The sequence below is a fragment of the Nodosilinea sp. E11 genome, assembly GCF_032813545.1.
Lineage (GTDB): Bacteria > Cyanobacteriota > Cyanobacteriia > Phormidesmidales > Phormidesmidaceae > Nodosilinea.
In genome coordinates this window covers 3,452,903-3,568,245 of the sequence record NZ_CP136520.1, presented here as the reverse complement: position 1 = coordinate 3,568,245, position 115,343 = coordinate 3,452,903, and the positions used below count along the sequence as shown (strand labels likewise).

Below are 115,343 nucleotides of genomic sequence, written 5' to 3'. Positions count from 1 at the left end.
TGTCGGTGAGAAACTGTACCGGGGGGCTGAGGCGCATTTTGTTCAGGTAGCGCGGAATCGCCCCCACGTTGGGCGAGATCGACATTTCGTTGTCGTTGAGCACCACCAACAGGTTGGTGTTAGGCAAATGCCCAGCGTGGTTGATGGCCTCTAGCGCCATGCCGCCGGTCAGCGCGCCGTCGCCGATAATCGCCGCCACCTTGTAGTTGTCGCCCGACAAATCGCGGGCCAGAGCCATACCCAGGGCCGCCGAAATGCTCGTCGAGGCATGGCCTGCGCCGAAGTGGTCAAACTTGCTCTCGCTGCGCTTCAGGTAGCCCGCCACGCCATCTTTTTGGCGCAGGGTATGGAAGTCGTGGTAGCGCCCGGTGATCAGCTTGTGGGGATAGGCCTGGTGGCCCACATCCCAGGTGACTTTGTCGCGATCGAGGTCGAGGGTTTGGTAGAGAGCTAGGGTCAACTCCACGACCCCTAACCCAGGCCCCAGGTGTCCCCCGCTCGCCGCCACGGTTTCTAGGTGCTTTTCGCGAATCTGGCGAGCCACGTCTTCGAGCTGGCGAATGGATAGACCGTGGAGTTGATTGGGGTGAGTTATGTCACTCAGGTGCATACTGCCTTAACCTCTGCGTCACGAAAATGAGTTTTTCCTGCTACTCTTCACTGTAGAAGATTCAACGACCAGAAACATTGAGGAGGGCGGGCATTGGCTTAAAGGCAATGCGGCCTGAGCTAACGTGAGAGAGCTATTCCTCTGTAACCATTGATCAACAGACTGTAACCACTGATTACACCCGTTAACCAAGCGATATAACCTTTAACGTTCTGTTATGGTTCATTTTCTAGCTTCTGCTACCTGTCGCCAGTGTTTTGCAATACCGTTTGCCCTAATTGCGGGGCTGGCGGCTCCCCTGGTGCTGCTCGCTGCCCCTCGGGCGATCGCCAACGATTTTGAAGGGTGCACCAGTTTGCTGATCGATGCCGGTATCGACGGAGCGGTGGCCGCCAGCGCCTGCGGCAGAGCCCTGCACCCACTAGATGTCTCTCGCTGCGCTGTGGATATTACCCAGGTCGCCGATGTCAGTGCCGAGCAAGCGTTGGTCGCCTGCCAGAGCGATCGCCGCCCTACGGACCTGGCCACCTGCGTCAGTGATATTCATCAAAGCTTAGAAATCGCCAACTCAACAACGGTGCTCAACAACTGCCGCCGCAGCCTTTTGCCCGTTCGCTACGCCGACTGTGTGGTAGGGGTCGCCACCGCAGCAGCGCTATCCACCGCTGACTCCATGAACCGCTGCATTGCCGCTGGCTACCAGCCCCAGGATGTGGCCCCGACTTTTATCTTTACTCGCTAACTTGCTGCTCTAGGGCCGTAATATAGTCAGGAACGACCTCTTGGCCCACCTGGCAAGCAGTGCGATCGACCGATAGCAGATCGCTGCCATAGACCACCTGGCCCAGGGGAATGCTCTGGCCGCGATCGGGCTGCCAATCGTGGCTAACAAATTTTTCTGTGCAGTCCACCACACCGCCCACAAACAGGTGACCCAGGGTGTGGTAGACATCCTGAAGCACCAGCGGCACCGAGGGCCGGTGCAGTTGCCCCCGCGAGTTAGGGCTGCGGGCCTTGTATTTGGCCCGAGGAAACAGGCCGTAGAGGTTTTTTAGCGAGGCTGAAATCAGCGGTGCGCCTTTGAGTTGCGTGCGCTTAAACGCACTGACCGACAGGCAGCAGTCGACCTCTTGCAGCAGCCTGGGTGCCCACATCGATTTAAACCGCACCGCCCGAGGGGCACGATTGGGGTATTCCCACAGCTCTAGGTCGTCGGCATTGAGCAGCTGTACACCATCGGTCAACAGCTGATGAACACCCAGCTTGGCCATAATGACGTCAAAGGCAACCTTAGAACACACCCCTTCCACAATCAAAATTTCGGCCTTGGGGTTGTGCTGCCGTAGGCCGCCTATGACAGCCCCTAGCACCGCCATACTCACGGTCACGGGTGGCCCAACGGGGTAGCCAAGATTGGGTTTAACCAGAATGCGGCGGGCCTCTAAGGCCGCAGGGGGTGGCGTATAGTCAAAGCGATCGCTGGGAACTGTCACTGCCGAGGCTAAAGCGGGCATAGCGTTGGTTGATTGAATAGTTGACGAATTTTTAGTCCCCATCTGCTGGCTATGAGCCTCAGCTGATAAATTGCACCATGATGATGCCAATGGCCCAAACAAAGAGAATCCAGGGAATTAAGCTTGCCATCGTGTATACCTCCTACACTATTCTCTCGACATTAGAAAATCCTCTCGCTTTACTCTAGTGGGGCGATCGCAGGGTTCCGAGGGCAGAAAACCGAACCGCTGCTGGGGCAGCATTATTTGTCCTAGGGCCTTGGCGGCAATGCCCTGATCGATAGTGCGACAAAAAAGTCGGGGCTGGGGTTTACTCTGCTGGGTTAGGTCGCGTATAGTAGTAGACTGTGTCTGTGATAAAAAGGTCTTACGACTTAGAGAAACCAAATGGCCAAGAAAAGCATGATTGCGCGGGAGCGCAAGCGGGAAAAGATGGTTGAGCAGTACGCCAAGAAGCGCGAAGCGCTCTTGGAAGAGTTCAACAGTGCTGAAAATCAGCAAGAAAGAGTGACGATTCACCGCAAGATTCAGCAGCTGCCCCGCAACAGCGCACCGACCCGTCTGCACAATCGCTGCTGGATGACTGGTCGCCCCCGTGGCTACTACCGCGACTTTGGCCTTTGCCGCAACAAGCTGCGCGAAATGGCTCACCAAGGTCTGCTACCTGGTGTTGTCAAGTCAAGCTGGTAGAGCAGATTTTTGAGCGTTGAACCAACTTAGGTTACGAAGTCTTAAAGAGACTTGAGCATCGCTCAAGTCTCTTTTGCTATGGCGGTGGTGGTTGGCGATCAGTGCGAGATCACGTCATCCTCTATCCCCAGATCTCGGCCAGCTTGAGCACAAAACCGGGCAATATATCGTTTTCCGAGAGTTGATCGGGCTGGCTGAGATACTCAATGGGTCGCCCCAGGCGATAAGTTTCTACCCGTTTTTCCTGGGGGTCAATCAGCCATCCCAGTCGCACCCCACAATCGCGATACTCGGCCATCTTGTGCTGTAGGGTGGCCAGCTTGTCGGTGGCTGAGCGCAGCTCAATCACAAAATCGGGAGCTAAGGGTAAAAACCTGGCGGGGTCTGGGGCCAAGTTTTCAATGCGTGTTTTTTCTACCCAAGCTACATCTGGCGATCGGTCGGCTCCATTGGGAAGCGAGAACCCAGTAGACGAATCAAATACAATGCCCAACTGAGCTTGACGATTCCAAATATTCAAGTTTGTGGTCAGGTCTGCATTGCGCCTACCAGACTCCCAGCCTGTGGGTGGCATGAGGATCAAATCTCCTGTGCTGCTGCGCTCTAGACGAATGTCGTGGTTTACTTTGCACAGCTCATAGAACTGTTCACGGGTGAGCCGCACCACCGGGTCGAGGGTCAGGGTCAAGGTCGTCATAAGGCGGAGGCGTTCTACATAAGGTCTGAGCCGCCATTGGGCAACTTGCCCACGTGGTTGGCTTCGAGGGTGGTCGAGCGACCGCAGCAGCGATCGATGCCCAAGCTGTCAAATAGCAGGTCGCCGACGGCGTTAGCGACGGTAAACTCGCCGTAGAAGCTCTCCGAAAAGTCAAAGGCTTGCAGCTCGGTCAAAATTGCCATCACCAGCGAGCCCACATCGTTTTCGCCCTCCATGCGCTGGCGCACAAACACCTGGGAAACTCGCTCGGCAATGGTGCGGTTCGCAGGTTCGGGCAGATACTCAGCATTGAGCCAGGTGAGCAGCGCCGCCTTAAGCCACTGCCCCTCCTGCAGAGCATCCTCGGGGGGCGGTAACATAATTGGGCTAAGGGGGTCAGTCATCGGATCGAGGATTGAGGAAACCAGGGAAACCTTCTGTACACTCAATACTACCGCCTTAGCTTCTGGGCTCAAGCAGAAGGCGGCTGAGCGTAAAGAATCATCACCCATCCCCCCTGCCCGCTGCTGGATGCCCCACTGGTTGACGCATGACCGTGACCCCGACTAACTATGACCTAGATGCCATTATTCGCGGGTATTCCGAGGGATACTTTTTGATGGCCGATGGCGAGAACGAGGACCTGGGTTGGTATTCGAGCCGCCAGCGCACCCTAATTCCGCTGGACGATCGCTTTCGCTACCCCAAGTCGCTGCGGCGATCGCTCAACCAAAACCGCTTTCACGTTGCCATTAACCAGGCCTTTGAGGAGGTCGTCAGCGGCTGTGCCGATCGCGATACCACCTGGATCTCGAACGAACTCAGGCAGGTCTACACCGAACTCTATCGGGCGGGCTGGGCGTACAGCTTTGAGACCTGGCAGGGCGATGAGCTGGCCGGGGGCATTTTGGGCCTCGTAATCGGCGGCGCATTTATTGGCGAGTCGATGTTCTTTCGCATTTCTGAAGGCTCTAAAGTGGCGATGGTGAAGCTGGTCGAGCACCTGCGCCAGCGCCACTTTGCCCTGTTCGATGCCCAGATGATGAACCCCCACCTGGAACGGTTTGGGGCCTACGTGATCGGCGATCGCGAGTATAAGCGCCTGCTAAAAGTCGCATTGAAACAAAACTGCCGATTCCTCTAGTGCGGTCAGACTGTAGGTCACCTGGGACGGCTCCGATACCCATCCTCCCCTTAAATGCCGCTGACGTAATAATCGCGGGTGCCTTTAGCGTTGAGGGCATCGCCCAGACGCTCTAGGGCATGCACGTAGGCGGCGGTGCGGGGGCGAATGTCGAGATCTTGGGCGATCTTCCAGATGCTTTCGGCCTCGGTTACCATCATCGATTTGAGGCGACTGTTGACATCTTCCACTGACCAGTAGAGGCCGCTGCGGTTTTGCACCCACTCAAAGTAGCTCACCGTTACCCCGCCCGCGTTCACCAGAATGTCGGGGAAGACGTAAATGCCCTTGGCCGACAAAATATCGTCAGCTTCAGAGGTGATAGGGCCGTTGGCCACCTCAAAAATATACCGGGCCTGAATGGTGTCGGCATTCTCGATGGTAATCTGGTTCTCCAGCGCCGCCGGGATCAAGATATCGACGTCTAGGGTGAGCAGTTCTTCATTGGTGACTATGGCGTGATCGTTGACGACGCTGCACACACTGCCCTCGCAGTACACGGCCTTGAGGCTGCGGGTTGAGGTCTTAAACTGCTGAATGCTGGGGATGTCTAACCCTGACGGTGAATAGACGCCGCCCTGGGAGTCGCTGACGGCTACAACTTTGTACCCGGCGTCAAACAGCAGTCGGGCGATCACGCTACCCGCGTTACCGAAGCCCTGCACCGCTACGGTGGTGGTTTGGGGGGTGCCGTCAAACTTGGCCATCATCGCTTGCAGCACAAAGAAAGCGCCAGTGCCGGTAGCGGTGTCGCGGCCCTGGCTGCCGCCCATGCTCAAGGGTTTGCCGGTGATTACCGCTGGGCTGAGCTTACGGCGAATAATGCTGTACTGGTCCATCATCCAGCCCATGATCATAGGGTTGGTGTAGACATCGGGGGCAGGCACGTCGACATCGGGGCCAATGAAGTTGGCGATCGCATCGATGTAGCCCCGGCTCAGCCGCTCTAGCTCAAACTTCGACAGCTCCTTGGGGTTGACCGTCACGCCACCCTTAGCGCCGCCCAGGGGCAGATTCAGCGCCGCGCACTTAAACGTCATCCAAAAGGCTAGAGACTGCACCTCATCGAGGGTGACACCGGGGTGAAAGCGAATGCCCCCTTTCGTGGGGCCACGGGTGTCGTCGTAGCGCACCCGATAGCCCTGAAACACCTTCAGGGTGCCGTTGTCCATCCGCACCGGAATCGAGACCGTGAGGCTGGCTTTGGGGTAGCGCAACCGTTCAGAGGCATCTTCAGAAATAGAGACGTACTTGAGGGCCCGCTCTAAACGACGGTTGGCGTCAGACAAAATTGAAGTGGCCATAGGCTAACACCAGGGCAAAGAGTGAAGAGAGTGAAGATCAAGCCAGCAATGTTTGCTGCTGATCTTAAGGTTCCGCCAAGGGGAATCGGCCCAGTCAAAAAGCAATATTTTGTATTGAAATATACGGTTTTACTCTCTCTGCCTGCCTCACGGTGGCGACAAACAAGTCCCCTCCTGCAGGAGCGTTGTCAACTGCTGAGGCGTCATGGGCCGAGAAAATAGGTAGCCCTGGCCATAGCGATAGTTGAGGTCCAGCATGAGATCGCGCTGAGCACGGTGCTCAATGCCCTCGGCCACTAAGTCAAAGTTGATGCCCTCGGAAAGGTTTGCGATCGCCCGGCAGATCGCCACTTTGCCTAAATTCTGAGCGTTGGTGGGAATAAAATAGCGATCGACTTTGACTTCATCAAAGCGAAACTGCAACAGCTGGGCCAGTCCCGACTGCCCCATGCCAAAGTCATCAACCTTCAACCGCAGCGACATATCGCGCATACCTTGCAAACTTTGCAGATAGCGTTCCAGGTTGCTGTAGATACCGCGCTCGGTAATTTCGATGCCGAAGTGGTGGCTGGCAATGCCTGCCCCTGAGACCCGCTGCAAGATACGATCTAAAAAGTCGTCGTCTTCTAGTTCCAGCGGACTGATGTTAATGGAGAGGGTGAACTGAGGGGCAATCTCCTGCCACTGGGCTAGCTGATCTAGGGCGTGGCACAGCACCCAATCGCTGATACGGTGCACCAGCCCAGTCGCCTCAGCCACCGGAATAAATTCTGCGGGCGACACCCGACCCAGCCGAGCTGAATCCCACCGAAGCAGGGCTTCGGCCCCGACAATCGCGCCGGTTGCCATGTGGCAGATGGGCTGGTAAGCCAGCCAAAACTCCGATTCGCTACTGCGCTGCTCTAGGTAAGCTTCGAGGGTAATTTGGCGTAGCCGCCGTCGAGCCAAGAGGCTATTCCAAACCTGAATACGGTGCTGGGGTGAGTTGGAGCGGCGGTTACGTTTGGCCTCGCGCAGGGCAGTTTCAGCGGCTTGTAGCAGGCGATTAATCGGGCTTTCGGCTTGAAAGGCGGTGACGGTGCCGCTGGCGACACCAATGGAGGTACCCACGCCAGCCCCATCAATGTCAATGGCTAAAATGTCGGTAAGTACCCTGGTGGCGATCGCTTCTGGGGTGGGGCAGGGGGTGGTTATCTCAGGGGCCACCGCTGGCAGCAGCAGCAAAAACTCGTCGCCGCCGTTGCGCACCGCAATGCCGCTATGGGTCTGGGCGTGGTCTTGGAGCACCGTAGCTACAGCCTTGAGCAACTCATCCCCCAGCAGATGACCCCGCTGATCGTTAATTAGCTTGAAGCGATCGAGGTCGATGAAGAGACAGACCTCCCAGGTCTCTAGCTCCATCTCAAGCACGCGGCGGTTATAGAGCCCGGTCAGCGGATCGTGGATCACACCGCTGACTTCGGTAAAGGTCATGTAGAGGAGTTCAGACGACAGGGGCGTCACTAGGGTTGTGTACCAGCCCGAGATCTCGCCTTTGTACTGGTACTCTAGCCGCTGGGGCTCGCCCGAGGCGAGGGCCTGAAAGTAAAGGTCAATCAGCGGTACCTGGTAAGGATAAACCCGCTGCCGGTGAATGGGCATCTTTTCGCAGATGCGATCGCCCGGTTTGAGCAAGTTTTGAGTGATGACTTTAGCGGCGGGGTTGAGTTTGAGCAAAATCAGATCATCGCCGCTGCGTTCGCAGAGCAGCTTGCCCGTGAGGGCCTGATCCCAAGTAGCTTCTAGCAGATGAAAGGTCTCACCCAGATAGCGCAGCCGGGTTTGACTGGTGAGTAACACCACCACTGCTGCCCAGGAAACCCCCGCTGTTACCCAGTGCCAAGGGGTGCTGTGCAAATGCAAAGCACTGAGAGTATGACCAACGCCACAGCTAAAGACAAACAGGGTCATCAGCAGTAGGTTAAGCCAAATTTCGCGCTTAGCAGTGAGGAGGAGTGGTAGTAGGGTCAGAGGAATAATCAGGTAAGCCGCCGCGATCGCCCCGTTAGCAGCCGTCTCCATGATTTGATGTCCTGTAATAATGGCCTCAACCTCATTCCCAGACTACGATCTGAGCGGGCAGTCAAGCTTGACTGGCTCAATTATTCACTCCGCCGCCCTGACCTCGGCACCGTAAAAATACTGACCCATCAGTCAGCCACTCGATCGAATGCGAAGCCGTGTTGCGAAGCACAACAAACTTTATCAGGGAGTAAAGCTTCAGCCGTAGAGGTGGCCGTTACGGGGCGACTCCCCGACAATGGGGGCATGCACCCTGGCTACGGTGGCGACCGGCTTTAGCAGGTTAGGCCTAGCCCCACTGAATTTATAAGGATTGGTACGATGACAAATCCCCAAGACGTGCTTGAGCACTTGCAGCATCTTGAAGAGGTCGATACAGTCCAGAGCGCTGAGTATCGCGAGGAAGCCCAAGAAGTGTTAGCCGATGACACCGTTAGCCTGAAGTGGCGTCGAGCGATCGCCGATCGGCTCAACCAAGCCAACCACGACCTAGCCCTCCACACGGTCTCCCCCGAGGAAAGTTACTAAGCTACGCTCCCTATGGGTCCCTTGGCATCACCGACGCTCTGAGGCCGTGGCACAATGTCGCCCTGGGAGCCGCTTTAGAGGCGGTAGATCATCAAATCCCTGTAGGCCCACCCTGCGGAAAGCAAGCGACATCCCCCTGCCTTTTTTCTCAACAGACAAACAGGGGCAGAACGGCGCAAAGCCCCTCTCCCACACTTGGGAGAGGGGCTTTGCGTATAGATTCCCGTTTTCACGGAAATGATGGGCATTGCCTTAGCGTTACGAACAATAGAGGCTAGGCAGCAAGATCTCCGGCGATCGCCAGCGAGTTGTGCAAAGGAAGCACAGGGCTTTCTGCCTCGAAATGAGAACTTCCGAAATTAGCACTTCCAAAATCAGAAATTTTGTTGCTCATTCCCTGGGCTACTGCATCCCCAGGCACCAAGTAACCTGCATCAAACAGCCTACTCTGAAACACCTCCGCCAACAGGTCATGAACCCGCGTGGTCGGGTGCAAATCGTCCCACCAGAAGAAGCCCGGATCGTCAAACGAGAACGGGTTAATCAGCGAGTCAGTGCCGTTAATAAAGCCAAACTCTGCGGGGTGGCCAAGAATATCGGTGGTCAGTCCAAAAATATCCACCGAAATGATGTCGATCTCCGTCAGAGGATCGTTCTCTAGGGCAGCTAGGGTGCTGGCCAGACCAGCGTTAAAAAAACTGCTCAGAGCTGTCGCCTGGGCAGCGGTGCCATTGCCTAGAGCACGGGGCGTTAGGCCCAGATCGGGTAGGTTGGGCACCAAAAAGCTCTTAGCCCCTTGACTGGCCAACTCAGTAATTGCGGTGGCGATATTTTGTACAGACTGGGTTAAAAAGGCCGGAATAGCAGCTGGATCGCTCGGCAAGTTAAATAGGTCATTGGCTCCAGCCCACACTACGTAGAGACTGTCGGCATTAGCCGGTGAGCCATTCAAGCTGTTGAGATAGACATCGATTTCGTCTAATAGGCCCGGTAGGGGAACGCCTAACAACGGAGTGAGCCCATTAGTGCGGCCGGTGGTAGCTCCGGCGATGGCAAAATTTTGCACCTGGGTAGTAGCGATTCCTAGGTCATCGACCAGATACTTGGCCCAGATGGGGCCGTTAGACAACTGCCCCTCAAAGTAAAAGGGGCTCGGCGGAAAGTTAAACCCCGTCAGCGCAAACAAATTGCCGGGGTCTGAGAGGCTATCGCCAAAAATTGTCAGCCCGTTAAAGGTAGGCACCAGCGCCTCGGGTTGAAAGTTGTCTACCGTCAGGGTGCTGGCATTGACGTTGAAGAGCGTCACGCTGGGCATGTCATTGCCCAGGTAGCGCAGCTGCGTATTGGGGCCTTGCTGGGCGATCGCGATCTGGCTAAAGCTCAACCCGCCCTGCAATAGAAACCGATCTGCCGTGGGACTAAAATCTGCCACGCTATCGACCCGGCCATCGTTGTTCAGCACAAACGTATCGCGCCCTAGGCCACCAATCAACCGGTTATTGCCCAGTCCACCGTCGAGCCAGTCATTGCCTCGGCCCCCCATCAACCAATCATCGCCGTCATTGCCAAACAGCCGATCGTCTCCCCACAGCCCCACTAACAGGTCATTGTCTGGCCCACCGTTGAGCACATCATCGCCAAAACCGCCGATCTGCAACGATGTGCCTAGACGGCTAATCGCAAACGGGAGTTGAGGTGAAATTGGTAAAAACTTGTTCGCAAATAGCTTTGCACGGTCATCAAAATCTAGAAATCGATCAAATTCATCAAGGGAGGAAATGAGCCGGGTTACAAGGGGCGAAGGACGGAATGCCATAAATCTCCTGTCAAAAGAAAATACCAAAGGGAAGGATTGATTAACATATTCTTTGTTGATAGCGAATTCTTGGGTGGGTGAAACCCAGATTCTGCGGCATGTTGTGGCGAAAGCTTAACACGCCCTACGGCATTCTTAATGGGTGCTGCTTACTTAAAAACGGCTTAGCTTTAAAGGTGCTCTAAATTGGTTTTATATAGCTTAAGCTTGCTTTGGCTACTTGCCTGAATTCGTAAAAAGGCTTAATTTTTGCTTGGGCTAAGCACCACATTGATACCCATCAAAATTAATCCCATACTGGCAACCATAGTCGCTGTTAGTTGCTCTCGAAAAAACAGCCAAGCTAGTCCGGCTACAAAGATAGGTACCAAGCTGTACACTACGCTCGCCGTTCGGGTTGGGCCTACCTGCTGAATGCTGAGATTAAACAGCAGGTAGGCCACCCCTGAGGCTGCTACCCCCATATACACAATCGAAATCAGCGCTGGCAGCGACAGGGTAGCAACCTGTTGCCACCAGCGCTCGGCGGCGGCCAGCACCAGCAACTGCCCGACTCCAGCGACGGCGGCGTAGAAGGTAATGGTCAACCCCGAGTAGCGCTGGCTCAGCTGCTTGATGATCAGGGAATACACTACCCAGCACAGCACCGCGCACAGCATCAGTCCGTCGCCCCGGTTGAGCTGAAGCGCCAGCAGGGTAGTGAGATTGCCTTGAGTTAGTAGGGTCAGCACTCCCAGCAGGGCCAGAAAAATACCTCCGTACTGACGACGAGTCAGTCGTTCGCCAATGAATAGAGCGGCCATCACCCCGGTCACGACTGGGTTAAAGGCGTTGATAATGGCGGTATTGGCCGTGGCCGTGTAGCGCAGGCTGCTAAAGAAGAAATAGTGATACCCCACCACCCCAAAGGTGCCTAAGAGCAGCATGGCCCCCCAATCGGCACGGGCAACGGCGATCGCCTTGGCGGGCTGAGCACGGCAAAGCATAAACAGCCCCAAAACCCCCATGGCGATTATGTAGCGGAAAAGCGAGGTGGTCAGCGGCCCCAGCTCAACAGTGGTGTACTTGCCAGCAATAAAACTACCGGCAAACAGCAGGCTGGTGAGCACGGGCAAAAACCCTCTGAGCTTAGACAAGGATGCCATGGTGCAGGCCTGAAAAGTTAGGTTAGGGAAGCAGCAGACTGGGCTAGAGCCGACAGCGGACAGCCACAGCGGACGGCAATGGCCCCTAGTCATCCTAGTTTGAATCTTCCTGAGGGACTTGGCCTACGGAACCTGCCTGATGAACCTGTCCTGGGGGCCTTGACGGGGGCCAAGACAATGGCCTAGTTCGGGAACCCGTACAGGGCCGTTTGTTGCGATCGCAACCCTTTCCACCGTAAATTAGCACTCGGAGCTTGCGAGTGCTAAGCTTCGAAAACCTGTGTAATGCGTCTGACTGGGGCCGAGTGTAATTCCCCCAGGCGCTGTCTTAATAGCAAATCCGGAGAAGCATTGTATGGCAGCTATCACTTTGGCGGCATCTAGCGTTAAGCCCCTAGCCGATCGAGTTTTGATTAAAGTAAGTGCGTCCGAAGAGACCACCGCTGGCGGCATTCTGCTACCTGACACCGCCAAGGAAAAGCCTCAAGTGGGCGAGATCACCGCTGTTGGCCCCGGTAAAACCGACGACAAAGGTTCCCGCCAAGCTCTAGAAGTCAGCGTTGGCGACAAGGTGCTCTACTCCAAGTACGCCGGCACCGACATCAAGCTGGGCGGCGACGAGTTCGTACTGTTGTCTGAGAAAGACATCCTCGCCGTGCTCGGCTAGACCAATTTCGAATTTTAGATTTTAGATTCGTAGGGTAGGCACTGCCCACCACCAGGATTCGTAGGGTGGGCACTGCCCACCATGACCTAGGCTAAGTGCAAAGCATTATCGGCTAAGGTTCGTTGGGTTCCGCTACCGCTTCACCCAACCTACAAACTCAGAAATTCTGACCTCTAAAATTCTCTTCCCTTCACATTTCCGCATTCCCTTCATATCTCTTTTCGGAGAAATTCAATTCTATGGCTAAGCGCATTGTTTACAACGAAAACGCCCGTCGCGCCCTCGAACGAGGTATGGACATTCTGACCGAGGCCGTGGCTGTGACCCTCGGCCCCAAAGGCCGCAACGTGGTGCTCGAAAAGAAATTTGGCGCACCTCAGATCGTCAATGACGGCGTCACCATCGCCAAAGAAATCGAACTCGAAGACAACATCGAGAACACCGGTGTTGCCCTGATTCGTCAGGCCGCCTCTAAAACCAACGACGCCGCTGGCGACGGTACCACCACCGCCACCGTGCTAGCCCACGCCATGGTCAAAGAGGGTCTGCGCAACGTTGCCGCTGGTGCTAACGCCATCTCCCTCAAGCGCGGCATCGACAAAGCCACCGCCTTCCTGGTCGAGAAAATTGCTGAGCACGCCCGTCCTGTCGGCGACTCCAAGTCGATCGCTCAGGTCGGTTCTATCTCCGCCGGTAACGACGAAGAAGTCGGTGCCATGATTGCCGAAGCCATGGAGAAAGTGGGCCGCGAAGGCGTCATCTCTTTGGAAGAAGGCAAATCGATGACCACCGAACTGGAGGTCACCGAAGGCATGCGCTTTGACAAAGGCTATGTCTCCCCTTACTTTGTCACCGACACCGAGCGCATGGAAGCGGTGCTCGACGAGCCTTACATCTTGATCACCGACAAGAAAATTGCCCTGGTGCAAGACCTGGTGCCCGTGCTGGAGCAAGTCGCCCGCTCCGGTCGTCCCCTGATCATCATCGCTGAAGACATCGAGAAAGAGGCCCTGGCTACCCTGGTGGTCAACCGTCTGCGCGGTGTGCTGAACGTGGCCGCTGTGAAAGCGCCTGGGTTTGGCGATCGCCGTAAGGCCATGCTCGAAGACATCGCCGTGCTGACCGGCGGTCAGGTGATCTCTGAAGACACTGGCCTCAAGCTCGACAACACCAAGCTCGACATGCTGGGTCAGGCTCGCCGCCTCACCATCACCAAAGACACCACCACCATCGTCGCCGAAGGCAACGAGCAGGATGTCAAGGCCCGCTGTGAGCAGATCCGTCGCCAGATCGACGAAACCGAGTCGACCTACGACAAAGAGAAGCTACAAGAGCGCCTGGCTAAGCTCTCTGGCGGTGTGGCCGTGATCAAGGTTGGTGCCGCCACCGAAACCGAGATGAAAGACCGCAAGCTGCGCCTCGAAGACGCCATCAACGCCACCAAAGCGGCTGTGGAAGAAGGCATCGTCCCCGGCGGCGGTACCACCCTGGCTCACCTAGTGCCGGCCCTGACCGAGTGGCTCGAAGCTAATCTAACTGCTGAAGAGCACACCGGCGCTGCGATCGTGGCCCGTGCCCTGGCCGCTCCTCTGATGCGGATTGCCCAGAACGCTGGCCAAAACGGTGCGGTAATCGCCGAGCGCGTCAAAGAGAAGGACTTCAACGTCGGCTACAACGCCGCCAACGGTGAGTTCGTTGACATGTTTGACGCCGGTATCGTAGACCCCGCCAAGGTGACCCGCTCTGCCCTGCAGAACGCAGCTTCCATCGCTGGCATGGTGCTGACCACCGAGTGCATCGTGGTCGATATGCCCGAACCCAAGGAAGGCGCTCCCGCTGGCGCTGGCATGGGCGGCGACTTCGACTACTAAATAATGCCTAGGCCTCCCTTGGAGGCCACGGGTCATTAGCTGTAGGGTGGGCACTGCCCACCATCAGCGATTAGCAAAAAGCCGTCCTGAACTCAGGGCGGCTTTTTAGTGGGTATGGACACCGGCAGGATCGTTAGACTGGGGGGAGTATGCGGGATGGTTAACAATGAAATTGAACTTGGGCTGGGTGATGGTTGGGGTGGTAGTGGCGATCGCAGCCACGGGCGCACTTCTCCTGGGTGCCTACAGTGCCGCCTCTGCCCCTTTGCCCGAGGGCTTTCCACCCCCCAGCCCCGACGGAGAAATTGAGATCAAGCAGTACCCCGAGTATCGAGCTGCTACCGTGCAGACCCCCGGCAATCTCGACTCGGCCCCTTCCCGAGGCTTTAGTCCGCTGTTTCGCCACATCAGCAGCAACGACATTTCGATGACTGCGCCAGTCGAAACGCGCTACCCAGCCGCAACTTTGGAGGACAGCGCCGTGCCCAATGGCGAGGCCACCGTCTCATTTCTCTACCGCAGCCTCGATATCGTTCCCCAGGAGGTTGCCCAGGAGATTCAAATCGAAGACATTCCACCGATGACAGTGGTGAGCATTGGCACCCGAGGCGGCTACAACCTGGAGTCTTACCAGTCGAGCATTCAGCGGCTTCAGGCTTGGCTAGCCGCCCACCCCGAGTACCAGGTGGTTGGCCCACCCCGGCGTTTCTTCTACGATGGGCCATTTTTGCCCGATGCCCTCAAGCGCAGCGACGTCCAGATTCCGGTGCGGCGCTAATTTAGACTTTGGTGTGCGACATGAATCTGGGGGAGGGCGAACGGCGGTTCGCCCCTACAGAGGCTCTATCGGAAATTGCAGGTGGTGCCAGCCCACAAGTTCTGAACGATGGCATCGGGGGCATCGGAGGTTAAAATTCCGAACAGGTCACCAGCCGAAAACTCTGTGCCGAGGGAACTCTCGAACACCTCCACCGTGTAGGCAGCTTCTAATGCACTGCGAGTAGAGCCGATCCCCACCCCGGCTATAGTAGTCAAGGCTTCATCGGTATCGGGGCGGGCCGACCAGCCAATAAACTCACCCTCAGCGGCGTGTAGCACTAGACCGCCAGGCCACTGGGTGATCATCTGAGGGCCCGCCCCGCACTCTTCATTCAGCCCTGTCTCTAGGGGGGTGCCTAAAATGTTGGTGACAATACCTTCGACCGTAGCCATGTCAGTGCCAAACTCCAGGGCATTGGTAGAGCCGGTCTGATCGCCCACCAGTTGTAGCCCTTCGCCGGAGAGAGCTATAAGCGATTCGGTATCCTCAACTTGGTCACCGGGAGTGGGGGCAGTGGGAACGGGGTCAATGGGGGCAACAGCATCGGGCGTTCGAGTGCAGGCTGCGGTAGTTAGCAGTAGAGTTAGCCCCAGGGGCAGCAATGCAGAAAGGCGAAAAGATTGTTTAAGCATAATTTACTAAAAAGTTGGCTGAGATACAAAAGCAGTTGATCTAGCCTACGGCAAATCTTAGAAATTGAGCCGGATTGCATGGCTGCAAGCGTAGGCAGGCAGAATCTACATAACATCCCAACTGGGTAGGTCGGCCTCGGTGGTGATGCAGTGCCATAGATAAACGGCAAGCCCCAGATCGCCTGTCCACAAGCTGTAACGCCCCAGGCCATAGCGTTCCTTTTCTCGCTGGTATTGAGCGATCGCATGCATGGCAAACTGGCGCGATCGCTCCAGCCACAGTTGATCTCCGGTGCGGCGAAAGAGTTTCAAAAAGGCATAGCCATTGCCTGCGGTACCGTGGCACAGGTTGGTACCTTTCTTCAGTGGCCCGGCCTGCCAGGTCATTTCCCCTGCTTGCAGAAGTAGGGTCTCTAACGGCTCCGATCGCCCCACCGGATAGGTTTGGGCCAGGCTGGTCACCATCCCCGGTGCGCCGTGGCACCACTGCACCAGCATGCGGTTGAGCAGCCAGTTGCGGGTCACCGTAGGGTACCAGTTCGCTGTGTTGCCCTTAATGTGGGCAGTGTTGAGCAGCATCTGGGCGGTGCGTTGGTAGAGAGTTTGGCGCTGTTCATCCGAGAGCCAGTCTGCTCCGCGCAGCAGGGCGTAGAGGTTACCAGCGTAACCGTGGGCGGGGCCGGTCATCTGGCTAATAGATCCATAGAGATCCTGAGTCCACAGGTAGCAGTCCCAGGTAGGGTTGTAGTGCCACTGCTGCCAGAGGTAGTCGACATTGCGGCGGTAAAGGTCAACCCAGCGGTTTGCCCCAGTCCACTGCGCCATCCAGAGGGCGGCCAGCATGGTGCCGGGGGCCGCCCAGAGGGCTTCGTTAGTAGGGTTGGCGATGTTCGCTGCCACCTGGTCAAAGATAGTTTGGGCGGTCGCATCCTCTGGGCACAATCGCCAGCGCACCAGTGCAATCCCCACTTCTCCTAGAAAAAAGGAGGGTACCACGCTGCCCGTGTCTGGAGCCTGACGGTAGGTCTCATGGATGCGGGGCATCAGTGCAGCCAAGTCGAGGTCTAGGGTAATAGCCTGGGCCTGGTGCAGGTAGTGCAATGCCCAAACCACCCCTGCCGCCCCGCTGTACAACGACCTATAGGCGGGCACAGGCGGCGGAAAGTCGCGATCGAGGGGATGGATAGGCCAGTAGGTCTGCTCATCCCACTGCTGCTCAGTGTCGTGGGCGATCGCTTCGATCGTCGCCCGCACCTGGTCTTCGTTCCATGCCGATGCCGCCAGAGTTTCGTGGCGTTTGAGCTGGTACATAGCGAGTTTGCGCTCAGAAGATTTCCAGGAAAAACTAGCCCTGCTGCAATCTAGCGACTGTCGCCGATGTAGGGTAAGCACTGCCTACCATGGGGGAGGAGGTTTCCCAGAAATCACCTCAGGGCCTGGATTTCCGGTGCTACCGAGCCTGCAATACTCCTCTAAAGCTAGATCCCACAATGCGCGGCTGGCCGTCCTGCATTTGCACCGTAAAGCTGCGCTGCTCTCGCTGGGTCGAGCCGTCGGGGTAGACGTAGGTGTTCTCGCCCACAAACTCCACGGTGTCGGCGGTTTGCCCCGTCACCCGCAGATTCTCGACCGAGACGCGATCAAACTGGGCAAAAAAGCCGGGGTCAAACTGCTGGGCCAACGAGCCGCCAAACTGCGATCGCGCCGCATCCCACGACTGGTTAGACACGTAGCTATAGAGCGCGCTCACCGTCGCTTGAGCGGCTGCCGGGGTTAGCTCGCTCTGGGGCTCTGGGGGTGGTGCAGGAGCGTCTTCAGCCTCAACAACTGGTTCTGGGGCGGCTGTGACCTCTGGCTCTGGGGCAGCCGGTGCCTCAGGTTCAACCTCGGGCGATGGCGCTCTGGCCGCAGGTGGCGAAGTCGTCGCGGCTTCCGGTTGAGGGTCAGGTTCAGGTTCAGTGTTTGGAGGCACTTCATCTGCAGGCGTTGTCACGACAGTAGGCGTTTCGGCATCGGGGGCAACGGCCCAGCGCCACATTTGCCAGCCGAGCAGGGCGGCGATCGCCACCATTGCCCCTGCCGCCAGCGGCAGCCAGTTCCCGGAGGATGGCGATGAGTCTTGCCGGGGTGCTCGCTGGGGTGCTCGCCGGGGTGCTGGCTGCTGGGCTGGGGTTTGGGGGACGGTAAGCTGGGTGCGATCGCGGCGGCGACCCACCGCGATCGTTGGGTTGGCCTGGGTCGCCGGGGGAGACTGGCCGGGGGGTGCGATTGCTCCTGGTACGTACCGGCTCAAATTTGGCGGCAACCGTCTCAAAGCGGCCAACGCTTCGGCGGCGGTGGTGTAGCGGGTGCGAAAGTCGTAGCACACCATCGTGTCTAACACCTCTAGCAGCGCCGGGGTGGCCCTGGGCGTAAAGCCCTGCCAGTCGAGTTCGCCGCTGTGGGGGTCGGGGTGCAACTCAGTGGGCGGGTAACCGGTCAGAGCCTGAATACCCAAAATGCCAACGGCATAGATATCGCTGCTGAACTGGGGCCGCCCGGCCACCTGCTCACTGGGCATATAGCCTTGGGTGCCAATCGAGATGGTGTGACTGAGGCCAGAGCGCAGGGCGGTGGCCTGGGTACTGACCTGCTTGACCGCGCCAAAATCGATCAGCACAATGCGGTTGTCGGTGGCGCGGCGAATTAGGTTTGAGGGCTTGATGTCGCGGTGGATGACGCCGTGGCCGTGGACAAAGGCTAAAATTCCCAGCAGATCGCCCAGAAACGCCACCACCTGAGCCTCGTTCCAGGGAGCACCCAACTCATCGGCCAGAGAATGACCCTGGATATATTCCTGGGCCAGGTAAAACTCCTGGTCTTCTTCAAAGTGGGCCAGCAATCCCGGAATCTGCGGGTGTGCCCCCAGCTTGTAGAGGGTCTGGGCCTCGGTGTCAAACAGCCGCCGCGCCGTCTGTAGCTCTTCAGCCGTGGTGACCTGGGGCTTGAGTTGCTTGACAACACATAGCGGGTGCCCCGGCAGGTGTAGATCTTGGGCGCTAAAGGTTTGCCCAAAGCCTCCAGCCCCTAGGGGCTGAATCAGCCGGTAGCGGCCCCCAATCGGTCTAGACTCAGGTTGAAAATTGGCAGAAATGGGCATAGCCATGGGCATCAGGTTGGGCAAAAGCTGTTGTAGTTTAGCCAATTCTAGGGTGACTCATTTTTCTTTAAATAGGTTCCTTGAATAGTTTTTGGCAGAGTAGCCCCAGCAGGAGGCATCTTTTACGGGGTGTTTGCCTCTGGGGTCGCCCCTGCTACCAGGGCGGCAGGGGTGATGGTGAACAGGCGCAACGGGAGCGGATCGCGACAGGAGCATTGAACTGCGATCGCCCCCCAATATCCCGCCTCTGGCTGCCACTGGTAAACTTGCCCAGGGTGTTCTAGCCGCTGACGGGCCGTCAACGGGTGAACCGTCAAAGGCAGGGGAGTTGGCACTGGGGAAACCTGGTCCCCCAGGCTGAGTTCCAGGGTGTGCATAGCATCGTCGACAATGCCCAGCCCCAGAGCTTTTAGGCAGGCCTCTTTGCCGGTCCAGTAGCGCAAAAAACGGTGGTCGGCTAGCGGTGGCGCGAGCGCCAAAACGGTCTTGGCCTCGGTTGGGGTGAGGTAGCGGCGACACAGCGCCGGCAGATGAGATACGGACCGTAGCGCTTCTACGTCAACCCCGACTGCGGTAACGCAGTCTGCCAAGCTCACGGCGATGAGCAATCGGTGCCCGCTGTGGGACAGATTGAACTGGGGCACCGTGCCCCCCGGCTTGATCGGGGTGAGAGCTGGCTTGCCCCGAGGGCCGTAGACAAACCTCAGACCGCCTGGGGATGCTTCTGTGTAGCGGCTGAGTAGATGGCGTAAGCAGCCTCGACTGAGCAAAAACCGCCGCTGGGCCTGGGGCAGTCGCATCTGCTCCAGATGGGCTTGCTCTGAGGAGGATAGACAGTCCCTTAAAGGCTCTAAATCTAGGGGGGCAACGGTATCGATCGGCAATAGCCAGAGGTCAATACCTGGCGGTGTGTTAGGAGGGGGCTGTCCTGGGCAAAACTCAGACATAGCAAGACGAATAGGGCCAGACAACAGAGAGCGGTGGAGATCGGTAACGGGGCAGTCTAGCGCTATTGTGCAGTCAGCTGGGCACCCTTGGCACAGCCCCCTGCATTCTGCTGCTATGCCGTCGAAGCGATCGCCCTATTCTGCCCCTGGATCGGTTGCCCCCACCGGGGACAGTGCTGTGCGGGTGTGTATTTTGGGCGGCGGGTTTGGCGGGCTGTACTGCGCTCTGGCGCTGCACCAGCACCTGGGAAAAATCTCCCGACCCGTGCATATTACCCTGGTGGAGCCGCGCGATCGCTTTAACTTTACCCCCCTGCTCTACGAGCTGCTCACCCAGGAGCTGGCCCCCTGGGAAATTGCGCCTGCCTATACAGATTTACTGAAGCATACCGCCGTTGATCTGCGCCAAGACTGGGCTGAGCAGATCGATTTAGCCCAGCGCCGCGTCACCCTGCGCCAGGGCTCACCGCTGACCTACGACTATCTGGTGGTGGCGTTGGGTAGTCAGCTGCGGCCACCGTTGGTGGCCGGTAGTCAGGCCCATAGCCTCCCCTTTAACAGCCTGGGCGATGCCGAACGCCTAGAGCGGCGGCTGGGCGATCTTGCCCACCAGCCTACTGTGCAGGTGGTGGTGGCCGGGGCCGGCCCCAGCGGCGTTGAGCTAGCCTGCAAACTCAGCGATCGCCTTGGCTCCCGAGGCCACGTCACTGTAGTAGACCGGCGGGGAGAAATTTTGCGATCGTATCCTGAGCGGGTGCAGCGCGCCGCAGGCCGCGCCTTGGGTAAGCGAGGTATAGCGGTGTATCTCAATGCAGCCATCGACGGGGTAGACGCCACCGGGCTGACCTTTGGCCACGGTGGGCAGCCCCACCATGCCCCGGCCGATATCGTGCTGTGGACGGTGGGCACTGTGCCCCGCCCCTGGCTGGGCGGCGATGCTCTTAAGCCCACCCCCTTTGGTCAATATCCGGTGCGGCCTACCCTGCAACTGCTGGACCACAACAATGTATTTGTGCTGGGCGATATGGCCGCCATGCCCGCTCCAGGTCGTGAACGGGCTCCCTTAACCGCGCAGGCGGCTTACCAAGCCGCCCCGGTTGTTGCCCACAATCTGGCGGCGCTGATCGCTGGGCGATCGCTCAAACCCTTTGTATATCATCACCTGGGCGACATGCTCACCCTGGGACAGGGGGAAGCAGTGGTGTGTGGCTTTGGTCTGTGTATCACCGGGCGGCTGGGGGCATTTTCCCGACGGTGGGCCTACTGGCTGCGGCTGCCGACTATGGCCCACCGCTGGCGGGTGCTCAAGCATCGCTTAGGCTTGCGGTAATCGGGGGTGGCTTTGCACCCAGTTTGGAACCCTGAGAGGTTTCCTCTAAAATTGAACCTATGGATATTGAACTGCTTGGGACGAATCTGGCTGGTTTAGTGCGGGCCTTTAGTGGAATTTTGATCAGCACCTGCCAACTGCTGGCCATTTTCGTCATTTCGGTGGGCATTGTTCGCGCCCTGGTGATTTTTCTGCGGTCTTCCTTGTTTAAGCCGCAAACTCCGGTTGCCTTTCAACGCAGCCGCCTAGCCATGGGCTATTCCTTCTCCCTGGGGCTGAGTTTTTTGGTCGGTGCCAGCATTCTCAAGACCATGCTGTCGAGCCAGTGGGAAGATATTGCCCGGCTGGTGATTATTATCGCTGTGCGCACGACGCTGAATCTGTTGCTGGAACGGGCGATTCGCAACAGCCAGAGCATTAGCGATGACATGGCCGATGCCGATCAACCGGGGCAAACCGCCCTGCCAGGGACGGCGATCGCCAACCCCTAGCCATCTGGCCCTCTGCTCAAAGGGGCTCTAGCTATATCAACCTGAGTTCGCCATCAGAACAGTGCTGGGTCAACGAGGCTCCTCCTCCCCTCTTGGGAGGGGGAGGGGTGGGTCAGTCTATGCCATTTTGGCAACGAACCCCATCAAGAGACTTGTAGTTTGCTGTAGGTTTGACCCACCCCTCCCTCCGGGCACCCCGCCCAAGGAGGGGACGGCGTTGGCCTGGACTAAGGTTATGTCAGCAAATACCCCAGCAATCTGACCAGATTGCTGGGGTATTCGACTCTCTTGATAGGAGTGACAGGGGTAGATCAGGTGGTGACCGGCTCTTTGGCCTCAAACTTGAGCTTGGCCCGCTTAAACGGCTCTGGAATCTCTACCGGGTAATTGCCCGTAAAGCAGGCCGAGCAGAAACTGCCGGGGTCTTGATAGGTGGCGGCCAGCATGCCTTCCCAGCTCAGGTAGGCCAACGAGTCGACCTGAATTTGCTTGGTGATATCGGCTAACGACTTTGTGGCGGCAATCAGTTGGTCTTGATTGTCGGTGTCGATGCCGTAGAAACAGGGGTGGGTCACAGGCGGCGACGAAATGCGCATGTGTACCTCGATCGCCCCAGCATCCCGTAAGGCCTGCACGATTTTGCGGCTAGTGGTGCCGCGCACAATGGAGTCATCGACGATCAGCACCCGTCGGCCTTCAAGCACATCTCTGAGGGGGTTAAGCTTCATGCGAATGCCCACCTCCCGCATAGACTGAGTGGGTTGAATAAAGGTGCGTCCGACGTAGCGGTTTTTAATCAAGCCCTCGGCGTAGGGAATTTGGGACTGTTGCGAAAACCCAATCGCAGCGGGCACCCCAGAGTCGGGCACCGCCATAATTAAATCGACATCGGCGGGGGACTCCTTCGCTAGCTGATGGCCCAGGCGGCGGCGATAGCTGTAGAGGCTTTCGCCATTAACAATGCTGTCGGGGCGAGAGAAATAAATCATCTCAAACACGCAGAGTTTGCGTTGGGTAGCTTCGGCCCAATGACGGGAAACTATCCCTTCGGGGGTAATCCACACCAGTTCCCCAGGTTCGATATCGCGAACGTAGGTAGCCCCAATGATGTCGAGGGCACAGGTTTCTGAGGCCAATACGTACTGAGCTGGCTCGCCTACCGGTGGAATCTCGTTGCCCAGCACCCCCAGCACCAGGGGCCGAATGCCCTGCTGATCGCGGGCTCCAAGGATGCCGTTGGGGGTGCCAATCACTAGGCTAAAGGCCCCATAGCAGCGATTAAAGGCCGTTTCTGCGGCTTGAATCCAGTCGGCCCCATCATTAACCGCCTCGGCCAAGGCAAAGGCGATCATCTCGGAATCGGTGGTGGTGATCAAGTCGTGATCGCGATCGATCAGCTCTTCCCGCAGGTCGGCGGCGTTGACCAGGTTGCCGTTGTGGGCTAGCGCCAGGTCACCTAGCCGGGTGGGTACGACGGCGGGCTGGGCATTGCACACGTGGCTAGAGCCAGTGGTGGAATAGCGGGTGTGCCCGACGGCAATATGCCCCGACAGGCCTTGCAAAATATGGTCGTCAAACACCTGGGAAACCAAGCCCATGTGCTTGTAGCAGTGGCTACCAGAGGCATCAAAGGTGGCGATTCCCGCCGACTCTTGGCCCCGGTGCTGGAGGGCAAACAGGCCAAAGTAGGCCAGCCGCGCCACCTCTTCGTCAGGGGCATAGAGGCCAAAGATGCCGCAGGCTTCTTCGGGTTTGTCGGGGCGATCGCCCTGATCGGCAAGATCGCGATCGCAAGACTCGTCTAAGAAAGCGTCGGAAGGGAACGTCATGGGTGGTGCAGGATGGCTGTAGGAATGCAATGGCAACGGAGCAATACGTTTAAAGGCAATCTTTCAAAGCGCATTTGGCAACCGCATTCTGCCCCCAATGCGAGCCTAGCTTCATCATAGGATGGGCGTTTTCAAAACAGCATTAGAGACTACCGAACTCCCTTAACCAACTTAATGGTTCCTTAACATAAGTCGATCATAGCACCTGTAGTCTTTCCCCCCGGTAGGGATAGGAGCGATGAATCGAGCAAATGCATACTCGCAAATTAGGGGTACAGATGCACCGGCTGTGCAGACGGTATTCAGTCAACCCAGCCTAGGTAAGCTGGGCGACGCTTGTGTACCTATCCTACCTAGCCAGAGACCTGGGTCGGATAGGCTCTGGAGCAATCCCTTGACCTATCCTACCCAAGCGGTTGGTGGTGTCACACGGTAGCGGGAATCTTCACCCCTGAGAGGATGCCTTCGGTTTGAGCCATGTAGAGCATGAGATCGACTACGCGCATGGAGTAGCCCCACTCGTTGTCGTACCAGGTCACCACCTTAAAGAACCGGTCGTTGAGTCCCATGCCCGCCCCGGCATCAAAGGTGCTGGAGTGAGGGTCGGTGATGAAATCGCTAGAGACCACATCGTCTTCGGTGTAGCCCAAAATGCCGCTCATGGGGCCGTTTGCGGCGGCTTTGACAGCAGCACAGATGGCCTCGTAGCTGGTGGATTGCTCGGTTCTAAAGGTGAGGTCAACCACCGACACGTTGGGCGTGGGTACGCGAAACGCCATGCCGGTGAGTTTACCCTTCAGTTCGGGCAGCACCAGGGTCACTGCCTTGGCCGCCCCAGTGGAGGCAGGGATGATATTTTGTCCGGCGCCACGACCGCCGCGAAAATCTTTTTTAGAGGGGCCATCAACGGTGGGCTGGGTGGCGGTGGCGGCGTGGACGGTGGTCATCAGCCCTTCGGCTAAGCCAAAGTTTTCGTGGATGACCTTGGCGACGGGGGCCAGACAGTTGGTAGTGCAGCTGGCATTCGACACAATGATGTCGTTGGCGGGGTTGTAGGTGTCATGGTTCACGCCCACTACCAGGGTATGCACGCGATCGGGGTCTTTGGTGGGGGCCGAGAGAATCACCCGCTTGGCTCCGGCATCAATGTGCTGATGGGCCGTGTCAAACGTAGTGAATAGCCCCGTAGACTCGACCACGTAGTCGGCCCCGAGATCGCCCCAGGGCAAATCAGTAGGGTTGCGCTCGGCCATACAGGGAATTTTTTTGCCATCGACGACAATGCCGTCAGCCACGGCTTCGACGGTACCGTCAAAGCGCCCGTGGGTGGAATCGTACTTGAGCAAATAGGCGAGGTTGTCGGGCGGTACGAGATCGTTGATGCCGACAAATTCAATGTTGGGGTTCTTGATGCCGCCGCGCAGTACCAGGCGACCAATGCGGCCAAAGCCGTTGATGCCAACTTTTAGGGTGGTCATGGTCAGATTGTCCTTTTGCGTAGGTTTGTCAGAGAATGGGCTGCATGTGGGCCAGTTATGACATCATCCAAAGCAGCCTGAATCAGGCGTTTGGAGCATTACTGGATAAACAGGTCATGGCTACTTGACAAAGGTTCGCCACTCCCCATGGGGGAAATGCTAGGGGGTGTTGTTCTGAGGAGGTGGGGATCTACGCTTTTATTTCAGAGTTTGGTCTCCCAGTGGGAGACTAAAATGCTGAGTTAAGCAAGTGATTGATTAAGCATCTACCGCTATACCTAGAAACTGTTAGGTCTGTAGTGTTACCCAGAGTGGCTTGCTTGGCACCTAGTTCTCGTCGGCAATGGAGAAAGCGCTGTGTTTACTGGCCTTGATCTAGTTGTAATAGTGATTGTGTTGGCCGCGTTTTTTTACGCTACTGGCTCTAGCAAACAGACAGAATTTAAGCTAGAACCGCTGACGCTGTTGGTGGTAGCGATTGTCGTCGGTATGGTTGCGTATTCTTTATTAAGTCGATAGTGGGATCGCGTCAACAGGTTTTCTGTTCCCAGTCGATTGGGGGATCTAGACCGATCTAAACGGGATTTTGCCAAAAGGCCGTTGGGGTGCATCCCACTTTTGCCGATGCCTACGTCATTCCCCCACCAGTGGGAGTCCATTCGGGAGCAAGCTGTTCGCTGTAGATTCCCGCCCCACGCCTTCGCGGGGGCAAGTTCTGCACGAAAATGACGGACTAGCTAGCTGTCAAAAGGATGAATTTACAAACTCGGAATGCACTCAGCCGGTGAGACCAAAACCAGTGAAAAGAGGGTCTATGAAAGGAGGGTCTATAGAAAAATGGAGAGGGGACGCAAAAAGCTGGCTAACCGGTTGTAGGCAGCTTGAATATTGTCGCCTTCTAACACGACTTCTTCGGTGGGATAATTTTGCAACACCTCTAGCAGCGTGATTTGCTTGTCGTCGCTAGCAGATAGCACTAGGGCCGCCCGCAGCGCCTGGCGGTCGGCTGCACCTCTGCCTGTGTGAATCGATTGGGCCAGGTAGTCGAGCACCCATTCACCAGGACGGCTGTTGAGGGAGCGATCGAGCACGACAGGGTCGGCGGGCAGTGGCCGGGTAAGCAGCGATCGCAGTTGGTTCGCATCTTGCCCCGCCTGATTGAGTAGCCCGCCGAGCACACCAGAGGTTGCACCTGTATCGGCCAAAGCCACAAGCAGGGGTACCGGTACAGAGCGACTAAAGCCGCGATAGTTGAGGCGCACCCGTTCAGCCGCCTGAGCAGGGGCGAACAAAGCCCCCAGAGACAGACTGGCCAAGGCGATTGCCATTAAAACTTGACGCGTTTGATGGCGCATTGCGACCTCCTAACAATGTAGAGCTAGCATCCTGACCTGTAGTAGGATTGCGACCCTAGTATGTGATTCAGTATAGCGAGGTCAATTCGATCGCCCAGGCAAGCTTGTGACGAACTAGAGACTGGTCGCTCTAGGTAGCTCATTCGGTGCTAGCACCCAATTTTTGACAGCAATCATCAACCGATAGGGGCATTATTTGCCCTAGCAGAGCCTGACCTCAGTGCTAGACATGCCGTGCTTTACCACTTTAGAGCATCGCTTTAAGAGCATCACTAGCGTTGTCAGCAATCGCCCCTAAAGATCTTCTAAATACTGAATTTTACGTTTTTTTTGGCCAGCGGGAGAAAGCTTTGCTAGCGCTACTGCTCTAGCTCCATAGGGGTTATTAGAATAGTCAAAGGAAAACCATAAATTATGCCCCTGATCTGTAAACAAATCAATAGTTTTGCGGCCTCGACCAATGAAGTGTTCTATTAGTCGACGCCGGATATTATTTGATTTACCAATGTAGGCAGGCAAATCTGCTGATGCTTCATCATAAATTACATAGATGCCATCGGTCTCTGGCACTGAATTTATGTTCATGCTGGTAAAAGGCATAACCTCACCGGCTCTCATCATTTTCTCCTTTTACACCCAGGCTAACGAATTCATTGGAGCCAGGAACCCCTTAAGGCATTGGATCTGATCGACACGATTCTGACAAATTGGCCAGCCAAAATCACCACAGCAAGGTGCTAAAGATAACTCAAATCATCTACTCAAGTCCTGGCATTATGACGAGATTCAGATCCATGTGCCGCTTGCTCTTAATCTGTGCTGAGACTAATTAGGCTGCCCTAATTAAACGCCTAGCACTAATTAAGATTATCTATTTAGCAACACAACTCCTATCCCTAAAATTTAGCTGCCTAGGTGAAAGAAAATATCTCACTATAGTTTGCCAATACCCTGAGTTATACTTTCTCTACTGGCTCAGTATGTTTACGGTTGTCTAGGTAAGCTTCTGAAGAGTAAATCAGTAATTGCACCGTAGTATAGACAAACTTTTAATTCAAGGTAGTGACGATTTACTAGAAATTCCTAGATTCTGATGGCCAATCGGCGCGACAGGTTAAAAGCCTCTCGAAAGGGGTTAGAACGGGTTGAAGACGCGATTCGCCAACAGGGTTGGGGACGGCAATCGGCGGCCTGGTACGATCGCGCTCACGTTTCTCTAGCCACCCTGCGGCGGTTCTGGCAGCGGATTCCAATTAGTGCCGATGCGTTCAAGGCGATCTGTGAGGCGGCGGGGGTCGATTGGCCCCAGGTGGCCGACCGACCCCCTGCGATCGCAGAGACAATGCCCGCCGCTAAAGCTTACAGCGAGGTCTGGGTTGGGCGGGCGGCGCTGATCGAGGAGCTAGTGCAGGGTTGTCAGCAGGGTTGTCGGCTGCTGCTGGTCACCGGCATGACTGGCATTGGCAAAACAGCTCTGGTCAATCAGCTCTGTCAACGCCTAGAAACGGCTCTGCCAACTCGGCACCGCGTTACTTTCGACGATCGCGATCAGACCAGCTTCAGCCAAATTGCTCCCTACCTGACCGGTGGCGCTGGCGATTTAGCCTCGCTTTCGCCGGAGGAAAGCATCAGTGCAGTGGTCAACCAGTTGACCAGTCAGCCCCGCCTGCTGATCTTAGATGGGTTAGAAGCCACCCTTGAAGGCAACGACGAAACCGGCTGGAGCGAATTTAAAGATCCCCAGTGGCAGCGGTTTTTCCATCGCCTCTTGGCCGCTGAGCACTGTCAGACTGTGGTGCTGGTGGCCACTCAAGAATTTCCGGTGCAGCTGCGATCGCTCGGCAGCCGTTACCCCGCTGTTTGGCGCTGTGTCCCCCTCAAGGGGTTAGAGCCCACCGAGCAAATGCTGCTGCTCCAGCAATTGGGGCTAGCCACCGACATCAACAGCACCACTCAAAATCAACTACAGCGGATTGGAGCCGCCTACGAAGGGCACCCCCTGACCTTGCAAATTATCGCTGGAGAAATTCTCAACCCGCCGTTTGACGGCAACCTGACTGCCTACTGGGGCACCTACGGCCACGAGATTGAGCAGCTAGAGCGGGCTACCCAGGCCATGCCCCTAGAGGGCGAAGCCGATCGGCTGCGGCTAGATTCCTATTCGCGGCGTTTGCGGCAAATTGTGCGCCAGCGCTTAGAAACCAGCTTTAACCGCCTGCAGGCCCAGGTACCGCTGGCCTACCGGCTGCTCTGTCTGGGGGCAGTCTATCGTCGCCCAGTAGTGGAGGCTTTTTGGCTGAACCTGCTGACTCCGCTGCAACCCAACCTTGACCAGCAGCAGCTAATGCTAGACGCCCTCATCGATCGCTACTTAGTGGAAGAGCTAGTGACCCACGACCAGCTCCATCTGCGCCAGCACAATTTGATTCGCAGCATTGCTCTCAGCCATCTACGTCACCTCCGCACCCACGATGACAACGCCTCGACCCGCGCTTGAGGATGGCGGGCTAGCGGCAACGCCCCTAGAGAGCCTGATTGCTAGCCCTCTGGGGGGCGATCTAGGGGCCTCCTGCCCCCATCGCCTCGCCGATTTATTAGCGCTAGATCTCTCATCGCCCTGGGTCTATGGCCACTACATGGCCATCGTGCAGTGGTTGAGCCACTACGAACCGCATAGCCAGGCCCCTTTAGACCAGGTGCGGGGTTGGCTAGAGGCGTTTTATCACGCCTGCGAGGCCGAGCTGTGGCCGATCGCCTGGGCGATCGCCACAGCTCCTGTCGGCGATGGTACCGCCCTCTACCGGCAGTTAGGCCTATGGGGGCACCGCCGCGAGCAGGTCGAGCTGTGCGAGGCCTTATTAGACCAAGTCGACCCCGGTTTACCGACCCACGGTTTGCAGAATGAGCTACGCCAACTGGCCGGCCACGGGTGGCAACAGTTGGGGGCCTACGACAAAGCCAGACACCACTACGACAAGCTGCTAGCAGACAGCCGAGCCCAACCGAATCTGCGGTTGGAGGTAGAAGCCCGCTGCGGCCTGGCCGATCTGGAGATGGAATATATGCGCTATCGCGCGGTCATTAATGAGCTAGAAGCTGTGTTACCCCAGGCCCAGGCCTTAGCCGCCTGGGAAACGACCGCCAAAGTCTTGCAACAGCTCGCCTTGGCCTATGGCTACACCGGGCGTACTCGCCGCAGTCTTGAGGTCTTGCAGGAGGCGTTGACCCTGGCCCAAACCCATCGGCTTTCAGCCCAAGAAACGGCTACGCTCCACCATTTTGCCAAGGTGTACGAATGGCGCGGCGAGCCAGAGCAAGCGTTGCCTTACCTCAACCGCTGCTTGGCCTTGGGCCAAGCCCAAAACAACCTCATCCTGCAAGCCGATATCCTGGTCGGGTTGTGTCGCTGTTCCTTTCTCAGCCGTGATCTAGAGGCGGCGATCGCCCACGGCCAGCAAAGTCTGGCCCTCTACCGCGAAATCTACTGCTGTAACCGAGAAGCCCTAGTCTTAAACGATCTAGGCGTGATCTATGCCTACGGTCTGAGCCATTGTGCTGAGGCGATCGCCTACTTCAACCAGGCCGAAAGCGTAGCCCGTCGCATCGGCGAAGGGAACGGCATGATCGCCATTATCATGGCTCACCAGGCCTACTGCTACGCCGCTCTGGGCCAATACCACCAGGCTCAGCAGGCCAGCCAACGGGCCTTAGCTACCGTAGAGGCCGAAGCAGCCGAAGCGTATATCAAGGCGATCGTCTACGCCTGTGTGGCCAAAGTGCATTGGGAGCAACGCGATTATGGTCCAGCTCTGACCTTGGTTTACCGAGCGCTACGCCTATCGCCCCCGTGGCAGACGAGCAACGGTCGTTTGCTGTTTCGCAAAGTCTGGGACACGCTCACTCGCCCCTTTGCCCACTGGCGATCGCGCGGAGTGGCGCGGCTAAAAAAGCCGCCATAAGCAGGCAGGTCACCGTTGGGGCTGCCGCCCAAAAGCCTTAAGCCTGGCGGCAAATCAGCCAACTGCCGATAGCCAGGGTGTAGCCCGCCCCGATTACGGCAATGGTGCCAAACGGTAGCCCGAGGTCATAGAGGGTGCCCCCCACCACCAGCCCCAGGCTAACGGCAAAATTTGAGATTGATACCAGCAAGGCATAGGTGAAGCCCGCAGCAATGGGGGGACAAGCGGGCGCAACTCGCCCAAATAATCCCAGAAATCCTACAATTCCTAGCAGGCCGCGCACCAGGTAGACCCCGTAGGCCGAAGTGACATCCTGCATAAACGCCAGACTGAGAATCGCCCCCGCCTGGCCCCCAACCGCGAGGCTCAGCAGCGGCTGGGCGGTCGGAGACCATCGCCAGGCCCACAGCCCAAAGCCCAAAGCGCCCAGCACCGTGCCGATGCCCTCTAATGCCCTGAGTTGGCCAATCACCCCGTTGTCAAAACCCAGTTCCTGGGTCTGATAGAGATAATCTACCGGCAGCGGACCGAGTTGGAGCACTGCCACCAGACCCATTACCCGGAGTAGCTCAGGCTGTCTGAGGGCTTGGCTAAACTGCGGCCAACGCACCCGCAGGCCTGGGTTAGGGGCCGGTTGCTCGGGGAGCTGCCAGACCACCAGCAGCAAAGCGACCCCGGGCAACAGAGTACTGAGCCAAAACACCTGGCTGAGGGCAACCCGATCAGCCAGCCAGCCCCCAGCTAGAAACATCGCCACTGCCGTCCCACCCCACCCCACCCACTGAGCCGCCTGATACACATTCGTTCGCTGTCGCTGTTGCCCTTCGATAACCATCCACCGGTCAGCTAGGACATCAGAAACGGCCACCGCCGCAGAAATGATGCCAATGCCGACCAGTAGTTCTGCCGCCGTAGGCTGCCCTAGCTGCCCCAGCCAGCCAAACCCCACAACCACCAGGCTGTACGCCAACATCAGGTAGCCCTTGACCCGATATTTCCCCAGGGCGACATTGTCTGTCAGCAGCGCCCACAGGGGCTTGATCAACCAGGGGAACAACACCATGGCCTGAAAACTAGCCAGTTGACTGGCCGACAGATCTAGCGTGTGGGTCAGGTAGGCGGCGACCGGCAGGTAGGCTAACCCCGGATTGCTGCTGGCCGCTTGCACGGCATATAGCAGCACCATGAACCCCAGGCGGGAGCGTTCCTGGTGGCGGTGCGAGGGGATAGGGGCCATGGGCGATCGCAGCTCTCCTGAAAGAGGTCCCTCTAAAGGTAAGGCCACAAGTTGAGGCCGCCGCCCCAATGGGCGATCATTCCGGCTGGGCCTGGGTACTCAGCGAATAGCAGAAGCGATCGGCCCGCGAAATGGTGGCCCCGTGGAGCACCGGCTGCTGATGGCGGGAGTAGGCTGTGTAGCGGTAGACCATGAGCGCGTGCCCTAGGGGGACCTCCAGATAGCCGCTGAGGTCATAGTCAGCGTGGGTACACTCAACTACACCATCGAGCCGGTCGATGGGAATGCCATGTTGGGCCAGGGTAGGGAAGGTCATTTGCTGCTCTAGCAGTGACGCAAATCGCTGCCCCAGATCGGCCACCAGATAAGAAACATCTACCGCTCCGGCGGCTCCATCCATGCGAAACAGCTTTTTTTGCCGATAGACCTGAGACTGGGTTGGGATTTCTAGAATAGCCGCCACCTCGGTCGGAGCCAGAATCGGCTCAAACTCCAAATTTTCAAAGGAGAAGACTACTCCCTGACGGGTCATATCTTGCTCTAGAAACACCAGCGGACTAGAGAGCGAGTAGGTGACCTTTTTCTGCGGCGTGACAAAGACGCCTTTGCCTCGGTAGGCGATCGCTAGCCCCTGGCTGACCAAATTGGCTACCGCCTGGCGAGCGGTAATGCGGCTAACGCCAAAGGTTTCCATCAGCTGGTGCTCACTGGGCAGGCGATCGCCCGCCGCATACTCCCCCACCTGAATTTGGTGGCGCAGCTTTTCCGAAATACTGATGTGCAGGGGAGTAGACATGATTAGCGCAAGCGGTAGTTAGCCTCAAACAGGCTCAGGGTCAGGATTGCCAGACATGGCTTTGTCAGCCATAGGCAACTGTGCTAAACTCACTTGTCATAACAAGTTAAGTAATGGTTGTTTTGGCTGGCAGCTCAGCCAGCGGGTCGTTAGGGCAACGTCAGCCACGGGCAAGCCGCAAATGGGTGCCCAGGTTCTCGCCCTTGCTTTTTTCAGTATTACCCCTTGTCAACTCTCCGTTAGCCATCCGTTCACCATGCTTACGAATACTACACCCGTTGCTGAACCGAGTTCATTGCCCTCCCAGCCGCGTCAAATTTTATCGGCTGAAGCCCTAACAACCCTCAACCAACGCTCTAACTGGGCAGGCGGGGTTCGCTTTGCTGGTCATTTAGCCGTTATCGTCCTCGGTGGCTGGCTATGGGGCACGGCTCCCCTGGGGCTAGCGCTACCTGCCCTCATACTTTGCGGAGCGGGTCTAGCGTTAATGTTTTGCCCCATGCACGAGTGCTGCCATCGCACCGCCTTTGCCAACCCCCGCCTGAACGATGGTGCGGCCTGGCTGGCCGGGCTGCTGTCGTTCTATAACAGCGGCTTTTATCGGCGCTACCACAAGTGGCACCACCGCTACACTCAAATTCCGGGCAAAGACCCTGAGCTCGACGACCCCAAGCCCACGAGCCTCGGCAACTATCTCTGGCAGCTCAGCGGCATTCCCTGGTGGATGGGCAAAGTGCGCTGCCACAGCCGGGTGGCGCTGGGACAACTGGAAGGGATGTATTATCTGCCCGCAAGTGCCCAGGGTGAAGTCGTGCGATCGGTGCGGTTGCAGCTTGCCACCTATGCCGCCATCGTGGGGGTCTCGACGCTGCTGGGCAATCCTTGGTTTTTGATCACCTACTGGGTGCTGCCCCTGGCGGTAGGCCAACCCCTGCTACGGTTTGTGCTGTTGGCCGAGCACACCGGCTGCCCCAACGATGCCAACCCGCTGATCAATACCCGCACCACCCTCACCCTCTGGCCCTTGCGCTGGATCATGTGGAACATGCCTTTTCACGCCGAGCACCACCTGTACCCGTCGATTCCGTTTGCGATGTTGCCCGCTGCCCATGGCCAGCTCAAGCCCTACTTTGAACGGATTGATGCGGGCTACGTGGGGGTTAATCGCGGGATTGTAGCGGCTCTATTTAAATAATTTCTCAACTTCAAGCCCAAGCCTGTAGAGCCCAAGGAGCCGCTATGGCCTCTCCCAGTCGGTTGACGCTCAAAGACTTTCCGCTACAGTGCGGGGTGGTGCTGCCCGAGGCCGAGGTGGTGTATCAGATCGATGGCGAGTTGAACTGCGATCGCAGCAATGCCATTCTCTACCCCACCTCCTACGGGGCGCAGCACACCGATGTCAATTGGCTGGTGCGCCCCGGCGGCATTCTCGACCCCAGCCACTGGTGCGTGGTGATGGTGAATATGTTTGGCAACGGCCTCTCGACCTCGCCCAGCACCTGCCCGGCGGTGGCCCAGCCCGGCGTTTACTTTACCCACTACGACAACGTGCGCGCCCAAAGGGAGCTCGTAGACTCCTTAGGCATTGACCACCTGGCCCTGGTCTACGGCTGGTCGATGGGAGCCCAGCAGGGCTATCACTGGGGGGCGATCTACCCTGAGCGGGTGCAGCGCCTTGCGACCCTCTGCGGCACCGCCAAAACCACCGACCACAACAAACTCTTTCTCTATAGTTTGCGGTCGGCGCTAACCAGCGACCCAGCCTGGAACGGCGAACGGTTTGAGGCTACCCCCGATCGCGGCTTTCACACCTTTGCCCAGATCTACGCCAGCTGGGCGGCCTCGCAGGCCTACTACCGGGCTAAGCCCTACCTGGCCTGGGGCTACGACTCGCTCGAAGATTACATTTTGCGCGGTTGGGAGGCGGGTTACCGCCAGCGCGACCCCCACAACCTGCTGGCGATGATCGACACCTGGCTGCGCTGCGACGTGGGCGACAATCCTATTTACCAGGGCGATTATGCCAAGGCCATGGCGGCAATTACGGCCCAAACCCTAGTTATGCCCGCCACCACTGACCTCTATTTCACCCCCGAAGACTGCGAGGCCGAGGCGGCGCTGATCGCCAACGCCGAATATCGCCCGATTCCCTCAATCTGGGGCCATCGGGCGGGCAACCCTTATCAAAACCCCGAGGATGAGGAATTTATTCGCAGAGCGATCGCAGACCTGCTGAGCTAGGCAACCTCGCAAATTGTGGCAGCGATCGGCCAAACAGGCCCAATACCAGAACCCCAGCCGCTCAACCCGAACGATACCCCCGCGATCGCCGTGCGGCCCCCGCTCTCCGCTCGAGCTGCGTTATCATCCTAATTATCTAAGCCGGGGTTATTTAGAGGGCTGCAATGCTGGAAGGGTCAATACTCAAGCTGTTGGTCGACGGTCGCACGGAACCAGACACCACACCGCTAAATTATGGCGTTTACTACAAAAATACTCTGGTTGCTCTCTGCCACGCCTTAGAAGACTGTATTTTAACCTCTAACTCCGCCCCTCTCGTGATTACGGCTTTTCAGCGGGGCAAATGGTATTTACAAGAAGCCGATCGCTACAGTGCGATCGCCGACCAAGCCCAGCAGGTTGTGATTATGGCCGCCTCTGAGGCCGGCTTTCACGACCACCCCACCAGCCAGCGCGAGAATGTCGCCCTAGTTGACCTGGCCAGCGACGACCCCGTGGCCGAAGAGTGGCACCTGATCATTCTCTCCCCCGACTACACCGCTATGGTGCTGTGCCAAGAGCTATCGGTGGCCGACTACGGCAAAGCCGGCGTTCCCGAGCACGACCTAGAGCGCAAGTTCTACGGATTTTGGACCTTTGACTCAGCTCTGGTAGCAGAAACTATCGAACTGGCGATCGCCCATGTCGGTCGCTACAACCCCGATCTTCAGGCCCAGCTAACTGCCCACCTGACCAGCCTCAAGCAGCAAAATCCAGCTCTCCGCAACGATGCATCAACGGCGGTTAGCCACACCGTTACCCAGGTCGTGCACTACCTGCAAAACAGCCGCAATGACCTTCAAGGCAACCTGGCCTACAGCCTGGTTGACGACCTCGACCAAAACTTGTTTTCTAACGAGCTTCAGGCCTTCTTGCGTATGGCCCAGCTGGTCGATTTTAGCGACCCAGTCAACCCCCTGGCCGCCAGCGAAGTGGTGTCTTTGCTAGAAATGATGGGCCAGCTCCTCGATCTGCCCGCCTGGCAACTCCAGCGGCTGCGGCTGGCGGGGATGCTGCACCGCATTGCCCCGGCCCCCGATTCAGCCTTGCTCGATGGGGACGGGCCCAGCTGCCCGCTGATTCCTGAGGTTCAGGCCCTGCGGCTCATGCCCCGCATGCGGGCCGTGGCCGCCATCATTGCCCACCAGGGCGAATGCTGGGACGGCAGCGGCTACCCCGCTGGACTTACCGGCGATGCCGTACCACTAGAATCGCGCATGCTGGCGCTGGTAGCCGAATTTCAGCGGCGGGTGGCCGCTGCCCGCCACGACCAAGCTCCTAACGCTGACAATCTGTCTATCTTCGGCACGGTATTGAGCACCTGCCAGGCCGAAGCCGGTCAACGGTGGGATCCTAAACTAGTCGAAATCCTAGAGCTAATGGTGCTGGGTCTCCAGCAGGGCATGAGCTTGCCCACAATACCGACTAAAATTACGTTGGGGTCGGGGCTATTGAACCCCGACATCGCCGATCAAACTTCCGTCTTCCCCGCTTCCTCTGAACTGCTCCCTCGATAGTGACCTCCGTGGTGACCTCTGTGCCCAGCGATTCTATAGATATTGCCGCCCTGCGAGCGGGAAAACTCCGTCATCTCGCCGGAGCTGACCTCGAAGATGAAGACCTCTCTGGCGCTGATTTGGCCGGCGTCCACCTCGCTGGAGCCAGCCTGATGGGGGCCGATCTCAACCGCGCCTCGCTGGCTAAGGCTCACCTAGAGGGGGCTAACCTGATGGGAGCCAGCCTGGTGGGCAGCGACCTGCGGGCCAACCTGTGGGGGGCTAACCTCATGCAGTGCGATCTCACCGGGGCCGACCTGCGCGGGGCCAACCTGCGCGGGGCCAACCTCATGGGGTCACGGCTGAGCGGCGTCAGTCTGGCGGGAGCGTTTTTGAGCGGCTGCAATCTGATGGGGGTCAACCTGCAAGGGGTAGACCTGCGCGGGGCCGATCTGCGCGGCGCTAACCTCAGCGATACCAACCTCAAGGGGGCCGACCTGTCGCAGACCGATTTGCAGGGGGCCAGGCTCGACAATGCCAATCTCGAAGAAGCCGATCTGCGGCAGGCCAACCTGTCGGGAGCCTCGCTGGGAGGTGCCAACCTGCTCTGCGCCGACCTGAGCAGCACTCAACTCGACGGCGTTAGCCTCACAGGCGCTTGCCTGATTGGCACTTGCCTAGACAACTAATACCAATTGTCCATATCGCCAAGACGACACCCCCAACGATGAAAACTGTAGGGTGCATCCGCGCAGCGATGCACCGTCTCAGGGTTATTTTTAGAGCAAATCCGAATCACATACCCCCAATTCCAAACAGGCGGATTGCGTAGGGGCAAACGGTGTTTGCCCAGCCCAACCGGAGCTAGCCCAGTCGAATTCGGTATAACACGGCGGCAAACCGATCAACACAGGGCTGGGGCTTTCGACTTGGCTTTTCCGGGGGAAAGGCCGCGCCTAAAGGGCGATCGCAGCATAGTGGCCTTGGTCCAGCATTCGATCGTCAATTGCATAATTGCGCAATTGTGCTAAATTGATTGCTATGCAGCTAACGTTTTTTCTAAAAGCATTTCTGGCCCTAGCCCAGGAAACTCGGCTGGCGGCGTACCGCCTCCTTGTTAAAGCGGGGCCTTTGGGTTTGGCGGCGGGGGAAATTGCTGAAGCCCTGGGCGTTAACCCCTCTACCCTATCTCGCCATCTGGCGCAGTTAGAGCGGGCCAAGCTGCTGCGGTCTTGGCGGGTGCAGCGGCAGGTGCGCTACGCCATTGACTGGCAGGGCACCAATCAACTGCTGCGATTTTTGCTGGAAGACTGCTGCCAGGCAGACCCGGCTATTTGGCCCGCCGAGCCGCCACCCGCCGATGATCCATTAGCAACTGAGCCATAACCCATGAGCTTTGATCACCCCCCTAAAATTCTCTTTCTCTACGGTTCGCTGCGCGATCGCGCCTACAGTCGCCTGCTCGCCGAAGAAGCCGCTAGAATTATTGCCGCCATGGGGGCCGAGGTGCGGTTCTTTCATCCCCATGATTTGCCTCTCCACGGCAGCGTGCCCGAGAGCCATCCCAAGGTGCAAGAACTGCGAGATTTGGTCAGCTGGTCTGAGGGGCAGGTGTGGTCTAGCCCCGAGATGCACGGCAACATCAGCGGCTTAATGAAACACCAGATCGACTGGGTGCCCCTGAGTCTGGGGGCGGTGCGGCCTACCCAGGGCAAAACCCTGGCGGTGATGCAGGTAAGCGGCGGTTCGCAGTCGTTTAATGCGGTCAATACTCTGCGGGTGCTGGGCCGGTGGATGCGCATGTTTACAATTCCGAACCAGTCGTCGGTGCCCAAGGCCTATCAAGAATTTAACGACGATGGCACGATGAAAGACTCGCCCTACCGCGATCGCGTCGTTGATGTGATGGAAGAGCTGTACAAATTTACCCTGCTGCTGCGCGACCAGGTCGACTATCTCACTGATCGCCATAGCGAGCGCAAAGCCGCCACTGAAAAGCAGGCGAATGCGATCGTCAGCCAAGCCATCGGCCCTGCCTCGGGCGAATCCCCAGCCGCTTGACATCTTCTCAGCCGGTCGCCTGGGAATAAGACTTCACATTGTTTAATTTCTCAACAGCCCGTTGGCATCCGAGGAGTTACGGGTCTCCCAGGGCCATACACTAAGAAGAATTAGTTAGCGCGAATCATCGCGCTACGGGTGTTTTGGGGTTTAGGCGTGAGGTCAATGAAGTTTCGCTCGTTTATTCGTCCCCTTGCCATTGCCGCTGGGCTGGTGCTGGTGCTGGGTTTGGGCCTGCTGGGGCGCTTGACCCTCAATAACCCCCTATATCTGATTGAGCGTGGTGGGCAAGCGCAACCCTTGGCGCTTCAGTTTGTACCTAAGCAGTCGGCGGTGGTGGCGGCGGTGCTGGTGCGCCCCGATCGCCTCGCCAACCTGTGGGACTATCTAGCCGCCCCCCGGCTCCGCCAAGACACCCGCCACGACCAAGAACTGATTGAGCAATTGCTGCTAGCTAACACGGGCCTCAGCTACAGCCGCGACATTCAGCCCTGGCTGGGCGAAGAGGTGACCGCAGCCCTAGTGACTGCCGACCTCGACTATGACCCGACCAATGGCACCACCCCCGGCTATCTAGTGGCCCTGGCTTGCAACGATAGCGCAGCGGCCCAGGCGGCCCTAGAGCTGTACTGGCAAAACCGAGCGATCGCAGGTGATGCCCTCACCTTTGAAGACTTTTCGGGTAACCGCCTGATCTACGCTCGACGGGGAACCCAGCGATTTTCGACAGCCGATACGACCCAGCTAGCCACAGCCCTAGTGGCCAACCGCTACGTTCTAGCGGCCAACCATCCCGACGTGCTGCGTCAGGCCCTCACCGCTGCTCAGTCGAGCGATCTCAACCTCCAGAGCGATCGCCGCTACAAAACCGCCCTACGAGCCCTACCCAACCAGCGGGTGGGGTTGCTGGCCCTCAACCTACCGGCGGTTAGCCAGTGGCTTCACCCTGAGGCGAAGGCCACAGGGCTAGACCTGGACCAACTCGGGGCCGCCGATGACCAGGTGGGCTGGGGGCTAATGTCGTGGCAGCTTACCCGTGAGGGGTTGGTGGGTCACACTGCTTTGCTGGCGGCCCAGGGGCATCGGCTCCACCCCCAGCGGGCCAATGCCGACGACTGGACGGCGATCGCCCCCTACTTGCCCGACTCGCTGACCGTCACCGCCCTGGGTACTGACCTGATGGCTCTGGGGCAGACCTTAAAGCCGCTGCTGGCTCTGACCTCGACCATGGGCGATGGAGCTTCGCTCCTGACTCCCCTGATCGACAGGGCTTTGGGGCCAGGGGCCACCGACCTCTTACAAGTGGGCGTCGATCGCGCCTATGGCCTAGGGCTGGCACCACCCAGTGCGGCATCGGCTGACTGGGTGGTGGTAGCTCCCCAGAGCGACCATCTGAGCACCACCCTCGATGCGCTCACCGCCTTAGCTCAGAAAAATGGCTTAGGGGTGGGTGCCCTCGACCTACAAGGCACCCCGACGATCGCCTGGACCCGGCTTTCGCTACCCCAAGGCCGGAGTTCGCAGCCCTTGCAGGTGGTAGCTGAGGTGGCAGGGCTCCATGCCCAGGTGGATGATTACGAAGTACTAGCCGCCTCTCCCGCCACCCTAGCCGCCGTGATTGGCCCACAGAACGCACCGCGCCAGTGGCCGAGCTGGTGGCCCCAGGTGGCCCAGGTACCCGGTCCCAGCACGGGCTATATTCATATCGACTGGCCCCAAATGCAGACCCGCTTGGCCACCCAACTGCCCCAGTGGCGGCTGTGGAGCACAGCGGCTCAACCCGTTCTCAAGCATCTCAGAGAGATTACCCTGATCAGCCGCGATCGCAGCGATGCGATGCAGACTGGCAGCATTCTGGTTCAGCTCAGCAACCAATAGCGGCTATGGCAAACCTGGCAGAAACTTCAGACAATTTTGCGATCGCTCCCATTCTTATCGCCCACCTAGCAGGCAATCCTCCGACCTCTGACCAGATGCAGCAGCTGCTGGCGTGGGAGCTAGCCGATCCGCTGCGGGCTGCGGCTTGGGGCATCACTCCCGACAACGGCGAAGCCCAACTGCAAACGCGGCTGCACTGGCTGCAAACCCTCGTGTCCCACCACGCTGCCCTGCCCTTGCCCCCGGCTCCCATGGAGCGCTACCTGGGGCTATATTGGCGGCTGTGGCTGCCCCTAGCCCTGACCCTCAAGCAGGCCCGCGACGATCTCAATGCGCCGCTCATTCAGGGCATCTTGGGAGGACAGGGCACCGGCAAAACTACCCTGACCTTAGTTCTGCGGCACATCCTGGGAGTAATGGGCTACAACGCTGTTGGCCTCTCCATTGACGACCTTTACAAGACCTACCGCGATCGCCAGCTCTTGGTGCAAGCCGATCCTCGGTTGCGGTGGCGAGGCCCCCCCGGCACCCATGATATTGACCTGGGGCTAGCTACCCTGGATCAGGTGCGCTCAGCCGTAGGCCGTGAGGCCGTTGCCCTGCCACGTTTCGATAAGTCGCTGCACGGCGGCGAGGGCGATCGCATTGCCCCCGAGTGGGTCGAGGGAATCGACATTTTGCTATTCGAAGGCTGGTTTTTGGGGGCACGCCCCATTGACCCCGCTCGGTTTGACCAAGCTCCAGAACCCATTGCCACCGAGGCCGATCGCCAGTTTGCCCGCGATATGAACGCTCAACTCGCCACTTACCTGCCTCTGTGGGACTGCCTTGATCGCCTGATGGTGCTTTGCCCCGCTGACTACCGCCTGAGCAAGCAGTGGCGCAAAGATGCCGAGCACCAGATGAAAGCCCAGGGCAAAACCGGCATGAGCGATGCCACCATTGACGAATTTGTGGAGTATTTTTGGCGTGCCCTGCATCCTGAGCTGTTTATCACACTCCTCAAGGGCGATCGAGAACACGTTAACCTAGTGATAGAAATCGATCACGAGCGCACCCCCAAGGCTATTTATTCTCCGGCTTTAGCCTTTGTCTAGCCGTAGTATTAAAAGGCACTACCAACTTCGGGACAGAAGTGAAAGCTCTCCTAGGTCAGATTGTCAATCTATATGGCATGAGGCCCCAGGTTCTCAAAAGCTGTTAATTCAACTTAAGGATAGTGATGTTTATTATGAGTTCTAACGTTCAAGTTATTGAGCCCACCGGCATTTTAGATAGTACCAAAGCCGAAGCGTTTCGACAGTCGGTGGAAGCATTGCTACAAGAGGGAGCCGAAATTATTTTGGTTGACCTAAAAAATATTACTTTTATCGATAGTTCGGGCCTGGGCACCTTGGTCGTGCTGCTGAAAAAGATTCGGGGGCTAAACCGCAGTCTATGCATTTGCTCGATCAATGATCAGGTGCGCATGCTGTTTGAGCTCACTAGCATGGATCGGGTGTTTGACGTCTACGACGACCGGCAGGCTTTTGAAGACGCCAAGTTAAAAGCGCCACACTAGCGAGCAATCGCCGACTAAGACTTGGGCCGGGAATTGAATTTGGAAGGTTATACCAAATCCTAACTGAATACCCCCGATTCGTAGGGGCGTAGCATGCTACGCCCCTACGGGGTTCCTGATTATAAATCGGGGTTTCCCAACTCGGATTTCGTATTAGTCTCTAAACCCAATCACCGGCTGCCGGTCAGCTTCACGCTAGTCCAGATTGATCATCATCAACGACATGTCATCACTGGCCACTTCGCCCGCCTGGCGACCAATCACTGCATCGAGAATGTGATCGACGCTCTTTTCACGGTTAGCCAGGGCCAACAGATCGACAAAGGCATCAAGGCCAATGTACTGCTCGTTGTTTTGCAGCACCTCGTAGAGACCATCGCTAAATAAGTAGAGGCTGCTGTTGGGAGGTAGATGGCAGCGCTGCCACTGATATTTGGCGTCGGGCAGCATGCCTACGGGCATCCCTGGGGTGCGCAGGCGGGTGGTGGTTACCTGTTGGTCAGCATCGATCGACACTAGCACCGCTGGGGGATGCCCGGCGCTGGCGTAGAGTAGCTGACGATTGGCGCAGTTGAGCACGCCATACCAAATGGTGAAGTATTTTTGGTTTTGGTCACTCATCTGAAAGGTTTCGTTCAGTGCCCGCAGCACCTTCTCGGGGCGGTAAAAGCTGACGTCGGGCAGCGACTGCGATCGCAGCACATTGAGCACCGAGGTCGACAACAGCGCCGACCCCAACCCGTGGCCGGACACATCTAGCAGATACATGACCATGTAATCAGGGTCAAGCCAGTAGTAGTCGTAGCAGTCGCCGCCTAGCTGCTGGGAGGGTAAAAACCGTGCTTGAATCGGCACTTTGCCGGTTTGGTCGTTGGGCAATAGCGATCGCACATAGCCCTCGGCCTCGGCCATTTCGGCCTCCATGCGCTGCTTTTGCTGACGTAGATCTTGAGTGAGCTGGTAGATACGCAGTCCCGAGCGCACGCGAGCGTTGAGTTCGTTAATATCTACCGGCTTTGAGAGCAAGTCGTCGGCTCCGAGCTCTAGGCCCTTGACCCGATCGGCGGTGCTGTAGCGGGCGGTCAACAGTAGCAGCGACGTAATTGACAACACCGGGTGGTGTTTGAGCGTCTGACAAATGGTTAACCCGTCAACATCGCCCGGAATATTCCAGTCACAGATGATCACCCCTGGCAGCAATTTTTCGGCTAGGGTCAGCCCCTCTGCTCCACTGCGCGCAGTAGTCACGCTATAGCCCTGCTGTTTTAGGGCGCTGACTAGAAATTGTTCTGTAGCTACATCGTGCTCAATGATGAGGATGTCGACCATGCTGTGCTCTCGACCGAAGGAGGAACCGTCGTTAAATTTGGGGTAGATGGCCTGGTGGGGGCAAAGGGCCGGGAGGTAGAAGGGGCAGTTGCTAAGAGCAGGGTTCCCTAGGACGCAGCTAAACCCATAGAACTAATCTCTCAGGTTTAGCCTAACCCTAAACCACTTCGTCAAGAAGGCTTCATGAAGATCCTATGCGATCGCCTCAGCTGCTACCCCCAGAGCCGATGAGCCCTAAGCAGGTTATGGTTACGCTCCCTAAAATCGCCAGTCTAGCCCTCGCTGTCGGCAAACCGCCCAGACAACTTTTTATGAAAGGTAGGGTGAGCTACCGCGATCGCCGTGGCAGTCTGTTAAGCATAGGCAAGCCCGTACAGTCCCGTACAGTTAGGTCGACTTGGTTATGGACACGACTACTTGCCCGCTGCCCACCAGCTGCGTTGTTCCGGTTTACAAGTCACCCAAAGACTACCAAGCCTTTCGCATTAGCCCCGGCGATACCAACCGCCTGGCCATAGTCTTTGACCCCACCATCGCCAACATGTCGCTGACCTACTGCGTCGAAATCTTCGATGTCGGTGGCAAAACGCCCCCCAACCGCCACCAGGTCGCCGTAGAAATGTTTTTTGTGCTCAAGGGTGAGGGGCTGGCCAGCTGCGATGGTAAAACCGTAGCCATTAGCGCCGGAGACAGCATTTTGGTGCCGCCCAACGGCGTGCATGTCGTCGAGAATACTGGCCCTACCCGGCTCTATACCCTCTGTATCATGGTGCCTAACGAAGACTTTGCCGAACTGATTCGCAGCGGCACCCCGGTCGAACTAGACGATGAGGATTTAGCCGTACTGGGGCGACACGATGGCCCCGGTATGGTCTCATTGGGCTGAGGAGATGTGGATGGGTGGATGGGTAGGCGGGTAGGTAGGTGAATTTTACACCTGTGGATCGCGTCTGGTCTGCGGGCTAAAGTCACCGTAGCGATTATCTTCTTTGTCAAGCTCATCCTGCTATGCGATTAGCCTCGGCGGGATGGCAGCGGAAATCAAGCCAGGAGCCCTGCCTGCATCAGACAGAGTCTTGCTGTTCCTTATGTGGCGGCGGGCAGGGAGCAAGCCGGAGCCTGCCAGAGGGTGTCATGTTCTACCATGGCATTGAGAATAATCACCAGTTTGTGCATGCAGGCCACCAGGGCAACCTTTTTGAGTTTTCCCCGCTGCAGCAGGCGCTGGTAGTAATCGCGAATGACCGGATTATGGCGAGTGGCGACTAACGCGGCCATGTAGAGGCCTGTGCGCACGGTGGCTCGACCGCCGCTAATCATCCGCTTACCCCGCATCTGGCCGCTATCGCGGTTGAACGGGGCGAGGCCACACAAGCTGGCTAGGCGCTTCGCTGAGATCTGTCCTAACTCGGGGAGTGAGGCCAAGAGGAGCCCCGTCGTCACAGCCCCAATACCCGGCACACTGGTGAGGATCTCGCGGGTGCGCTGCCACTGATCGCTCTGGGCGATGAGCTGCTCAATCTGGGTATCGAGGTCTTGGATCTGTTGCTTGAGCCAGTCAATATGCTGCTCAATGCTCTGACCCGTCCTGGCTCGTGCTGAGCGTTGCCGGGCTTTTTCGGCACTCATCATCTCGACGAGTTGCTGCCGTCGCGTGACGAGGTCTTGAAGGTGTTGACTGGCCTCACTCGCCATCGCCCGTACCTCTGGACGGATGGCATCGGCAAAGTGAGCCAACACCTCGGCATCAATTTTGTCTGTTTTAGCCATGCGCCCCGTGGCCCGGGCAAAATCACGCACTTGACGTGGATTCACCACAACGGCGGGCCAGCCCTCCGCCATCAACGTTCGCGCCGCCAGGGCTTGATAGCCCCCGGTCGCTTCCAGCACAATCAGACTCGTCTCGCGACGAAACGCCGTTAACGCCTGTAGCAACTCTCTTAAACCAGAGTCACTGTTGGCCACCTGAACGCTTAATCCAAGTGGACGGACGTACACATCTAAGGTGCGCTTGGATACGTCAATGCCAACCCATTGATGCGCTTGTGATAGTTCAGTCATGGTTGTATCCACCCGTGTAGGAGGTTAATCTGACATCACTCGTCCTTGCTCGATACGGAGTCTAAGCTCCTGGCGATTTTGCGAGTTAACTTCAGAGGTGTGCAGCGACCCATGCTACGTTCGGTTTTGGACAACCTAGGGTGGGACGGTCTGCCACACACCTCTAAAGATACAAGGGTGGGCACTGCCCACCATTAGCGAGAAAGGTTTTCAAAAGCTACCTAAATTCACCCCTCTCAACGTTCACCCTTCAACCTCAACCCTGCCGCTAGGCAACGCCTATAGTCCTTCCCCCAGCCCCTTTCCTCCGATCGTGCTTTAAAAACCTTGTTCACGTCTCCTTCCCCTGGCCCCTACGCCGTCGCTCCCAAGCAGACCCTCAGCCTGGCGGTCCCCAGTGCCCCTGGGGCCGAGGCTGTCATTCACCTCGATGCCGATGTGTATTCCCCCCTGGGGGCAGGGCCATTTCCGGTGCTGCTGATGCGGCAGCCCTACGGACGGGCGATCGCATCCACTGTGGTCTATGCCCACCCCACCTGGTACGCCAGCTACGGCTACATCGTTGTCATCCAAGACGTGCGCGGGCGGGGCACCTCGGGGGGCGAGTTTGAGCTATTTCGCCACGAGGCCGCCGATGGCTACGCCACGGTGCAGTGGGCCGCCAGTTTGCCCCAAAGTAGCGGGGCGGTGGGCATGTATGGTTTCTCATACCAGGGCATGACCCAGCTCTACGCGGCGGCCCAGCACCCCCCGGCCCTGCGGGCGATCGCCCCCGCGATGGTAGGCTACGACCTCTACGCCGACTGGGCCTACGAAAATGGTGCCCTGCCGCTACAAATTGGGCTGGGCTGGGCGCTTCAGCTGGCCGCCGAAACCGCTCGCCTCCGACAGGACGGCACGGCCTACCAGGCGCTGCGCCAAGCCGCCCAGTCTCTTCCCTTGGGGGATGCTGTGCCAGCTTGCCCCCAGGTGCTCAAGACCTACGCCCCGGAGTCTTTCTTTCACCAGTGGCTCGACCACCCCCAGCCCGACGCCTACTGGCAGGCGCTCCAACCCGATCTGGCGGCGGTAGACTTGCCCATGCTGCATGTGGGCGGCTGGTACGACCCCTATCTGCGGGGCGATCTGCGGCTGTATCAGCAGATGGTGAGCCAAAGCAGTGCCCCCCAAGCTCTGTGGATTGGCCCCTGGGGACATCTGCCCTGGGGGCGACGAATCGGCACTGTAGACTTTGGCCCTGACGCCGACAGCCCTATCGATCGCCTGCAAATTCGCTGGTTTGACCGGTTTCTGAAAGATCGGCCCCCAGAAACAACCCCAGAAATAACTCTAGAGCCGCCGATTCAGCTGTTTATCATGGGGGAAAACCGGTGGCAGGGGCGCGATCGCTGGCCCACCGGCCCTGGGCAACCCTTCTACCTCAGCAGCACCGGCCTGGCAGGCCTGCGTCAGGCCGACGGTATTCTCAGTTCTACGCTGCCCCAAGCCCAGGCGAACCCTGCCCCTCAAGACACAATCGTGCACGACCCTTGGCGACCCGTCCCCTCCCTGGGCGGCCACTGCGGCCTGCCCCCCGGCCCCTTCGATCGAGCCAGCCTCGACAGCCGGACTGACGTGCTCACCTACACTACGGCGGCCTGGCCCGCAGGATTAACCCTGGTCGGCACTCCCGCTGCCACCCTATACTGCCGAGCCGATGCCCCCAGCTTTGATCTCAGCGTCGTGCTATCGGAGGTCTACAGCGACGGTCGCGTGGTCAACCTTACCCAGGGGCATTGCCGGGTCGATGCCTACAATCCAGCCGATGGTCAAGCCCAAGCCATCACCCTCCCTCTGCACCCCACCGCCTGCACCCTTGCCCCCGGCCATCGACTGCGCCTGAGTGTGGCGGCGGCCTGCTTTCCAGCCTACGCCGTCAACAGCGGCACCGGCGATCAACCAGCAGACTGCCCTCAGATTGAGCACCGGGTGATCACCCTCACCATTGCCCAGGGGGCAGAGTATCCATCCTGCATCCATCTGCCTTTAGGGGGGCTTTAAGGGGCGATCGCCAACGTAAAGATTAAAAAAAATCGGCCCCCTGGGGAAGCCGACTTAGGTGATACTAAATATCTACGTTGTTCTCTCAATCTGGAAGAAACCACCACAAACCCAGCGCTTTTGGCAGCACTAGAGATTGGTATTTTTCCGCTGGAGGGCTCTCATCTCCTCCGTTTCTCATTGTAACAACAAGTACAGATTTTCATTAACACAATCTCTACTAATTGTGTGTTGATTCGATAACCTAAGCTGATGAGCAAATGTACTCAGCATTTCTACGGTTGATGGTTTCAGGTACACGGCCTGCCTTAACCCGTGAACCCGTATGCCCCGCTGACTTTTGATTTCTAGCGTGTCAGTCTACCAAGCTCCGTCGCAGTGCTCCGCCCATAGCTAACTGAATCCTGAATGAATACCCCCGATTCGTAGGGGCGTAGCCTGCTACGCCCCTACGGGGTTCCTGATTATGAACCGGGGTTTACCAAATCGGATTTGGGATGAGTCGCCTGCTGCGGTTCAATGCGCCGGGGCTGCCCCCAAATCACGGTTTCGTGTTTGTAGATCACCATGCCAGGGCGTGCCCCTTTGGGCTTGTAGACATGGCGAGGCTGAGTATAGACCACGGGCACCTGATCGGCCTGGCGAGCCCGGCTAAAGTAAGCCGCCAGATCAGCGACGTAGGCTAAGTCGCGATCGCTTGCCACCTGCCCCGCCTCTAGCCGCAACAGCACGTGGCTACCCGGAATTTCTTGGGTATGAAACCAGAGGTCGTAGTCGGTCGCCACGGTAGAAATGAGTAGATCGTTCTGGCGGTTGTTGCGGCCCACTAGCACCGGCAGCCCGTCGGGGGTGTGCTCTTGGCGAAAGCCCGACAGGTTGCTAGGGCTGGTTTTGCGATCGCTGGGGCGATAGTCGGGTGAAGCCATGTACCCCTGCTGAATTAACTCGTGACGAATATCGACCAGTGCCTCTAGATCTGCCGGTTCCTCGTAGGTGGGGGTTTGGGTCAGGGCGGCTTCTACCTGCTCTAGATAGGTGAGTTCTGCTTGCACCTCCGCGAGTAAGGGGGCGACAGCATCCTTGGCGCGCTTCAGCTTTTGGTGCTGTTTATAGTAGCGCTGGGCCTGCTGAATCGCGGTTTTGTCAGGGTCGATGGCGATCGCTACCGGATCTCCTGTCGCAAAATCTTCCACGGTCATTTGCGTCAGCCCCGGCTGCCACTGGTAGCTGTAGGCCATCAGCAGATCGGCTCGCTGACGGTACTGGTCTGCCTGGGCTGACTGATCGAGGCGCTGCTCAAAGGTGCGGGCCTTTTGGCGCAGTTTGTCGAGCACTCCCTTAAGCTTTTGCTGAATCTGGTTTCTAAGCCGCTCAAACTGTTGCAGGTTGAGTTCGTGGCTGTAGTACCCATGCAGCAGGGTGTGCACATCGGCCGCTGGGGCCACCCCCTGCCAGTCGAGGACGGTATAGCCCCCTTCGACCCAGCCCGGAAAAAATTCGCCCTTGTCGAGACAGACAAGCCAGCGCTGCCACGCCTCAAACAGTCGATCCCAGTCGACCTGAGTCAGGGTTTGGGCCGGTTGGTCAGGGGAGAGATGGACGGCAGCGAGGAGCGATCGCACCAGGGAAGAACTCAGGCCCCCGTAGCTCTGCATCAGCATTTTTTTCAGCGTTGTGGGCACCAGGGTCACCCGCTCTTGCCAGTCAGCCTGGGATTCTTGCAAACTCGGCAGCGTATTCATAATCGCCGGAGGCAGCCGGTAGGGGTCGCCCGTTTGAATAGGCCGCACCCGCGACTGTTGGTCGCTCACCTGGTGAGCGGCGGTCACAATCTGGTTTTGAGCATTGGCCAAAATGACGTTGCTGTACTTGCCCATAATTTCAACGTACAGATGCCACTGGGGTGGGTCGCCGGGGCGGGGGCCAAACTGCAAATCAATGGCGCGCTCCCAAGGGGCTACCGGGGCGATCGCCACTAGGGCCATCTGGTTAATCTGGTGCTTGAGCTGCTGGCTAAAGGTAAAGGTGTCTTGCCCTTTGGGCGGAGCCTCTCCCAGGTGTAGTCGAGCCGCCTGAGGGTGCCAAGAAATTGTCAGCCAACCGCGCTGATCCAAGGTTCTAAGGCCAAGGGCTAGGGTGGTGGTATCGATCTGCACAACCGTTTCGCAGCGGGCAGGCACCCAGTCAGCCTCTAGGCTGTGGCACAGAGCCATCAGAGTAGTAAAGTCAACCGGCTGCACAACCTAACCCTCCAGGCAAACACAATAGACAACGGCATCACCAACGCCCTAGCTCCCTCGGCTGAGGGCAGTACTCGGGAAAAGAGCTAAAAACTATCGATAGAGGGGTCTTTTAGCCGCAAGGTATAGCCAAAAGAACGAAAACTCCAAAAAGACTGAACTTTTGCCGGATATTAACCCTCAGCGCCAAGGGGATTCGTTAGTATGGCAATAAGCCTGCTCTGGGCCTAAATGTAGAGCATTGTGCCAAAAAAGCCTTTGGTTTTCTGGCCAGTCGGGGAGAACCCTGGCATCAGTGCCGGAGCCTCCCATTATCGCCCTCCTTTCATATTATGGATATCAAGCTCATCAATATCGGCTTTGGCAATATCGTATCGGCCAATCGGGTCATTGCCATCGTGAGCCCCGAGTCTGCCCCAATTAAACGCATCATCACCGATGCCCGTGAGCGCGGACAGCTTGTTGACGCCACCTACGGTCGCCGCACCCGTGCCGTCATTATTACTGACTCTGGCCACACTATTCTCTCAGCCATTCAGCCCGAGACCGTAGCCCACCGCTTTGTCAGCGGCAAAGATGGGGATGGCAAGGCGTAGATGGGTAGGCGGGTGGATGCGTAGGGAGGTGGGTCGGTATAAAACTGTAGAAAATTGGATCACGCCTGTGTCTACGCACCTACACACCCACCTTCACGCCGCTTGATAGACTACTAGGAGGTTGTTTCCCCTCGCTACCTATGCCCGCCGATCGCCCCGAGTCTATTGAGAAAATTGTGGCCCGCTTTCAGAAGGCCGCCGATCCTAAGCGCCGCTACGAGCAACTGCTGTGGTTTGCCAAAAAGCTCGATCCGCTGCCGGAGGAGTGCAAAACTCCTGAGAATAAGGTGCCGGGCTGCGTGTCCCAGGTGTTTGTGATAGCCGACCTGGTAGACGGAAAAGTGGTCTATCAGGCCGACTCTGACGCCCAAATTACCAAAGGGCTAGTGGCTCTGCTGATTAAAGCTCTCAGCGGCCTCACTCCTGGCGAAATCGTTGATCTCAGCCCTGATTTTATTAAAGACACCCAGCTAGATGTCAGCCTAACGCCATCGCGCGCCAACGGGTTTTACAACATCTTCAAAACTATGCAGCAAAAGGCTCAGGCCCTGCTAGATGGAGCTGCACCAGCAGCGTTACTCAATTAGAGGCTACTAAATGGGTGGGGGCGATGGGCGATCGCGCCTGCCGATCTCGCTCCCCCTGATTGCGCTCTAGGGTAGGTCCAAGACCAGGCGTGTGCTGGCACCACCGCTAAACTTTGGTAGACTTTTGAATGCGATTCAGTCCTGGTTGGCTGGGCGAACATTCCTTTTGCTACTGGTTAGGCCTATTCCATGAGTGAGTACAGCATTTTCACCTCTGAGTCAGTCTCTGAGGGCCATCCTGACAAAATGGCTGACCAGATCTCCGATGCCGTCTTAGACGCCATTCTCAAAGAAGATCTGCATGCCCGAGTGGCGGTCGAGACGCTGGTTAAAACCGGTATGGCCGTGATTGCCGGAGAAGTGCGAACCAACACCTACGTTGACCTCGAAGACATCGTGCGCAATGTCATTTTAGGCATTGGCTACGACAGCTCTAACGTGGGCTTTGATGGGGCCTCTTGTGCGGTACTCAATGCCATTGGTAAGCAGTCGTCAGACATTGCCATGGGGGTGGATGTGGCCACCGATAAAGACCTGGGCGCAGGCGACCAGGGGCTGATGTTTGGCTATGCCACCAACGAAACCGACACCCTCATGCCCGCCCCCATTTACTACGCCCACCGGCTGGTAGAGCGCCAGGCTCACTTGCGCAAGCACGGCGTGCTGCCCTGGCTGCGCCCCGATGCCAAGAGTCAGGTGACACTGCGCTACGAAAACCTAAAGCCTGTAGCAGTTGAGGCGGTCGTACTTTCCACCCAGCACGACCCCGATATCTCCCAGGCCGATATTCGCGAAGCGGTGATGGAAGAAATTGTCAAGCCAGTGCTGCCCAGCGAGTGGCTCCACGCCGATACCCAGTACCACATCAACCCGACGGGGCAGTTTATTATCGGCGGCCCCGTGGGTGACTGTGGCCTCACCGGGCGCAAGATCATTGTCGATACTTACGGCGGCATGGCCCGTCACGGCGGCGGCGCGTTCTCTGGCAAAGACCCTACCAAGGTCGATCGCTCGGCGGCCTACGCTGGGCGCTACGTGGCCAAAAACATTGTGGCAGCGGGCCTGGCCGATCGCTGCGAAATTCAGGTTTCCTATGCGATCGGGGTGGCTCAGCCGACCTCGATTTCGATCAACACCTTTGGCACAGGCAAAGTAGACGACAACACCATTGCCGACCTGGTGCGTCAACACTTTGACCTCCGGCCCCAGGGGCTGATCGACATGCTCGATCTGCGTCGCCCGATCTATCAGCAGACGGCGGCCTACGGTCACTTTGGTCGCGAACTACCCGACTTTACCTGGGAGAAAACCGATAAGGCCACCGCGCTCAAAGCAGCGCTCTAGGCCTGGCGGTGAAATGCTTAAGGCGCTGACTTCAATGGGCGATCGCCTTGGAGCCAGCGCCTTATACTGAATCCTGAACGAATACCCCCGATTTGTAGTAGGAGCGCAGCATGCTACGCTCCTACGGGGTTCCTGGATTATGAACCGGGGTTTACCAAATCGGATTTGGTATTAAGGCGACTTCTGGGAAACTTTTTCCCCAAGGGTGGGCAGTGCCCACCCTACGGTGGCTACAATCGCCGGATAAAGCGGGGATCTTCTTTTCGAGAAATCTCCTAAGCATTGGTACGGTTGGCTAAAAACCCGGTTTCTTCATCGCTGCGTCAACGGTTGAACTAGCTTTCTGGCCGAGAAACCGGGTTTCTGTGCCAGTGTTCTAGCAGTTCTAAAGGCAGCGATGAGAAGCTAGCGGTTGAACCCTAATGATTGATGATCGTGGTCTGATGGGGCAGGGCCGCCTTATCGTTGGCGGGGGGTTCGTGGCGAGTGCTTTGGTCGATCTCTTGACTTTCTTCGACGCGGCGGCGGTTGAGCAGTTCTTTGAGCGGGTCGCGCTTTTCCTCTGTCATATGAATCTGAATGTTGGGACCCGATCGCGCTAGGCGGATAACTATGCCATCTTCTACCGGTACCTCGGTAATACGACGCCCTTCTAGGTAGGTGCCGTTGGTGCCAATGCTCTTCACCACCCAGCCCGGATCGGTGCGGTAGATTTCGACGTGATGGCGAGACACTACTGCACTGTAGAGAACCACGTTGTTATCGGTCGAGCGACCAATGCGAACCACAGCTTCCTGTTCAAAGGACCAGCTTTGTACCGGAGTTTTGTGGAGAGGATGGAGCAGCGAAAGGGTAATCACATTACTCAATCAAAAACGATCCCTGTAGTTTCTAATCATAGAAGAGTCTGGCAGCCCACAGCCTAGCTTCAGTCCCAGCAGCGGCGGCTCCCCAACCAGGGAATCCACTGCCTAGATAATAGTCTAGGTCGAGAAAGATCTATGAGAGGAGTACAACCCCTAACCTAATTTTTTATTTAGGGTAACCAGGGGTAGTCAGGCCACCCAAGGTTAGCTCAGATGGCCCAGGTCAAGGTCGCCAACAGCCTGCTGATCGAGCAGCCAGCGCAGGGTGCCCTGGGGGCGTATCAGGCGAGATGGGTAAGACTGATCATCGCCATCGGGAGCAAATACCTGGGCTAGGGCAGTTTGTTTGTCGGCTCCAGCCACTAAGAACATCACCCCTCGGCTGTGGTTGATCAAAGGTGCGGTAAAGGTAATACGGGGATCGCTGCCTTTGTAGCCGACGGTAATCAGGCGATCGCTCACGGCCAGCGCATCGGTGTGGGGAAATAGCGAAGCCGTGTGGCCATCGTCGCCCATACCCAGCAAAATCAGGTCAAACTCGGGTACCTGATCGGATGATGTGCCCTGGAGTCTGCCAAATATGGCTCTGACCATAGCTTCGTACTGGCTGGCCGAGGCGGCAGGATCACCCTCTAAGGTCGGAGTCAGCAAAATGTGATCGGGAGGAATCGGCACCTGGTCGAGCCAGGCGGCCTTGGCCATACCCGCGTTGCTGTCGGGGTGATCGACGGGCACGTAGCGTTCGTCACCCCAAAAGATATAGATTTTATCCCAGGGGAGGTCTTGCTTGGCCAGGCCCATGTATAGCGGCTTGGGGGTACTGCCCCCGGCAAGGGCGAGGGTGCAGTAGCCATGGTCTGCTACGGCGGCATGGATGGCCTCTACGGTGAGAGTTAAGGCCCGCTGCACGAGAGCAGGCTTGTCGGCCAAAATTTCAATCAGGGGCGCAGTCATAGGTAGATTCCACCGATCGGCGGTCCCAGAGAGGTGTGCTTATCAACTTTTCATAACGCACCCTACCTCAGTTCAGGCCCTAACCTCAGTGACTTAAGCTTTACTTTCTAAGCCATCGCCAACGCTTAGGCCCAGACTGTTCATTCTCTGGTTGACAAGCCGCCCAAAACCTTGAAAGCTTACGATTAGCTCTATCCTCTTCTCCCAACGGATCGCTTGGCCCATGCAACTCACTCCCCAGGAAAAAGACAAGCTGCTCATTTTCACGGCTGCCCTGGTAGCTGAGCGCCGTAAAGACCGGGGGCTAAAGCTCAACCATCCTGAAGCGGTAGCCTATATTTCGGCAGCAATTTTAGAGGGGGCACGGGATGGCCGCACTGTGGCTGACCTGATGAGCTACGGCACGACCCTGCTGGCCAGAGCCGATGTGATGGATGGGGTAGCGGAGATGATCCACGAGGTGCAGGTGGAGGCAACTTTTCCCGATGGCACTAAGCTGGTTACTGTTCATGAACCCATTCGGTAGGGGAATGCATTGCTGTGTCGGCCTCTAGCTCTCAGGATATTTCTTTCGATGCGACCAGTCTAGATGCCGTGCTGGGGGCACTGGTGACCCAGCTGGATGCCTATGTGTTTCCGGAAGTGGCCGAAAAAATTCAGGCTGACATTGAGCAGCGGCGGGAAACCGGCGGCTATGGCGAGATTACGGGCGGGCAGCAGTTGGCCGATACGCTGACGGCCCAGCTACAGCAGATGAGCGGCGATCGCAACCTGCGTCTGCACTTTAGCCCCGTCCCTCTACCCCACATTGAGCCTGATGCGATTCCTAGCGCTGAGGAACTAGAGCGCCAGAGCCAGGCTAGCCGCCGCCGCAATTTTGACATTAACCGGGTGGAGCGCCTGCCGGGAAACGTAGGCTACATCCAGCTGTTTAGCTTTGAGCCGCCGGAGTTTGCCGGCGACGCCCTGGCGGCAGCTATGACCCTGGTAGCCCACACCGACGCCCTGATCTTTGACCTGCGCTACAACCAGGGCGGCTCTCCGGCCACGGTGGCGCTGCTGTGCAGCTACCTGTTGCCCGCCCATCCGCCGACTCACCTCAACGACTTGTACTGGAGCGAGACTGACGAAACCCACCAGTGGTGGACGGTGCCCTACGTACCGGGGCAGCGCTACCTCGACAAGCCGGTGTTTGCCCTCACCAGCCCCGAGACCTTTTCGGCGGCGGAGGAGTTTGCCTACAACCTGCAAGTGCTGAAGCGCGGGGCCGTAGTCGGCGAAACCACGCGGGGCGGGGCCAACCCTGGACGGGGCTTTCGTCTGCACGATCACTTTTGGGTGTTTATGCCCACGGGCCAGGCAATCAACCCCGTCACCGGCAAAAACTGGGATGGGACGGGGGTGATTCCTACCGTTAAAGTACCGGCGGAAACCGCCCTCGATACGGCCCACTTGATGGCCATTAACCACCTGCTGGAAACTGGGGCCGAGGGCGTAGCCCGCCGCGAACTGGAGGAAACCTTGCCCAGGGTGGAGCGATCGCTCCAGCGGGCGCGTCAAGATTTAATTGCCAACCTAGGAGGCCCCAAATGATTCCTGGAGAACTGCTGCCCGCCGAGGGCGAAATTGAGCTGAATGCGGGTAAAGAGACGGTGACCCTGGCGGTGGCTAACACAGGCGATCGCCCGATCCAAGTGGGTTCCCACTTTCACTTTTTTGAGGTGAATGCGGCCCTGAGCTTTGAGCGCGATCGGGCGCGGGGCATGCGGCTCGATATCCCCGCTGGGACGGCGGTGCGGTTTGAGCCGGGCGATGAGCGCGATGTGACACTGGTGCCCTTGGCTGGGGAGCGGCGGGTCTACGGCTTCAATGCCCAGGTCGAAGGGGCGCTGTAGTTTTCCAGGCCTACCCTCCGCCTGCTGGTCATCGGCCTTGACTGTATGGCCCCGGGTTTGGTGTTTGACCAGGGGCGGCCAGACTTGCCCAACCTCTCTCGACTGATGGCAGGCGGCAGCTACGGCAGGCTAGAGAGCAGCATTCCCGCCATCACCGTGCCCGCCTGGAGCTGCATGATGACCTTTGACGATTTGGCCTGGCGATCGGTAGGCAGCGTGGGCACAGGCGGCCTCTACACTATCGAAAACGACACCGGCCCCGATGACGCCAACCACGCACCGTTGGGACTCATGATTTTCTATGACCCCAAAGCACCCCAGGGCGGTCAGGTGCTGGAGGGCGCACAGCTCTACGACCTGCTGCCAACCCTGCTGCACCGCTACGGTATTGACCCGCCAGCGGGGTTACGGGGTAAGGTGCTGGCAATTTAGGGCAAGAATGACGGACAGTTGTGCGGCAGCGGATCATCTCCAACCTTTGCCAATATTCTCTGTGCCATCAGACCCAACGCAGGGCCTGACCTGGCTAAAAACTTTAGAATTTTCGCTATAAACTCTTGATAAAAATGCTTGCGAACTTCATTTGAAAAACATTCATCCGTGCGGCGTAAAATCTCCAATTTTTAACGCCGCACAGACATGCCAGGAAGATGCCGATAGCACAACCAATACCAAAAACACAACATCCAATATGTTGATTTTTAGGCGCAAAATTAGTGAACATAATCTCTGCTAGAACTGTTAAAATTTTCAGCAAAGGATTATCAGAAATTATAGGTGATGGATGTGCCTAAAATTGCTCGGATATTATGTCATTAGACATCGCAATCGACGTAAACAAACCTGGCAAAAAACTTGCAAAAATTTATGAATTATACAGATCGTGAGTTTTGGAATACCCAGGCGGAGTATGCAAAAAAAATGCGTCCATTGCTCCCTCCTGAGGCTTTTTTGCCCAATTACAATAGCGTGTGGCTGCTGTTAATTAATGGGGCAATTCTGATCTTGGGTTGGGCCATTGCCCATGACCTTGATCGATGGAACTGGCAGTGGCTATGGCTCTATTTGCCATTTTCTTTGGTTATGGGAAACAGCATTATTGTTTTGTTATTTAGTACCCACGATCTACTGCACAGCAAAGCAATTAAGCATCCATTCGTCAGACAAGCTATTAGCCTGATTGGACTGACTATGCTGTGGACCCCGCCGACGTTTTGGAAGGCTGTGCACAATCGAGAGCACCATAGCAAAACGAACTCCTCACAAGATCCCGATCGAAATTACTTATATGAGCACCCTAACAACTGGGGAAAGTGGATTCAGAACCTCTTTGTTCCTTCTGCAGAAGTGAATTTGCTTTGGTTAGCTGTGGGTATGGGTCACGCATGGGGAATTCATATGTTCCGTAATCTAAGCTCTGTACTGTTATTCAATAACGGCTTGACCAACTATCCTCCAGCCGCTTTCAGGGTGAGTTCAAAAGAAAGGAAGGCGATCGCCCTGGAGTTCCTAGTTATTCTGGGTATCCATTTAGGCATCGTATCGTATCTGGGTTTTCATCCTGTCAAGCTCGTTCTCAGCTACTTCCTACCCCTTTGGATTGGGTACGCTGGCATCATGTTCTATGTCTACACCAACCACATGTTGTGTCGTATGACTGAGGTAAATGATCCGCTCATGAATAGCATTTCCATTAGAGTTCCTAAGCTATTTGATCTATTGCACCTAAACTTTTCGTATCACACAGAGCACCATATCTTTCCAGGTGTCAACTCAAACTACTATCCGCAGGTTCAAGCTCTGCTACAGGCTCACTACGGCGATCGCTTTAATTTGCTAGATGCCTCTGAGGCCTGGCGCTTGATGCTGAAAACTCCCCGCCATTACAAAACTGAGACCACTTTTACAGACTTGAAAGGGAAAACGGTAGTTGCCTGTCCTCTTTCCGGCAGCCATGATATTGAGCCAACCTCCTGTACGACCACTATCTGCTAAGCAGCCAAGTTCAGTGAGACGCTGACCACAGTCACTATGCAACATGATTTTGGGTTTTGCCAAGGCTTAGCATTAAAGGTCTTATACCGAATCCGAATTCCATACCCCCGGTTCCAAATGGGTCAACCCGTAGGGGCAAACGGTTGTTTGCCCTCAACCAATCGGGGGTAGCCAGGCCGAATTTCATATTAGCAAAACCCATGGCAGGGATAGGATATAGCGTGAAATCAGATTAATCCCTCGCCACTTTGCCTGTGAGGCGACGGTAGATTTTTTCGGCTTCGACCCAAACAAACAGCAGGGTGCTAAAGCCAAAGCAGATCAGCAATTCTAACGGGCTGAGCAACTGGGTGCCAAAGAAATTGCGCAGGGGGGTGACATAGATCAGCATCAGCTGGAGCACCAGGGTGAGCATGACTGAGGCCAGCACAAAGGGGTTCGACCAGGGCGACATCTCAACTGTGAGGCGGGTGCTGGAGCGAACTGCGATCGCATGGCCCATCTGAGCCAAACAGAGGGTAGTAAACACCATGGTTTTCCAGCGCTCGGGGTCGCCCCCCTGCTGAGACCAGTTGTAGGCCCACACCATCATGGTTATAGAAATCACGGCAAACACCACGCCGATTCGCACCATATAGGCCCCTAGCCCCCGGGCAAAAATGCCCTCCTGGGGGTCGTGGGGGGGCTGCTCCATCACATCGGGTTCGGCGGGTTCGACCGCCAGGGCCAGGGCCGGAAAGCCGTCGGTGACCAGGTTCATCCACAAAATTTGCAGGGGCGTAAGGGGCACATCGAGAATTGGCAAAATTAGCGGTGAGAGGGCGATCGTCAGCAATTCGCCAATGTTGGAGCCCAGAATGTACTTCACAAACCGGCGAATGTTGGTGTAGACCACCCGGCCCTCTTCGGTGGCGGCGACGATGGTGGCAAAGTTGTCGTCGAGCAGCACCATGTCGCTGGCCTCTTTGCTGACGTCTGTGCCGGTAATACCCATGGCGATGCCAATTTCGGCCTGTTTGAGGGCAGGGGCATCGTTGACGCCGTCGCCGGTCATGGCGACAATCTGGTGATCTTTTTGCAGGGCTTTGACAATGCGCAGCTTGTGCTCGGGCGACACCCGGGCGTAGATATTTACCTGCTTAACGACCGCCTCTAGCTCGGTCTGATCCATAGCTTCAAGGTCAGCCCCGCTGAGAGAACGGGCCTGGGCGTCGGCAATGCCCAGGTCTTGGGCGATCGCCATGGCCGTCAGCTGGTGGTCGCCGGTGATCATCATCGGGCGAATGCCAGCGGCTCGGCAGCGCTGCACCGCCACCCGCACCTCGGGCCGCAGGGCGTCGATCATGCCCACCAGGCCCAGCCACACTAGACCTTTCTCAGCCTGGTCGGGGTCGCCCTCGGGGGGCACTGTGTCGAGAGGCCGGTAGGCAAATCCCAGCACCCGCAGACCCTGGGCCGCCATCTCGGTATTGTTGGCCAGAATGTGCGATCGCATTTCCTGGTTCAGCGGTAATGGATCGCTGCCCTTGAGGCCGCTAGTGCAGCAGTCGAGCAGCATTTCCGGTGACCCCTTGGCCAGCATTAAATAAGTAGCCTGGGCGACCTCCCCCGGCAGGGTCAAATCAACCCCCAAGGCCTCGACACCGCTCAGCACCACGCTCATGCGCTTGCGTTCTGACGAAAAAGGGAACTCTACCACCCGCTGCAATTCGTGACCCAAACGGTGGCGATCGAGGCCACTTTTAGCGGCCATCACCACCAGCGCCCCCTCGGTGGGGTCGCCCATAATCGCCCAGTCGCCCGCCTCTTTTTGCAGTACAGAGTCATTACACAGCAGGCCATCCACCAGCAACAGCCCGACATCGGGCACCTGGCGAGGGTCTATAGGCTGCCCGCCGCCGACAAACTCGCCTTCAGGCGCGTAGCCTTCCCCAGTCACGGTTAGCGCCTGGGAGAGGGTACGCACCTGCTGCACCACCATTTTGTTTTGGGTTAGGGTGCCGGTCTTGTCGGAGCAAATCGTCGTTACCGACCCTAGGGTTTCGACCGCAGGCAGGCGACGAATCAGGGCGTGGCGGCGCACCATCCGCTGGGTACCAATGGCCAGGGTGACGGTGATCACCGCTGGCAACCCCTCGGGCACCACGGCCACCGCCATACTCAGGGCCACTTCTAGCAGGCGCTCAAAGGCTTGCCAGCCACCAAAGATAACCCCGCCGCCCACCACCAGGGCCACCAACGTCAGCGATCCGGTGACCAGCACATTGCCCAGTTGGGTCATGCGCTGTTGTAGCGGGGTGGGCTCGGTTTCGACCCCTTGCAGCATGGTGGCAATGCGGCCTAGCTCGGTGCCCATACCGGTCTGGGTGACCAGCACCTGGCCCCGGCCCTGCACCACCTCAGTGCCCGCGTATACCAGGTTTTTGCGATCGGCCAGGGCGGTGTCAGCAGCGAGGGTACGGGTGGCCTGCTTGTTGACTCCCTGGGCTTCTCCGGTCAGGGCCGATTCGCGCAGTTGCAGGTTGCTCGCCTCCAGCAGGCGACCGTCGGCGGCTACCTGGTCTCCCGCTTCGAGCAGCATAATGTCGCCCGGCACCAGGTCTGGAGAAGGTACTTCTTGCAGGCGACCATCGCGCCGCACTCGCACGCTGGGGGAGGCCATTTGCTTGAGGGCGGCTAGGGCCTTTTCGGCTCGGCTCTCTTGCAGGTAGCCGAGCACGCCGTTGAGAATGACGATCGCAAAGATAGCGATCGCATCTTTTGGAAATTCTTCTGCCCGCAGCGACAGCACCGCCGACACTACCGCTACCGCCATCAGCATCACCAGCATAATGTTGGTGAACTGGTCGAGCAAAATCCGCCAGGTGGGGCGGCCTCCAGTTTCCTCTAGTTCATTGGGGCCGTACTGACGGCGGCGATCGATCACGGCCTGGGCGCTCAGGCCAGTGCTGCCATGGCTCTCTAGCTTTTCTAGGGCTTCGTCAATGCCAATTGTGTGCCAGGCAGGTGCTGGGGCGGGAGAAAGGTCAGTCATGCAACGCTACCGGCTACCGTTGGGTCTATTGTTTTAATGGTATAGCGTTGGTTAAGGCTGTGGAACAGTTGAAGGAAAGGGATTTTGGCCTATGGCTTGGCCCATCACACAGGGGGGGTACCAAAGGCCCATGAAATACCTTAACGCTGGGTTTAAACGGCTCCCGTGGCGAGTACTGGCCCTGGTACTACCGCTGTTGCTCAGCGGCTGTCTGCGCTACGACCTCACCCTGCGCTTTGACCACCACACCCACGGCCAGATCGAGCAGACCATTGAGCTCAGCGATCGCGGGGCCGCACTGGCTCAGCCCACCCTAGAGCCCTGGCTGGAGGAGCTAAAGGTGCGATCGCAAACCTTCGGTGGCCAACTCAGCCAAAATTCCCAAATTATTACCCTGATCGTGCCCTTTGGCACCGCCCCCGACTTGGCCAATCGCTTTCAGCAGTTGTTCTCGGCTGACCCGAGTGGCAATCCAGACCGCGTTCCAGACACCGCTTCGCTTGTAGACAGCCCCACCTATCTACAACTGCCCGGCTGGGGGCCAGTGCCCTTTGCCCTCGACCTCGAGCAAACCAACTGGGTCTTTGCCAGCCGCACCCACCTCACCTACAGCCTCGACCTCCAAGACCTACCCGCCAACGGCGACGCTGCCGCCAGTGCTGCCTGGGCCGATCTGCACTTTCGTCTTCAGACGCCCTGGGGCTTAGCCCAGCTTGCGCCCGCCGCTACCCCACCCACCCAGCAAGACGCCACTGGAGCCACCTGGCAGCTTGAACCCGGCCAGATCACAGTTATTGATGCCAGTTTCTGGCTCCCGAACGCGATCGCCCTCGGCACCCTCGGCATTGTGGCCCTGGTGCTCGCTGGCTACGGCCTCCGCTACCGAGTCGCGAGAAGGGTTTAGGGTTGAAGCGGGGGGTTGGTTTCGGGTGTTCGGCCTAAAACCTGAAACCCGATTAACCCACCCCTGCCCCTCCCAGGAGGGGATGCCGAAACCTGAAACCCGATTAACCCACCCCTGCCCCTCCCAGGAGGGGATGCCGAAACCTGAAACCCGAAACCTAAAACCTTGAACCTGCCTTTCCCAAAAACCTTTCGCCAAAATTAAAGTCTGCCTGGTTAAATAGACCTAGCGATTTGACCTAATGAGGGGAGGCTCAGCGCCATGAGGCAGATAAATTTCGTCGTTATCTTTGTAATTGCCCTAGCCCTAGTGCTATTTGGCATTGAGAATACTGAACCAGTGATTATTCACATTGCGCCAGGAGTGGATGTGGAAGCCCCCCTGTGCGTAGAGCTGATTATGGCGATGGGCATTGGGGCTGTGTTTGCCTGGGTGTTTAGCGTCTGGGCTCAAGTCCAGGGCTATATGTCCTTTGGTAAGCAAATGCAGCAGCGAGAAATCCGCATTCAGCAGCTCGAACAAGACGTGCAGCGCTATCAGGTTGAGCTAGAAGAACAAAGCCTGATGCTGCCCGCCGCTAAGGTTGATGAGGGGGAAGCCCTGGCTCAGTAAGGGGGTTCTGTAGGTTGGGCGAATGGAATTGGGATAGTTCGTTAAGATAGGGCCAATTCTCGCAAGTCCCTATGTCATCGTCCCTGGCTCAAACTGCGATCGCATTTCTCATCGACCTGGCCGATCAGGGCGAAATTGACCCGTGGGATGTCAAGGTGATCGACGTGATCGATCGCTTTTTGTCGCTGCTTAAAACCCAATCTGAAGCGCTGGCCAGCCAGGGCCGCACCCCCTACGAAGCCAACCTATCGGAGTCGGGCCAGGGGTTTCTCTACGCCTCAATGCTGGTGTTGCTCAAGGCCGACACCATGGTGCGGGCCGAAGCCGAAGCCCAGGCCGAGGCTGAAGCCAGTGACGAAGCACCCTGGGAAGAGGAGGTTGCGGAGCTAGTACCCCTGCCCCGCAACCTTGAGCGCCACCTCCACCGTCGAGCCGTGGCCCCCATTCCCCAACGGAGGCAGGTCACCCTGCAAGAGTTGATTCAGCAGCTCGAAACCATGGCCACGGTGATGGCCGACCACACACCCCGCCTGCGGGCCAGGCGAGCCAGACCTCAGCCCCAGCGCCAGGCCGTACGGGCGATCGCCCAGCTAGCCCACCAAGAAAACCTTTCCGAAATTGCCGCCGCCCTCGAAGCTTTTCTCGACCAATATTGCGACGAGCTGGGCGAAACGGCCCTGTGGCTAGATTTTGAGCAGTTAATTCGCCAGTGGCCCCAGTTCAAACCTGCCGATCTAGAAGACGCCCACGAGTTTGAGACTCCCCACGCCGAAGCCGTGCACGAAAAGGTGGGGGTCTTTTGGGGACTGTTGTTTCTCTCGGCTCAGTCTAAGGTCGAAATGGCCCAAGACCAGTTCTACGGCGACCTCCGGGTGAGAAACCTCAACCGCGCCCCCCTGACCGCCGAAGACACCGACCTGCCAGCCTTCATGCTGCCCGACTGAGGGCCTAGTGAGGCCCAACCTGCTGCGTTTGGCGTTTTTGTCGCAGATACTTATCTTGTTTGCATAAATTACGCTAGAGCTAAGGCGTGCTCAACAGGGCTGCCGTTTTCTCGTTCACCGGGCTACCTTAAAGGAAGTGTGAGAACTCCTTGAAGGACGCTGTATTATCGGTGGCTTAGTCGAGGGCACTGCTAGCATGGCCAAGTGCAATTGCCTCCCGAGGGAGATATAAACCCGCCGTGTTCTAGGGCATGCTGGCCTCAATACATAGAACTGATCTGCTGTAACCCTATTCTCGTCAATTAAAGGACTTAATTTCTATGAAAGCCATGATTCTGGCTGCCGGCAAAGGCACCCGTGTTCGGCCTATTACCTACACCATCCCCAAGCCGATGATTCCGATCATGCAGAAGCCGGTGATGGAATTTTTGCTTGAACTGCTTCGCCAACACGGCTTTGACCAGATTATGGTGAATGTCAGCCACTTAGCCAACGAAATCGAGGGCTACTTTCGCGATGGGCAGCGCTTTGGGGTAGAGCTGGCTTACTCCTTTGAGGGCCGCATCGAAGAAAATGGTGAACTGGTGGGCGACGCCATTGGCTCCGCTGGCGGCATGCGCAAAATTCAAGACTTTTCGCCCTTCTTTGACGACACCTTTGTGGTGCTCTGCGGCGACGCCCTCATCGATCTCGACCTTACGGAGGCCGTGCGTCGTCACCGCGAGAAAGGATCCATTGCCACCATCATCACCAAAACGGTGCCCCTCAAGCAGGTGCCCAGCTACGGGGTGGTAGTCACCGACTCCGAGGGTAAAGTCAAATCTTTCCAAGAAAAGCCTTCGGTGGAAGAGGCCCTCAGCACCGAGATCAACACCGGTATCTATATCTTCGAGCCCGAGGTGTTTAACTACATTCCTTCAGGGGTTTCCTTCGACATTGGGGGCGATCTGTTGCCCAAGCTAGTGGCCGATGGCGCACCCTTCTATGGCATTCCCATGGAGTTTGAATGGGTCGACATTGGTAAAGTGCCCGACTACTGGCGCGCCATTCAAGACGTGCTCACGGGCGTTGTCAACCTGGTCGATATCCCCGGCCAAGAGATTCGCCCGGGCGTCTATGCGGGCCTGAATGTGAAGGCCAACTGGGATAACATCAACATCGAAGGGCCAGTGTATATCGGCGGCATGACCCACATCGAAGACGGAGCCACCATCATTGGCCCCAGCGCCATCGGCAACAACTGCTCGATCTGCAGCGGGGCAATCGTCGATAAGAGCGTGATCTTTGAATATTCGCGCATTGGCCCCGGCGTGCGCCTGGTGGACAAACTGGTGTTTGGTCGCTACTGCGTCGACAAAACTGGTGCTTCCATTGATATGAAAGCCGCCGCTCTCGACTGGCTAATCACCGATACCCGGCAGGAGTTTCCGATTATGCCGCCCGTGGAACACCGTGCGATCGCCGAATTGCTAGAGCAGCACATCTAATACCAAATCCGAATTGCACAACCCCGATTCCCAAAAGGCCAAACCGTAGGAGCGCATAGCATGCGTCCGGCTGAACCGGGGGCAACCAAACAGGATTCAGTATAGGGCTCGGTTGCGCTACCCTGTCGCCCACCGCAAAGTCCCCTGGAGTTGTATAACTCCAGGGGACTTTGGCAATCTCTACCCTAAGAGAGTAGCGGCCAACTCTACAAAACCGTTTTTTCTGATACAACTACTTCGAGAGCTTTTACCAATTCTTAGGGAATAGTGTAAAAGCTAAGCACAGCCGTAGGCGCATCCGAGTTGACCCGAGGAATAATGCGGTCCGTTACCTAGGACTGTGGTGATGCTGCTGAGGTCTTGTGCTATCAACGTATCAGAGAGCAATAACCATAATGAGCGATCGCAACCGTTCGTTTCGCCTATCGCGGCGACAGATGATGCGGGGGCTGCTGGCCTCCTCGGCCTTTGGGCTAACGGCCAAATTGAGTACTGGTTGCGCCCAGTCGCCTGGCCCTAGCGGCACGGCTGCCGATGGGTCTACCACCGAAGAGCTTGTTGTCGGGTTTATCTACGTCGGCCCCAAAGATGACTTTGGCTATAACCAGGCCCACGCCGAAGGAGCCGCCGCCATGACGGCCAACGTGCCCGGCATTCGCCTAGTCGAAGAAGCCAGCGTGCCTGAAACCACGGCGGTGGCCGAAACCATGCGTAGCATGATCGAAATCGATGGGGCCAAGGTGATTTTTCCCACCTCCTTTGGTTACTTTGACCCCCACATTTTGGCCCTGGCCAGAGAATTTCCCGACGTCCAGTTTTTCCACGCCGGGGGCTTATACCAGGAAGGAGTACACCCCAAGAACGTCGGCAGCTACTTCGGCTACATTGACGAAGCCCAGTACGTCGCCGGGGTCGTCGCTGGCCACATGAGCCCAGCAGGTAAACTGGGCTTTGTCGCCGCCAAGCCCATCCCTCAGCTATTGCGCAACGTCAACAGCTTTACCCTGGGGGCTAGGTCAGTGAACCCAGCTGCCACCACCCAGGTGATCTTTACCGGCGACTGGTCGGTGCCGGTCAAAGAGGCCGAGGCTACTAACAGCATGGCCGACCAGGGCATTGAAGTGATTACCTGCCACGTTGATAGCCCCAAGGTAGTCATGGAAACCGCCGAGCGGCGCGGGGTGATGACCTCTGGCTACCACGCTGACCAAAGCCCCCTCGCCCCCCAGGGCTACCTCACCGGAGCCGAGTGGGATTGGTCAAGCATTTACACGGCCCTGGGCCAAGACGTGATGGCGGGCAAAACCCTGATGAATGGAGACATTCCCCATATTTTGCGGGGTGGACTGGCCGACAATTTCTGTAAGCTGTCGCCCTACGGTGCGGCGGTCAGCGATGCCGCTAAAGCCGACGCCGATGCCGCTCTAGCCGCCATTAAATCGGGAGAACTGGTCATCTACGACGGGCCATTGATGACCAACACTGGCACAGAAATTCTCCCTGCCAACGAACAGCTCAAAACTGACAACGTTGAGCTAGAAAAAATGGACTATTTTGTCGAGGGTGTGATTGGGTCGATTAGCTAGGACAGCACCATGGCATTGACAACAACCCAGCGGCGATGGGGCAATCGATCGCTGCTGCGATCGCTAGAGTCGGTGGCGTTGCCGGTGGGGGCTGTGCTGGCGGCCCTGGTCATTTTTGGCCTCTTTTGTGCCCTGGCCGGAGCCAACCCCCTGGGAGTATATAGCTCGATTTACCGAGCCGCCTTTGGCAGCTGGAGCGCCTGGCAAAATACGCTGATTCGCGCCTCGCCGCTGATGCTTACGGCCCTCTGTACAGCGCTCCCGGCCCGGCTAGGGCTGGTGATTATCGGCAATGAGGGAGCGTTGGTCATGGGTGGGCTGGCCGCTGTGCTGGCCGGGTTAGCCCTGGGGACGAGTTTGCCCGGTAGCTTGGTGCTCTTAGCGATGGCCCTGGCCAGTATTGGGGCCGGGGGGCTGTGGATTATGGCGGCAGGAGCCCTGCGCCACTACCGAGGGGTGAACGAAACCATCAGCAGCCTGCTGCTGAACTATGTAGCGATCGCCCTGATCAACCACCTGGTGCAAGGCCCCCTGCGCGACCCCGCCTTTGTCAGCAAACCCTCCAGCTTTGAAATTGCCCCTGCCGCCTGGCTGGGCACCCTGCCCGCCACCCGCATTCACTGGGGGTTAATCTATGGCCTGGTGGCTTCGGCAGTGGCCTACATTCTGATTCAGCGCACCACCTTTGGCTTTGCCGCCCGAACCGCTGGCGGCAATGTACGCGCCGCCCGCATTGCTGGTCTGCCCGTGGGTAAGCTCACCCTGGCGGTGTGCTTTTTAGCCGGTTCCTGCGCCGGGCTGGCGGGCATGGTAGAAATTGCGGCGGTGCAAAGGCGGCTGAACGAATCGATTGTGTCGAGCTACGGCTACGCAGGCATTTTGGTGGCCTTTGTCGCCCGCCACAACCCCCTGGCCACGGTATTGGTGTCAGTGCTGCTGGGCGGTATTTTGGCCAGCGGTGGCATTTTACAGCGGGCTCACAACTTGCCCGACGCCACGGTGCTTGTCTTTCAGGGCATTGTGTTTCTCTGTGTGCTCTACAGCGAATCGCTCTATGGCCGCTTCGCCATCTTCCAAGAGCGGGAGGCGCAGGCTGAGGGGGCGGTGACTTCGGTGTAGGTAAGTAGGGAGTGGATGAGTGGATGAGTCGGGGAGTTCTAGACCAATCAACTAGGGGCTTTCATGGTCTCCCCAGATTGATTCAGATCCCGTTGCAGATAGATTGAGGAGAGACAATGGCAACCGAAGCACTAGGCTGGTGGGGCGTACCCCTGGGTATTTTGGCGGGCACACTGCGGGGTAGCGTGCCGTTTTTGCTGGTCAGCCTGGGCGAGTGCCTGACCGAGAAAAGCGGCAAAATCAACCTTGGCCTAGAAGGCACCCTGCTGATGGGGGCCATGAGCGCCTACGCCGTCTCCTACATAAGTTCGGGCTTGGTAGGGCCTGTGCTGGCCCCCTGGTTGGGGGTGCTGGCGGCGGGGGTGGCAGGCATGGGCCTGGGGGCCATCCACGGCTGGCTGTCGCAGCAGCCCCGCGTCAACGATGTGGCAGTGGGCATCGCCATGATTATCTTTGGCAGTGGTCTGGCTAACTTTTTCGGCAAACCGTTTATTCAGCCCCAGGCACCGCAGTTGCCTACCCTAGCAGCAGGCGGTTGGAGCAACCTCCCCCAGGTGCAGTCGGCGCTGCAAATTAGCCCCCTGTTTTTGCTTGGAGTGGCGATCGTACCGCTGATGAGCTGGTTCTTCAAATCGACCCGTTGGGGGCTCTACGTACGGGCTGTAGGCGATAGCCCCGATGCAGCTCTGGCTATGGGAATTTCGATTTTTTGGGTGCGCATGGCCAGCATTGTAGGAGGCAGTTTTTTGGCAGGCCTTGGCGGAGCCAGCCTGTCGCTGTTTTACCCCGGTGTCTGGACCGAACGCATCTCCAGCGGCCAAGGTTTGATGGCGGTAGCCCTGGTGATTTTTGCCCGCTGGCAGCCCTGGCAGTGCCTATGGGCCTCGCTGCTGTTTGGCGGTGCTCAAGCCCTGGGGCCAGCCTTTCAGTCGGTGGGCATTGATTCGTACTACTACCTGTTTAATGCGGCTCCCTACCTTCTCACGCTGGTGATTATGATTCTGACCTGTTCGCCCAAACGCACGCTGGCAGGCGCGCCGGGATCCTTAGGCAAAGACAGTTGATCCCAAGAGCATTGTTATGCCGTTGGGGTAGCGGTTCTCCGACGGCCCCTGACGATACAGTGAGATAATTACTCAGTGCCGATTCTGGGACAATTGTCTTGAGATGCTTCGGCATGGAGCCACCTTTGACCTCAATTTGGACGAGCCCCCTATGACCATTGCTGAGCAGCTCATTCGCATGGCAGAAGACGAGCTGACGGAGTACAGTACCGATGCCCGCAAAATTGAGAAGCTGCGCCGCAAGTTTAGCTTTGCGGTGCCCTACCCCAAGCAGAAGGCGGTGAGAGAGGAAGTGGCAGCCAGTCTACCCAACAACTTTTTGGCCCAGCTGGTTGAAGAAAATCGTCAAACCGTGGCCTTGCCGTTTTGGGGCATTGGCGGGCTGGGTTTGCTGCTAGGCATTTCGGGGCGACAGCCGCTCGATCTGATCGCCACGGGCATTGGTTTTTATGTGGCCTTTCAGGTGCAGAAGTGGGGCTGGGAGCTACAGGCTAAGCGGCTGGTGCTGCAAACCTTAGATGAAATAGAGACCAGCGTACAGAATCCTGAGCCGGAAACTGCACCCTAGTCATGGCGGTAAACCTAGGGCAACCCTGACGGAAGGGTGCCAGGTGCCCGGAACAGCAGCCGTATTGGCAGCATGGGGCCAAGCAACTCGGGTACTTGCCCTCGGCGCAGATACTTTACCTAATCAATTGTCGTCAATAGCCTGCTCAAAATGTCTGTCTCGATCGCCCACCAAACCGTTCTGATCACTGGCGCTAGCAGTGGCATTGGAGCTGCCTGCGCCCGACAGTTTGCGGCGGCTGGCGCGAGGCTAATTTTAGCCGCCCGTCGCCAGGCCCCCCTACAGGCGTTGGCCGAAGATCTACAGCGACAGCACTCTACCGAGGTGTTGACGGTGGTGCTGGATGTGCGCCAGCCGGAGGCCGTGAAGGCGGCGATCGCTGGACTGCCGAAAAACTGGCAAGCGATCGACATTTTGATCAACAATGCTGGCCTGAGCCGGGGCCTCGACAAGCAGTACGAAGCTCCCCTCGACGATTGGGAGGCCATGATTGACACCAACATTAAGGGCCTGCTCTACGTGACGCGGGCGGTGGTACCGGGAATGGTGGCTCAGGGCCGGGGCCATGTAGTCAATGTGGGGTCGATCGCAGGACGGCAGACCTACCCCGGCGGCAGTGTGTACTGTGCCACCAAGGCGGCGGTCAGATCGCTTTCTGAGGGCCTCAAGCTCGATCTGCTGGGTACCCCGGTGCGCGTCACCAACATCGACCCAGGGCTAGTCGAAACTGAGTTCAGCCTGGTGCGCTTTGGCGGCGATGGCGATCGCGCTAAGGGCGTCTACCAGGGGATGACTCCCCTCACGGGCGACGACGTGGCCGATGTTATTCTGTTCGCCGTCACTCGCCCACCCCACGTCAACCTCAGCGACGTGCTGCTGCTGCCGACGGATCAATCGTCAGTGTTCCACGTTCATCGACGGCCAGAGTAAGCAGACTCAAGGCAGGCGTGAGCGGTTGGCCTCTGCACCTGCGCTATACAACCTGCGCTATACAATAGGCGATGGCCTGTAACGTTTATTCTTACGACCGACTATGCCTCTCTCCGCTGGCGACCCCGCCCCCGACTTTAATCTCCCCGATGCCACCGGCAAAACCTACAGCCTGGCCGACCTCAAGGGCCAGCGGGTAGTGCTGTACTTTTACCCCCGCGACAACACCCCCGGCTGCACCAAAGAGGCCTGTGGCTTTCGCGATCGCTACGCCGAGTACCAAGACAAAGACACTGTAGTCCTGGGAGTCAGCACCGACGACGCCAAATCTCACACCAAATTTATCGACAAGTTCAACCTGCCTTTTCCGCTGCTGGTCGATGAGGGCGGCGCAGTGGCCAGCCGCTACGGGGTTTATGGCCTGAAAAAGTTTATGGGCAAAGAATATATGGGTATTACCCGCAGCACCTTTATTATTGGCCCCGACGGCAACCTGGAGAAAGTCTACCTCAAGGTTAAAGCCGAAACCCACGCCGATACCGTGCTAGCCGATCTGGGAACCCTTTAGCCCATGGCCTACTTTACCCATGTTTTGCGCACCCTGGTGGGGCTGATTTTACGTCGCCCCATTCTGGGTACCTGCGTCATTCCGCTGATGGCTGATGACACCATTGTGCTAGTCCTGCGCCGCGACAACGGCTTATGGAGTTTGCCCGGCGGCATTGTCGACTGGGGCGAAGATGTGATGACCGCCGCCGCTCGGGAACTCAAGGAAGAAGCTGGGCTAGACACCGTCGGCTTAGACCGCCTGGTGGGGGTCTATTCACAACCGAAGCGCGACCCGAGATTTCATTCGGTGTGTGTGACGGTGGCCGTGCGGGTAACGGGGAAGCCTTACCCTGCTGACCCCCGCGAAATTTTAGAGGCGCGGTCGTTTACCCCTGACGATCTCCCTTGGGATCGGCTTTCCCACGACCATCGTCAGCACTTGCAAGATTTCTTTAGGGGAGAAACGGTTTTAGCCTAAGCTTTTGGATAAGTCTGCTAGATTCGGCCACTCGGGTATAGCCGTAGTTAGCCTGTTGAGGCAGTTCCTCAACGAACAGGCAAACGTTTGAATGGGGCTGGGCTGACTTGATGTTCTATACCAAATCCAAGTCATATAACCCCAATTCCCAACAGGCGGATTACGTAGGAGAAACGGTGTTTGCCCAACCCAACCGGGGCTAGCCAAGTCGGATTCAGGATTAGTCAAACAGTCTCACCAAAGAGACTGTGGCTAGATCACGACCCAATGCCCCAGCTGCCATCTATCTATTGCTGCTATGCCGTTACCTGCTAAAACGCCCCTACGCACTGGTCGAATGAAACTCCCTTTGGGAAGCCTGTTTTGGCACGAGGGGGGCAAGCCTAAGGCAGAAACAATAGTCTTTCTCCACGGTTCGTGGCACGACAGCACCCAGTGGTTACCACTGTTGCAGCGCCTAGGGTCCCAACACCACTGCCTGGCTCCCGACCTGCTGGGCTTTGGCGAATCTTCGGTCGCTAGCACCTACTCTGTTGCGTTGCAGGTAGAAGCCCTGCGCAGTTTACTGAGCGCTTTACGCATCAGCCACTGTCGGCTGGTGGGCCATTCGCTTGGGGCTTGGGTGGCGGGCCAGTATGCCCTCACCTACCCCGAGCAGGTGCAGGGCTTGGCCGTCATGGCCCCCGAGGGCGTGACCGAGGCTGGGCTGGGGGGGCGGTGGCGACGCGATCGCTGGTTGGCGGCTCCCTGGTCGCCCCTGCCCTGGGTACTGCCCTGGCTGGGTAAAAGCGCTTGGGCCAAAGAACTGCGCGATCGCCGTCAATGCCTGCACCAGCACCCGGCAGCCTGTAGAACCCTTTTTCAACGGCGGAGTGCGGCCATTGAGGGTGAGTTGCTTCAGCAGCGGCTGGGGCAGCTCGCAGTACCAACCCTGATCATCGACCCGACCCCCGCCGACTCCACGACCCAGCGCCTAGCTCAAATCTGGCGGCAACAGCTCAGCAATCCCTACGCTGTGCCGATTGCCGCCGCCAACACCCCCCTCGGAGTAGAAGCCGCCGATCTGGCCACCGCCCTGGGCCAGTGGATAATTCCTCAAGCCCCTCAAACGACTGACCACCCTGGGCCGTCAAACCAGACTAGCCCTCCCCTGGGCCAGCTTATTTAAGCCGTTGCGGGGGTAGTCTCTAGCACAGCCATCAGCAGCTCAGACAGTTCTTCAGCTCGGGTGAGCACCATCAGGTGACCGCCCTCGGGCACGACGACATCGGCGCTGCGGTGGCCAGATGGAAACACGCGATCGCGCTCCCCATGAATTTGCACCAGATTTTTAGGTACTACCTGGTTGCGCCAGCCAACGACTCGGTTAATGGCCCACTTGAGAAAGCCAGGGTCGGTATCCATCAAGATCTGTTTGAATAGCGAACGATCGTCGGGATCTTTTAGCCCAAACAGCCAGGCTAACACCCCATAGACCGCCCACAGCAGTTGTTTTAAAGGCAAAACACATTGCAGAGGCAGCCAGCGCAACAGTTTAAAGTAAGCCGGAATTTGCTCGCCAGTCGTCGCGCCAGAAATAACAATGACCTGAGCTGGGTTAGACAGCTTAGCCATCTCGACCGCCATCAGCCCGCCAAAGGAAAGCCCCACAAAAATCGGCGACTCTCCCGTGACTTGCTCCAATAGCTGCTGGGCATATTGCTCGATAGATTCGCCCCGCTGAGGATGCTCCCAGCGAATGTGCACAGGCCGATACCCCTCTAGCCGCAGGCGCTGAAAGACTCGCCAGTCGGCCCCTAAGCCGCTGATAAAATAAATTTCGCGATCGGAAGGAATGTCATCGGTGGCCTTGGCAATAAGGTCTACCTGGCTTTTGGCTATTGCTCCATCTGCTAGGGGCAATTCTGTCCCATCTGCCATAGTGACTCCTGCGGTGTTAGCGGCTCTCCTTACTTTAATTATGAAGAAGTTTTAAGTTAATGCAAATTGGAGGCAGTCTAGTCGCGCATGCCCTGCAAAAAAACATTGGGTTAATGGGGCCAAGCAGAGCGATGGTGAGCCAAGCTGTCTCCAACGCTAGCTATAGTTGTGTGCCCTGCCAGTCGTTGAAACCAGCAAGGCACGGCTGTTACCTTCGTCTGTCGTCCCGTTGCCCGTTCACAGGGCCGATCATCCCTTCAAAGCCTCGATTTCGCTGCGAATGGCAGCCAGTTCTTGGGTAAGGGCTTCTAGATCATTTTGTACAGAGGTGTCGACTACAGGGCTGGCGACGGTAATAATCGTCGGTCCGTCAGTCTCAGAAGGAGCGCTGGTGAAGGGGTTGGGCACCTGGCTGAGCAGCGCATCGACAAACTGTCGCGCCTCGCGCTCGGTGAGTTCGCCTTTGACTTCAAGCTCTTCGGTCAGGCGGTTGACATCGCCCCCCAACGCAGAAAACTTTTGGCTAGAATTCTCAGGATCCTGTATGGCTTCAATCAGAGAAGCGGTGGCCCCGAGGGTAACGCGGATCCCTTTTTGCAAGGTCTGGGAGAGGTCATCAGGGTGCATAGCTTTACTGCCTTAGAAACTCCAAACGCTAGGCGGTGGGCCAAGACTAACCAAGGGCTCGTCGATCTAGTCAGATCGGCCCGATTAGATCGGCCAGACAAGTCCAATTCACCGCCCCAGCAGCATTTTGCGCTCACATTCTAGCCTGTTCACCCTCGGCAATGGAGCATCTCAGGCTACTATCCGCCTTGGGATAGAGAAAAGGCTGAGGCGAGATCAGGGTTGTGGAGTAGTCGCCGCTAGGCCAAATAAGTGTTGACGTCTTCAAAGATCTGCGACAGCTCAGCCTCGGTGGTAACGCGAATGCGATCGTCTCGTAGGGTCACTAGAGCCTTGGCCGCAAAGGGGCTAGGCCAGATATTGGGATTGCAAAAGACTTCCAAAAAAACCTCCCCGGTGTGGCGATATTCCATTGAGGGTTGGGGGGGGCGACGGGCCGGGTCGCCCGCTTGGGCTGCGGTCGCCTTGAGCGCGGTCATGAGATCGCCGAGGGCGGCCTTGAGTCCCTGGGCTGCCTCAGGGGAAAAGGTAAATTGCAGCGATCCTTGGGGCAGGTTGAGGGTAAGGGGGGCGCTCATAGTAGACGTGCTCTTCGCGATCGGTGGACGGGGGCAATGGGGTGATGAACCTAGGGGCAAAACCCAGACAGCAACCCTAAGCTTGCCGCTTCATGGGGTATCTGGTAGCCAGCGTACGGCATTGGGGGGCGCTGCGGGTAGCAGAGCGGCGATCGCCTCAATCTTGCCCTGACGTATGCCACCAACCATCGCCAAAAGTAACAATAGGTTACGTTGTGTGTCTCGCTACGGCACAACTTTAGGTTTTATATAGCTCGAATCATCTAGCTCAAATCCCAAAGAAAACCCTAAAGCTTTGGCAGTTCAAGGGTTGCACTCCCTAAAGTAGTACCTAGTACCCAGGATTGTCGGCACTGATATTCCTTAGTAGCTTGTAATCAAACGGTAGAGCATGCACTCTCATCCCCTTCCCCAGTCGTAATCCTTTCAAGGCTGCTTCCCTGACAAGGTTTTGAACAGATCTCTACTCGGATGATCTGTTACGCCTGTCAAAGCACGCATGTTCTCATTCCAAAGCCCCAACCGCACCGCTGGAGATGGCATGGCCGCAAATTTCCCTTCCTTTTTGTCCCAGGCAACGGTTCGTGAGGTGCTGTGGCCGTCCGCAGCCGCTGCCTCCACCCCCGTCGATCGCATTCGCCGTTTAGTCTGGAAAATCGCGTTTGCGACGCTGGCGCTCATGGCCGTGGGCAGCGCCACCCGCGTGATGAATGCGGGGTTGGCTTGCCCCGACTGGCCCCTGTGCTACGGCCAACTGGTACCCCAGCAGCAGATGAACCTTCAGGTGTTTCTCGAATGGTTTCACCGGCTCGATGCCGCACTGATTGGCCTTAGCACCCTATGGCTGGTGGCCCTATGTACCTGGTATCGGCGGCAGGTGCCGGGCTGGCTGCCCTGGGCAGCGGTGGGTGCCCTGGCCCTCATTGGCGTGCAGGGGGCGCTCGGCGGGCTCACGGTAACTCAGCTGCTGCGGTTCGACATTGTGACCGCCCACCTGGGCACGGCGCTGCTGTTCTTTAGCACCATGCTGATCATCGCTAGCTGTCTGCTGCCCTACCGCAGCACCGGCACTGTCGGTCGCCTGCCCTGGCTGGGGCTGGGAGGCACCCTGATTGTCTATACCCAGTGCCTGCTGGGAGGGTTAGTGGGGTCGCGCTGGGCCGCTCACCAGTGCTTGGGGCTCAAGGAACTCTGTCAGGTGATGAACAGCCACCTGTTGGGCATTTTGCCAGCCACAGTGGCGGTGCTGGCGGTGACTTGGACGGTATGGCGCACCCCGGCGCTCACCTATCCGCTCCGCCGGTTGGGCAGTTTGGCCAGCGTATTACTGGTGTTTCAGCTGGTGATGGGCATTGCGACGTTTCGGCTGCGGCTTCAGGTCGAACCTCTGACGGTGGCTCACCACACTCTGGGGGCCGCGCTGGTGGGTACCCTGGTGTGCTTTACGGTGCTGGCCTGGCGCGATCGCCTCAGCCCTGCCCTTGACGACCACCGCCTCAGCATCCCCGATGGGCTGGGGGAAACGATCGGCGCACCCTCTACCCCTGCCGAAGCCTAGATCTGTGGCCTAGGGGTGAATGCGTTGTTTGTCGCCGACTGGGTTGGCCATGGCAAACCGTTTTTAACCCGGTTTATCTGAAACAAGCTGCGGTCAACGGTCATATTTGGGGCCAGCTCAAGCACTGTAGGGTTTCTTGCCGGCAAACCGCTACCTCTGACCTTGAAGTTGGGTTATTTACAGGTTTTTAGAACCATTTAGGATTTTTTGCATGAATCAGACCACCACATGGAATGCCCCTACCCGCCACCACGAGTCGTTTAAGGCCGTTGTGCAGAGCTATGTGCAGCTAACTAAGCCTCGCATTATTCCGCTGCTCTTGATTGAAACGGCGGCGGCCATGTGGGTAGCGAGCCAGGGCGAGGTAGACCCGGTGCTGCTGATGGTGACGCTGCTCACGGGCACCCTGGCTGCCGCCTCGGCCCAAACCATTAACTGCGTTTACGATCGCGACATTGACTACGACATGGAGCGCACCCGTCACCGTCCGATTCCTTCGGGGCGCATTCAGGTGCGCGACGCCCTGGTCTTTGCCGGAGTGTTGGCGGTGCTCTCGTTTAGCCTGCAAGTGCTGGTGGCAAATTTGCTCAGCGCTGTGCTGTCGATGGTGGGCATTGCAATCTACGTCGGGGTCTATACCCACTGGCTAAAGCGGTCATCGCCACAGAATATTGTCATCGGCGGCGCAGCCGGAGCCATTCCGCCCCTGGTGGGCTGGGCGGCGGTGACGGGCGATCTACCCCTGGCAGCGTGGCTGTTCTTTGCGATCGTGTTCATCTGGACGCCGCCTCACTTTTGGGGTCTGGCCATGCTGATTCAAGATGACTACGCCAAGGTAAATGTGCCGATGATGCCCGTGGTTGTGGGTGACCAGGCCACCGCTCGGCAGATCTGGTACTACACGCTGGTGCTGGTGCCCCTGACGCTGATGATGACCTACCCGCTTAAGGCGACGGGTGTGGTCTATGCCGCGATCGCCCTGGGGTTGGGGATCATGTTTATGCAGCGAGCTTGGGCGCTACTCAAAACACCGGGCGATCGCGACCTGGCTAAGGGTCTGTTCAAGTTTTCGATTCTCTACATGATGTTGCTATCGGCAGGCATGGTGGTCGATAGCTGGCCGGTGACGCGATCGGCGGTGGCGGCTGTCTCTGGGCAACTAGAGCCGCTGGTGAGCCTGCTGCCCTTTTAGGCGCTAACGGTGGGCAGCAGAAAGGCCGAGCTATGGCTGATTTGATGATGACGGCAGCTGAATCTCAATACCGATTTTGCTGCCTAGCTCAATGACACCATCAGCCAATTCATTTGCTGCCGATACCCCGCCAGTCAGCATGGTGGCTGCGGTTGCTAGGGCGGCGAGACGTTTTCGCAACTTCGGCATGCTGCGCTGGTCGTCGGGCTTTTGAATTTCGGCCTCAACGTCGTCGATGTCGATAATCAGGTCGTCGCGCACTTTGGGAGGCAGTTGGGCGGCGGTCTGGCGCAGGCGATCGACAATCTGGAGCAGTTCGGCAGTGGTGGTGCCGCTGGTTTGGCTAAAGCTGGTGGCGGTTACCTGGGCATTGCCGCTGGCTTCGTTGACTAGGTTGCCAATGTTGCCGCCGTTGACCTGGGTGCCGATTTTTTGCCCCATCACTTTGTCGCCTGCAACGTTGTCGCCGCTGCCGTGCTGGTGAATGGTGTTTGCCATGGTTGAAACCTATTTAACTAAGTACTTGAAGCACGGTCTCACTGGGGTTGAAGAGTTGGCGCTTTGAGGCGTTGAGAAATTCGATACTGACTGGGTCATCGTTTTCGTCATAGCTGACAATCACCCCGCCCGGTTCAGAAATAGCATTATAGGGAGGGATATCTTTCATGATGAAAATCAGCACATCGGCTTCAGCGTCATATTTGACATTCATGCTAGTTCTCCTGCCAGTAGCGGTTAACTTGATTAGTCCAGTACAGGGTGATAATGCGTCTGGTGCCAGCTACATCAGCGAAGGGAATCCGTAACAGCCCTTTACCTCGCATTGCCTGGGCGATAAAAATATCGTCTTCAATAACAATCTGTTGTGGATTTTTGACGACGGCTTCGACCTCCTCGCGAGTAATACCCAATCGCTGTTGCCATTGCTGTTGACGTTCCTCAGCGTGCTTTGTCCAGAAAATTTGCATGGGGTCTGTGGTTGAGAGTGGTGCATTGCTTCGCGAATGCACCCTACGATTGGCTGTGTTTGTCACCTTGGATGAGGTCGCCTGCTACATTATCGCCGCTGCCGTGCTGGTGGGTGGCGCGGCTACCCTGGTGAATGTTGAGATGAATATCGCCGTAGCGTTCTTCGATATCGAGGCCGCGTTCTTTGAGGTCGCGCTGGCGGCGGGCTTCTACGGGTTCGTAGCCGTCGAGGAGCTGGCGCAGGTTGAGGCGCAGGCGCAGTTTGCCGATGGGAAATTCTTGGATGCCCATGCCTTCTTGGCCCAGTAGCTCTTGGTAGTCGAGCGGGGGATGGTCGGGGTGTCCAGGGACGGGCACCCACTCGGTCACCTCCAGATCGGCAAAGCTCTTATGGATTTTGGTAAAGGTGTCGCGGATAAGAGCCAGGAAAATTCGGCGGATGGTTTCGCGCCCGCTGATGGAGATGAAAATCTTTTTATCTTCGGGGTCGGCTTTGACGCGAGCAATGTTACAGACCTCGTCGCCTTCGCAATATTCCAGCATGACGCCGCTGCGCCAGCAGGTTTGCTCGTGGATTTTTTCGTGGCTGAGGACGATGAACCGCGATAGCACGCTCTCGGGCAGAATGCGGTAGTGGTATTGAAATTCAAGAGTTTCACCCTTTAGCCTAGTGTCGTCGGGTTCGTCTTTGGGCAGCAGACCGGGGATGAGAAAGCGGGGGCAGGAGCAGTCGGGCAGCTCAAAGCAGAGCTGAAACTCTTGCATGAGTTCGGTGAGGTAGCGGTGGCGCTCGGGAGGGTAGCGGGTCGGCTCTAGCACCCGGCTCAGATCGTCGTAATCGAGAATGCCTTTGCCCTGGGTTTTGAGGGTATCGTCGCTGAGCAGGGTGTAGATGCCCTGGGTGACCCAATCGGGGTTGAGGACGTTGGTGTTTTGCAAAAAGTCGTGCTCACGAAAGTTGAGCACCAGGCCCAGATTATGGAGTAGGTCGATGAGCTGGGTTTGGTTTTGCTCTTCGGGGATTTGGTTTTGGTGGCAGATGCCGATGTATTCGCCGTAGCTGATGAAGTCTTTGTCGAGGGCTTCGAGCTGTTCTTTGACCTTGAACCAGGAGAGAGGCAGCAAATTGTAGACATCGCGCAGTTTGCCCACTTCTGAGGTGATTGTGGCCCGCAGGTCTTCGATGCCATTGCCACTTTGGCAAGAGGTTTCGAGAATGGCGCAGATATTGGGGTATTTTTGCCGCAGGGCTTTGCGGTTGATATCAAGGGGTTGCTCGTCGCTTTTATTGCCGACGATGATGACAGGCGACTCGCTGCCAAAGCTTTGGATCAGCTTCAGCCAGTATTCGATGCGGTTTTCGTCTTCGCTGGTGCGGCAGTTGCAGACGAGCAGGTAGAGGCTGCGCTTGGTGAGAAAGAACTGGTGGGTGGCGTGGTAGATTTCTTGGCCACCAAAGTCCCACACGTTGAGGCGCACGTCTTTGCTATTGATGTGGACACCCCAAGAGCGAACCTTAAGGCCGTCAGTTTGTGATTCATCACTATTGTAATGATTATCGACAAGTCGGTTTATTAAAGAAGTCTTACCAACAAGGGGTTGTCCCACCAAAAGCATCTTAGCCTCATTTAGGGGTTTTACCTTGCCACCATATAGTTCTTTTAGATAGTTGAAAATACCTTCTACAGAGCCTGGTGAATCATCGAGGTCAGGAGAGCCAAGTATCTCTGGGGATATAGGAAGAGGATTGCTTCGTAAATCCAAGTAATTTAAATTGGTTAACAATTCGATCTCTCTGGGAATAGAAAGTATTGAATTGCTTTGAAGATCAAGAAATTCAAGCTCTTTCAATGCTGTCAGTTCGACAGGAAATGCCTCAATTTCGTTGCATGCAAGCTCAAGATGTTTTAGCTTCTTCAGTTGATTTATATTTCTGGGTATCGCATTGATTTTATTGTGTGAACAATCGATTCTTTGAAGCTCTTTTAAGCAAGTTAGCTCATCAGGAATAGATTTGATCTGGTTCCATCTGAAAATGACATTTTCAAGCTCTTTTAGTTCGCAAATGAAGGCTGGAATGGTTCTAATTTTATTGCTATGTAAAACGAGAGATTGCAGATTTCTGAGTCGATTAATAGAAGCTGGTATTAATTCAAGTTCATTAAAGGACAAGTCTAGGTATAAGAGGCTGTGAATATTGCCTATGGCTTCAGAAGCATGGGAAATTCTATTCCCACTCAAATTTAGACTTCTTAAGCTCTGAAGCTTGTCTACACAATCTGGAATTCCTTCAAGTTTATTATAGTCTAGTGCAAGATTTACGAGGGCTTTATTTTGCTGAATATCCTCTGGCAAGCTTGTTATTTGATTGGCGCTCAGGGTTAAAGTTCTAAGTGAGTCAAGAGAGAATGCGAAGCTCGGAACTGTGGCTAAATAATTGCCACAGAGATCAAGTTCTTTTAATTTTCTAAGTTGTTCGATCTCTTTTGGCAAACATTCTATTTGGTTGCCTCTTAAATCAATTTTATTTAGAATTTCAAGCTTGGATATTCTCGGATTGATTCTTTTTAATCCAATTTCGATTGCTGAAATCTTTTCCAAGGAGGCAATTTTGGTCACGCTTTCCGGGATCTCTTCTAAAGGATTCCCGTCAAGGATCAATGTCCGAAGTCTGCTTAGTAAGGCTAATTCTCTTGGTAGGTGCGATATGGAATTTTTGTTTGGAGAATCATTGCTTGATAGTGAGGTGTATCCTGCTTGAAATCCGTCATCTCCATAGGCGCACCAAGTCATCTTTCCCAAAGTTAGGGTTTCTAGCTGGGTAAGTTTGCCAATTTCGGGGGGCAGCTCCGTTAACCCCTGGCCCGAGAGGTCTAGTTCTGTCCACCCCTCAGCGGCGGCCTGGTCGATCAGTTGCAGCAGCTCGTCGTGGGTCATGGCAATTTTGGGTTGAGCAGGCGGGGTTCTCCCTTTTATAGCCGCGATTTGGGCGGGATGGGCAGATTACAAAGGTTGTTGTTAGAGAGCGGGTTTGGGCCTGCGGGCGAGTTCAGAACCCCGGTTTCTTGAAGAAACCGGGGTTCTTAGGCTGTTGGCATCCGTAGGGTGGATTAGGCGGTCACTAACCTCTATTACCAACCATGAACTTGTCGCCCTGCCATAACTCACCACCCACCCCTGGCGAGATGGAGGTTACGGCTAGGTTCAGATCCCCGAGTTTTTGAAAAACTCGGGGATCTTTGGGCAAAAACTCGGGGATCTTTGGGCGGGGCGGGGCATTACAACCTATCCGCTTCGGCTCACCCTCCCGCCGTCCGGTGGAGTTCTGTAGAATGACAAGGGTAGGAAGCAATACGTTTGGGGTTAGCTCTACAGATGGCCGCAGCGGTAACAATTAAAAACCTGAAGAAGTCTTACGGGACAGTGGCGGCAGTGCGCGATGTGTCGCTCACCATTGAGTCCGGCGAAATTTTTGGCCTGCTGGGGCCAAACGGGGCGGGCAAAACCACCACCATTCGCTGCCTCTGCACCCTGACCACCCCCGACAGCGGCACCTTAGAGGTAATGGGCATCTCGGTGGTCGATCAGCCTCGGCTGGTGCGCCAGTACCTGGGCTACATTGCTCAGGAGGTGGCCCTCGACAAGGTGCTGACCGGACGCGAGCTGCTTCAGCTCCAGGCCGACATTTACCACATGCCTAAAAGGGTGTCGGGCCGCCGCATCGATCAGATGATCGATCTGCTAGAACTGGGCGACTGGGCCGACAAAAAGACCGGCACCTACTCCGGCGGTCTTAGAAAGCGGCTAGATCTAGCTTTGGGGCTATTGCACCAGCCCGATCTGCTGGTGCTCGACGAACCCACGGTGGGGCTCGATATTGAAACCCGCGCAGCCGTGTGGACGTTTTTACGGCAGCTGCGGGCGGCGGGCACCACCATTCTGATTACCAGCCACTATTTAGAAGAAGTAGATGCCTTGGCCGACCGGGTAGCCATTATCGATCGCGGTCAGGTGATTGCAGCGGGCACCCCCAGCGACCTGAAGGACAAAATTGGGGGCGATCGCATCACCCTGCGCATCCGCGAATTTACCTCCGACGCTGAGGCCGAGCAGGCCCAAGCCATGTTGTCAGAGCTGCCCGTTGTGCGGGAAGTGATTGTCAATGCGGCCCAGGGCAATTCGTTGAACTTGGTGGTCGACCGTCAGCCCGATGTGCTGCTGACGGTACAGCAGGCGCTCAAAGCTGCCGACTTGCCTGTCTTTGGCATTGCCCAATCGCGGCCTAGCCTCGACGACGTGTATCTGGCGGCCACGGGGCGCACCCTCATGGATGCCGAATTGGCTGCTGTGGGGCAGCGCGACTTAAAAAAAGAAAAGAAACAGGCTATGAAGGGACGTTAGGATAACACTATGAGTACCACCATTCCCACCTCATCTGCGCTGCGAGAGGCTGCCCCCAGCCTCGAAAATGCCGAACTTAAAGCCTGGAAAACCGACGTATTAAAATCTCAGGGATTGGTTTCTGGGGCCTTTGTGCAAGAGACCCTGGCGATGACGCGGCGGCTGTTTATTCAGCTTCAGCGTCGCCCGACCACCCTGGTGGCGGGGGTCATTCAGCCGTTGATCTGGCTGGTGCTGTTTGGGGCGCTGTTTCAAAACGTACCCGCTGGCCTGTTTGGCGAAAGCCGCAACTACGGTCAGTTTTTGGGGGCAGGCATCATCGTGTTTACGGCCTTTGGCGGGGCGCTCAATGCCGGGCTGCCGGTAATGTTTGACCGCGAGTTTGGCTTTCTCAACCGCTTTTTAGTGGCCCCGCTGGCCTCGCGCTACTCCATTGTGGTGGCGTCGGCGCTGTTTATTGCCGCCCTCAGTCTGGTGCAAACAGCGGCCATTTTGGCCCTCAGTGCGGTACTTGGAGCCGGGTTGCCCACGGTGCCTGGGCTGTTGCTGGTGCTATTTATTGTGATGGCGCTGGTGTTAGGGGTCACTGCCTTGAGTTTGGGGTTGACCTTTGCTCTGCCCGGCCACATTGAGCTAATCGGGGTAATTTTTGTCACTAACCTACCCCTGTTGTTTTCGAGCACGGCGCTAGTGCCCTTAGACTTTATGCCTCAATGGCTACAGGTGGTGGCCAGCTTAAACCCGCTGACCTATGCGATCGAGCCAATTCGCTACGTGTACCTGCATCCGACCTGGAGTCTGGGCAGCACGGTGATGCAAACGCCCTTTGCGGCGGTGTCGCTGGGGGCCTGTCTGGCGGTGCTGGTGGCATTTTGCGGGCTGTCCCTGGGGCTGATTCAGCCGCTGCTGCGCCGCCGTATTGCCTAGATAGGGTGGCCGTTAGGTTACCTAGACCAGCTCTGCCACTGGTCTAAGCCGGTTCGGCAGTCTGGGAGTTAGCCGCTACAATAGCACCATCACCAGCCTGCTTGCTTCGATTGCACAGTGCGTTTTTCCAGTGATTTAGTTGTTTAGTTCTACGGTGTCTAGGAGTTTTCCTATGGCTGTTCTGCACCCCCTGTCTCGACCGATAGCTGCTGCGATCGCGGCGGTTGGTCTATTGTCATTAGCCCCGGCTGCCCTGGCCCAATCTGCCGCCGGCACCGACCCCACCCGTGCACCCCGAGTCAATGCCGCTGAAGGGTTTGGCACCACAGATACCAGCGGCGGCATCTTTGGCGATAATGCCAGTCCCTTTGATCTCATTCACCGGGTCACTCTGATGAATGGCACCAGCATGAGCGACTTTAGCCGCCAACACCGGGGCCGCATCAGCAACGAAGCTCAGAATTTCCAAACCCTGCGAGAACAAGCTCTGCGCCGCCAGGCTCAGCCCGAGGCGACTGAAACCACCCCTGAAACTGGGGCCGAGTAATCTTGGATGGGGTTGGCGGTTTTGCCGAGAGGAACTGGGGGTTAGCCAAGCAGGCTTGAGGATTAGGCCGCTCCACTGCCCCGTTCAAAACATCTCCCACCAGGCCGCTAACGCCTAGCCGATGCTGAAAACCCTTCAGCATCGGCTGTTTGTTACAGTTCGCAGGTGAACAGTCGACTGAGAAAATAATTCACCATCTTGGCCCCGTAGGGCGAATCCCACCAGATTACGGGGTAGCAGCCCACGGGGTCATTGAAGTCGTGCCGGGCCTGGTCAACGGTCTTCCACTGGTCGTTTCGTCGCCACCCCACCTGTTCGCCCAGCCGGTTGAGGGCGGCGGGGTCTTGGGCGATCGCGCTTTCTAGGGTGCCGCCCACCGCTTTATAGATTTGAAGCTGCACGCTAAAGCCAAAGCGCCCGCCAGTATAGGTAGTCCACAGGCGATCGATCACCCGCAGCACGCTACAGGGAAACAGCCGAATAGCTTCGGGGGTGAGGTCTTCGCGGTTGGGGGTGCCCGCCTGCTGCAAAATTACCCGCACCGTTTCTTCATCGGCCTCTTGCAGCTTGCCGGTTTTCAGCAACAGTTGCAGGGGCTGGTAGCGTTCTACGTCGGTAACCAAGGTTAGGGCGTCTTCGAGTCGGGCAATCCGCTCTACCAAGCCCTGCTGAAGAAACCCTTCTACCCTGGCCTCCAGTGCCTCTAAACGAGCAGCCAGTTCTGCCTGAGACCCTTCCCCGTCCATGCTGACTCCTTGTAGTGAATGTAAGCCGTAGTGAATGTAAGCCTGATCCCCTCGCTGCTGATGGGGCTTAGGGGGAGTCCTAACACGCTGATCGGCGCAACGGCATCTCTTGCCAACGCTATAGATTCTAGTACTGAGCCCATAGCGACGATCGCGCCAATGCCCTAGCCAGGCTGTTCTCCCTGAGAACGCAGGGGGGCGATCGCCTCGTCATCTTGAAATTCGGGGGGGCGATCGCTCAGCCTCTGGCTAGAAGTAGTTGGGGGTGGTGCCCCAGGGTCACCGGGCAACATTCGCTCGGCCAGGCCCTTTAAAACCACGTAGAGCACCGGCACCACCAGCAGGCTCAGCACGGTGGCCACCAGCAGGCCGCCAAACACCGTGTAGCCCACGGCCCAGCGGCTGGCGCTACCCGCCCCCGTGGCAATCAGCAGCGGAAAGAAGCCCACCAGGGAGGAGATCGCCGTCATGATAATCGGGCGAAATCGCTGTTCGGCGGCGGCAACGGCGGCGGGCACTAAGCCCAGCCCCTGGCTTCTGGCTTGGTTGGCAAACTCAACAATTAGAATGGCGTTCTTGCTGGCTAGGCCAATCAGCATCACCAGGCCCACCTGGGCATAAATATTCAGGTCGAGCCCCCGCAAGAACAGAAACACCAGCGCCCCCAGCACCGCCAGTGGTACCGTCAGCAAAATAATGATCGGGTCGACGTAGTTTTCGTACTGGGCGGCTAATACCAAAAACACCACCAGCACCCCCAGCCCAAAGATCACCACGGCCAAGCCGCCTGAGGTAATTTCTTCGCGGGCGGTACCTTGCCAAGCCTGCCCCACCACCGGTAAAGCCGCCTGGCTGTGGGCCTCAGTCATGGCGGTAATCAGTTGCCCTGAGCTGGCTCCCGGTGCGGGCATGCCCTCTAACTTGATCGATCGCAGCAGGTTGAAGTGGTTGATGGTTGAGGGGCCAACCACCTCGCTCAAGGTCACCACCTCGCCTAGGGGCACCATGACATTCTGGCGCGATCGCACGTAAATACTGTTGATATCTCTCGGCTCATTGCGAAAGGCCTGATCGGCCTGTACGTAGACCCGGTAGTTGCGACCGCCACTGGTGAAGTCGTTGACGTAGCGAGACCCCAGATAGGTGCCCACGGTGGTTAGCGCCTCGTTGATATCCACATCGAGAGCCTTGAGGCGATCGCGGTTGACCTCGACCTGCACCTGGGGCGAACTGGCCGTGAACTGGGTAAACACCCCCATCGACGCGGGCGACTGATTGGCCAACCCCATAATTTCGTAGGTGTTGCCCAAAAACTGGTCAATGCTCATCTGGTTGCCGCTGCGATCGAGCAGCTGCATCTCCAGGGCTCCCGTTGGGCTAAAGCCCGGTACTGGCGGGGCATTAAAGGCAATCACCAGCGCCTCTTGAATGCCTGAAAGAGCACCGTTTACCTGAGGCAACAGCCCCATAACCGTTGACTCAGCCGCCCGACGATCGGCCCAGGGGGCCAGGGTGGCAAAAAACACCCCCCGGTTGGGCGACGGCCCCTCAAAGCCAAAACCCGACAGCATAAACGTGCTCTCGATCTCAGGAAACTGATTGAGAATGACATCGGCCTGGGCCATCACCCCCTTGGTGTACTCCAGCGACACTCCGTCGGGGGCCTGCACAATTCCTAAAAAGTAGCCCTGGTCTTCTTCGGGCACAAAGCCCGTTGGCACCACCCGCAGCATGGCCACTAGCAACAGCAGCCCCACGGCAAACAGGGCCAGTACCCCGTAGCGCAGGCGAATTAGCACCCGCACCAGCCGACGATAGCGCTCAATGATCCACACTAACGTGGTGTTAAAGCGGTTAAAGAAACCGGCCAGGGGGCCACCCCGATTGCCGGGGGCGTTGGGCCGCAGCAGTAGCGCCGACATGGCGGGTGAAAAGGTCAGCGCATTAAAGGTAGAGACCAATACTGTAAAGGCGATGGTAAGGGCAAACTGCTGGTAGATACGGCCAGTGCTGCCCGGAAAAAACGCCACCGGGATAAACACCGCCATCAGCACCAGGGAGGTCGAAATCACCGCCCCCGATAGCTCCTGCATGGCATCTAGGGCGGCCAGACGAGGCCGCATCCCCTGGTCGATTTTGGCAGCGATGGCTTCGACAATTACAATTGCGTCGTCGACCACCAGTCCCGAGGCCAAAATGCAGCCAAATAGGGTGAGTGTATTGATCGAAAAGCCAAAGGCCAGCAAAAAGGCCATTGCCCCAATCAGCGCTACCGGAATCGCGATCGCAGGCACAATCGTCGATCGCCAATCTTGCAAAAACAAAAACAAGATCGCCAGCACCAAAAAGATCGCTAGCGCCAGGGTGCTCAGCACCTCCTGCAGCGACACCCGCACAAAGTCGGTGGTGTCAAACACCAGTTCTGCCCGGTAGCCCGGGGGAAAGCTGGCTTGCAGCTCGGTCATGCGATCGCGTACCGCCTGAGCCACTTCCAGGGCATTACTGCCCGGCAGCTGATACACCAGCAGGCCCGCCGCCAGCTTGCTCTGGGTTCTGGCATCAAAGCTGTAGTCCTCCGCGCCCAACTCCGCCCGCCCAATCTCCCGCAGACGCACCAGGTTGCCGCCTTCCCCCACCTTCACCACTAGGTTCTCAAACTCGCTCACCTCCTGCAGGCGACCGGGCAAACGCACCGTGTACTGGTAGGGCTGGCCGCTATTGGTGGGTGGCGCGCCAACCGAGCCACCACCGACCTGCACATTTTGCTCTTGCAGGGCTGCCACCACATCGCCAGGGGTCATTTGCTGACTGGCCAACGCCGTCGGGTCGAGCCACAGGCGCATGGCATAGCGCCCCGCCCCAAACACCTCAGCGTTGCCCACCCCATTGATCTGCTTCATCTCATCTAGAATGAACAGATCGGCGTAGTTGCTTAAAAAGAGAGCATCGTAGCGATCGTCATCGGTAAAAAACCGATACACCAACAGAATGCTGGGCGACTGAGCATTCACCGTCACCCCAAGCTGAGTCACCTCCGGCGGCAGTTGGGGTTCTGCCCGAGCCACCCGGTTTTGCACATCCACCTGGGCAATGTCTTTGTCACGCCCCGGCTGAAACACCACGTTGATGCTGCTCTGCCCCGTGTTGGTGCTGCTGGAGGTAATAAACTCCATGCCCTCCACCCCGTTAATTTCCCGCTCTAGCACCGTAGTGACGTTGCTTTCCACGGTTTCAGCGTCGGCCCCAATGTAGTTGGCCGACACTTGAATTTGCAGCGGGGCAATTTCTGGCAACTGCTCAATGGGCAGCAGCGGTATCGCCACTGCCCCCGCTAGCACAATTAGCACAGTACACACGGTGGTCAGCACCGGGCGACGAATAAACGTATCAGCAATGGAGAACAGCGCCATGGGCGTTATACCGAAGCTTGGGGGGTAAAGAATGCGATCAGCAGCCGATCAGCGATCAAGCGGTCAACAATCAGCAGTATGGATGGTCACCGGTAGAAACGCAGTTAAAAGCAAACGAGCAAGGCACTAAAGCGGCGAGGCCGATGTTTGGGCCTCGGGGGCAACGGGACTACCATCTTGCAGCTGAAGAATATTGGTGACAATCACCTCATCTCCCGGTCGCAGACCGTCAATCACCTGGTAGTTGCCCCCTTGAATCTCACCCAGCTGCACTGGCCGCTGGGACGCCACTCGCATCGTTTGGCCATTTTCCTGAGTTTGATCAGCGGCCACAAACACAAAGCTCTGCCCTGCAATGCGGGTCACGGCCACAGTCGGCACCAGCAGCGTGGCGGTAGTGCTCCAGATTAGCCGCGCCCGCACAAACTGCCCATCCCGCAAATTGCCCGTCTCGTTGGGAAAGCGAGCCTTGACTAAAATCGATTGTCCGGCCCCATCGACCTCCGGTGAGAGAAAGCTAATGCTCCCCGTGGCCAAGGGCTCTCCGGTTTCAGGGCTAAGTAGCTCTACCGGAATGCCCAATCTCAGCTGGCTCGCCCTGGTCGTCGGCACCTGAATGCGCAACAACAGCTCATTATTTTGGGTGATGGTGCCCAGGCTTTCGCCTGCCTCCACGTAGTCCCCTACCCGCAACGATACATCCCCCAGCACACCAGCTACTGGGGCAATCACTTGCGTAAAGCCCAGGTCGGCCTGACTGACATCGACCTGGGCGCGGGCCTGCTCAAAGGTTGAGAGGGCTTGCTGAAGCTGGGCCTGGGCTGAGCGCACATTGTCTTCGGCCTGGCGTTGGGCCGCCTGGGCAACCGTCAGCTGATTTTGGGCATTGTCGAGGTCTTGACGGCTCAGCGCCCCCGCCTCGACCAGCCGCTCAGTACGGCGATACTCTACCAAAGCCAGTTCTACGTCGGCCTGGGTGCGAGCCACCTGGGCCTGGGCCGCCTCCACCTGGGCTTGGGCGGCATCGCGGCCAAAACCAGCCGCCTGGGCCGCCGCCTGGGATGCAGACACCTGGGACTGGGTTTGGTCGGGGCTGAGCTGCACCACCGGTTGCCCTTGGCTAACGACACTGCCAGAGCTGATTAAAACTTGAGTTACCCGACCCGCTACCTCAGGCCGCAGCTCAATGCGCTGTGCCGCCTCTAGAGAGCCCACAAAATCAGAGCTTTCTTCAAAGGCACCGGGCTGGAGTTCTTGCACCCGCACAGGCACAGCTTGAGGTTCCATCGCCCCAGGGGCATCAGGTCGGCTACAGGCCGAAACCGCAAGTGCCAGGCTCAGGGCAAACCCTAACGCCTGGCAGGTTTGATAACTGTTGACGAATGGCATAGGGTAGCTAAACGTTGAGCGCATTAGGCAACGGTCGCCACTACCTATGGTAAGGCAGAGAACCGCAGAAACATGGGCCCTGAACCCCGACAGATGAGTCTAGGCAGGGCGTGAATATCGGGTAGCATAAACTATGGAGTATGCTCCACAGTCAAGGGGGTTGACAAATTTGGGGTGTCACCATGCTGATTGGCGAACTGGCTAAGCAAACTGGGTTGTCTAAAGACACAATTCGCTTTTACGAAAAAATGGGGCTGATTGCCGCCCGCGATCGCCAGGCTGGTTCACGCCGCTATAAAGAGTACGGTCACGAAACCGTTGAGCGCCTGACGCTAATTGTGCAGGGCAAAGGACTGGGGTTTACCCTGAGAGAAATTAAGCCTCTGCTCGACCAGTGGGAAGGCGGGGCCATGTCTCAACAGGACCAAATTAGAGTTATTGAAGGCAAGGTCCACGAAATCAACGAAAAAATGCGGCAGCTCAGCACGATCAAAACCTATCTCATCAATAAATTAGAGCTCCTCACCCAAGACCTAGAGGCGGCATCGTAACCCCTGTTGAGGTTGGCATTGCTGGATAGAGGGATGCATCAGAGCTGCAATGTCTGTCGTAAAGGTAAACGGCTGCTGGACTCTACCCAAATTTATGCACCCACTCAACAACACCTTCAGGTTTTCTCCGAGCCTACTCCTGCGCAGCCTCAGGCTCATCGTTGTCGGTGGTGCGTGACTGAAGCAGGGCCTCGCGGCTGATGCAAGTTTGGCGATCGTACTCAACCTCCAGCACAACCTGATACAGGGTGTTGGGTTCTAGGGTGCCACCCGCTTCATCGGCCTGTTGCACAATGCCCTGCAGCGCTTGCTCCGCCGCCTGGTTTAAGAAGGGATAACCGGTGCTCTTGAGCACCGCAGTCCAGAGCTTAAGGTCATCGTTGTCGTCGTTGGGTAAGCCCACTAGGCCAAGCAACCCATCGGTGGGTTCTGGAGACAGGCAGAGTCGACCGCTATAGGGCACCTGAAGCGTAATTGGTTCTGAGGCCTGAGCCACATCATTGCCCAACTTCTCTTGAACGGTGCGCAGCCAGGCCGCCTTAGCAATTTCGACCTCAGCGGCGCTGGTTTGAGTCTCGCTGTACTCCACTCGGGCCAGCAGTTCACTGGCTCGCTCGGCAGCAGGGGTTTCTGGATTGGCCGCAGCGGTTTCAGGCGATGATCCGATCGTGCCGCTGTCAGCACCATTGCCCTCGGGAGTGCTCAGATCGCTTGCTGTGCCGTTGCTACCGCCAGGAGGCGTAGCGGTAGGTGCAGAGGCCGTTGCATTGCCGTTGCCCGCCGCCGCAGGGTTCTGCGTTGGGCGAGGTAAGGTGCCGCCGCTGGAAATTGGGGGCAGAGTCGAACGGCGTGATGGCAGCACAATCGAGGATCGCCCCGACCCGATAAAAGGTGAAATACTCGACGGCAGAGAGCTAGACGGCAACCGGGGGGCAGGAATGGAGAGCGACGCCCCAAAGTCGGAGTCAGAATCTAGGGGCAAGCTGTTACCCGAGGGTGGAAACAAGCTAAAGAGATCGTCGTCGTCGCCACTGGGAAACAGAGAATAGGCAGGGGAGGAGAAATCGGGTAAGCGGCCCTGTTCGTCAGGACTTAGCTCAATCAGCGGCACCTGGCGCTCTTCTGCGTTAGGTTCGTTTTCCCCCAGGCCTGCCACATTCAGGCTTGAGAACGAAGGCCCCGCCGCGAACAAAACCACGTGAAAACCGATCGACAAGCCAGCCGCTATCCACTGGGGCTGGCGTACAGTTTTGAGTAATTGGTTAAGCCTGGGTGCGGTCGGTGGGTTCATGCCTTACTGCGCTGCCTACGGTCGGTGTGGTGTATTGACTAGCCCCTGGGGGCCAAGGTTCCTCACTGTCTCTAGGGTAACGGATTTGCCCCCGACCTTATGACCATGAGGGAAAAGTAGGGCAGATCTAGATGGGGGTAGGGGGTAAGGGGGCGATAGATCCGCTGGCTAGGTTGGGTGGCGTTGACAACAACCCAGCTTTGGTCGAGCAACTGCCGTTGTTCTAGCCGCTGCCACACCTGATCGTATACAGAACCCACCTTGAGTAGCACCACCACGTCAGCCCAGGCCAGAGCACCATCGAGGTCGGCCAGGGTGTAGAGGGCCGGGAGCACCACCAGCTTGTCAGACTGAACCGTGAGGGGTAAACCCAGGGCACTGACCGCCGCCATCGGCGAACAAATGCCGGGAACTCGCTCAATGGTGACCTCGGGGTGGCGGCGTTCTAGATTTAAGGCTAGGTAGTTAAAGGTTCCGTAGAAACTGAGATCGCCCTCGCAGGCAAACACCACGCTTTGCCCCTGGCTCAGGCACTGCCAAACGCGATCGCCCGCCTGCTGCCAAGCCTGGGAGAGCTGGTCTTGATCGAGCACATAGGGAAAGGCCAAGGGTAATTGCTGCTGCTGCTCCAGATGCGGCGCAATAATTCGCTGGGCCAACCCCGGCTGCCCATGACGCCCTTGGGGAAAGGCCACCACATCGGCTTTTTGTAAGCACTTAAGCGCTTTAAGGGTGAGTAAATCGGGGTCGCCGGGGCCGACGCCAATGCCAGTGAGAATGCCCAAGCGGGAGGAGTGAGCGGAGGTAGACGCCATACCGATGGATGAAACAGGGGAATAATCGATTAGATATCTGCTGCCGAGGCCGACTCATCTGTGGAGCGATCTGGGTTGGATGCCTCAGCAGCTGGAGGCACTTCAAGCGCTGTCGCGGACCCGTTAGGCGGATCGGGCAGATCGGGCAATACTGCTGCGGCGGTCTGCTCAGGCAAAGGGCCTTTTGGTGCGGGGGGCACTGCCTCGACTACGGGCACTGTCTCTAGGCTCAGACGGGTAGGCTGAATGCCGCCCGCTAGCTGTTTGAGCAGCTTAGGTTTAGAGTCGTGCCACAGGTAGATGATGCGATCGCCCACTTCCCACGCTTCTTGCCCCAGCGCCACTCGCAGGGCATCATCGCGCTCCACCAAGAGAGGCACCATCCCTCCATTACGCATCAGGGTCGCCAAGTGCTCCCGTTGCCGGTCGGTGCCCTCGGGTCGCAGCCGAGTTTCGCCCAGGCGCACCTCGCCGTCGGTCAGGTAAGCATTCCACTGCTTGAGAGAAAGGCGAGGCGTTTGTGCCCCCTTCAGCTGGCCTTTGTTGGGCAGGTCGCCTAGGCTTTTATCTTGGGGCAATACTGCAATCACCCGAGCAGGCTGAAACTCTTCTAAAGCCCGCTGGGAGACGACAGCATTGACCTCGCCGTTTTTAGTGATGGCTAAAAAGGTACCGGCCTTTTCGAGGCCCGCTTTTTCGAGGGCATCGCGATCGAGAGCACTACTAATCAACAACTCAATGCCTTCTTTCTCGGCGGCTTCGCAGGCACTTTCGTTCGTGTCAATCATCACCACGGGGTCGCCATACTCTTTCAGCAGGCGAGCGATCAACAAGCTCAGGGGACTACACCCCACAATTACTGCGCCTACCGCGTCGCCCTTGGTAATCCGCAGCCAACCGGCTACAAACCGCGCCGTTAGCCCCTGCACTAGCACCGTCATAATAATGGTCAAAAACACTAGGGCCTTGATCGCCTCTCCGCCGCTGATGCCGCGATCGGTGAGCAAAATGGCAAACAGTGAGGCCACCGAGGCCGACACAATGCCGCGTGGAGCCACCCAACCCAAAAATAACTTCTGTCGCCAATTCAGGTCGCTAGAGCGAGTGCAAAGCCAAATGTTGATCGGGCGCACCACCACCATCAGCACCAAAACGGTCAGCACTGCGCCTTTACCCAGGGCAAACACACTGGCAATAGACAGATCTGCCGCCAATAAAATAAACAGCACCGACACGGCCAGCACCGTGAGCTGCCCTTTAAATCGGCGCAAGAGTCGCTCGTCGGGCACCGACAACCAGCGCACCATCATGCCCGCCACCACCGTGGCCATCAGCCCCGACTCGCTGCGAATACTCTGGGCTAAACCAAACAACCCCCACAACCCCGCCAGCACCACTAAGTTGCGCAGGTCTTCTCCTAAAAAATTGGCCTGCTTGAGCAAAAGACCAATTAGCCCGCCGCCTACCATCCCAATTAGGGTGCCGATGCCGAGCCGCAAAATCAGCCCGCCTACTACCGTAGTGGGGTCGGCATCGCCATTGAGAATAATGTCGAGCACCACCACCGCTAAAATTGCCCCCACCGGGTCAATCAGCACCCCTTCGCCCTCTAGCAGGGTGGCCACCTTGCGGTCTACCTCCACCTGGCGCAGCAGCGGGCCAATAACCGTGGGGCCGGTGACGACGACTAGCGAAGCGTAGAGAAACGCCAGCGACCAGGGAAACTCCCCGAGCCAGTGGGCCGCCATCCCGCCGCCAATCAACGTTACAAAAATGCCCACAGTGACCAGATTGCGCAGGCTATTAGAAACCTGACCCAGCTCACTCAGCTCTAGGCTCAGCCCCCCTTCAAACAGAATCAGGGCCACACTGAGCGCGACAATCACCTCTAGGCCCACCCCCAAATCTTGGGGATGAAGCAGCCCAATGCCGTCTGGCCCAAGCGCAATGCCAAACAGCAGCAAAAAAATGATGCTCGGGACCCGAGCTACTTCCCCAATGACCTGTGCAGTGACTCCGGCCAACACCGTGAGCACAATCTGAAGGGTGAGGGCAAAGGAAGTATCCATAGGCCTATAGGGTAACACCCCTACTGTGGCAAACCAGCAAGAAGAGCGCTAGAACGACGGTGCCTGCTCAAGGCCGGAGCAGTAGGTAGTACAGACGCCCAGGGGTATTGATCCGCCCAGCCATCTCCCCGGCCTGTGCCCCCGAGCCAACGAATAGGTCAACGCGCCCAGGGCCAATAATGGCCCCGCCGGTATCTTGGTCGAGCACTAATCGAGTGGTGGGCTGCTCTTCCCAGTCACCGTCTGGAGTCTGCTGGGGCAGAGGAACTTGAATGACGGCGATCGCCCCGGGTGGCAGCACCGACTTATCGGTGGCAATCGAATAGCCAGCAGTCACAGGCACGCTGAGGCTGCCGGTCGGTGGCCCCTCGCCCCCTTCCCGAAAGAAGATAAAGCGCTCGTTTTGGGGCAGGTAGCGATCGAGGGCTTCGGGATGGGCCTCAAAGTAGGCCAGCAGGTTGGGCAGCGATAAGTTATCAGGGTCAATCTTACCGTCGTTGACCAGGGCACGGCCAATGCTGGTGTAGGGGTACTCAGTGCGACCTGCATAACCCACTGACATCACCCGGCCATCGGTGAGCTGGAGCTTCGCCGACCCCTGCACCTGCACCAAAAAGGCTTCAAGCCGACTGGCCAACCACACCAACTCCAACCCCGCTAGGGGGCCATTACTGCTGGCCAACCCATCTACTCCCTCTAGGTCTAGCCGGGTGGGGTGAGGCAAGGGCCAATTATCTAGGGTTGGGGGGCGGCGGTACAGGGGATAGCGGTACTCGGCGGTGGGTACCGCACTGGCGCGGTACTGCGGCTCAAAGTAGCCGGTGTAGGCTACGGTGCCCTCACCGTCAGCCCCAATAGATTCGTAGACCACAAATTCTCGCCGCAGGGCCGCCTGGAAGGCCGCAGGGCTGGGGCTGATGACGACTAACTGGCGCAGGCGTTGCAGACTGCGGTAGACGCGATCGCGCGTCACCCCCGGCACCGGATAGGCCTGATAGTCAGCGGCGGCCTTGGGCGTGGCTAGGTAGGTGAGGCTGTGGTTAATCGCCTGAATCAGCGCCTGGCGATCGCTGGGCAGAGTCAATTCAGGCCAGAGCAACGCGGCGGCCTCAGCGGGCAGGGGCCGCAGGGGCCGCCGCGTTGCCGCCTCGGCCTCGGGCTGCTGCGCCACCTGGGGCCGAGGCCGAACATCTGCCTGAGCTACCGCCAGCGAGGGCACCTCGACAGCGGCCAGGAGAGAGGCGATCGCCCCCAACCCTGCCGCTAGCCACCGAGAATATGCACTAAACCTCACCCGATTGCCCATTAAAACCGTTCAACACTAGAACTAAACACCGGCTCAACCCGAATCGCACTGATGCGAGAGGGGCGAATCACCATGTATTCGCCAGGGTTTACCTTGGGCAGAGGCACCGTAATAAATTCATCCGAAGTAGCCTTGGGCATGAGTTCGCCGCTGTACCACTTTTGAAAATCTTGAATGGAAGAAAAGCGCACCTCTTCGTGGTGGCCGCCATCAAACAGCATGTGAATGATGTACTCACTGGGCGTTCTTGGCATAGGAGATTGCGATCCTTCAGTTCACCGCCCCTATTATGGGCTGTTTGGCTCTCAAAACTACCATTTCACCCCGGAGATTTTTTGCCCTGCTTGAGCAACACCGCCAGGCATTTAAACCCCTTAGGGAATGGGGGTAGTGTCGAGCAGGTGTGCCACAAGCTGTGGGGAACGGTGGTGTCCGGCGGGGATAAGCCGGTGGGCCAACACGTGGGGAGCTAGCTGTTTCACATCGTCCGGGGTCGCATAGCTACGCCCCTCCAGATAGGCCAGGGCCTGAGTGGCTCGATAAAACGCCACTGAGCCACGCGGGCTCACCCCAAGGGTAATATCGCTGTGACTGCGGGTCGCCCGCACCAGATCGAGAATGTAGCGCTGGAGCGAATCTTCTATGGCCACCTGGGCGCAGGCTTGCCGTAGGGCCATCACCTCGTCGAGGGTAATGCAGGGCTGAATATCGTAGGGCGTTGTCGCGCCCCCCAGCCGCTGGAGCATGCTCATCTCTTCGTTTTCTGTGGGGTAGCCGAGACTAAAGGAGAGCGCGAACCGATCCATCTGGGCTTCAGGCAGTGGAAAGGTGCCCTGGTACTCCACCGGGTTTTGGGTGGCAATCACAAAAAATGGGGCCGGAACCGGTCGCGATCGCCCATCCAGCGTCACCTGGTGCTCTTCCATCACCTCCAGCAGCGCCGACTGGGTGCGGGGGGTGGCCCGGTTAATTTCGTCGGCTAGCAGAATATTGGCAAACACTGGCCCCGGCAAAAATTGAAATTCGCCACTGCTGGGGTTCCAGATATTCGTGCCAGTGACATCGGTGGGCAGCAGGTCAGGAGTGCACTGAATCCGCTGGAATTTGCCGTCAATGCAGCGGGCCAGCGATTTGGCCAACAGCGTTTTACCCACCCCAGGCACATCTTCAAGCAGGGCATGACCGCCCGAAAGCAGTGCCACCAGCACCAGTCGAATCGAATCTGATTTACCGACGATGGTTTTGTCTAAATTCTGAACTAGCGTTTCAATCCGCTCTCGCATGCCAAGCTTCCCTGCTATACCCAGTCCAGTCCAGGGCGGTCGATCCGTGCGGATGATTGCCCCTGGCAACCGGCCACGACTGAACTTAGGTGTGATGTCTCTAGGGTTATGATGCCCCGATCGCGCCTAAATTGCCTACCGGCGCTCGCGCTAGTTCGCCCAGGGCCTGCTGACCGTCGCGGTGAATTTGGGCCTTGAGGTCGTCGAGAGAACCAAACTTTTGCTCGGGCCGCAGGAAACTATGGAGATAGACCTCTAGGGTTTTGCCGTAGAGGTCACCCTGCCAGTTGAGCAGATGCACCTCAGCGGTCAGGGCCACCCCGCTGACCGTGGGCCGAGTGCCCAGGTTCATTACCCCAGGCACCCGTGGGTATGGGGTATGGGTGACCCCGTGAACCCATACGCTGTACACCCCGGAGGGGGGCAAAAACTTGTCTGCGGGCAGGTGCAGGTTGGCGGTAGGAAAGCCAATGGTGCGCCCCAGTTGTTGCCCCCGCACAACTCGGCCCGTGAGACTGTAAGGTCTGCCTAACAGGGCTTTGACTGTTTCTAAATCAGTGTCTTCTAGGGCTTGGCGAATGCGAGAACTGCTAATGCGTTCGGTGCCTAGACAGCTCAAGGGAGTAATGTGCACCTGCACCCCATGGCGGGCTGCTAAGGTTTTGAGGTCGTCCACGGTGCCCTGTCGCCGCTTGCCAAAGCAAAAGTCTTTGCCCACGCTGATATGCTGCACCTGCAGCCGCTGCACAAGCAACAACTCAACAAACTCTTCGGCAGAGCAGTTAGCCAGGTGCTGGTCAAAGGGCAGCAGCACCAGTTGCTCAATGCCCAGCCGGGCAATTTGGGCCGCCTTCTCCGGTAGCGGCGTCAGCAGCGCCCGCGATTTCCCAGAAAAAAATTCCTGGGGATGGGGAAAAAAGGTCATCACCGTAGGGATGGGAGTGGCCTTCCGATCGCTGGTGCGCGCCCCAACTGGAGCCGCGTTAGGGCCATTTCTCTGGCGATCGCTAAATCCTTGCAAAGCCGCCTCTCTCGCAGACACCTCTAGCTGAGGCCCGGCATTGCCCTCTTGGGGAGGTGCTGGCACCACCGGGCTAATCACCGCCCGATGCCCTAAATGCACACCATCAAAATTGCCCAGGGCGATCGCCGTTGGGGTAATAGCAGTTGTAAGCGAAGACGTGATCCACACGCTTTACATTTTTACACAGACTTTCCCAGCCCGAATGCCTGGGGGAGAATCTTGCCCGGTTTAAGCGTCAGGTGAGCGGGTTTTTAGGCCAGCTTATACCCCGGCACAGAGATTTCTAGGCACCCATCATCGGTGAGGACAGCGGAGCTGAGGCCGAGGTAGTTAGATCGATGACCATACCCTCCTTGGCGACCACTGCGCCTGGGAAAGCGGCCTTAGTCTGCACCGCGACTTGATCCATAAAGTCGTCATCGTGGGCAGGGTCGTGGTGAAAAATGACCAGGGTCTTTACCCCAGCCGCCTTGGCTACCTTAACCGCCTCTTGCCAGGTAGAGTGCCCCCAGCTGACCTTGCTCGATTTGGGATCGTGGTACTCGTCATCGGTGTAGGTGGAGTCGTAGATCATGACATCGGCATTGCGGGCCAGCCAGACCACGTTTTCGTCGAGGCGATCGGGATAGTGCTCGGTGTCAGAAATATAGGCGGCCACATAGTTTTGCCAGGTGACTCGGTAGCCTACCGCTTCGCCGGGATGGTTGAGCAGGGCATTCTCAATGGTGATGTCGCCTATGTGCAGGGTTTCGCCCACCTCAATGTCGCAAAACTTGAGGTCAGCCCCCATCACCTGCAAGGGCACCGGAAAGTTGGGGTGCAGCATTTGGTCGTTGAGGCGCTGCTCAATGGTCGAGCCATTGGGTGCGATCGCCCCATAGATATTGAAGCGATTGCCTCGCATAAAGGCGGGCACAAAGAATGGGAACCCCTGAATATGGTCCCAGTGGGAGTGGGTAAAGAAGAGATTGGCCTCAATCGGGCCTTCCGTTAAAAGGGTTAGCCCCAGTTCTCGAAGGCCGGTGCCGCCGTCAAAAATCAACCGATGCCCACCGACCAGCATTTCTACGCAGGACGTATTGCCGCCGTAGCGGACCGTGGTCGGCCCAGGGCAGGCAATGCTGCCCCGCACGCCCCAAAACCGAACTAAAAACTGCTGGTTTGGCTCAGCCATGAATCTCTCAGAAGGTGAAAAGCATGGAATGATGAGGCTCAAGATGATTGATGCGCCGTAGGAGAGAGCACTAAACCTGAGATTCCTCAATAGTAATGAACTCTGATCAAAATGGTCAGGGTGGGCTGACCATCCTGGTTGGCCGATCTCAAGGTGCTATAGATTACCCTGCTGCTAGTCTGCCCCGAACTGCGGCTAGATCCCATCGGTATGAAGTTTTTTTTCTCCAGCCACCTCCGGCAGCAGGGGCCGCTGCCCTCCGACCAAATCTAACAGATCGCCTACGGCTGTGAGGTTATATTGCAGCGGCGTAACCGAAATATAGCGATCGTGAATGGCCTGAACATCGGTGGGTATGGTGGTCAGAGACTGCTTGAGTTCGGGCGGCCAGCCCTGATTGGGCAGCGGATCTTCGAGGTCTGCGATCGCTTCCCCTGCCAGCCAGTAGTAGGTTTTGCCGCGCGGGTCGAGGCGTTTCTCAAACTGGTCAAAATAGCGACGAATACCCTGGCGAGTGATTTTGGCTCCCTTGATCTCGGCGGCGGGCAGGGCTGGCACGTTGACATTGAGCAGCAGGGGAGCTGCCAGCAACCCACTCGCCCCCTCGGCCAGCAGATCGCGAATAAACTCGGCGGCAGGGGCAAAGTTGCCCTGGGTAAAACTGGTCAGGCTGACTGCGATCGCTGGAATGCCCTCCATCATTCCCTCCATCGCCGCCGACACCGTGCCTGAGTAGACTACGTCGGTGCCCAAATTAGCGCCGTGGTTGATGCCTGAGACCACCACATCTGGCGGGGTTTGCATGAGCGCCCCCAGGGCCAGCTTGACGCAGTCGGCGGGGGTGCCCGAGCAGCTCCAGGCCTGAATATCTGTTTGAAAAACTGAGTCAATCACCTCAGCCCGGATAGGCTTGTGCATGGTGAGGCCGTGGCCGGTAGCCGATCGCTCGCGATCGGGGCAAACCACAGTGACTTGGTGCCCTGCTGCCGCCAGGGTGGTCGCCAGGGTACGCATCCCCAGGGCAAAAATGCCGTCATCGTTGCTGATTAGAATGTTCATGACTGTTCCCCACCACACTAAAATAGTTAAGCTAGATCGCGGATCGCCAGCCCAGGGGATCTGGGGATCGGTACAGGATATACGGCATGCATAACCACCCAGCCGCGAGGGTTAGCAACCGCAAACCGTAGACCTCGCACCGTACCCCCCCAACTACCCCTCGACCCTACTCCCGTCGTGGAGCACCTAGCCTACCATTCCAATACTTTTGCACCCTACCTATGACCGTCGCACCCACCTCGCTCGAAACCGACCTGATGGCCATGAAGCAGGCCGCCCAGGGCGCGATCGCCGCTGCTACCACCCTAGACGAGCTAGAGCAGCTGCGGATTGGCTATCTGGGTAAAAAGGGCCAGCTCTCTAAGGTGCTGGGCGGCATGGGCAAACTGTCAGCCGACGAGCGCCCTCGCATTGGCGCGATCGCCAACGAGGTTAAAGAGCTAATTCAGACCCAGCTCGACCAGGGCAAAACCGCCCTCGAAGCCGCCAAAATTGAAGCCCAGCTGGCCACAGAAACCCTCGATGTGACCATGCCCGGCATTTTTCACCCCCAGGGCCGGGTACACCCGATTAACAGCATCATCGATCGCATTGTCGATATTTTTGTGGGCCTGGGCTATACCGTCGCCGATGGCCCCGAGGTTGAAACCGACTACTACAACTTTGAGGCGCTCAACTTCTTGCCTGACCACCCGGCCCGCGACATGCAGGACACCCTGTACCTGCCCGATGGCCAGCTGATGCGCACCCACACCTCCAACACCCAAATTCGCTATATGCAAGCCAACGAGCCCCCCCTGCGGGCCTTGGCGATTGGCCGCTGCTACCGCCGCGACACGGTAGATGCCACCCACGCTGCCGTCTTTCACCAGATCGAGTTTTTTGCCGTCGACACCGACATCACCTTCACCGATCTGCGGGGCACCATCAAAGTTTTTCTAGAAGCCCTCTACGGCGATATTCCAGTGCGGTTTCGGCCTAGTTTCTTCCCCTTCACTGAGCCTTCGGCAGAGGTAGACGTCGAGTGGCAGGGCAAGTGGCTAGAGATTTTGGGCTGCGGCATGATCGACCCTAACGTGCTCCAAGCGGTTGGCTATGACCCCGAAGTTTACAGTGGCTTTGCGGCTGGGCTGGGGGTAGAGCGTCTGGCCATGGTGCAACATCAAATCGACGACATTCGCCGTCTCTACACCAGCGATCTGCGGTTTCTGCGACAGTTTTAGGGCAGGCTCGGGCGATCGCTCGTCGTTGTCGCCCAAGGGAATACTAGGGTTAGCCAATGAGCCACAGCAGTTTAACCGTTGTGGCTCATTGGCATTGCTGGGCTAAAGCCGCGATCGCCCAAGTCTGGGCAACCCCTCGCCCCATTAGCCGACAGAAAGTTCTTCCTAAACAAAACTTGAGCAGCTCTCTGCATACAATAAACTGTATACAGAGACATCACGGTTTATGATGGACTGTAACGTTTTCTGGAGTCAAACGTTTCATCTCTTCACCATACTCCTCCCACTAAATACCCATGGCTCTACTACAAACCCTTAGCATCAATGGCAAGCGCCTCAACCAAAGCATCGATGACCTAGCTCAGATCGGGCAGCTAAAGAACGGTGGCATTTGTCGATTGGCCTTTAGCCCGGAAGATCTGCAAGGGCGGGAGCTGGTGCGGCGATGGATGGTAGAAGCGGGTTTGAGCACCTGTATTGACACCGCTGGTAACCTGATTGGTCGCCGCAACGGTCGTACCAACGCCCCGGCCATTGCCACCGGATCTCACATCGACACCGTCCCCTGCGGCGGCAAATTTGACGGCACTCTCGGTGTGTTAGCCGGGATAGAAGTAGCCCGTACTCTCCACGAAAACAACATTCTCCTAGAGCATCCCTTCGAGGTAATTGTCTTTGCCGATGAAGAAGACACCATGATCGGCGGTCGCGCCATCGCTGGTACTGCGACCCTCGAGGCCGCCGACTACCACCGCAAAGACGGTCGCGCCATCGACGAGGGCGTCAACGCCGCTGGGGGGAACTGGGATCAGCTAGCGCTATCTAAGCGCACCCGCGATGACATCTGCGCCTTTGTCGAACTCCACGTTGAGCAGGGCGGGGTGCTCGAAGCCGCCCAAAAGCAGATCGGCGTAGTGCAGGGCATTGTGGGCATGCAGCGCTATCAAATTCACATTGCCGGACGCCCCAACCACGCTGGCACCACACCAATGGATCAGCGCCAAGATGCCCTCGTGGCAGCCGCTCAAGTGGTGCTAGTGGTCAACCGCCTGGGCACGCGCCCGCCTGGTCAACAGGTGGCCACCGTAGGAGCCCTACAAGTGTGGCCCAACGCCGACAATATTGTGCCAGGGCAGGTGCAGTGCAGTATTGATGTGCGCGATCTCAACCAATACGTCATCAATGATCTAATCGACGACCTAAAGGAAGAACTGCGGCTGATTGCCCAGAATACCGGCACCAAAATCGAGATTGTGCCCCAGCTGAACGTCGCGCCTAGCCCCGCAGCGGATCACATTCAAGCGATTATTGCTGAGGTATGTGACAGCGTTGGCCTCAGCTACCTACCTATGCCCAGCCGGGCAGGCCACGACGCCTTAGAGATGGGTCGATTTACAGACATGGCCATGATTTTTGTGCCCAGCGAAGGGGGCTTCAGCCATTCGGAGGTGGAATACACCACCCCTGAGGAATGCGTGAACGGAGCCAATGTGCTGCTTGAAACCGTGCTGCGACTCGATCGCTACTACCCGTAGCCTCCACGGCCAGGGCCTTAGGTGATTACCGACTCATACCAGTCAGTTTGCAGGTATCCCCAGAGCCGCGCGGTTCTGGGGATTTTTCACCGATTCTGTCGCCGCTCATTGCCCCCCGACCTACAGTTTGAGGACACCAGCTTCTCTCCAGGAAATGTTTAGGGGTTGACGCTATAGTTGAGCTAGTACTCCTACACAAATTGCAATAATTCCTATGGTTTTCTTTGGTTTAGGCAAAGGCAAAAAGTCTGAAATGCCGCCTGCTAACGAAGCATTACCTGGCCGGGCTACCTCCATGGCTGTGCCTGACAAACACTACGTCAACGGCAACCCACTAGTCCCACCGTTCCCCGCTGGAATGGAACTGGGTTTGTTTGGCATGGGCTGTTTTTGGGGAGCCGAGCGCAAGTTTTGGCAGCTTGATGGCGTGTATTCGACCTCGGTGGGCTACGCTGCTGGGTACACCCCCAACCCCACTTATCAGGAAGTCTGCTCTGGGCTGACGGGCCACAATGAGGTGGTGCGTGTGGTCTTTGACCCGGCAGTGGTAAGCTACGAGCAAATTCTCAAAACCTTTTGGGAAAGCCACAACCCTACCCAGGGCATGCGCCAAGGCAACGACGTGGGCACCCAGTATCGCTCGGGCATTTACGTGCACTCTGAAGCCCAGCGCCAGCTGGCAGAAGCCTCTAAGCAAGCCTACCAGCAGGCTCTGAGTCAGGCTGGCTACGGCCCGATCACCACCGAGATTTTAGCGGCCCCAGAGTATTACTACGCTGAGGCCTATCACCAGCAGTACTTGGCGAAAAATCCAGGCGGCTACTGCGGGTTGGGGGGTACCAATGTGGCTTGCCCTGTGGGCTTGGCCGTAGAGCGATAGGGCTTGGATTCATTCAAGTTAAAGGCCCACAGCCCAAATGGCCCAGGGTTAGAGACAAGCATTGTCTCTAACCCTGGGCCATTTGGGCTGTTCATATCTAAAGGGATTGCCAAGACAAAAGATACCCGCTCAAAGCCAGTGACTGTACCGCTGTAGGGTGGGCACTGCCAAGCATGGGGAAACTATTTCGTCCTCCTCTTACCCAACTGATAGAGTGCCGTTGAACCGAGAGGCCCTAAGAAGACAATGCCTTCTCTGAGGTTGGTTCAAGCACATTTTGAGTACCCTCGGCGTTCTTTAAAGGAATCACCGGTTCGGGGACGCGCAACATCAATAGGGCGGCTAGACCGAGTAAGACGCCCCCTAGGGCCAAGGCCCAGAGGCGGTTGCCCTGCAATATATGGCGCATTACCCAGCCAAACCCCAAGGACATCGCGATCTGCGGCAGGGTGACAAACCCGTTAAACAACCCCATAAAGACCCCACTCTGCCCTTCGAGCAGACTATCCATCAATAGAGAGTAGGGGATGGACAAAATGCTGGCCCAGGCAATGCCCACGCCGACCATGGAAAGCAGAATTGGATAGCGGCTGTGTACCAACAGCAGCGAGATCAGCCCTACGGCCCCGCACATTAGACAGATCGCATGGGTGGTAACTCGGCCCCAGCGCCGACTTAACGTTGGAATTAAAAACGAGATTGCTAGACAGATCAGGTTGTAAAAGGCGGTGCACAGACCCGCCCACTCTACCCCATGGGCATAGCTGGCTGATTGACGATTGGGAGCTCCGAGTACGTTTAGAGCGATCGCAGTGGGTAGATATAAAAAAATGCAGTAGATGCCCGCCCAGCTGAGGGCCTGCACCCCGGCTAGCTGCCGCATAATCGGCGGCAGCGACCCCATGGCTTGACCAATAGCGCTGACTAGATTAACGGAATTGCTATCGGCTGTTGAGGTGATGGCTGAGTCCCTGGGCTGAGGTAAGGGTTCTTTGACGGCCCAAAAGGTGGCCAGGGTGCTGCCCAAACATAGGGCTGCCCCTACCAGATAGGCAGCACCAATCACCGGGGGAACACCGACGGCGGCGGTGGGCTCTAGATGAAACCCATGTTCTAAAAACCAAGGCATGCCCGCCGCGCAGATCGTGCCCAACCCTACACAAAACCCTTGTACCGAATAGCCCCAGGTACGGTAGCGAGCAGGCAACAGATCGCCCACAAAGGGGCGACTAGGAGCAACACTAATGTTGAGGGCTAGCTGTAGTAGCCAGTAGAGGGCCACCGCCTGGGCCAGACTGGTCGCCAGGGGCAGTGCCACCAGCATGATCGCTACCAGTAGGCCACCGCCTAGAAAATAAGGCTGCCGCTTGCCCCAAGGACTGAGGGTGCGATCGCTCAGCTCACCGACAATTGGCTGGGCGAGTAGCCCCATCAGCGGTGCCCCCAGCCAAAGTAACGGCAGTTGGCTTGCTTCTGCCCCGAGGCTCTCGAAGATGGCGCTGGCATTGGCCGTTTGCAGACCATTGCCGATCTGCACGCCCCAAAAGCCTAAATTCATTGTAATATCAAGTCCGTTTAATCAACCACACTTAGCATTGAAATGCCCTCCACCAGTGGAACTGGGTTAAGCCTGAGATGAAATCGGTGAGGTTTAGGAGTTGTACACAGCGCTGCTCTACTCGTTCCAAGAGGTCGTCTAGGGTTTCAAATACCCGGTTGGCTAAAGCTTCATTGAGGATAGGCCAGAGTCGCTCTGCCGGTTGCATATGCGGGGAGTACGGTGGCAGAAAAACCAGATGTAGACCTTCGGGTACGACCACCTGCTCTGAGGTGTGCCACCCAGCTTGATCTATGACCAACACGACTCGGTGCTTGGGGCCAATGCCAAAGTGTTCGGCAAAATCAGCCAAGGCCCGATTAAACAGGTCGATATTGACTCGAGGCAACAGCCACCAGTAGGTTTGTCCGCTGCGAGGATGGACAAAGCCATAGAGCCAAAACCAGTCATAGCGACAGTGGACGGGAGCACTGAGCGATCCAAGCCAGTTATCGACCCACACCCGACGCAGGATGGGATGGAGCCCCAAGCGATGTTCGTCCATAGCCCAGAGCTGCACGTCGGCGTCGGGATGGGCGACTTTGATTTCCGTCAGTTGAGCGTGCAGATTTTTTTTCCCACACCCGCTGCTCCTCTTCGGTGGCAGCGTGCTGATGTTCGGGACGAGGCACCTTGAGAGAGAACTCCATTTGTTTGAGAATCTCCCACCCCCGTTGGCGATGAACTGAACGGCCTAGGTGCTCACTGAGCCAGTCGGCTACCTTACCTCCATTCCAGAATCCGCCATCTGGGGGTTCCTCTTGCAAGGCTTGGTACAGTAAAGTCTGCATTTCATCTTCAAGAATGACTTGCCCATTGCCCTGATTGTGCTGCCGTTGGTCGCCAAGCGCCGCCGGGCCTTGACGGTTATAGCTTCTAACCACTTCATAAATCCAGGCTCGGCTGTAGCCGGTCATCTCAGAGACCTCAGCGGTACCCTTGCCCGATTGCAATAGCCAGATCAGCTGATAATGCCCTCGTTCAATCCCGCTCTTAGCCGATTTATAACGCTGTTCGAGTTCCTCGGTGCTCAAATGTGATGCCAGGGTAAGACGACGCCCCATCACCCGTTATCCTCGCCTTTCAACTTCACCATTCTAAGGGTTATTAGCCGGACTTGATATAATCAGCAGGCGCAAGTCTGGACGCTCAGCGGTCATGGATAGTCGTGTGGTGATAGCAAGATCAGACTTGTTTTATCCTGCGTGGGCCAATCGGCAGCCACATCCCTCCCTAGATGCAGTTCATGGGCGACAAAGGCGAGGGTCACAGAGCTATAGTCCGATACCGGCCACCGACCCTCCGTCTACTCGATAGTTAGCTCCCACCACAAAGCTAGATTGCTGAGAACATAGAAAAGCAATGACAGCCGCCACTTCCTCGGCCTTGCCCCGGCGCTTAAGCTCTAGATGGGGGCGCTTTTGGTCAAGAAACGTAGTGATTGCCTCATCTACATCCGTCTCCATTTTTTCGGCCCTTTGTTCCATCATGGTGTCGGTCATAGGGGTGGCAATAAAAGCAGGGGCTACCGAATTGACCAGCACTCCATCGCTGGCGTAGGCCTTGGAAAGATTCTTGGCAAAGTTCAGCACTCCGGCCTTGGCGGCACAGTAGGGCATTTCATCGGCGTAGGGCTGCACGGCATCCTCTGAAGCCACGAGCACGACTCGTCCCCAACCGGTCTCACGCATCAGCGGGATGAACGTGCGGCACACCCTGACCGCCGCCATGAGATCCACTTCTAAGGTTTCAAGCCAATCGTCATCACTGATGTCTAAAAAGTCACCGGTAGCGCCGGTAATACCCGCGCAGTTCACCAAAATATCTACATGGCCGTAGTGGTTAACAATGTTGCGCTTAGCCGCTTCAACCTCAGATAGATGGCGCAAGTCAGCCTGTACTGCCATCGCCTCACCGACGGTTTGCAGATCTTGCAGCGCTTCGTCCAGCCGGTCAGCCGTTTTATCGAGGAGCGCAATTTTTACTCCTTCCTGGGCCAGCAGCTTAGCAGTGGCTAGGCCAATGCCAGAGTCACCGCCGGTCACGACAGCCACCTTGCCATGAATACCAAAATCCATTGTGTTTCCTAAAATCTAAATTAATCTGTCGAATAAATATTAAAAAATGTAAACTTGTGCTGCCATCTATCCATTAGTGGACATCGGTATAGCCCCTAACCGCGGGAAAGTGACGGCGATGTTCAAAAAGCGACCTTGGTCAACGCCCAACATACTGTAGAGCTGAGGCCAATAGTGATGCTGAGACAATACGCATCCTAAGAGTTCTTAGGGCAACCTACTGGGTAAGATCCGCTCCATTGAAAAGCAAAAAAAGGAGGAGCAATGCTGATTACTCCTCCTTTAGGGAAACCTGATTGAGGCTAGGGAAGATTAGCCATCTTTTGCTTGCATGAGTATGCGTTTAGGCAGACTCTGGCTTTGGTCTATTGCTAGATTGAGAGAGCAGAGATCTCAAATTATCGTTTCATCGGGAATCATCGCTCCTCTCAACACGGTGACAATACCGCTGCGGATACAGAAACCCTGATCTTCGCAATCGGCTTCCTCAACCCGGTCTTTATTGAGGATTTTCACGTTGCAGCCAATACGAGCATTCTTATCGACAATAGCTTTGTGAATGGTGGTATTGGCCCCAATGCCCAAGGGAATCGTGGTGTGATCGCAGCTGCCCTGGCGCTCGAAATTGTCTTGGTAGTGGTCGGCTCCCATGATCAAGCTATCTTCAATGGTGCAGCCTGACTCAATCCGAGAGCGAATGCCAATAACCGAGTTAGTAATCCGACATTCTTTCAGCATGCAGCCTTCGCTAATCATAGATTGGCTGATTTCACACTGCAGGTGCTTGGTTGGCGGCAGATAACGTGCTCTGGTGTAGATTGGGGCAGATTCATCGTAAAAGCTAAACAGGGGGTTAGGCTGCTTGACTAGGGCCAGGTTGGCATTGAAAAACGATTCAATGGTACCGATATCTTCCCAGTAGTCGTTGAATAGGTAGGCTTGCACCTTGTAGTCTTTGGCTGAGTCGGGAATAATTTCTTTGCCAAAATCAGTTTTTTGAGGCTGTTGGTCTAGCAAATCAATCAAGACCTGTCGCTTAAATAGGTAAATTCCCATCGAGGCAATATAGGGTTTATCTTTGGCCTCTTCAGCGGAGAGGCCCAGGGTAGTGGTATCTACCTGCATCTGATGGAGGGCATCGCCTTTGGGCTTCTCGCTAAAGTCGATAATCCGGCCAGAATCATCGATTTTCATCAGACCAAAACTAGAGGCCCGTTTCTCATCAATCGGTACTACGGAGAGGGTAATGTCAGCATTGCTCTCACGGTGGCGACGAATAAAATCTCGATAGTCCATGCGATACAGATGATCGCCTGACAGAATTAGATACTCGTCGACATTCATATCCTTAAAGCGCCAAAGATACTGCCTGACAGCATCGGCGGTGCCTTGAAACCAATCTAAGTTTTCTGGAGTTTGCTGAGCAGCTAACACTTCCACAAACCCCTGTTGAAAGCCCGAAAAACTATAGGATCGGGAGATATGTTCATTCAAGGAGGCAGAGTTAAACTGCGTCAGCACGTAAATCCTAGAAATGTCTGAGTTAATACAGTTACTAATTGGAATGTCGATTAATCGATGTTTCCCGCCCAGGGGTACCGCTGGCTTAGCTCGGGTTTTGGTTAATGGGTACAGGCGAGTTCCAGCACCGCCACCTAGCACAATACCTAATACTTTATTCACAGCATCCCCTTATTCATGCTCTACCATCAGCTTGATTCGGTGGCTAAACTCAATAGCTATATGAACCGATTCAACCTTAGATTCCGTTTCATTCCTTTTCAAGGGTGGGGCAATGGCCCGACGATCGACATGTACCTTAGGGCAGAACTGCTCCTAACTAACGTCTGATTTGCTGATATTGCAGTACCTGAAACAGGACTCCTGTAGTGCCCCATGAGCGCTCTAGAAGCACTACAGAGACACGTAAGATAAACCGATCTGTGTCTGAAGTTTGAGGCTAAGGTTGTAGGTATCGAACTAGACTAATCTCATTCAACCTTTTTATATTTTTTTACCGTGTGTACCCCTTCAGATTTCCGTATTCTCGTTGTCGATGATATCGACGACAATCTGTTTTTACTACAGACTATTTTAGAAACGGCTGGATATGAGGTTGATACCGCCGGGAATGGGGGGTCGGCCCTGGCTAAGGTTGAGGATTCGCCCCCCGACTTGATTTTGATGGATGTAATGATGCCCGACATGAATGGCTATGAAGTTACACGGCAGATTCGTCAGAATCCGAGCCTGCCGTTCATGCCTATTTTGATGGTCACAGCCTACGATACCGTCAATACCAATTGTGCGTTGTCTTTAGGCATCAACAACTTCATTCGTAAGCCTATCGAGTTTGATGGCCTACTCACTAAGGTTGCAGCCCTTTTAGACAAGGAGCAGCTAGAGAAAGGACATCACAATTTGTCTAAACCTTAGGCAACCTAGAGGCACAGTCCCCTAGGTTGGTTTGGCTTTGAATTAATAGATGAGTTCGGCGATCGCAGCCACTAGCTCAATTGGCTCAAAGGGCTTGCTTAAGTGACGTTGAAAACCAGCGGCTAGGGCCTGTTGCTGATTGAGGTCGCCAGCATAGGCGGTCAGGGCAATGGCTTTAAAGGTAAGGGGCTTGCCTAACGTAGCTGCCTGCGATCGAATTTGCTGCATCAGCATGTAACCATCCATATCGGGCATTGCAATATCGCTAATCAGCACGTTAGGTTTGAGGTCGGGCAATACGCTCAGAGCTTCTTGCCCTGAAGCAGTAGCCGTCACGATCGCACCGGCCTGCTCAAGCACAAAAACAATTAGATCGCGGGCATCGGCTTCATCTTCGACCACCAAAATGCTAACTCCCGTCAGGCTAGCGGACAGCACCGGGCGGTGAAGTGAGACAGCCGGCAAAGTGGCTTGGGAGGCGTCAGCTAGACTGCGCTCAAGGGGCAATCGCACTGTAAATGTTGATCCTTGATCTTCGCCACGGCTAGACGCAGCAACCGTACCACCGTGAAGTTCGACGAGTTGTCGCACGATCGCAAGGCCTAGGCCCAAGCCGCCAAACTGTCGGGTGGTTTTGCTGTCGGCCTGGCGAAAACGCTCAAAAATATAGGGAAGAAATTCTGGGGTAATGCCCTTACCAGTGTCAGTCACCGTAATTTGGGCCTGGGAGATGGTGTCGAAGGCAGCAGCATCTGAGGAGTTAGGATCGACCAACCCCAGGTGAATGTACACTTGGCCACCGACAGGGGTGAACTTGACAGCATTGGTCAGCAAATTCCAAACCACCTGCTGTAAACGCCCTGCATCACCCAAAACCGAGGGCACATTGGGTTCAAGCTGGGTGTGAATTTGAATGGCCTTAGCCTCAGCCGCCAGTTGTACCGTTTCCATGGCCGCTTCAACGGTGGCCCGAAGGTCTACAGTAGCGGCATCAAGGCTAAGTTTGCCCTGCAAAATTCGAGAAACGTCTAACAGGTCGGCAATCAGCTGGGTTTGGAGCTTGGCATTACGCTCAATGGTTTCTAAACCTCGGGCCAGGGTGGTGGCGTCAGGCGATCGTTTTTGCAGCAACTGTGCCCAGCCCAAAATCGGGTTAAGGGGCGATCGCAGCTCGTGGGAGAGCACCGCTAGAAATTCGTCTTTGATGCGGTTGGCCGATTCGGCTTCGCTGCGGGCTGTCTGCTCTGCTTGGTAAAGACGGGAATTGTCGATAGCGATCGCTACCTGGTGGGCAACGTTTTCAGCCAGGGCCAGATCGGCTGGGGTGTAGTGCCGATCAGATTCGGCGGTCACAAAGGAGATCACACCCAGGGTCTGGCCGCGCGCGATCAGCGGCGCTATGATGCCGGACTTAAGCCCCAGTTCCCGGAGCAGGCGCAGGTGCTCTGGATCTTGGGCGATCGCCGCTAGCGCCCCGTCGGTCATATTGGTGAGCAGACGGGTTTGCCCTGTGCACAATACCTTTGGCACTCCCTCTGGGGCATTGAGGGGCTGGGGATATTGCCGGTAGAGTTGCCAGCCTAGGTCTACCTTAGCGGGGTCACAGTGGGCCACAGCTATACGTTCCAGCGTTTGATCGGAGGTTACCCAATCGATGGTGCACCAGTCGGCAAACACCGGCACCACTCGCTGAGCCACCCGCTCCAGGGTGTGGCTATGGTCTAGTAAAGACGCCAAAAGGGTACTGATATCGACCAGCAGCGCCGATCGAAACTGCTCGGCCTCAGCCTCTAGGCGGGCGGCCTGTTCGCGAATTAGCTGAGTGCGCTCAGCTTCGGCTAGTTTGCGATCGGTAATGTCAAAGAAAGAGGCTACCACCGCGTAGGGGATAGGGTCGTTGGGATGAAACAACGGCCGACTGTTGATTGAGATCCAGGTCAGGGTGCCGTCGGGTTTGCAGACGCCCATCACCACATTAGTCTGGGGGTCTCCAGTACTCAGGGTAATCATGCTCGGATGCTGATCGCCCGGAAACGGCGACCCATCTTCACGAATGGCGGCCCAGCGAGGATCTAGGGAACTGCGGCCCACCATCTGCTCAGTGGTAAGGCCTAAAATAGACTCTGCGCTAGCGTTACAGGTAAAAATACTGCCGTCAGCATGTTGCAGCACAATGCCTTCGGCCACCGTTTCAATCACCGATCGATAGCGTTCTTCTGAAGCTTGCAGAATGGCTTCTGACCGGGTGCGATCGCTAATGTCGCTAATCGACATCACCACCTGACTTAGATTGTTGTCAGCATCGACTAGAGGCGAAGCGTTGACACAGAGAATAGATTGGGTGCCATCGGCGTGGGTCACCGCCAACTCAACCCCATAGACCGCTTTCCCCGTGCGCATGACCTGGCTAAAGGGCAGATCGGCCTCGGCAAAGGGAGCCCCGTCGACTGCCGTAATGGCCCAGGCCAGATCGTTATAGGCTCGTCCTGCCAGCTCACTGCGACTCAACCGAAACATCTCTTCAGCGGCGGAGTTAGCGGTGATCAGTTGCCCCGATTGGTCAAGGATCACAATGCCATTGGGAATGGTTTCGAAAATACTAGAGAGCTGGGCTTCGCTGGCTCGCAGCGCGTCTTCGATCTGCTTACGCTCGGTGATGTCGTGCATCACCACCACCGCCCCCTGGTTTTGGCCATCGACATCGGCGATCGCCTGCCCGCTGGCCAACAGCGTTCGGGCGATCCCCCCATGGGGGGCAATCACCATTTCGGCATTGTTAACCCGTTCCCCACTCAGGGCGCGAAACAGCGGAATCGCCTGCTGGGGCATCGGGGTTTGACCATCGACGAGATAGAGATCGTAGTAGTTGGCCCACTTGTCAGGGGGAATAGGAGATTCTGGTAGACCATGAAAGTTTTTGGCCGCTTGATTAAAGAGGGTCAAAATACCCGCTTTATCACAGGCCACAATCCCCGCTTGCACATGTTCTAGCACCACCTTCAGCATTTCCTGCTCTTTTTTGAGGGCAACTTCGGTGTGCTTGCGCTCAGCAATTTCAAGCTGTAGGCGTTGATTAGCTTGAGACAATTCGGTCGTACGCTGGGTGACGAGGTGCTCTAAGTCTTGCTGTACCTGCTGCCGGGCCACATCGGTCTGCTGGCGCTCTAGTTCGGCACTGATGCGCAGAGCAAAAATAGGCAGCAGGGTTTCCGTCAGCTGCACGTTGGCTAGGGGCTTACTATCCATTATCCCCAACAGGCCCAAAGGTTGGCCCTGGGCATCAAAAAATGGCATTGCCGCATAGCTGTCGATCCCCAAAGGCTTGAGCAGCAAAGCTTCGGGGAATTGTGCCCTCACCCCGCTGGGATAGCAACACAGACTGCGCTTGAGCAACACCTGCTCACAGGGAGTATGGTGCAGTAGATAGTCAAACCTGTCGGCCATGCCCGCCGGAGTACAGGCCGCGATCGTTTGAATTGACGCTGGCGCGTCACCGCTGACCAAGCCAATGTAGGTATAGTCGACCCCCAAGGCCTGGGTGCAGTGCTGCACTAGCGCCTCGAAAAAAGCTACCCCCGTTTGCGCTGAAACCCCCTGGGTTACCGCCAGCAAGGCCGCATCAATTTCGGCTACCCGGTGGGCGGCTAGGCGCAAATCGAGCTCATCGACGACCATAGCAGCCAGATCAGCCAAGACCAACCGCTGATCGTCGGTAAATTGATCGCGGGGCTGAGTATCGAGGATGCAAAGGGTGCCGAGGTTAAAGCCGTCCTGGCTGAGCAGCGGTGCCCCAGCGTAAAAGCGAACCCTAGGCCCATGCTGCACCAGAGGGTGATCGACAAAGCGCTGATCTTGGCTCAAGTCAGGAATCACTAGCACCTGATCAGACAGCAGAGCATAGTTACAAATAGAGTTATGGCGCTGGATTGACTGGCGGTCAAAACCGTAGGACGACTTGAACCAAGCTCTCGATTCATCGACTAGCGAAATGAGGGCCGTGGGAGCATTAAATAAGCGGGCCGCCAAAGCTGTGATGCGATCGAATCCAGGCTCGGGCGGAGTATCTAGAATGTTATATCGCCGCAGGGCTTCTAAACGTCCCGATTCGTGGTTGGGTGAGGGCACTGGAGGCATTAGCGGTTAAGCAATCCATGGAAGGTAAACAGGGACAACCATCCGTAGGCAACACAGCATCTAGGGAAAAAGAAAAAAGATGAGTGTAGAACCGCATCGCCTTAACCTATTTTTTGCCCCAAATCGCTGTCTTAATCAACACCCACCAAGGGCAGAGTATCTCATTTATCTTAGCGTCAGCTGCTGCGATCGCGGTGGCTCGACACCACTGGCCTTGTTTCTTTGCAGAACAAAGCTACTACTCACGCCCGCTCAAATTGGAGAGCAGTTTGTCTAGCTGAAGCGGCAGGCCAGATTTAGCCTGATGTCGATGTTTGACCCAAAAGCCTATAGGGCCAACAATCTACCCATTGGGCGGTAAAATCAACTCTAAAAACCTGTTAATCTACAGCGATGACCAGAAATACAGGTGAGCACGAAGCACAAATGCAGCCTTTGGATCTCCCTTGAGTTTGGTCTGCATTAGGCTAAAGGTTACCCATCCTATGTGGGCACCTAAAGGTCATTTGACGTATCAATCATTTAACGCATCCCTTGAACGGGTAAGCCAAGTATTACCGTCATCGCCAACTCAGCCATTTTTGAGGTTTACTATGCAGTCTCGCCCCCGGCAATCCTCTAGCGACTGGACTAAGGGCTCGAAAGGGCTGGTAAGCTTCTTTGTGCTATTTTTAGCGGTCGGCTTTTTGCTATACCAGCTATTTTCTAGCGTAGTCTTCGCCTTCGATTATTCTACCGGGTCAGGCGTTCGCAGCCTGGCAGCGGCACTGTTTCCCCTCACCGTTTTGGTCTATCTAGGGTTTATTGCCCGGCTTCAGGTGCCCACTCGAGAAAGCCGGGCTCCCATTATCAACAGCTTTGTCATTTTTCTATTTTGGACGATGCTGGTATTGGGCATCGATCTAAACAATCAGACCGCCTATTTCCCGATCGAAGAGCTACTTTACTCGTTTACGCTAGCTTCCATGCTATGGCGATACAAGTACCGAGGCTCCTTTAAAGCGCTGCTGGCCTGCTGCTATGGGGTCTTAGCAGGTGCTTTAGCCGCAATCATCATATTTTGAGGGTTGCAGGTACTCGGTACCGGCTTCTACGCGCAGTCAGCCGACTGGGGCCTAGAGCATTAGCCCTATAGAATCTTTGGCACCCTGAAGAAATCGTCTTCGCGATCGGGGGCACAGTTGAGCATGGTGTCGCGATCGCCAAAGCTTTCTAGGCGATCGGTGCGGGTAATGTTGTTGAGTTCAATGGCGCGGGTGGTGGGTTCTACAGCGTCGGTGTCGAGTTCTTTAAGCTGCTCAACGTAGTCGAGAATACCGCTGAGCTGACCGGTGAACTGGTCTTCTTCTTCGGTGGACAGTTCTAGGCGGGCCAGAAGCGCAACTTTGCGGACCTGTTCGAGATCAATCATGGGAAAGGAGTTTAGAAAGGAGAACTGAGGTTTGGTGGATCAGGAGATGAAATGCGGTAATTCCAAACCCACCGTTAGCGGGGTGAGGGAAGCTCGGCAAAAGTTAGGCTTACCAGGCGAGGGAGAGGTGGTGGGCAGTGCCCACCCTACGGGCCGTGCTCTGGAAGTTTTGCCTAGAAGAAAATGTCATTCTTCATGCGGCCCGTGTTCTTCATCCAGTTTTGGGCTTCGATGTAGTTGTTGGGCGCGATCGTGATCGCCTCTAGCCAGTAGCGGGCGGCTTCGTCAAAGAAATTTTCGGCGGCGTCGGTGTCACCGCTAGCTTCGGCCTGTTCGCCCTTGTAGTGATAAATTACCGCAATGTTGTTGAGTGCTTGGCACAGGCGGGGGTTGAGTTCGAGGGCTTCCTGGTACTTCTCTAGGGCAATTTCGTGCTCACCGTTGCTGGCGTGGATTAGACCCATGTTGTAGAGAATGAAGCTCTTGTCGTAGGGCTCTTCTTCGAGGATGAGGGCTTCGCGGTAGTTTTCCATCGCCTCGGCATATTCCCCATCGGCCTGGGCCGACATGCCATCACGGTAGTAGGCAAAGGCCTCTTTCTCGCTCTTTTTGGCAGGCATCATCTTTAAGATCATGTCAGCCATTACGGTGAAGGA

The 115,343-nt window shown here is 57.0% G+C and carries 101 protein-coding genes and 2 pseudogenes (2 of these 103 running past the window's edge); 53 read left to right on the top strand and 50 right to left on the bottom strand.

The features are described from left to right. On the bottom strand, window positions 1-610 hold the 5' portion of the coding sequence (gene dxs / locus RRF56_RS18010; protein WP_317034541.1) for a 1-deoxy-D-xylulose-5-phosphate synthase. The gene continues 1,298 nt to the left of window position 1, outside the view; the window shows 610 of its 1,908 coding nt (coding positions 1-610); the start codon lies at window positions 608-610; its stop codon lies beyond the left edge, outside the window. A 217-nt stretch (window positions 611-827) separates the two neighbouring features. Between dxs and RRF56_RS18005 the strand changes: the two genes are divergently transcribed. After that, window positions 828-1,352, top strand: coding sequence for a hypothetical protein (locus RRF56_RS18005; protein WP_317034540.1), 525 nt, complete (start codon window positions 828-830; stop codon window positions 1,350-1,352). Here RRF56_RS18005 and RRF56_RS18000 read toward each other — a convergent pair. Beyond that, the gene (locus tag RRF56_RS18000; protein WP_317034539.1) at window positions 1,342-2,124 is read right to left on the bottom strand and encodes a DUF362 domain-containing protein; all 783 of its coding nucleotides are present in this window, start codon (window positions 2,122-2,124) and stop codon (window positions 1,342-1,344) included. The genes RRF56_RS18005 and RRF56_RS18000 overlap by 11 nt on opposite strands. Before the next feature lie 387 nt (window positions 2,125-2,511). On the opposite strand from RRF56_RS18000, the gene rpsN reads away from it, so the two are divergent. Continuing rightward, window positions 2,512-2,814 (top strand): 30S ribosomal protein S14, encoded by a 303-nt coding sequence (gene rpsN, locus RRF56_RS17995; protein ID WP_317034538.1) that lies wholly within the window; start codon window positions 2,512-2,514, stop codon window positions 2,812-2,814. A 121-nt stretch (window positions 2,815-2,935) separates the two neighbouring features. Here rpsN and RRF56_RS17990 read toward each other — a convergent pair whose 3' ends face one another. After that, the gene (locus RRF56_RS17990) at window positions 2,936-3,511 is read right to left on the bottom strand and encodes a Uma2 family endonuclease (RefSeq protein ID WP_317034537.1); all 576 of its coding nucleotides are present in this window, start codon (window positions 3,509-3,511) and stop codon (window positions 2,936-2,938) included. Between the two features lie 77 nt (window positions 3,512-3,588). Beyond that, window positions 3,589-3,915, bottom strand: a pseudogene (locus RRF56_RS17985) (hypothetical protein); the annotation flags it as partial. A 152-nt stretch (window positions 3,916-4,067) separates the two neighbouring features. Between RRF56_RS17985 and aat the strand changes: the two are divergent. Continuing rightward, window positions 4,068-4,655: a leucyl/phenylalanyl-tRNA--protein transferase gene (gene aat, locus RRF56_RS17980; RefSeq protein ID WP_317034535.1), complete on the top strand. Its 588-nt coding sequence runs from the start codon at window positions 4,068-4,070 to the stop codon at window positions 4,653-4,655. Window positions 4,656-4,705: 50 nt separating this feature from the next. Here the strand turns inward: aat and RRF56_RS17975 are convergent, their stop codons facing one another. Together RRF56_RS17975 and RRF56_RS17970 are read right to left on the bottom strand one after the other, a co-directional pair. After that, window positions 4,706-5,998 carry a Glu/Leu/Phe/Val dehydrogenase gene (locus tag RRF56_RS17975; protein WP_317034534.1) on the bottom strand — a complete coding sequence of 431 codons (1,293 nt, stop codon included), beginning with the start codon at window positions 5,996-5,998 and terminating at the stop codon, window positions 4,706-4,708. Between the two features lie 147 nt (window positions 5,999-6,145). After that, a complete protein-coding gene (locus RRF56_RS17970) occupies window positions 6,146-8,059 on the bottom strand; it encodes a bifunctional diguanylate cyclase/phosphodiesterase (protein ID WP_317034533.1) in 1,914 nt (637 codons plus the stop codon). Between the two features lie 321 nt (window positions 8,060-8,380). Here RRF56_RS17970 and RRF56_RS17965 point away from each other — a divergent pair, with 321 nt between their 5' ends. Further along, a complete protein-coding gene (locus RRF56_RS17965; protein WP_317034532.1) occupies window positions 8,381-8,587 on the top strand; it encodes a hypothetical protein in 207 nt (68 codons plus the stop codon). Between the two features lie 274 nt (window positions 8,588-8,861). Here the strand turns inward: RRF56_RS17965 and RRF56_RS17960 are convergent, their stop codons facing one another. Further along, a complete protein-coding gene (locus RRF56_RS17960; RefSeq protein ID WP_317034531.1) occupies window positions 8,862-10,403 on the bottom strand; it encodes an SGNH/GDSL hydrolase family protein in 1,542 nt (513 codons plus the stop codon). A gap of 242 nt (window positions 10,404-10,645) precedes the next feature. Next, window positions 10,646-11,548: a DMT family transporter gene (locus RRF56_RS17955; RefSeq protein WP_317034530.1), complete on the bottom strand. Its 903-nt coding sequence runs from the start codon at window positions 11,546-11,548 to the stop codon at window positions 10,646-10,648. A gap of 355 nt (window positions 11,549-11,903) precedes the next feature. Between RRF56_RS17955 and groES the strand changes: the two genes are divergently transcribed. From groES to RRF56_RS17940, 3 genes are all read left to right on the top strand, one after another. Then, window positions 11,904-12,215, top strand: a complete 312-nt coding sequence (gene groES, locus RRF56_RS17950; protein ID WP_317034529.1) for a co-chaperone GroES — start codon at window positions 11,904-11,906, stop codon at window positions 12,213-12,215. A gap of 239 nt (window positions 12,216-12,454) precedes the next feature. Beyond that, the gene (groL, locus tag RRF56_RS17945) at window positions 12,455-14,086 is read left to right on the top strand and encodes a chaperonin GroEL (RefSeq protein ID WP_317034528.1); all 1,632 of its coding nucleotides are present in this window, start codon (window positions 12,455-12,457) and stop codon (window positions 14,084-14,086) included. A 166-nt stretch (window positions 14,087-14,252) separates the two neighbouring features. Further along, window positions 14,253-14,864 (top strand): heme-binding protein, encoded by a 612-nt coding sequence (locus tag RRF56_RS17940; RefSeq protein ID WP_317034527.1) that lies wholly within the window; start codon window positions 14,253-14,255, stop codon window positions 14,862-14,864. Between the two features lie 65 nt (window positions 14,865-14,929). Here RRF56_RS17940 and RRF56_RS17935 read toward each other — a convergent pair whose 3' ends face one another. From RRF56_RS17935 to RRF56_RS17920, 4 genes are all read right to left on the bottom strand, one after another. Further along, complete coding sequence (locus RRF56_RS17935; RefSeq protein ID WP_317034526.1) at window positions 14,930-15,538, bottom strand: hypothetical protein; 609 nt, start codon at window positions 15,536-15,538, stop codon at window positions 14,930-14,932. Between the two features lie 105 nt (window positions 15,539-15,643). Next, window positions 15,644-16,849: a LanC-like protein gene (locus RRF56_RS17930; protein ID WP_317034525.1), complete on the bottom strand. Its 1,206-nt coding sequence runs from the start codon at window positions 16,847-16,849 to the stop codon at window positions 15,644-15,646. 139 nt (window positions 16,850-16,988) lie between these two features. Then, window positions 16,989-18,677 carry a protein kinase domain-containing protein gene (locus RRF56_RS17925; RefSeq protein ID WP_317034524.1) on the bottom strand — a complete coding sequence of 563 codons (1,689 nt, stop codon included), beginning with the start codon at window positions 18,675-18,677 and terminating at the stop codon, window positions 16,989-16,991. Window positions 18,678-18,799: 122 nt separating this feature from the next. Continuing rightward, on the bottom strand, window positions 18,800-19,624 hold the full coding sequence (locus RRF56_RS17920) for a 4'-phosphopantetheinyl transferase family protein (protein WP_317034523.1): 825 nt from the start codon (window positions 19,622-19,624) through the stop codon (window positions 18,800-18,802). 115 nt (window positions 19,625-19,739) lie between these two features. Here RRF56_RS17920 and RRF56_RS17915 point away from each other — a divergent pair, with 115 nt between their 5' ends. Together RRF56_RS17915 and RRF56_RS17910 are read left to right on the top strand one after the other, a co-directional pair. Beyond that, window positions 19,740-20,954, top strand: a complete 1,215-nt coding sequence (locus RRF56_RS17915; RefSeq protein ID WP_317034522.1) for an NAD(P)/FAD-dependent oxidoreductase — start codon at window positions 19,740-19,742, stop codon at window positions 20,952-20,954. Between the two features lie 59 nt (window positions 20,955-21,013). After that, window positions 21,014-21,445, top strand: coding sequence for a DUF1622 domain-containing protein (locus RRF56_RS17910; protein WP_317034521.1), 432 nt, complete (start codon window positions 21,014-21,016; stop codon window positions 21,443-21,445). Between the two features lie 311 nt (window positions 21,446-21,756). Here RRF56_RS17910 and purF read toward each other — a convergent pair whose 3' ends face one another. The 4 genes from purF to RRF56_RS17890 all read right to left on the bottom strand — a co-directional run bounded on the left by purF (window position 21,757) and on the right by RRF56_RS17890 (window position 26,707). After that, complete coding sequence (gene purF / locus RRF56_RS17905; RefSeq protein WP_317034520.1) at window positions 21,757-23,274, bottom strand: amidophosphoribosyltransferase; 1,518 nt, start codon at window positions 23,272-23,274, stop codon at window positions 21,757-21,759. Between the two features lie 425 nt (window positions 23,275-23,699). After that, window positions 23,700-24,752 (bottom strand): type I glyceraldehyde-3-phosphate dehydrogenase, encoded by a 1,053-nt coding sequence (gene gap, locus RRF56_RS17900; protein ID WP_317034519.1) that lies wholly within the window; start codon window positions 24,750-24,752, stop codon window positions 23,700-23,702. Window positions 24,753-25,579: 827 nt separating this feature from the next. Next, complete coding sequence (locus RRF56_RS17895) at window positions 25,580-26,107, bottom strand: alpha/beta hydrolase (protein WP_317034518.1); 528 nt, start codon at window positions 26,105-26,107, stop codon at window positions 25,580-25,582. A 294-nt stretch (window positions 26,108-26,401) separates the two neighbouring features. Continuing rightward, complete coding sequence (locus tag RRF56_RS17890; protein WP_317034517.1) at window positions 26,402-26,707, bottom strand: GIY-YIG nuclease family protein; 306 nt, start codon at window positions 26,705-26,707, stop codon at window positions 26,402-26,404. A 493-nt stretch (window positions 26,708-27,200) separates the two neighbouring features. Here RRF56_RS17890 and RRF56_RS17885 point away from each other — a divergent pair, with 493 nt between their 5' ends. Next, on the top strand, window positions 27,201-28,604 hold the full coding sequence (locus RRF56_RS17885) for an ATP-binding protein (RefSeq protein ID WP_317034516.1): 1,404 nt from the start codon (window positions 27,201-27,203) through the stop codon (window positions 28,602-28,604). Next, window positions 28,579-30,066 (top strand): tetratricopeptide repeat protein, encoded by a 1,488-nt coding sequence (locus RRF56_RS17880; RefSeq protein ID WP_317034515.1) that lies wholly within the window; start codon window positions 28,579-28,581, stop codon window positions 30,064-30,066. The genes RRF56_RS17885 and RRF56_RS17880 overlap by 26 nt, the downstream gene beginning before the upstream one ends. A gap of 37 nt (window positions 30,067-30,103) precedes the next feature. Here RRF56_RS17880 and RRF56_RS17875 read toward each other — a convergent pair whose 3' ends face one another. Together RRF56_RS17875 and RRF56_RS17870 are read right to left on the bottom strand one after the other, a co-directional pair. Continuing rightward, on the bottom strand, window positions 30,104-31,303 hold the full coding sequence (locus tag RRF56_RS17875; RefSeq protein WP_317034514.1) for a hypothetical protein: 1,200 nt from the start codon (window positions 31,301-31,303) through the stop codon (window positions 30,104-30,106). 76 nt (window positions 31,304-31,379) lie between these two features. Further along, a complete protein-coding gene (locus RRF56_RS17870; protein WP_317034513.1) occupies window positions 31,380-32,099 on the bottom strand; it encodes a GntR family transcriptional regulator in 720 nt (239 codons plus the stop codon). A gap of 256 nt (window positions 32,100-32,355) precedes the next feature. On the opposite strand from RRF56_RS17870, the gene RRF56_RS17865 reads away from it, so the two are divergent. From RRF56_RS17865 to RRF56_RS17825, 9 genes are all read left to right on the top strand, one after another. Continuing rightward, a complete protein-coding gene (locus tag RRF56_RS17865) occupies window positions 32,356-33,294 on the top strand; it encodes a fatty acid desaturase (RefSeq protein WP_317034512.1) in 939 nt (312 codons plus the stop codon). A gap of 44 nt (window positions 33,295-33,338) precedes the next feature. Then, window positions 33,339-34,340 carry an alpha/beta fold hydrolase gene (locus RRF56_RS17860; RefSeq protein ID WP_317034511.1) on the top strand — a complete coding sequence of 334 codons (1,002 nt, stop codon included), beginning with the start codon at window positions 33,339-33,341 and terminating at the stop codon, window positions 34,338-34,340. Between the two features lie 164 nt (window positions 34,341-34,504). Then, complete coding sequence (locus RRF56_RS17855) at window positions 34,505-35,896, top strand: DICT sensory domain-containing protein (RefSeq protein ID WP_317034510.1); 1,392 nt, start codon at window positions 34,505-34,507, stop codon at window positions 35,894-35,896. 35 nt (window positions 35,897-35,931) lie between these two features. Next, a complete protein-coding gene (locus RRF56_RS17850; protein ID WP_410510635.1) occupies window positions 35,932-36,564 on the top strand; it encodes a pentapeptide repeat-containing protein in 633 nt (210 codons plus the stop codon). A gap of 352 nt (window positions 36,565-36,916) precedes the next feature. Beyond that, window positions 36,917-37,261, top strand: a complete 345-nt coding sequence (locus RRF56_RS17845) for a winged helix-turn-helix domain-containing protein (protein ID WP_317034508.1) — start codon at window positions 36,917-36,919, stop codon at window positions 37,259-37,261. Window positions 37,262-37,264: 3 nt separating this feature from the next. Next, window positions 37,265-37,936, top strand: coding sequence for an arsenical resistance protein ArsH (arsH, locus tag RRF56_RS17840; protein WP_317034507.1), 672 nt, complete (start codon window positions 37,265-37,267; stop codon window positions 37,934-37,936). Window positions 37,937-38,101: 165 nt separating this feature from the next. Further along, window positions 38,102-39,814, top strand: a complete 1,713-nt coding sequence (locus RRF56_RS17835) for a DUF3352 domain-containing protein (protein ID WP_317034506.1) — start codon at window positions 38,102-38,104, stop codon at window positions 39,812-39,814. A gap of 5 nt (window positions 39,815-39,819) precedes the next feature. After that, a complete protein-coding gene (locus tag RRF56_RS17830) occupies window positions 39,820-40,911 on the top strand; it encodes a glycerate kinase (RefSeq protein WP_317034505.1) in 1,092 nt (363 codons plus the stop codon). Window positions 40,912-41,045: 134 nt separating this feature from the next. Continuing rightward, window positions 41,046-41,375: an STAS domain-containing protein gene (locus tag RRF56_RS17825; RefSeq protein WP_317034504.1), complete on the top strand. Its 330-nt coding sequence runs from the start codon at window positions 41,046-41,048 to the stop codon at window positions 41,373-41,375. Between the two features lie 195 nt (window positions 41,376-41,570). Here RRF56_RS17825 and RRF56_RS17820 read toward each other — a convergent pair whose 3' ends face one another. Continuing rightward, window positions 41,571-42,704 carry a SpoIIE family protein phosphatase gene (locus RRF56_RS17820; protein ID WP_317034503.1) on the bottom strand — a complete coding sequence of 378 codons (1,134 nt, stop codon included), beginning with the start codon at window positions 42,702-42,704 and terminating at the stop codon, window positions 41,571-41,573. 403 nt (window positions 42,705-43,107) lie between these two features. On the opposite strand from RRF56_RS17820, the gene RRF56_RS17815 reads away from it, so the two are divergent. Beyond that, complete coding sequence (locus RRF56_RS17815; RefSeq protein WP_317034502.1) at window positions 43,108-43,590, top strand: cupin domain-containing protein; 483 nt, start codon at window positions 43,108-43,110, stop codon at window positions 43,588-43,590. A gap of 200 nt (window positions 43,591-43,790) precedes the next feature. On the opposite strand, the gene RRF56_RS17810 is transcribed toward RRF56_RS17815, so the two are convergent. Further along, window positions 43,791-44,765, bottom strand: coding sequence for an IS110 family transposase (locus RRF56_RS17810; protein WP_317033747.1), 975 nt, complete (start codon window positions 44,763-44,765; stop codon window positions 43,791-43,793). Window positions 44,766-45,092: 327 nt separating this feature from the next. On the opposite strand from RRF56_RS17810, the gene RRF56_RS17805 reads away from it, so the two are divergent. Next, window positions 45,093-46,805, top strand: coding sequence for a CocE/NonD family hydrolase (locus tag RRF56_RS17805; RefSeq protein ID WP_317034501.1), 1,713 nt, complete (start codon window positions 45,093-45,095; stop codon window positions 46,803-46,805). A 464-nt stretch (window positions 46,806-47,269) separates the two neighbouring features. Here the strand turns inward: RRF56_RS17805 and RRF56_RS17800 are convergent, their stop codons facing one another. After that, the gene (locus RRF56_RS17800) at window positions 47,270-49,045 is read right to left on the bottom strand and encodes an NFACT family protein (RefSeq protein WP_317034500.1); all 1,776 of its coding nucleotides are present in this window, start codon (window positions 49,043-49,045) and stop codon (window positions 47,270-47,272) included. A 332-nt stretch (window positions 49,046-49,377) separates the two neighbouring features. On the opposite strand from RRF56_RS17800, the gene remA reads away from it, so the two are divergent. From remA to metK, 3 genes are all read left to right on the top strand, one after another. After that, the gene (remA, locus tag RRF56_RS17795) at window positions 49,378-49,641 is read left to right on the top strand and encodes an extracellular matrix/biofilm regulator RemA (RefSeq protein ID WP_317034499.1); all 264 of its coding nucleotides are present in this window, start codon (window positions 49,378-49,380) and stop codon (window positions 49,639-49,641) included. A 140-nt stretch (window positions 49,642-49,781) separates the two neighbouring features. Further along, window positions 49,782-50,228, top strand: coding sequence for a SufE family protein (locus tag RRF56_RS17790; RefSeq protein WP_317034498.1), 447 nt, complete (start codon window positions 49,782-49,784; stop codon window positions 50,226-50,228). Between the two features lie 189 nt (window positions 50,229-50,417). Continuing rightward, the gene (gene metK, locus RRF56_RS17785; RefSeq protein ID WP_317034497.1) at window positions 50,418-51,572 is read left to right on the top strand and encodes a methionine adenosyltransferase; all 1,155 of its coding nucleotides are present in this window, start codon (window positions 50,418-50,420) and stop codon (window positions 51,570-51,572) included. Window positions 51,573-51,991: 419 nt separating this feature from the next. Here the strand turns inward: metK and RRF56_RS17780 are convergent, their stop codons facing one another. Further along, window positions 51,992-52,432, bottom strand: coding sequence for an FHA domain-containing protein (locus RRF56_RS17780; RefSeq protein ID WP_317038365.1), 441 nt, complete (start codon window positions 52,430-52,432; stop codon window positions 51,992-51,994). 210 nt (window positions 52,433-52,642) lie between these two features. Then, window positions 52,643-53,392, bottom strand: coding sequence for a 6-phosphogluconolactonase (pgl, locus tag RRF56_RS17775; RefSeq protein ID WP_317034496.1), 750 nt, complete (start codon window positions 53,390-53,392; stop codon window positions 52,643-52,645). Between the two features lie 223 nt (window positions 53,393-53,615). Here pgl and RRF56_RS17770 point away from each other — a divergent pair, with 223 nt between their 5' ends. The 5 genes from RRF56_RS17770 (at window position 53,616) to RRF56_RS17750 (ending at window position 57,282) form a co-directional block, all read left to right on the top strand. Beyond that, the gene (locus tag RRF56_RS17770) at window positions 53,616-53,918 is read left to right on the top strand and encodes an urease subunit gamma (RefSeq protein ID WP_317034495.1); all 303 of its coding nucleotides are present in this window, start codon (window positions 53,616-53,618) and stop codon (window positions 53,916-53,918) included. Window positions 53,919-53,932: 14 nt separating this feature from the next. After that, window positions 53,933-54,985, top strand: a complete 1,053-nt coding sequence (locus RRF56_RS17765; RefSeq protein ID WP_317034494.1) for a S41 family peptidase — start codon at window positions 53,933-53,935, stop codon at window positions 54,983-54,985. Beyond that, window positions 54,982-55,287: an urease subunit beta gene (locus tag RRF56_RS17760; RefSeq protein ID WP_317034493.1), complete on the top strand. Its 306-nt coding sequence runs from the start codon at window positions 54,982-54,984 to the stop codon at window positions 55,285-55,287. Before RRF56_RS17765 ends, RRF56_RS17760 begins: the two co-directional genes overlap by 4 nt. A gap of 21 nt (window positions 55,288-55,308) precedes the next feature. Continuing rightward, window positions 55,309-55,719 (top strand): alkaline phosphatase family protein, encoded by a 411-nt coding sequence (locus RRF56_RS17755; RefSeq protein WP_317038364.1) that lies wholly within the window; start codon window positions 55,309-55,311, stop codon window positions 55,717-55,719. 435 nt (window positions 55,720-56,154) lie between these two features. Further along, entirely contained in the window at window positions 56,155-57,282 is a 1,128-nt protein-coding gene (locus RRF56_RS17750; protein WP_317034492.1) for a fatty acid desaturase family protein, read from the top strand. 232 nt (window positions 57,283-57,514) lie between these two features. Here the strand turns inward: RRF56_RS17750 and RRF56_RS17745 are convergent, their stop codons facing one another. After that, window positions 57,515-60,316 carry a cation-translocating P-type ATPase gene (locus tag RRF56_RS17745; RefSeq protein WP_317034491.1) on the bottom strand — a complete coding sequence of 934 codons (2,802 nt, stop codon included), beginning with the start codon at window positions 60,314-60,316 and terminating at the stop codon, window positions 57,515-57,517. Between the two features lie 130 nt (window positions 60,317-60,446). Between RRF56_RS17745 and RRF56_RS17740 the strand changes: the two genes are divergently transcribed. The 12 genes from RRF56_RS17740 (at window position 60,447) to RRF56_RS17685 (ending at window position 71,725) form a co-directional block, all read left to right on the top strand. Continuing rightward, window positions 60,447-61,220, top strand: coding sequence for a DUF3153 domain-containing protein (locus RRF56_RS17740; RefSeq protein WP_317034490.1), 774 nt, complete (start codon window positions 60,447-60,449; stop codon window positions 61,218-61,220). A gap of 261 nt (window positions 61,221-61,481) precedes the next feature. Then, window positions 61,482-61,832: a LapA family protein gene (locus RRF56_RS17735; RefSeq protein WP_317034489.1), complete on the top strand. Its 351-nt coding sequence runs from the start codon at window positions 61,482-61,484 to the stop codon at window positions 61,830-61,832. Between the two features lie 71 nt (window positions 61,833-61,903). Further along, window positions 61,904-62,776, top strand: a complete 873-nt coding sequence (locus RRF56_RS17730; RefSeq protein ID WP_317034488.1) for a segregation/condensation protein A — start codon at window positions 61,904-61,906, stop codon at window positions 62,774-62,776. 320 nt (window positions 62,777-63,096) lie between these two features. Further along, window positions 63,097-64,263, top strand: a complete 1,167-nt coding sequence (locus tag RRF56_RS17725; RefSeq protein WP_317034487.1) for an NDP-sugar synthase — start codon at window positions 63,097-63,099, stop codon at window positions 64,261-64,263. Window positions 64,264-64,658: 395 nt separating this feature from the next. Next, a complete protein-coding gene (locus tag RRF56_RS17720) occupies window positions 64,659-65,849 on the top strand; it encodes a BMP family ABC transporter substrate-binding protein (protein ID WP_317034486.1) in 1,191 nt (396 codons plus the stop codon). 9 nt (window positions 65,850-65,858) lie between these two features. Continuing rightward, a complete protein-coding gene (locus RRF56_RS17715; protein ID WP_317034485.1) occupies window positions 65,859-66,968 on the top strand; it encodes an ABC transporter permease in 1,110 nt (369 codons plus the stop codon). A 116-nt stretch (window positions 66,969-67,084) separates the two neighbouring features. Beyond that, window positions 67,085-68,032 carry an ABC transporter permease gene (locus RRF56_RS17710; RefSeq protein WP_317034484.1) on the top strand — a complete coding sequence of 316 codons (948 nt, stop codon included), beginning with the start codon at window positions 67,085-67,087 and terminating at the stop codon, window positions 68,030-68,032. A gap of 151 nt (window positions 68,033-68,183) precedes the next feature. After that, complete coding sequence (locus RRF56_RS17705) at window positions 68,184-68,600, top strand: hypothetical protein (RefSeq protein WP_317034483.1); 417 nt, start codon at window positions 68,184-68,186, stop codon at window positions 68,598-68,600. Window positions 68,601-68,750: 150 nt separating this feature from the next. After that, on the top strand, window positions 68,751-69,530 hold the full coding sequence (locus tag RRF56_RS17700) for an SDR family oxidoreductase (RefSeq protein WP_317034482.1): 780 nt from the start codon (window positions 68,751-68,753) through the stop codon (window positions 69,528-69,530). A 103-nt stretch (window positions 69,531-69,633) separates the two neighbouring features. Further along, on the top strand, window positions 69,634-70,098 hold the full coding sequence (gene bcp / locus RRF56_RS17695) for a thioredoxin-dependent thiol peroxidase (RefSeq protein ID WP_317034481.1): 465 nt from the start codon (window positions 69,634-69,636) through the stop codon (window positions 70,096-70,098). A 3-nt stretch (window positions 70,099-70,101) separates the two neighbouring features. Continuing rightward, the gene (locus RRF56_RS17690) at window positions 70,102-70,557 is read left to right on the top strand and encodes an NUDIX hydrolase (RefSeq protein ID WP_317034480.1); all 456 of its coding nucleotides are present in this window, start codon (window positions 70,102-70,104) and stop codon (window positions 70,555-70,557) included. Window positions 70,558-70,894: 337 nt separating this feature from the next. Continuing rightward, window positions 70,895-71,725 (top strand): alpha/beta hydrolase, encoded by an 831-nt coding sequence (locus RRF56_RS17685; protein WP_317034479.1) that lies wholly within the window; start codon window positions 70,895-70,897, stop codon window positions 71,723-71,725. Here RRF56_RS17685 and RRF56_RS17680 read toward each other — a convergent pair. From RRF56_RS17680 to RRF56_RS17670, 3 genes are all read right to left on the bottom strand, one after another. Next, window positions 71,722-72,477 carry an alpha/beta hydrolase gene (locus RRF56_RS17680; RefSeq protein WP_317034478.1) on the bottom strand — a complete coding sequence of 252 codons (756 nt, stop codon included), beginning with the start codon at window positions 72,475-72,477 and terminating at the stop codon, window positions 71,722-71,724. The genes RRF56_RS17685 and RRF56_RS17680 overlap by 4 nt on opposite strands. A gap of 249 nt (window positions 72,478-72,726) precedes the next feature. Next, a complete protein-coding gene (locus tag RRF56_RS17675) occupies window positions 72,727-73,104 on the bottom strand; it encodes a hypothetical protein (protein WP_317034477.1) in 378 nt (125 codons plus the stop codon). A gap of 239 nt (window positions 73,105-73,343) precedes the next feature. Next, window positions 73,344-73,682 (bottom strand): hypothetical protein, encoded by a 339-nt coding sequence (locus tag RRF56_RS17670; RefSeq protein WP_317034476.1) that lies wholly within the window; start codon window positions 73,680-73,682, stop codon window positions 73,344-73,346. A 541-nt stretch (window positions 73,683-74,223) separates the two neighbouring features. Between RRF56_RS17670 and RRF56_RS17665 the strand changes: the two genes are divergently transcribed. Both RRF56_RS17665 and RRF56_RS17660 read left to right on the top strand, forming a co-directional pair. Then, a complete protein-coding gene (locus RRF56_RS17665) occupies window positions 74,224-75,240 on the top strand; it encodes a heme A synthase (protein WP_317034475.1) in 1,017 nt (338 codons plus the stop codon). A 211-nt stretch (window positions 75,241-75,451) separates the two neighbouring features. Further along, on the top strand, window positions 75,452-76,432 hold the full coding sequence (locus RRF56_RS17660) for a heme o synthase (protein ID WP_317034474.1): 981 nt from the start codon (window positions 75,452-75,454) through the stop codon (window positions 76,430-76,432). Between the two features lie 30 nt (window positions 76,433-76,462). Here the strand turns inward: RRF56_RS17660 and RRF56_RS17655 are convergent, their stop codons facing one another. The 4 genes from RRF56_RS17655 to RRF56_RS26455 are packed head-to-tail and all read right to left on the bottom strand — an operon-like array spanning window position 76,463 to window position 80,194. Next, window positions 76,463-76,930: a hypothetical protein gene (locus tag RRF56_RS17655; protein ID WP_317034473.1), complete on the bottom strand. Its 468-nt coding sequence runs from the start codon at window positions 76,928-76,930 to the stop codon at window positions 76,463-76,465. A gap of 13 nt (window positions 76,931-76,943) precedes the next feature. Further along, window positions 76,944-77,144 carry a DUF2283 domain-containing protein gene (locus RRF56_RS17650; RefSeq protein WP_317034472.1) on the bottom strand — a complete coding sequence of 67 codons (201 nt, stop codon included), beginning with the start codon at window positions 77,142-77,144 and terminating at the stop codon, window positions 76,944-76,946. A gap of 1 nt (window position 77,145) precedes the next feature. After that, entirely contained in the window at window positions 77,146-77,400 is a 255-nt protein-coding gene (locus tag RRF56_RS17645; protein WP_317034471.1) for a DUF4258 domain-containing protein, read from the bottom strand. Between the two features lie 43 nt (window positions 77,401-77,443). After that, on the bottom strand, window positions 77,444-80,194 hold the full coding sequence (locus RRF56_RS26455) for a COR domain-containing protein (RefSeq protein ID WP_410510634.1): 2,751 nt from the start codon (window positions 80,192-80,194) through the stop codon (window positions 77,444-77,446). A 582-nt stretch (window positions 80,195-80,776) separates the two neighbouring features. Here RRF56_RS26455 and RRF56_RS17635 point away from each other — a divergent pair. The 3 genes from RRF56_RS17635 to RRF56_RS17625 all read left to right on the top strand — a co-directional run bounded on the left by RRF56_RS17635 (window position 80,777) and on the right by RRF56_RS17625 (window position 83,276). Then, on the top strand, window positions 80,777-81,802 hold the full coding sequence (locus RRF56_RS17635; RefSeq protein ID WP_317034469.1) for an ABC transporter ATP-binding protein: 1,026 nt from the start codon (window positions 80,777-80,779) through the stop codon (window positions 81,800-81,802). 9 nt (window positions 81,803-81,811) lie between these two features. Further along, window positions 81,812-82,729, top strand: coding sequence for an ABC transporter permease (locus RRF56_RS17630; protein ID WP_317034468.1), 918 nt, complete (start codon window positions 81,812-81,814; stop codon window positions 82,727-82,729). A gap of 172 nt (window positions 82,730-82,901) precedes the next feature. Then, on the top strand, window positions 82,902-83,276 hold the full coding sequence (locus RRF56_RS17625; protein WP_317034467.1) for a hypothetical protein: 375 nt from the start codon (window positions 82,902-82,904) through the stop codon (window positions 83,274-83,276). A 152-nt stretch (window positions 83,277-83,428) separates the two neighbouring features. Here RRF56_RS17625 and RRF56_RS17620 read toward each other — a convergent pair whose 3' ends face one another. From RRF56_RS17620 to RRF56_RS17610, 3 genes are all read right to left on the bottom strand, one after another. Then, window positions 83,429-84,022, bottom strand: coding sequence for a GUN4 domain-containing protein (locus RRF56_RS17620; protein ID WP_317034466.1), 594 nt, complete (start codon window positions 84,020-84,022; stop codon window positions 83,429-83,431). 164 nt (window positions 84,023-84,186) lie between these two features. Continuing rightward, on the bottom strand, window positions 84,187-87,432 hold the full coding sequence (locus tag RRF56_RS17615) for an efflux RND transporter permease subunit (protein ID WP_317034465.1): 3,246 nt from the start codon (window positions 87,430-87,432) through the stop codon (window positions 84,187-84,189). A gap of 126 nt (window positions 87,433-87,558) precedes the next feature. Then, the gene (locus RRF56_RS17610; protein WP_317034464.1) at window positions 87,559-88,821 is read right to left on the bottom strand and encodes an efflux RND transporter periplasmic adaptor subunit; all 1,263 of its coding nucleotides are present in this window, start codon (window positions 88,819-88,821) and stop codon (window positions 87,559-87,561) included. Between the two features lie 182 nt (window positions 88,822-89,003). Here RRF56_RS17610 and RRF56_RS17605 point away from each other — a divergent pair, with 182 nt between their 5' ends. Beyond that, window positions 89,004-89,372: a MerR family transcriptional regulator gene (locus tag RRF56_RS17605; protein WP_317034463.1), complete on the top strand. Its 369-nt coding sequence runs from the start codon at window positions 89,004-89,006 to the stop codon at window positions 89,370-89,372. A 133-nt stretch (window positions 89,373-89,505) separates the two neighbouring features. Here RRF56_RS17605 and RRF56_RS17600 read toward each other — a convergent pair whose 3' ends face one another. The 9 genes from RRF56_RS17600 to surE all read right to left on the bottom strand — a co-directional run bounded on the left by RRF56_RS17600 (window position 89,506) and on the right by surE (window position 99,393). Continuing rightward, window positions 89,506-90,663 (bottom strand): hypothetical protein, encoded by a 1,158-nt coding sequence (locus tag RRF56_RS17600; RefSeq protein ID WP_317034462.1) that lies wholly within the window; start codon window positions 90,661-90,663, stop codon window positions 89,506-89,508. A 71-nt stretch (window positions 90,664-90,734) separates the two neighbouring features. After that, window positions 90,735-91,478: a precorrin-2 C(20)-methyltransferase gene (locus RRF56_RS17595; RefSeq protein ID WP_317034461.1), complete on the bottom strand. Its 744-nt coding sequence runs from the start codon at window positions 91,476-91,478 to the stop codon at window positions 90,735-90,737. A gap of 29 nt (window positions 91,479-91,507) precedes the next feature. Next, a complete protein-coding gene (locus RRF56_RS17590) occupies window positions 91,508-93,547 on the bottom strand; it encodes a cation:proton antiporter (RefSeq protein ID WP_317034460.1) in 2,040 nt (679 codons plus the stop codon). Between the two features lie 67 nt (window positions 93,548-93,614). Next, on the bottom strand, window positions 93,615-94,841 hold the full coding sequence (locus RRF56_RS17585) for a murein transglycosylase A (protein WP_317034459.1): 1,227 nt from the start codon (window positions 94,839-94,841) through the stop codon (window positions 93,615-93,617). A gap of 11 nt (window positions 94,842-94,852) precedes the next feature. Then, the gene (locus RRF56_RS17580; RefSeq protein WP_317034458.1) at window positions 94,853-95,107 is read right to left on the bottom strand and encodes a hypothetical protein; all 255 of its coding nucleotides are present in this window, start codon (window positions 95,105-95,107) and stop codon (window positions 94,853-94,855) included. A gap of 120 nt (window positions 95,108-95,227) precedes the next feature. After that, window positions 95,228-96,136 (bottom strand): MoxR family ATPase, encoded by a 909-nt coding sequence (locus RRF56_RS17575; RefSeq protein ID WP_317034457.1) that lies wholly within the window; start codon window positions 96,134-96,136, stop codon window positions 95,228-95,230. 106 nt (window positions 96,137-96,242) lie between these two features. Then, window positions 96,243-97,328: a bifunctional riboflavin kinase/FAD synthetase gene (locus RRF56_RS17570; protein WP_317034456.1), complete on the bottom strand. Its 1,086-nt coding sequence runs from the start codon at window positions 97,326-97,328 to the stop codon at window positions 96,243-96,245. Between the two features lie 115 nt (window positions 97,329-97,443). Further along, window positions 97,444-98,334, bottom strand: coding sequence for an MBL fold metallo-hydrolase (locus tag RRF56_RS17565; protein WP_317034455.1), 891 nt, complete (start codon window positions 98,332-98,334; stop codon window positions 97,444-97,446). Between the two features lie 195 nt (window positions 98,335-98,529). Then, complete coding sequence (surE, locus tag RRF56_RS17560; protein ID WP_317034454.1) at window positions 98,530-99,393, bottom strand: 5'/3'-nucleotidase SurE; 864 nt, start codon at window positions 99,391-99,393, stop codon at window positions 98,530-98,532. Window positions 99,394-99,614: 221 nt separating this feature from the next. On the opposite strand from surE, the gene pheS reads away from it, so the two are divergent. The 3 genes from pheS (at window position 99,615) to msrA (ending at window position 103,031) form a co-directional block, all read left to right on the top strand. After that, window positions 99,615-100,616: a phenylalanine--tRNA ligase subunit alpha gene (gene pheS / locus RRF56_RS17555; RefSeq protein ID WP_317034453.1), complete on the top strand. Its 1,002-nt coding sequence runs from the start codon at window positions 99,615-99,617 to the stop codon at window positions 100,614-100,616. A 296-nt stretch (window positions 100,617-100,912) separates the two neighbouring features. Then, a complete protein-coding gene (locus RRF56_RS17550) occupies window positions 100,913-102,151 on the top strand; it encodes a Zn-dependent hydrolase (RefSeq protein WP_317034452.1) in 1,239 nt (412 codons plus the stop codon). A gap of 214 nt (window positions 102,152-102,365) precedes the next feature. Continuing rightward, on the top strand, window positions 102,366-103,031 hold the full coding sequence (msrA, locus tag RRF56_RS17545; protein ID WP_317034451.1) for a peptide-methionine (S)-S-oxide reductase MsrA: 666 nt from the start codon (window positions 102,366-102,368) through the stop codon (window positions 103,029-103,031). A gap of 235 nt (window positions 103,032-103,266) precedes the next feature. On the opposite strand, the gene RRF56_RS17540 is transcribed toward msrA, so the two are convergent. The 4 genes and pseudogenes from RRF56_RS17540 to RRF56_RS17525 all read right to left on the bottom strand — a co-directional run bounded on the left by RRF56_RS17540 (window position 103,267) and on the right by RRF56_RS17525 (window position 108,389). Beyond that, on the bottom strand, window positions 103,267-104,589 hold the full coding sequence (locus tag RRF56_RS17540; protein ID WP_317034450.1) for an MFS transporter: 1,323 nt from the start codon (window positions 104,587-104,589) through the stop codon (window positions 103,267-103,269). A gap of 31 nt (window positions 104,590-104,620) precedes the next feature. Beyond that, window positions 104,621-105,692, bottom strand: a pseudogene (locus RRF56_RS17535) (IS630 family transposase). Window positions 105,693-105,902: 210 nt separating this feature from the next. Beyond that, window positions 105,903-106,706 carry an SDR family oxidoreductase gene (locus tag RRF56_RS17530; RefSeq protein ID WP_317034449.1) on the bottom strand — a complete coding sequence of 268 codons (804 nt, stop codon included), beginning with the start codon at window positions 106,704-106,706 and terminating at the stop codon, window positions 105,903-105,905. Window positions 106,707-107,099: 393 nt separating this feature from the next. Continuing rightward, window positions 107,100-108,389, bottom strand: a complete 1,290-nt coding sequence (locus tag RRF56_RS17525) for a glucose-1-phosphate adenylyltransferase (protein ID WP_317034448.1) — start codon at window positions 108,387-108,389, stop codon at window positions 107,100-107,102. A gap of 336 nt (window positions 108,390-108,725) precedes the next feature. Between RRF56_RS17525 and RRF56_RS17520 the strand changes: the two genes are divergently transcribed. After that, on the top strand, window positions 108,726-109,142 hold the full coding sequence (locus RRF56_RS17520; protein WP_317034447.1) for a response regulator: 417 nt from the start codon (window positions 108,726-108,728) through the stop codon (window positions 109,140-109,142). Window positions 109,143-109,184: 42 nt separating this feature from the next. Here the strand turns inward: RRF56_RS17520 and RRF56_RS17515 are convergent, their stop codons facing one another. After that, complete coding sequence (locus tag RRF56_RS17515) at window positions 109,185-113,276, bottom strand: PAS domain S-box protein (RefSeq protein ID WP_317034446.1); 4,092 nt, start codon at window positions 113,274-113,276, stop codon at window positions 109,185-109,187. A 593-nt stretch (window positions 113,277-113,869) separates the two neighbouring features. On the opposite strand from RRF56_RS17515, the gene RRF56_RS17510 reads away from it, so the two are divergent. After that, entirely contained in the window at window positions 113,870-114,340 is a 471-nt protein-coding gene (locus RRF56_RS17510; RefSeq protein ID WP_317034445.1) for a hypothetical protein, read from the top strand. Between the two features lie 65 nt (window positions 114,341-114,405). Here the strand turns inward: RRF56_RS17510 and gatC are convergent, their stop codons facing one another. After that, entirely contained in the window at window positions 114,406-114,687 is a 282-nt protein-coding gene (gatC, locus tag RRF56_RS17505) for an Asp-tRNA(Asn)/Glu-tRNA(Gln) amidotransferase subunit GatC (protein ID WP_317034444.1), read from the bottom strand. 173 nt (window positions 114,688-114,860) lie between these two features. After that, window positions 114,861-115,343, bottom strand: partial view of a photosystem I assembly protein Ycf3 gene (locus RRF56_RS17500; protein ID WP_317034443.1) — the 3' portion only. It continues 39 nt past the right edge of the window; 483 of the gene's 522 nt are visible here — the last part of the coding sequence; its start codon lies beyond the right edge, outside the window — the gene reads right to left on this strand; its stop codon occupies window positions 114,861-114,863.

Bases quoted from the DNA above. Each gene is read 5' to 3' on its own strand.
- RRF56_RS17590 (WP_317034460.1), bottom strand. From the start codon at position 93,547: ATGGATACTTCCTTTGCCCTCACCCTTCAGATTGTGCTCACGGTGTTG.
- RRF56_RS17515 (WP_317034446.1), bottom strand. From the start codon at position 113,276: ATGCCTCCAGTGCCCTCACCCAACCACGAATCGGGACGTTTAGAAGCC.
- RRF56_RS17885 (WP_317034516.1), top strand. From the start codon at position 27,201: ATGGCCAATCGGCGCGACAGGTTAAAAGCCTCTCGAAAGGGGTTAGAA.
- RRF56_RS17635 (WP_317034469.1), top strand. From the start codon at position 80,777: ATGGCCGCAGCGGTAACAATTAAAAACCTGAAGAAGTCTTACGGGACA.
- RRF56_RS17660 (WP_317034474.1), top strand. From the start codon at position 75,452: ATGAATCAGACCACCACATGGAATGCCCCTACCCGCCACCACGAGTCG.
- RRF56_RS17890 (WP_317034517.1), bottom strand. From the start codon at position 26,707: ATGCCTTTTACCAGCATGAACATAAATTCAGTGCCAGAGACCGATGGC.
- RRF56_RS17625 (WP_317034467.1), top strand. From the start codon at position 82,902: ATGGCTGTTCTGCACCCCCTGTCTCGACCGATAGCTGCTGCGATCGCG.
- RRF56_RS17565 (WP_317034455.1), bottom strand. From the start codon at position 98,334: ATGGCTGAGCCAAACCAGCAGTTTTTAGTTCGGTTTTGGGGCGTGCGG.
- RRF56_RS17645 (WP_317034471.1), bottom strand. From the start codon at position 77,400: ATGCAAATTTTCTGGACAAAGCACGCTGAGGAACGTCAACAGCAATGG.
- RRF56_RS17530 (WP_317034449.1), bottom strand. From the start codon at position 106,706: ATGGATTTTGGTATTCATGGCAAGGTGGCTGTCGTGACCGGCGGTGAC.
- arsH (WP_317034507.1), top strand. From the start codon at position 37,265: ATGAGCTTTGATCACCCCCCTAAAATTCTCTTTCTCTACGGTTCGCTG.
- RRF56_RS17955 (WP_317034530.1), bottom strand. From the start codon at position 11,548: ATGGCATCCTTGTCTAAGCTCAGAGGGTTTTTGCCCGTGCTCACCAGC.
- RRF56_RS17855 (WP_317034510.1), top strand. From the start codon at position 34,505: ATGCTGGAAGGGTCAATACTCAAGCTGTTGGTCGACGGTCGCACGGAA.
- RRF56_RS17745 (WP_317034491.1), bottom strand. From the start codon at position 60,316: ATGACTGACCTTTCTCCCGCCCCAGCACCTGCCTGGCACACAATTGGC.
- RRF56_RS17700 (WP_317034482.1), top strand. From the start codon at position 68,751: ATGTCTGTCTCGATCGCCCACCAAACCGTTCTGATCACTGGCGCTAGC.
- RRF56_RS17650 (WP_317034472.1), bottom strand. From the start codon at position 77,144: ATGAATGTCAAATATGACGCTGAAGCCGATGTGCTGATTTTCATCATG.
- RRF56_RS17820 (WP_317034503.1), bottom strand. From the start codon at position 42,704: ATGGTCGACATCCTCATCATTGAGCACGATGTAGCTACAGAACAATTT.
- RRF56_RS18000 (WP_317034539.1), bottom strand. From the start codon at position 2,124: ATGCCCGCTTTAGCCTCGGCAGTGACAGTTCCCAGCGATCGCTTTGAC.
- groES (WP_317034529.1), top strand. From the start codon at position 11,904: ATGGCAGCTATCACTTTGGCGGCATCTAGCGTTAAGCCCCTAGCCGAT.
- RRF56_RS17715 (WP_317034485.1), top strand. From the start codon at position 65,859: ATGGCATTGACAACAACCCAGCGGCGATGGGGCAATCGATCGCTGCTG.
- RRF56_RS17935 (WP_317034526.1), bottom strand. From the start codon at position 15,538: ATGCTTAAACAATCTTTTCGCCTTTCTGCATTGCTGCCCCTGGGGCTA.
- RRF56_RS17825 (WP_317034504.1), top strand. From the start codon at position 41,046: ATGAGTTCTAACGTTCAAGTTATTGAGCCCACCGGCATTTTAGATAGT.
- RRF56_RS17960 (WP_317034531.1), bottom strand. From the start codon at position 10,403: ATGGCATTCCGTCCTTCGCCCCTTGTAACCCGGCTCATTTCCTCCCTT.
- RRF56_RS17595 (WP_317034461.1), bottom strand. From the start codon at position 91,478: ATGGCGTCTACCTCCGCTCACTCCTCCCGCTTGGGCATTCTCACTGGC.
- RRF56_RS17665 (WP_317034475.1), top strand. From the start codon at position 74,224: ATGGCCGCAAATTTCCCTTCCTTTTTGTCCCAGGCAACGGTTCGTGAG.
- metK (WP_317034497.1), top strand. From the start codon at position 50,418: ATGAGTGAGTACAGCATTTTCACCTCTGAGTCAGTCTCTGAGGGCCAT.
- pgl (WP_317034496.1), bottom strand. From the start codon at position 53,392: ATGACTGCGCCCCTGATTGAAATTTTGGCCGACAAGCCTGCTCTCGTG.
- RRF56_RS17680 (WP_317034478.1), bottom strand. From the start codon at position 72,477: ATGGCAGATGGGACAGAATTGCCCCTAGCAGATGGAGCAATAGCCAAA.
- RRF56_RS17870 (WP_317034513.1), bottom strand. From the start codon at position 32,099: ATGTCTACTCCCCTGCACATCAGTATTTCGGAAAAGCTGCGCCACCAA.
- RRF56_RS17540 (WP_317034450.1), bottom strand. From the start codon at position 104,589: ATGAATTTAGGCTTTTGGGGCGTGCAGATCGGCAATGGTCTGCAAACG.
- RRF56_RS17750 (WP_317034492.1), top strand. From the start codon at position 56,155: ATGAATTATACAGATCGTGAGTTTTGGAATACCCAGGCGGAGTATGCA.
- RRF56_RS17880 (WP_317034515.1), top strand. From the start codon at position 28,579: ATGACAACGCCTCGACCCGCGCTTGAGGATGGCGGGCTAGCGGCAACG.
- RRF56_RS17720 (WP_317034486.1), top strand. From the start codon at position 64,659: ATGAGCGATCGCAACCGTTCGTTTCGCCTATCGCGGCGACAGATGATG.
- RRF56_RS17685 (WP_317034479.1), top strand. From the start codon at position 70,895: ATGAAACTCCCTTTGGGAAGCCTGTTTTGGCACGAGGGGGGCAAGCCT.
- RRF56_RS17630 (WP_317034468.1), top strand. From the start codon at position 81,812: ATGAGTACCACCATTCCCACCTCATCTGCGCTGCGAGAGGCTGCCCCC.
- msrA (WP_317034451.1), top strand. From the start codon at position 102,366: ATGGTTTTCTTTGGTTTAGGCAAAGGCAAAAAGTCTGAAATGCCGCCT.
- RRF56_RS17845 (WP_317034508.1), top strand. From the start codon at position 36,917: ATGCAGCTAACGTTTTTTCTAAAAGCATTTCTGGCCCTAGCCCAGGAA.
- RRF56_RS17835 (WP_317034506.1), top strand. From the start codon at position 38,102: ATGAAGTTTCGCTCGTTTATTCGTCCCCTTGCCATTGCCGCTGGGCTG.
- groL (WP_317034528.1), top strand. From the start codon at position 12,455: ATGGCTAAGCGCATTGTTTACAACGAAAACGCCCGTCGCGCCCTCGAA.
- RRF56_RS17965 (WP_317034532.1), top strand. From the start codon at position 8,381: ATGACAAATCCCCAAGACGTGCTTGAGCACTTGCAGCATCTTGAAGAG.
- RRF56_RS17975 (WP_317034534.1), bottom strand. From the start codon at position 5,998: ATGGCCACTTCAATTTTGTCTGACGCCAACCGTCGTTTAGAGCGGGCC.
- purF (WP_317034520.1), bottom strand. From the start codon at position 23,274: ATGACGTTCCCTTCCGACGCTTTCTTAGACGAGTCTTGCGATCGCGAT.
- RRF56_RS17940 (WP_317034527.1), top strand. From the start codon at position 14,253: ATGAAATTGAACTTGGGCTGGGTGATGGTTGGGGTGGTAGTGGCGATC.
- RRF56_RS17615 (WP_317034465.1), bottom strand. From the start codon at position 87,432: ATGGCGCTGTTCTCCATTGCTGATACGTTTATTCGTCGCCCGGTGCTG.
- RRF56_RS26455 (WP_410510634.1), bottom strand. From the start codon at position 80,194: ATGACTTGGTGCGCCTATGGAGATGACGGATTTCAAGCAGGATACACC.
- RRF56_RS17830 (WP_317034505.1), top strand. From the start codon at position 39,820: ATGGCAAACCTGGCAGAAACTTCAGACAATTTTGCGATCGCTCCCATT.
- RRF56_RS17865 (WP_317034512.1), top strand. From the start codon at position 32,356: ATGCTTACGAATACTACACCCGTTGCTGAACCGAGTTCATTGCCCTCC.
- RRF56_RS17810 (WP_317033747.1), bottom strand. From the start codon at position 44,765: ATGACTGAACTATCACAAGCGCATCAATGGGTTGGCATTGACGTATCC.
- RRF56_RS17790 (WP_317034498.1), top strand. From the start codon at position 49,782: ATGCCCGCCGATCGCCCCGAGTCTATTGAGAAAATTGTGGCCCGCTTT.
- RRF56_RS17970 (WP_317034533.1), bottom strand. From the start codon at position 8,059: ATGGAGACGGCTGCTAACGGGGCGATCGCGGCGGCTTACCTGATTATT.
- RRF56_RS17815 (WP_317034502.1), top strand. From the start codon at position 43,108: ATGGACACGACTACTTGCCCGCTGCCCACCAGCTGCGTTGTTCCGGTT.
- RRF56_RS17605 (WP_317034463.1), top strand. From the start codon at position 89,004: ATGCTGATTGGCGAACTGGCTAAGCAAACTGGGTTGTCTAAAGACACA.
- rpsN (WP_317034538.1), top strand. From the start codon at position 2,512: ATGGCCAAGAAAAGCATGATTGCGCGGGAGCGCAAGCGGGAAAAGATG.
- RRF56_RS17580 (WP_317034458.1), bottom strand. From the start codon at position 95,107: ATGCCAAGAACGCCCAGTGAGTACATCATTCACATGCTGTTTGATGGC.
- RRF56_RS17915 (WP_317034522.1), top strand. From the start codon at position 19,740: ATGCCGTCGAAGCGATCGCCCTATTCTGCCCCTGGATCGGTTGCCCCC.
- RRF56_RS17510 (WP_317034445.1), top strand. From the start codon at position 113,870: ATGCAGTCTCGCCCCCGGCAATCCTCTAGCGACTGGACTAAGGGCTCG.
- RRF56_RS17670 (WP_317034476.1), bottom strand. From the start codon at position 73,682: ATGAGCGCCCCCCTTACCCTCAACCTGCCCCAAGGATCGCTGCAATTT.
- RRF56_RS17990 (WP_317034537.1), bottom strand. From the start codon at position 3,511: ATGACGACCTTGACCCTGACCCTCGACCCGGTGGTGCGGCTCACCCGT.
- RRF56_RS17760 (WP_317034493.1), top strand. From the start codon at position 54,982: ATGATTCCTGGAGAACTGCTGCCCGCCGAGGGCGAAATTGAGCTGAAT.
- RRF56_RS17575 (WP_317034457.1), bottom strand. From the start codon at position 96,136: ATGCGAGAGCGGATTGAAACGCTAGTTCAGAATTTAGACAAAACCATC.
- RRF56_RS17600 (WP_317034462.1), bottom strand. From the start codon at position 90,663: ATGAACCCACCGACCGCACCCAGGCTTAACCAATTACTCAAAACTGTA.
- RRF56_RS17550 (WP_317034452.1), top strand. From the start codon at position 100,913: ATGGCTCTACTACAAACCCTTAGCATCAATGGCAAGCGCCTCAACCAA.
- RRF56_RS17730 (WP_317034488.1), top strand. From the start codon at position 61,904: ATGTCATCGTCCCTGGCTCAAACTGCGATCGCATTTCTCATCGACCTG.
- RRF56_RS17725 (WP_317034487.1), top strand. From the start codon at position 63,097: ATGAAAGCCATGATTCTGGCTGCCGGCAAAGGCACCCGTGTTCGGCCT.
- RRF56_RS17895 (WP_317034518.1), bottom strand. From the start codon at position 26,107: ATGCGCCATCAAACGCGTCAAGTTTTAATGGCAATCGCCTTGGCCAGT.
- RRF56_RS17860 (WP_317034511.1), top strand. From the start codon at position 33,339: ATGGCCTCTCCCAGTCGGTTGACGCTCAAAGACTTTCCGCTACAGTGC.
- gap (WP_317034519.1), bottom strand. From the start codon at position 24,752: ATGACCACCCTAAAAGTTGGCATCAACGGCTTTGGCCGCATTGGTCGC.
- RRF56_RS17770 (WP_317034495.1), top strand. From the start codon at position 53,616: ATGCAACTCACTCCCCAGGAAAAAGACAAGCTGCTCATTTTCACGGCT.
- RRF56_RS17620 (WP_317034466.1), bottom strand. From the start codon at position 84,022: ATGGACGGGGAAGGGTCTCAGGCAGAACTGGCTGCTCGTTTAGAGGCA.
- RRF56_RS17710 (WP_317034484.1), top strand. From the start codon at position 67,085: ATGGCAACCGAAGCACTAGGCTGGTGGGGCGTACCCCTGGGTATTTTG.
- RRF56_RS18005 (WP_317034540.1), top strand. From the start codon at position 828: ATGGTTCATTTTCTAGCTTCTGCTACCTGTCGCCAGTGTTTTGCAATA.
- pheS (WP_317034453.1), top strand. From the start codon at position 99,615: ATGACCGTCGCACCCACCTCGCTCGAAACCGACCTGATGGCCATGAAG.
- RRF56_RS17675 (WP_317034477.1), bottom strand. From the start codon at position 73,104: ATGCACCCTGATGACCTCTCCCAGACCTTGCAAAAAGGGATCCGCGTT.
- RRF56_RS17910 (WP_317034521.1), top strand. From the start codon at position 21,014: ATGGATATTGAACTGCTTGGGACGAATCTGGCTGGTTTAGTGCGGGCC.
- RRF56_RS17705 (WP_317034483.1), top strand. From the start codon at position 68,184: ATGACCATTGCTGAGCAGCTCATTCGCATGGCAGAAGACGAGCTGACG.
- RRF56_RS17735 (WP_317034489.1), top strand. From the start codon at position 61,482: ATGAGGCAGATAAATTTCGTCGTTATCTTTGTAATTGCCCTAGCCCTA.
- RRF56_RS17610 (WP_317034464.1), bottom strand. From the start codon at position 88,821: ATGCCATTCGTCAACAGTTATCAAACCTGCCAGGCGTTAGGGTTTGCC.
- bcp (WP_317034481.1), top strand. From the start codon at position 69,634: ATGCCTCTCTCCGCTGGCGACCCCGCCCCCGACTTTAATCTCCCCGAT.
- RRF56_RS17925 (WP_317034524.1), bottom strand. From the start codon at position 18,677: ATGCCCATTTCTGCCAATTTTCAACCTGAGTCTAGACCGATTGGGGGC.
- remA (WP_317034499.1), top strand. From the start codon at position 49,378: ATGGATATCAAGCTCATCAATATCGGCTTTGGCAATATCGTATCGGCC.
- RRF56_RS17690 (WP_317034480.1), top strand. From the start codon at position 70,102: ATGGCCTACTTTACCCATGTTTTGCGCACCCTGGTGGGGCTGATTTTA.
- RRF56_RS17740 (WP_317034490.1), top strand. From the start codon at position 60,447: ATGAAATACCTTAACGCTGGGTTTAAACGGCTCCCGTGGCGAGTACTG.
- RRF56_RS17655 (WP_317034473.1), bottom strand. From the start codon at position 76,930: ATGGCAAACACCATTCACCAGCACGGCAGCGGCGACAACGTTGCAGGC.
- RRF56_RS17875 (WP_317034514.1), bottom strand. From the start codon at position 31,303: ATGGCCCCTATCCCCTCGCACCGCCACCAGGAACGCTCCCGCCTGGGG.
- gatC (WP_317034444.1), bottom strand. From the start codon at position 114,687: ATGATTGATCTCGAACAGGTCCGCAAAGTTGCGCTTCTGGCCCGCCTA.
- surE (WP_317034454.1), bottom strand. From the start codon at position 99,393: ATGAACATTCTAATCAGCAACGATGACGGCATTTTTGCCCTGGGGATG.
- RRF56_RS17920 (WP_317034523.1), bottom strand. From the start codon at position 19,624: ATGTCTGAGTTTTGCCCAGGACAGCCCCCTCCTAACACACCGCCAGGT.
- RRF56_RS17930 (WP_317034525.1), bottom strand. From the start codon at position 16,849: ATGTACCAGCTCAAACGCCACGAAACTCTGGCGGCATCGGCATGGAAC.